The organism is Rubritepida flocculans DSM 14296 (assembly GCF_000425365.1).
GTDB classification, from domain to species: domain Bacteria; phylum Pseudomonadota; class Alphaproteobacteria; order Acetobacterales; family Acetobacteraceae; genus Roseococcus; species Roseococcus flocculans.
The window spans coordinates 383,451-492,909 of the sequence record NZ_AUDH01000001.1 but is presented as its reverse complement, the minus strand read 5'-3'; the positions used below and the strand labels follow the sequence as shown (position 1 = coordinate 492,909).

The window sequence follows — 109,459 nt, the reverse complement described above, 5'->3', positions numbered from 1 at the left end:
TTCGGCTTCGCCTTCGGCTGGCTGCTCGAGCGCGGCCGGGTGCTGGACTACAACGTGATCGTCAACCAGCTCCGGCTGCGGGACTTCACGGTGCTCAAGATCATGCTCACGGCCATCCTCGTCGGCGGCGTGGGCGTCTATGCGCTGGTCGAGCTGGGGTTTGCCCGCTGGCACCTCCGCGACGCGAATCTGGGCGGCGCCGGCCTCGGCGGGCTGCTGTTCGGGGTGGGCATGGCGATCTACGGCTACTGCCCGGGCACTGGGCTCGCCGCCGCGGCCACCGGGCGCACCCATGCGCTGGTGGGGATGCTGGGCATGATCGCGGGGGCCATCGCCTACGCCTTCGCCTTCGACTGGCTGCGCGGCACGGTGCTGGCGTGGTCCAACCTTGGCCGCGTGACCCTGGCCGATGTGACGGGCCTGCCGCTCTGGGCGCTCTATGCCGCGCTGGCGGTGGTGGCGGTCGGCCTCTTCGCCGCGCTGGAGCGCTGGCAGGCCCGGGTGCGGGCCTGAGCGCCCCGGCATGATCGCGCCGGGCGGGCGGGGCCCTGCCCGCCCGGCGTGACGAAGGCATTTTTTTGTGCTAAGCGCTTCGCCAGAGGCGTGTGGCGCGCCCACTGGCCCGCTCGCCCGCTCGCAGCTCCTTGTCGGCAGCTTCCGGGTCGGCGGCTTCCGGCACGGCGCGCCGCCCCGATCCCGCTTGGCAATGCAGGAGCAGAGCGCCCCATGGCCACCACATCGCGTCGCACCGCCCCCTCCGCCTCGGCGAAGGGGGGCGGCACAGCAAAGCCGACCGCGCGGAAGCCTGCCGCGAAGTCCGCGAAGGCGGCGGCGAAGCCCGTGAAGGCAGCGCCCAGGCCCGCGCCGCGCAAGCCGGCCGCGAAGGCGGCGCCGGCCTCCAAGGCGAAGGCCAAGGCCGCAGCCCCGCAGAAGAAGGTGGCCCCCAGCCCCGTGCCCAAGAGCAAGACCGCCGCCGCACAGCCCAAGGCCCCGGCGGCCAAGGCCCCCGCAGCGAAGCCGGCTACCCCGAAGGCCCAGGCCCCGGCGGCGAAGGCCCCGGCGGGCAAGGCCCCGGCGGCCAAGGCCCCGGCGGCCAAGCCTGCGGCCCCGACGCCCTCCACGCCGAAAGCCGCCGCCGCCAAGCCCGCCGCGCCCAAGCCTGCGCCGGACACTCCGGCGCCGGCCAGGCCGGCCGCCGCGCAGGCTCCGGCGGCTGCGGCCGCCCCCGCTGCCGCCGCGCCACCCAAGCCCGCGCCCGCGCCGAAGCCCGCGCCCGAGGCCGCACGCCCCGCCGCATCGGCGCGGCCGGCAGCGCCGACCCCCGCTCCCACGGCGCCCCCGCCCGCCGCGCCCCGCCCCGCCATCGTCATCGCCGCGCCGACGGACATCCCGTCGCGCCCAGCCGGGAACCCCATGTCGCCACGCCCACCTGTCGGACGCCCGAACACGCCTCCCTCCTTCGCCGTGCGCAGCCCCGGCCGCCCGGGCTTCGCCGAGGCCCAGGCCGCCGCACCCCGCCCCCCCGCCGCAAAGGTGGAGCTGAAGGCGGGCGATCACGTGGTCTATCCCACCCATGGCGTGGGCACCGTCCAGGGCATCGAGACGGTGGAGGCCGCGGGGATGAACCTGCAGATGGTCGTCGTCACCTTCGAGGAGAACCGCATGACGCTGCGCGTGCCGGTGGCGAAGATCCCCACCGCCGGGCTGCGCAAGCTGTTCACGCCCAAGGAGTTCGACGCCGCCATCGAGACGCTGAAGGGCCGCGCGCGCATCAAGCGCACCATGTGGTCCCGCCGCGCCCAGGAATACGAGGCGAAGATCAACTCCGGCGACCCCATCCAGATCGCCGAGGTGGTGCGCGACCTGCAGCGCAATGCCGGCCAGCCCGACCAGTCCTTCTCCGAGCGGCAGATCTACGAGCAGGCGCTCGATCGCCTCGCCGCCGAGTACGCGGCCATCGAGAAGATCGACAAGGCCGAGGCGGCCGAGCGCCTGGTCGCCTTCGCCAAGTCGAGCTGATGGGCGAGACCGAGGCCCGCCCCTCCATCGCGGAGGTGATCGCGGAGCTGGAGGAGGGCTTCGCCCTCTTCGACGAGTGGGAGGACCGCTACCGCTACCTCATGGAGCTGGGGCGCGAGCTCGCGCCCCTGGCGCCCGAGGAGAAGGTGGAGGCCCACCGCGTCTCCGGCTGCCAGTCCCGCGTCTGGCTGGTGGCGCGGGAGGAGGGCGGGCGGCTGCGCCTGCGCGCGGCCAGCGACGCGGCCTTCGTGCAGGGCATCCTGGCCCTGCTGCTGCGCGTGTTCGACGGGCGCACCCCGGAGGAGGTGCTCGCCACCGGCCCGGGCTTCCTGGAGCGGCTGGGGCTCGGCGAGCAGCTCTCCCTGTCGCGCCGGAACGGGGCCGCGGCGGTGGTGGCGCGCATCCAGGCCGCGGCCCGCGCGGCGGCCGAGCGCCTGCCGGGGTGACGCGGCGCGGGAAGCGCCTATCCTCGTCGCGCATCGCGCGAAGGGAGAGCCCCGCCCCATGTCCATCTGGCGCCAGCCCGGCAGCATCGAGGAGTTCCACGCCCGCAGCGCCGGCACGGTGAACGGGCTGCTCGGCATCCGCCTCACCGAGATCGGCCCGGATTTCCTGTGCGCCGAGATGCCGGTGGACGAGCGCCATGTGCAGCCCTTCGGCATCCTGCATGGCGGCGTCTCGGTGGTGCTGGCCGAGACTCTGGGCAGCGTCGCCTCGCTGATGGCCTGCGCGCCGGGCTATGGCGCGGTGGGGCTGGAGGTGAACGCGAACCACCTGCGCCCGGTGCCCAAGGGCGACACGGTGCGCGCCCTCTGCACCCCCGTGCGCATCGGGCGCAGCGTGCATGTCTGGAACATCGAGATGCGCCGCGGCGACGGCGAACTCTCCTGCGTCGCGCGCCTCACCACCTCCATCATCGAGCGGAGGGCGCAGGGATGAGCCGCCCGCGCATCGCCTTCATCGGCACCGGCGGCACCATCGCCTCGCTCGGCGAGGGGCCCTTCGACATCACCGACTATGTCCGCCACGGGCGCATGATGCAGGCCGAGGCGCTGCTGGCCTTTTGGCCCCAGGTGCAGGAGGTGGCGGAGGTGACGCCCGTGCCCTTCGCCGCCGTGCCCTCCACCGCCATCGGCCCCGCGCATTGGCTCGCGCTTCTGCGGCTGTGCGAGGAGGTGGCGGCGGCGCAGGCGCCGGATGGCATCGTGATCGGCCACGGCACCGCCTCGCTGGAGGAGACGGCCTATTTCCTCTCGCTGACCTGGAAGCACGAGACGCCCATCGTGGTGGTGGGGGCGCAGCGCCCCTCCTCGGGCCTTTCCAGCGATGCGGGCATGAACCTCGCCAACGCCTGCCGCGTGGCCGGGGATCCGGGCGCGCGCGGCCTCGGCGCGCTGGTGGTGATGAACGACGAGATCCACGCCGCGCGCGAGGTGACCAAGACCAGCACCTCCCGGCTGCAGACCTTCCGCTCGCCGGATATGGGCTGCCTCGGCCATGCCGATGCGGACGCCATCGCCTGGTATCGCCGCCCGCTGCGCGCGGTGGGGCGGCAGACGCCCTTCGACGCGGCGGGGCTGTCGCGCCTGCCGCGGGTGGACATCCTGGCCTGCTATGCCGGGGCGGACGGGGCGGCGGTGGACGCCTTCCTCGCCGCCGGGGCGGAGGGGCTGGTCAGCGCGGGTTTCGCGCCGGGCTTCGTCACGCCCGAACTGCATGAGGCGCTGGCCCGGACCGTCGCGCGCGGCGTGCCGGTCGTGGCGAGCAGCCGGGCGGGCTCGGGCCGCGTCTTCCACACCAGCCGCATGCGGGCCGCGGGCTTCCTGCACGCCGACAACCTGACGCCGCAGAAGGCCCGGGTGCTGCTGATGCTGGGCCTGACCGTGACGCGCGAGGCCGCGGCGCTGCAGGAATTCTTCACGCGCTGCTGATGCGGGCGGCAGCGCACGCCGCCCGCATCAGGCGCGCCCGGCCGCCTTGTCCGCCTCGTAGCGGGCCTTGTTCTCGGCATTGGCCGGATACAGGCCGGGCAGGGCCATGCCGGCCTCCACCTGCTTCATGATCCAGCCCTCGAGGCGCTCCTGCTCCAGCGCCTCGGCGGTCACGGCCTCAACCATGTCCTTCGGGATCAGCACGCAGCCATCGCCGTCGCACACCACCACGTCGCCGGGGAAGACGGCCACGCCGCCGCAGCCGATGGGCTCCTGCCAGCCGACGAAGGTGAGGCTCGCCACCGAGGGCGGGGCCGCGCCGCCGGCGCACCACACGGGCAGGCCGGTGCCGTTCACGCCCGTCACGTCGCGCACCGCGCCGTCCGTCACCAGCGCGGTGACGCCGCGCTTGACCAGGCGCGCGCAGAGGATGTCGCCGAAGATGCCGGCATCGGTGCGGCCCATCGCGTCCGCCACCGCGATCACGCCTTCGGGCATCGCCTCGATGGCGGCGCGGGTGCTGATGGGGTTGGACCAGGAGGCGGGCGTGGCCAGGTCCTCGCGCGCCGGCACGAAGCGCAGCGTGAAGGCCTCGCCCACCAGGCGCTTGCCCTGCGCCGCGGGCGAGAAGGGCGCCGCCCCCTTCATCCAGACGGTGCGCAGCCCCTTCTTGAGCAGCACCGTCGTCAGCGTCGCGGTGGTGATGGTCTCGAGCTGGGACTTGATCTGGGCGGAGAGCGGCATGGCGGGTGTTCCTTTCGCGGCCGCGCTTTTCGGGCCGCTCCGGTACGGCGTCAATCTCGGGCCAGCGGCCGCCTGCGGCGGGCCGTGGCCGCGTGGCGCGTCCGACAGGTGCGGCCATATCAGGCCGTCTTCTGCACCTCGAGGCCCATCTCCTCGATCATGCGCTCGCGCATCAGGTATTTCTGCACCTTGCCGGTCACCGTCATCGGGAACTCCTCCACGAAGCGGATGATGCGCGGCACCTTGTAGTGCGCGATCTGGTCCTTGCAGAAGAGCTGGATCTCCTCCGCGGTCGCGCTCTCGCCCGGCTTGAGGCGGATCCAGGCGCAGATCTCCTCGCCGTAGCGCGGATCGGGCACGCCGATCACCTGCACGTCGGCGATCTTGGGGTGGCGGTAGAGGAACTCCTCCACCTCGCGCGGATAGACGTTCTCGCCGCCGCGGATCACGAGATCCTTGATGCGGCCGACGATGTTGCAGAACCCCTCCTCGTCGATCACGGCGAGGTCTCCGGTGTGCATCCAGCCGGCGGGGTCTATCGCCTCCTTCGTGCGCGCCTCGTCGTTCCAGTAGCCCAGCATCACCGAGTAGCCGCGCGTGCAGAGCTCGCCCGGCGCGCCGCGCGGCACCACGCGGCCCTCCGCGTCCACGATCTTCACCTCGATGTGCGGCTGCACGCGGCCGACGGTGGAGACGCGCCGCTCCACGCTGTCGGTCACGCTCGACTGGAAGCTGACGGGGCTCGTCTCCGTCATGCCGTAGGCGATGGTCACCTCGCGCATGTGCATGTCGCTGATGCAGCGGCGCATCACCTCGATGGGGCAGGGCGAGCCCGCCATGATGCCGGTGCGCAGGCTGGTCAGGTCGAAGCGGGCGAAATCGGGGTGGTTGAGCTGCGCGATGAACATGGTGGGCACGCCGTAGAGCGAGGTGCAGCGCTCCTCCGCCACGGCCTGCAGCGTGGCGAGCGGGTCGAACCCCTCGCCGGGATAGACCATGGTGGCGCCATGGGTGGTGCAGCCGAGATTGCCCATCACCATGCCGAAGCAGTGGTAGAGCGGCACGGGGATGCAGATCTTGTCCTCGTGCGTGATGCGCTGCGCCTCGGCCACGAAGAAGCCGTTGTTGAGGATGTTGTGGTGGGTGAGCGTGGCACCCTTCGGCGCGCCCGTGGTGCCGGAGGTGAACTGGATGTTGATGGGGTCGTCCATCTGCAGCCGCGCCTCGACGGCGTGCAGGCGCGCGCGGGCGGCCTCGGGGGCGGGCTGCATGAGCTCGGCAAAGTTGCGGTAGCCGGGGGCGGTCTCGGGGCCGATCTGGAAGCGGTGGCGCAGCGTGGGCAGCTTCTCCGCGCCCAGGATGTCGAGCATCGCCACGTAGTCGCTGGTCTTGAAGCGCGTGGCGGTGACGATGGCCGCGCAGCCCACCTTGTTCACCGCGTATTCCAACTCGGCCAGGCGGTAGGCCGGGTTGATGTTGACCAGCACGAGGCCGGCCAGCGCCGTGGCGTATTGCGTCAGCGCCCATTCCGCGTTGTTGGGCGACCAGATGCCCACGCGCTCGCCCGGCTCGAGCCCGAGCGCGAGCAGGTTCGCCGCCACGTTCTCGGCATGGGCGAGCATCGCGGCATAGCTCCAGCGCACCCCCTGCTGGCGCACCACCAGCGCCGTGCGGTCGGGGAAGCGCGCCACCGTGTTGCGGAAATTCGCGCCGATCGTCTCGCCGAGCAGCGGCGTGGACGAGGCGCCGTGGACGTAGCTCGCGGCCATCGGGGACGGTTCCTCTCCTGTTTCCCGGCCTATAGCGAAGCGCGCCCCGGCCGGGAACCGCAACGGCGAGGGCGGGCCGCCCCGCCGGGCCCGCCCGAGGCCCGCCGCCCTGGCGGGCGAGAGGCCGGCGGGCCCGATGGGTCCGGCGAAAGCGCCGCCCGGATCAGGGCGCCATGTCGTAGGTCACCCACCAGGTGCGCGTGGCCACGCGGTCATAGGCGGCGCGGGCGCGGTGGTTGTCGTCGGCGGTGATCCAGCGCACCACCCCCGCGCCCTCAGCGCGCGCGATCCGGCGCAGCTCGGCCAGCAGCGCGTCCACCGCGCCCGTCCCGCGCGCCTCGGGCGCGACGAAGAGGTCGTCGAGGAAGATGCCCATGCCCGCCGCCAGGGGCCGGGCGAAGCGCCGCCAATGCGCAAGGCCGATGGCGCGGCCGGCCGCGTCCTCCGCCACCAGCGCCTGCACCTCATGCGCGGGGTCATGGATCCAGCCCCACACCGTCTCGCGCATCTGCGGCGTCTGCGCCACGCGGTAGAAATCGGCATAGGCGGCGTAGAGCGCCTCCCATTCCGCCCGATGCCGCGGCGCGGCGGGCAGGACCGTCACCGCGCTCACGCGAGGCCCAGCACGTCGCGCATCGAATAGAGCCCGGGCGGCCGGCCCTTCAGCCAGAGCGCGGCGCGCACCGCGCCGGTGGCGTAGGCGCGCCGGTCGAAGCTGCGATGGGTCAGCGCGATGTGCTCGGCGCCGGCGGCGAAGAGGAGCGTGTGCTCGCCCACCACCTGGCCGCCGCGCAGCGCGGCGAAGCCGATGCTGCCGGTGCGGCGGGGGCCGGTGTGGCCGTCGCGCCCGCTTTCGCGCCCCGCCTCCTCCAGGGTGGTGCCGCGCCCGCGCGCCACGGCGCGGCCGATGGCGATGGCCGTGCCGGAAGGCGCGTCCACCTTCTGGCGGTGGTGCATCTCGAGGATTTCCGCATCGTAGTGTTCGGCGGGCAGGGCGGCGGCGAGGCGCTCGGCCAGCGCGATGACGAGGTTCACCCCCGGGGCGAAGTTGGCCGCATAGACGATGGGCGCGCGCTCCGCCGCATCGGCCACCGCCGCCTCGTCCTCGGCCGAGAGGCCGGAGGTGCCGAGCACCAGGCCCCGCCCCGTCTCGGCCGCGAGCGCGGCGTGGCGCGCGGCGCTGTGGGCGTGGGTGAAGTCGATCACCACCTCGCTCGCCTCGAAGAGGGGGCGCGGATCATCGCCGCGGCGCAGCCCGCCCGCGAGGCTGGCGCCCGCCGCCTCCACCTCCTCCACCAGAAGCCGGCCCATGCGGCCGGCGATGCCCGCGATTCCGATGCTCAGCGTCATGCTCTCCCTCCCGCGCCACTACACCACGCGGCGGGCCTGCGCGGCACCCCCATGGGCGGGGCGCGACGGCCGGCATGGCCATGCGGCCCGGCCAGCGTCGCGGATCGGGGCGGGGCTACCGCCCCAGCCCGTCCCAGAACTCCTTCACCTTGGCGAAGAAGCCCTCGCTTTCCGGGCTCGACTTGCCGGATTTCTGCGCCTCGGCCTCGAAGGCTTCCAGCAGCTCGCGCTGCTTCGGCGTCAGGTTCTGCGGCGTCTCCACCACCACCTGCACGTACATGTCCCCCCGCGCGGAGGAGCGCAGCACGGAGAAGCCCTTGCCCCGCAGGCGGAAATTGTCGCCCGTCTGGGTGCCGGGGGGGATTTTCACCGCGGCGCGGCTGCCGTCCACCACCGGCACCTCCACCGAACCGCCCAGGGCGGCCTGCGTCATGCGCAAAGGCACGCGCACCAGGATGTTGGGGCCCTCGCGCTGGAAGATCGGGTGCGGGCGGATGTGCACGTCCACGTAGAGATCGCCGGCCGGCGCGCCGCGCAGCCCGGCCTCGCCCTCGCCGGCGAGGCGGATGCGCGTGCCGTCCTCCACCCCCGCGGGGATGGTGACGCTGAGCGTGCGGTCGCGCTGCACCCGGCCCGCGCCCGCGCAAATCTTGCAGGGGTTCTTGATGATCTTGCCGCTGCCGCCGCAGGTGGGGCAGGTGCGCTCGATCAGGAAGAAGCCCTGCTGGGCGCGGATCTTGCCCGTGCCGCGGCAGGCGCTGCAGGTCTGCACGCTGGCCGCCCCGCCCTCGGCGCCCGAGCCGTTGCACGCCTCGCACTGCACCGAGGAGGGGACGCGGATGGTCTTCTTCGTGCCGGAGAAGGCCTCCTCCAGCGAAATCTGGATGTCCTGCTGCAAATCCGCCCCGCGGCCGGAGGCGGCGCGCCCGCCGCCCGCCCGCCCGCCGAAGCGGCCGAACATCTCCTCGAAGATGTCCTCGAAGCTGCCGCCGAAGGGGCCGCCCCCGGGCCCGCCATTGCCGAAACCGCCCGGGCCGGCGCCGCCCTGCTCGAAGGCGGCGTGGCCGAAGCGGTCATAGGCGGCCCGCTTCTCGGGATCCTTCAGCGTGTCGTAGGCCTCGTTCACCTCCTTGAACCGCGCCTCGGCGTCCTTGTCGCCCTGGTTGCGGTCGGGGTGATACTTCATCGCGAGCTTGCGGTAGGCCTTCTTGAGGTCGTCCTCCGACGCCCCGCGGCCCACGCCGAGCACCTCGTAGTAGTCCCGCTTGGCCATGGTCTAACCCCGTCCGGGAAGAGCCCGCGCCCGGAGCCTGCGGCATCCGGGCGCGGCGAGGGAAGGCTGCGCGCGCAACCTCAGCCCTGCGGCTTCTTCTTGCTGGGGTCCACCTCCTCGAACTCGGCGTCCACCACCTTGTCCTTGGGGGCGCCGCCCTCCTCGGCCCTGGGCGCGGCCTGCTCGGCCTTGTAGAGCGCCTCGCCCAGCTTCATCGCGGCCTGGGAGAGCGTCTCGGCGGCGGCGTTGATCGCCTCCACCTTGCCGCTGTCCAGCACGCCCTTGGCCTCGGCGATGGCGGACTCCACCGCCGCCTTCTCGGCGGGAGGGGCCTTCTCGCCGTTCTCGCGCAGGGTCTTCTCGGCCGAGTGGATCAGCGCATCGAGGCTGTTGCGCGCCTCCACCGCGGCGCGGCGGGCGCGGTCGGCCTCGGCGTTCTGCTCGGCCTCGCGCACCATGCGCTCGATGTCCGCCTCCGATAGGCCGGACTTGGCCTGGATGCGGATGTTCTGCTCCTTGCCCGTCGCCTTGTCCTTCGCGCTGACGCTGACGATGCCGTTCGCGTCGATGTCGAAGGTCACCTCGATCTGCGGCACGCCGCGCGGCGCGGGCGGGATGCCCGTGAGGTCGAAGGTGCCGAGCAGCTTGTTGTCGGCCGCCATCTCCCGCTCGCCCTGATAGACCTTGATGGTCACGGCGGTCTGGTTGTCGTCGGCGGTGCTGAACACCTGCGACTTCTTGGTGGGGATGGTGGTGTTGCGCTCGATCAGCCGCGTGAACACGCCGCCCAGCGTCTCGATGCCGAGCGAGAGCGGGGTGACGTCGAGCAGCAGCACGTCCTTCACGTCGCCCTTCAGCACGCCGCCCTGGATTGCCGCGCCGATCGCCACCACCTCGTCGGGGTTGACGTTGCGCGCGGGCTCCTTGCCGAAGAAGGCCTTCACCGTCTCGATGATCTTCGGCATGCGCGTCATGCCGCCGACGAGGATGACCTCGTCCACCTCGCCCGCGCTCAGGCCCGCATCCTTCAGCGCCTGGCGGCAGGGCTCGAGCGTCTTCTGCACCAGGTCGTCCACCAGCGCCTCGAGCTTGGCGCGGGTCAGCGTCATCACCAGGTGCTTCGGCCCCGAGGCGTCGGCTGTGATGAAGGGCAGGTTGATCTCGGTCTGCTTGCTGCTGGAGAGCTCGATCTTCGCCTTCTCGCCGGCCTCCTTCAGCCGCTGCAGCGCGAGCTTGTCGCCGCGCAGGTCGATGCCGTTCTCCTTGCGGAACTCCTCCGCCAGGTAGTCGATGATGCGCTGGTCGAAGTCCTCGCCGCCGAGGAAGGTGTCGCCGTTGGTGGACTTCACCTCGAAGACGCCGTCGCCGATCTCGAGGATGGAGACGTCGAAGGTGCCGCCGCCCAGGTCATAGACCGCGATGGTGCCGGACTTCTTCTTGTCGAGCCCGTAGGCGAGGGCGGCCGCCGTCGGCTCGTTGATGATGCGCAGCACCTCGAGGCCCGCGATGGCGCCGGCCTCCTTCGTCGCCTGGCGCTGGGCGTCGTTGAAATAGGCGGGGACGGTGATGACGGCCTGCGTCACCTTCTCGCCGAGATAGGCCTCGGCCGTCTCCTTCATCTTGGTCAGCACCATCGCGCTGATCTGCTGCGGCGCGTATTTCTTGCCGTCCACCTCCACCCAGGCGTCGCCGTTGTCGGCGCGCACGATGTGGTAGGGCGCGAGGCCCTTCTCCTTCTGCACCATCGGGTCGTCGTAGCGGCGGCCGATCAGGCGCTTGACGGCGAAGAGGGTGTTGGTGGGGTTGGTGACGGCCTGGCGCTTCGCCGCCTGGCCCACCAGGCGCTCCCCGTTCTTGGCGAAGGCGACCATGGAGGGCGTGGTGCGCGCGCCCTCGCTGTTCTCCAGCACCTTGGCCTCGCCGCCCTCCATGATGGCGACGCAGGAGTTGGTGGTGCCGAGGTCGATGCCGATGACTTTGCTCATGCGAGCCTGCTCCCTTGCGGCGGCCCCGAGACGCGGCCCTGACCGGCGCCGCGCGAGGCCCCATGACGGGCCGCGCCCCATGCGCGACCCCATCCGCCTGCCCATGTATTGAGCAGCCCGCGCCGCGGCAAGGGCGGCAGGCGCGGGATTCGCCACGGCGTTGCGCGGCCGCCGCAACCCCCGCCCGCACCCGCCGCATGGGCCGGGGCGTCAGCGCGGGTGGGTCAGCCCGATCCAGGGGGGATCGAACAGCCCGCCGAGCCGCTCCACCGCGCCGGGAAGGAAGGCGGCGTAGATCCCGCGCTCGACGCCCAGCACCGGGTGCGGGCGGTATTCGATCCGCTCGAAGCCGAGTTCCAGCAGCAGATGCAGCATCAGCGGCGGATTCGGCCCCCACCAGTTCGTCGCGTCCCCCGCCAGGGTGGCGCCGGGGTAGAACACCATCATGGGCCGCGCCTGATCCAGCGCGTCCTGGTAGGTCTCGATCAGCAGCACGCCGCCCGTCACCTGCCGCACCCGCTGCATCACCGCGATCGGGTCGAACAGGTGGTAGAAGACGCCGAGGAACAGCACCACGTCGAAGACGCCGATCTCGGGCGTGATGGCGGTGGGGTCCAGGTCCAGAAGCTCGAAGCGCGCCCCCGTCTCCTCGCGGACCAGCTCGATGGTGGGGCGGGCCTGGAACTGCGGGTGGTTCCAGACGTAGTGGTCGGTGGCGAGCACCCGCGCCGCGCCGCGCCGCTCCGCCGCCAGGGAGAAGGCGCCGTTCCAGGCGCCGATGTCGAGCACGCTGGTCCCGCGCAGCCGGACCGCGCTGAAGATCGCCTCCTCCTCCGCCGCCAGATGCTCCCGGGATTTGAGGCCGGGCGTGACCACCCCGGGGCGCAGCGCGATGCTGTGGAACCAGAACATCCGCGCGATGCGCTCGCGCAGCGCGTCGTCGGAAAGGCGGGCCGCGTCCATGCCCGCGCTATGGCCGGGGCCGCGCAGCCTGGCAAGCGGGGCGGTTGACCGGGCCGCCGCGGCTTGCAGAGTGCGGCCATGCAGCTTCTCGTGCTCGGCGCCGGCGTCGTCGGCCTCGCCACCGCCCATCGCCTCGCCGCCGAGGGCCACCGCGTCACCGTGCTCGACGCCGAGCCCGCCGTGGCCCGCGGCGCCAGCGCGGCGAACGGGGCGCAGCTCTCCTACAGCTATGTCGCGCCCTTCGCCGCGCCGGGGGTGCTGGGCAAGGTGCCGGGCTGGATGCTCGATCCCGACGGGCCTCTGCGCTTCCGGCCCGAGGCCGACCCGGGCCAGTGGAAATGGCTGCTCGCCTTCATCGCCGCCTGCAACCCCACCACGGCGGAGACGACGACGCGCCGGCTGCTGCTGCTCTCCACCCTCTCGCGCGACCTGATGCGCGAGTTCGTCGCCAGCGCCCCCTTCGCCTTCGACCACGCCCCTTCCGGCAAGCTGGTGCTGCAGCCCGATGCGGCGGCGATGGAGGCGGCGCGGCGGCAGATGGCCCTGCAGGCGCGCTGGGGCAGCGTGCAGCAGGCCCTCTCGCGCGAGGAATGCGTGGCGCTGGAGCCCGCCCTGGCCGGCATCGCCCCGCGCATCGCGGGCGGCGTCTTCACCCCCTCCGAGGAGGCCGGGGATTGCCGGGCCTTCTGCGAGGGGCTGGCGGCGCATCTCGCGCGCGGGAACAACCCCGTCACCTTCCGGCTCGGCACGCGGGTGCGCCAGATCATCCGCGCCGAGGGGCGGGTGCGCGGCGTGCTGACCGAGGCCGGCGTGATCGAGGCCGAGGCGGTGGTGCTCTGCCTCGGCCTGGGCGCGCGGGCGCTCGCGCGGCCGCTCGGGCTCGACCTGCCCATCGCCCCGCTCAAGGGCTACTCGATCACCCTGCCGGTGACGCGCGAGGAGGCCGCGCCGCGCCTCAGCGTGACCGACAGCCAGTACAAGATCGTCTATGCGCGGCTCGGCGCGCGGCTGCGGGTGGCGGGCATGGCCGATCTGGTGGGCGCGGATGCGCGGCTGGACGAGCGGCGCCTCTCCACCCTCATCCGCCTCGCCCGCACCGCCTTTCCCGCGGCGGGGGAGTGGGAGGGGCCGCTCGAGCCCTGGGCCGGGCTGCGCCCCGCCACCCCCACGGGGCTGCCCCTGCTCGGCCGCACCCCGGCCGCGCCCAACCTCTACCTCAACACCGGCCATGGCGCGCTGGGCTGGACTCTGGCCATGGGCAGCGCCGCGGTGATCGCGGCGGAGATCGCCGGCCGCCCGCCGCCCATCCCGCTCGAGGGGTTCCGGGTCGCGTCTTGACCCACCCCTTGCACGCTGCCACACAGCCTCGCCCGCGCCCCGCGGGCCAGCCCGCCCGGATTCCCCGGCGCCTGCCGGGCTGACCGCACCCCGCGGACCACCAGCGACAAGAGGCCGAACCAAGCCATGCGCGACAAGGGCGAATACCTGTTCACCTCGGAGAGCGTCTCCGAGGGCCATCCCGACAAGGTGGCCGACCGCATCAGCGACACCGTGCTCGACACCTTCCTCGAGCAGGATCCCTACGCGCGCGTCGCCTGCGAGACGCTGGTGACGACCAACCGCGTCGTCATCGCCGGGGAGGTGCGCGGCCCCGCCTCCATCACGCCCGAGCTGCTGATGCACAAGGCGCGCATGGCCATCCACGACATCGGCTACGAGCAGGAGGGCTTCCACTGGAAGCACGCCCATGTGGAGTGCCACCTGCACGCCCAGTCCGCGCACATCGCCCAGGGCGTGGACGCCTCGGGCAACAAGGACGAGGGCGCCGGCGACCAGGGCATCATGTTCGGCTACGCCTGCAACGAGACGCCCGAGCTGATGCCCGCGCCGCTCTACTACGCGCACCTCATCCTGCGCCGCATCTCCGAGATGCGCCGCAACGGCGACGTGGCGGTGAAGGGCCTGCTGCCCGACGCCAAGAGCCAGGTGACGCTGCGCTACGTGGACGGCAAGCCGGTGGGCGCCACCTCCATCGTCGTCTCCACCCAGCACGTCGAGGGCATGGACCAGGCGCAGATCAAGGCGATGGTGAAGCCCATCGTCGAGAGCAGCCTGCCCAAGGGCTGGATGTGCCCCGATGACGAGCTCTACGTGAACCCCACCGGCACCTTCGTCATCGGCGGCCCGGACGGCGACTGCGGGCTGACGGGGCGCAAGATCATCGTGGACACCTATGGCGGCGCGGCCCCGCATGGCGGCGGCGCCTTCTCCGGCAAGGACCCCACGAAGGTGGACCGCTCGGCCGCCTACGCCGCGCGCTACGTGGCGAAGAACGTGGTGGCCGCGGGCCTGGCGGACCGCTGCACCATCCAGGTGAGCTACGCCATCGGCGTCTCCAAGCCGCTCTCGGTCTATTTCGACCTGCACGGCACGGGCAAGGACATCGACGAGGCGAAGCTCGCCAAGGTGATCGACGGGCTGGTGAACCTCTCGCCCCGCGGCATCCGCGAGCACCTGCACCTCAACCGCCCCATCTACGTCCCCACCTCCAGCTACGGCCATTTCGGCCGCACGCCGGATGCGGAGAAGGGCACCTTCACCTGGGAGAAGACCGACCTGGTGGAGGAGCTGAAGCGCGCCTTCGGCCGCTGAGCCGCGGGGCGTGAGGGCATCGGGGCGGCCTCCGCGCGGGGCCGCCCTTTTTCATGGCGGAGCGCGATGAGCGAGCAGAAGCTGCCCCGGGGCGTGCCGCTGCGCCTCTATGGCCGCCGCCGCGGCCACCCGCTGCGCGCGCGGCAGGAGCGGCTGCTGGCCGAAACCCTGCCCCGGCTGCGCCTGCAGCCGGAGGAGATCGCGCGCCTGCCGCGCCCGCTCTGGCTGGAGGTGGGCTTCGGCGGGGGCGAGCATGTTCTGGCGCAGATCGCGGCCCGGCCGGACGTCACCTACATCGCCTCGGAGGTGTTCGAGAACGGGCTGTGCTCCCTGCTCTCGGCCCTGGTGCCCGAGGGGGCCGAGGCCACGGGGCCGCTGCCCGCCCGGCTCCGCCTCTGGCCGGAGGACGCGCGCGCGCTGCTCGCCGCCCTGCCCGATGGGGCGCTGGAGAGGTTGTTCCTGCTCTTCCCCGACCCCTGGCCCAAGGCGCGCCACGCCAAGCGCCGCTTCGTCCATCCCGCCATGCTGCCGGTGGTGGCGCGGGTGCTGGCGCCCGGGGGCATCTGGCGCATCGCCAGCGATGACCCGACCTACCAGGCCTGGCTGCGCGAGACCTTCGCCGCGCAGCCCTTCTTCGCGCCGCACGCCTTCCACGAGGCGCGGCCCGAGGGCTGGCCGCCGACGCGCTACGAGGCGAAGGCGCTGCGCGAGGGCCGCCGCCCGCTCTACTGGGAGTGGCGGCGGCTGTGACGAGCGGCACGCCGCCTGATTTCCCTGCCTGAGGACCGAACCATCTACCTCTGAGCAGCCGCCGTGAGAGTCATCTGACAACGACCGGACGCCGGCGCGCTTTACGTCACTTTTGGACGCAAGAACCATCGGGACGGCTTTTGTATTCCTGCAAGCAGATTTACATTGCAGCAAGGCGAAAATGCCTCTTTCCGAGTAGAGAATGAACGGCGTCCAGAATGAGTCGGATTTACCCAAATATGGCCTTGCTCGCGTTCCTCGCGCTGCCCATCACTGGGTGCCAGGATCCGGAATGGGCGAACCGAGCAGCCCTTCAGATAGGTGCGCCACGCGCCAACGCGGCAGACATCCGCGCCCGCCAGTCGACGCGCATCGAAGACGCATCCGAACAGCGAGTTCTCGCGGAGGTCACCCAGGTTTTGCAGGATCTGGGCTTCACTATCGAGGAGAGCGCGCCGCGCTACGGTGTGCTTGCGGGCAGCAAGGACCGCGACGCAACGGAGGCGGGCCAAGTGGTCGCCCAGGTTGCCCTGACGATCGGCCTCGCTCTTCTGGGAGTGCACTACAACCCCGTATGGGACACTGATCAGGTAATCCGCGCGACGATCACCACGCGGCCGGCTGGTCCACGAGCGACTGACATCCGCGTTTCATTCGAGCGGGTCATCACGACCAATCAGGGCACTTCCCGCGTTGAAGTGCTAACCTCACCCGAGTTCTCTCAAGGCTTCTTTGAGGCGGTTCGGGCGGGGTTGGCGAGGAGCACATGATGAACCGCCGGGCACTTCTCATCTCGGTCGGCATACTCACGCTGGCCGGCTGTGCGCAGCAGCGGCAAATGGAGTTCGTTGCAAGCCGGAAGCCCGCGACGGAGCTTCGGATCATGCAGACGCGGGTCGTGGACGGCGACGCCGATGATGTTATGCGCGGCGTCATCGCCACGCTTCATGATCTTGGATATCGCATCACCCGCGCCGACGCGGCGACGGCGACCGTGTCCGCAACCCGTGAGGCTAGCCTTCGCTTGGCGGTTGTCGTCCAACCGCGCCCTCCAGGTCAGACAGTTGTCCGCGCGAACGCCTCCCTGCTGGGCGTTGGCCGTGAGGCCCAGATCGACAGCCCCGAGTTCTATACGCGAAATTTCTTCACACCCTTGGCCGAAATGATGCAACGCCAATTGGCCCGGATTGCGGAGGCTGACGCGGCTCCGGAAGCAGCAAGGCCAATTGCGGAGCGAGCCCCCGCACGCAGCGGCAGCAGAGCAGCGCCACCCCCAGCCTCAGAAACACAGGAAACTCCAAGATGATGAATCGAATCGCCATTATGTGTCTTCTTTTGGTGACAGGGTGCGTCGCGCCCGCCGAGCGGCCCGGCCAGCCGGCTCCGGATCAGCGGCTGACTCTCGGGACGGTGCAGCGAGAGATCCGCCAAGGCATGAGTGGCGCGGAAGTCGCTGCAGCGCTCGGCGCTCCAAACATCGTGACCACGGATGAGAGGCGGCGCGAAACCTGGGTTTATGACAGGATGTCAACAGAGCGCGTGACGGCGGCGACCAGCGCCTATGGAACCCTGTTGATTGCCGGCGTCGGAGCCGCAAACGCCGCGGCCACCACCACACAACGGACCCTGACCGTCATCATCCGGTTCGATGAGGCTGGGCGCGTGCGGGACTTCAGCTATCGCTCGAGCAGTTTCTGACGATGCAAAGGCGGGTCATCATGGGCCTCGCGATGCTGGCGGTGGCGCCCCTTGGCTGTGCGCCCACACCGGAACAGCAGGGGGCGGCGATCGCACGCGCTGAACCGTTGCAGGCGGCGCGCGCTCGTGAAACTCGTCGCTTCGACACGGCCAATTTCGGGCTGGTTCTCCAAGCCGCTTTGGGCGCATTGCAGGACACGGGTTTCACTATCGAAGAAACGCAAGCGGACGCTGGGCTGATCACCGCAGTGAAGCTCGGCGACGCGCGCATTCGGGTTCAGGTTTCGGTCCGACGGATACCCGGCCGCGAGGCCACCCTCGCCCGCGTGACATTCCAGCGGGTAGTGCCGCGACCCGGCGCGATGCTGGCGATGGGCGAGGTTTTGGATGATCCGTTGCTTTATCGTGATTTCTTCGAGCGGATGTCGCAGTCTCTCTTTCTGACGGCAAACGAGATTTGAACCCATGCTGCGCACGATCTCCGTCCTGGCGCTCACCCTTCTCTCGGCCTGCCAGCTAGACAGTCGTCAGCAGATTCTTGCGACAACCAACAGTCAGGTCGCTCAACGGGCCATTTCCACTCGCGTTTTCGACACCACGGATCAGCAAGCCGTTTTCAGAGGCGTTATCTCAAGCCTGCAGGATCTTGGTTTTGTCATCGACCGGGCGGACAACGTCTTGGGAACCGTCAGCGCAACACGCTACGGCGCCCAGTTGGTCCGGCTCACGGTTTCCATTCGCCCCGTTGGGCAGGGGCGCATGCAGGTGCGGGCCTCGGGTCAACTCAACCAGCATGAGCTTTCCGATCCCGCACCGTTCCAGCGATTTTTCGAGGCTCTCTCTCAGGCCCTCTTTCTCGACGCGAATCTCATCGACGGATAGCGGTCTTCAACCGCATATCCTTTTCTCAAAGAGGCCTGCCCCACCGCAGCGCCCCTATTCCGCCGTCTCCGGCTCCTTCTCCGCCTCGCCGTCTCCTTCCGGCTTGGGCAGGGCGGCCACCGGCGCCTCGGCGATGTCGAAGGTCAGCGCGCCGTCCACCAGGTTCACCTTCACCGCCCCGCCCTTGACGAGCTTGCCGAACAGCAGCTCCTCGGCCAGCGGCTTCTTGATGTTCTCCTGGATCACCCGCGCCAGCGGCCGCGCGCCGTAGAGCGGGTCGTAGCCGCGCTCGGCCAGCCATTCCTTCGCCGCGCTCGAGAGCTCGATCGTCACGTTGCGGTCGGCGAGCTGCGCCTCGAGCTGCATGACGAACTTCTCCACCACCTGCGCCACGATCTCGGGCGTGAGGCCGGCGAAGGGGATCACGGCGTCGAGCCGGTTGCGGAACTCCGGCGTGAAGAGGCGCTTGATCGCGTCCTCGTCCTCGCCCGAGCGCGCCTCGCGCCCGAAGCCGATGGCGGGCTTGGCGAGATCCGCCGCGCCGGCGTTCGTCGTCATGATCAGGATCACGTTGCGGAAATCCACCGTCTTGCCGTTGTGGTCGGTGAGCTTCCCGTGGTCCATCACCTGCAGCAGGATGTTGTAGAGATCCTGGTGCGCCTTCTCGATCTCGTCGAGCAGCAGCACGCAATGCGGGTGCTGGTCGATGGAATCGGTCAGCAGCCCGCCCTGGTCGAAGCCCACATAGCCGGGCGGCGCGCCGATCAGGCGGCTGACGCTGTGGCGCTCCATGTACTCGCTCATGTCGAAGCGGATCAGCTCGATGCCGAGCGTCTTGGCGAGCTGCTTCGCCACCTCCGTCTTGCCCACGCCGGTGGGGCCGGAGAAGAGGTAGTTGCCGATGGGCTTCTCCGGGTCGCGCAGCCCGGCGCGCGAGAGCTTGATGGCCGAGGCCAGCGCCTCGATGGCGCGGTCCTGGCCGAAGACCATGGCCTTGAGGTCCCGCTCCAGGTTGCGCAGCGTCTCCTTGTCGTCGGCGGAGACGGATTTGGGCGGGATGCGCGCGATCTTCGCGACCACCTCCTCCACGTCCTTCAGCGTCACCGTCTTCTTGCGCTTGTTCTCGGGCACCAGCATGCGCGAGGCGCCGACCTCGTCGATCACGTCGATCGCCTTGTCCGGCAGCTTGCGGTCGTGGATGTACTTGGCCGAGAGCTCCACCGCCGCGCGGATGGCCTCGGGCGTGTACTTCACCTTGTGGTGCTTCTCGTAGTTGGTCTTGAGGCCCTGCAGGATCTTCACCGCGTCCTCGACCGTGGGCTCGTTCACGTCGATCTTCTGGAAGCGGCGGACCAGCGCGCGGTCCTTCTCGAAGTGGTTGCGGTATTCCTTGTAGGTGGTGGAGCCGATGCAGCGCAGCGTGCCCTGCGCCAGCGCCGGCTTGAGCAGGTTGGAGGCGTCCATCGCGCCGCCCGAGGTGGCGCCCGCGCCGATCACCGTGTGGATCTCGTCGATGAACAGCACCGCGCCGGGCTGCGCCTCGAGCTCCGAGACCACGGCCTTCAGCCGCTCCTCGAAATCGCCGCGGTAGCGCGTGCCGGCGAGCAGGCTGCCCATGTCGAGCGAGTAGATGGTGGACTTGGCCAGCACCTCCGGCACGTCGCCTTCCACGATACGCTTGGCCAGCCCCTCGGCGATGGCCGTCTTGCCCACGCCAGGGTCGCCCACATAGAGCGGGTTGTTCTTGGTGCGCCGGCAGAGGATCTGGATGGTGCGCTCGATCTCCTGGTCGCGGCCGATCAGCGGGTCGATCTTGCCCTGCTGCGCCTTCTTGTTGAGGTTGACGCAGTAGGTGGAGAGCGCGTCCTGGTTGCGCCCGCCGCCGCGCGGCTTCTCCTCGCGCTCGCCGCCGCCGGCACCTTCCTCGGGCGCGGGCCCGTTCGTGCCCTGCACCGGGCGCGGCTGGCTGCGGCCGGGCGCCTTGGCGATGCCGTGGCTGATGAAGTTCACCGCATCGAGCCGCGTCATGTCCTGCAACTGCAGGAAATAGACGGCGTGGCTCTCGCGCTCGCTGAACAGCGCGACGAGGACGTTCGCGCCCGTCACCTCGTCGCGCCCGCTGCTCTGCACATGGATGGCGGCGCGCTGCACCACGCGCTGGAAGCCGGCGGTGGGCTTCGGATCGCCGCCGCGGTCGGAGACGAGGCCCGCGAGGTCCTTGTCGAGGAAATCCGTCAGGTCGCGCTTCAGCTTCTCGAGATCGACCCCGCAGGCGCGCAGCACGGTCGTGGCGTCCGCATCGTCGGCGAGGGCCAGAAGCAGGTGTTCGAGCGTGGCGTATTCGTGCCGGCGGTCATTGGCGAGGCCGAGGGCCCGATGGAGCGTCTGCTCGAGGTTGCGGGACAGCATGCTCAGTACGCTCCCCTGTTCATGGGCGGGCCGCGCAAGTCGGGCGCGGCGGCCCGTTGATGGTCAATGTGGTGGCTCTCCCCCTCGCGCGACACCCCGCGCGGCATAACATTAAGGTCACGCGCGCGGCCGAGTCACTCCTTCTCGATGGTGCATTGCAGCGGGTGCTGGTTCTGGCGGGCCAGGTCCATCACCTGCGTCACCTTCGTCTCGGCCACCTCGTAGGTGTAGACGCCGCAGACGCCCACGCCGCGGCGGTGCACATGCATCATGATGCGCGTGGCCTCGTCGCGGCTCTTCTGGAAGAAGCGCTCCAGCACATGCACGACGAACTCCATGGGCGTGTAGTCGTCGTTGAGCATCAGCACCTTGTACATGGCCGGCTTCTTGGTCTTGGGGCGCGGCTTGACGACGACGCCGGTGGCGGGGCCGCCCCCATCCTCGCGCTTGTCGCCCTCGCTCGCGGTGATCGGCGGCGGAAGTCGGTCGGTGCTGTCGAATCGGCGGTGCATGGCAGGCCGGTGGTCCATCCTCTGCGCGGGCAGGATATCGGGTGCGCGGCGCTCAGGAAAAGGGCCTCGCGCACCCGCCGCCCCCGTCGGCGGCGAATCGCCGATCCGGGGTGAAGAAACGCAAAAGGCCCGGACCCCCTGGGCGGGGGCCCGGGCCCGGAGCGGTCCGCCCGGGGCGGTTCAGGCCGCGAGCGGCTTCGCCATCTTCTCCATGGCGAGGGTCACGCGGGCGGTGAGGGGCTCCATGGCCGTCTCAGCCACCTTCATCGCGGCCTCCTGCAGCTTCGCGGTGTCGTTCATCGCGCGCTCGAAGGAGGCCTTGGCGAAGGAGGCCTGGAAATCCGCCGCCTCCTTCAGGCTCTTGACGGAGGAGAGCGTCTTCACGCCCTCGATCGCGTGCTCGGAGAGGGCCTGGAACATCGCCAGCGTCTGGCGGGAGAGATCCTGCACGCCGGTGACGTAGATCTGGCTGGCCTTGGTCACGGCCTCGAAGTTGCCGCGGCCGAACTCCATCGCCTCCTCGGCGGCCTTCATCATGTCGGCGGCGGTCTTGTTCGCCGTCTCGATGCCCTTCTCCACGGCCACGCGCGCCTGCGCGGTGCCCTCCGCCATCAGCTTCTTGGCCTGGGCGGCGCCGTTCTCGGCCGCCGCGGCCATCGCCTTCTTCATCTCAGCCTGGGTCGCCATCGTCTCTGATCCTCGTGCAAGCCGAGGCGGGAGGATCCCGACCACGGCGGTCTTGCTGCAGTGCAGCATGCGAGGGAAATAGCGGCTGGGGCGGCCCCAATCAAGCGATTTTTTGTGCGGCGCACAAGAGCCCGCCCGCGCGCCGCATGCGAAACGGGTGGACAGGCCGGCCCTTCGCTGGTTCAGTGGCTTGCGCAGCCGCGTCGCCGGCCTTGGGGGAGGCCGGGGCGGCAGGCTGCGAAGGGGGTATTCATGGGCGTTCTTCCTCGGCTCGGCCGCGCGCTGGCCGCCGGGCTGCTCTGCCTGGGCGCGCTGGCGGGCCAGGCTTCGGCCTTCACCTCCGGCCCGCGCTATGCCGCCATGGTGGTCGAGGCGCGCACGGGCGAAGTGCTGGCCGCCCATCACGCCGACGAGACGCGCCACCCCGCCTCGCTCACCAAGATGATGACGCTCTACCTGCTCTTCGAGGCGCTGCGCGACGGGCGGCTCAGCCTCGCCTCGCCCATCCGCTTCAGCGCCGAGGCCGCCTCCCGCCCGCCCTCCAAGATCGGCGTCCCCGCGGGCGGCAGCATCTCGGTGGAGGGGGCGATTCTCGCCCTCGTCACCCGTTCGGCAAATGACGTGGCGACGGCGGTGGCCGAGGCCCTGGCCGGCTCCGAGGAGGGCTTCGCCCGCGTCATGACGCAGCGCGCCCGGCAGATGGGCATGGCGCGCACCACCTTCCGCAACGCCTCCGGCCTGCCCGATCCCGAGCAGGTGACCACGGCGCGCGACATGGTGCTGCTCGGCCGGCGGCTGATCCAGGACTTCCCGGACCGCTACCACTACTTCTCCGTCACGCATTTCCAGCACGGGCAGAGGCTGATCCGGAACCACAACGGCATGCTGCTGGACTATCCGGGCGCGGACGGCATCAAGACCGGCTTCATCAACGCCTCCGGCTTCAACATCGTCACCTCCGCCCAGCGCGACGGGGTGCGGCTGGTGGGTGCGGTGTTCGGCGGCCGCTCCTGGGTGGAGCGCAACCAGCATATGGCCGAGCTCTTCGACGAGGCGTTCCAGCGGCTGGGCGTGCGCGCCGCCCCGGCGCTCGCCGCGGCCCAGCCCCGCGTGATGGCGGCACGCGAGGCGGGCGCGACGGTCAGCCCGGCCATGCAGCGCCGCGCCGAGGCGCAGGCCCAGGCGCGGCTCGTCGCGGCGCGCAGCGCCCCGTCCGCGCGCGCCGCGGCCGCGACCCGCCCCGGGCCGGCCGCCTCCCCGCCCCGCGCCGCCGCCATGGCGCGCCCCGCACCGGGCGCCTCTCCGCCGCGCGCGCGCGCGGCGGCGCAGGCCGAGCCGCCCCCGCGCCGCCAGGCGGCGGCCACGCCCCGCGCCCCGGCCGCCGCGAATCGCGCCGCGCAGCCGCGCCCCGCCGCGCGTCCGGTCACCCGCAGCACCGAGGCCCCCCGCGCCCCGGCCACCCGGATCGCGGCGAACTGACCGCACGCCCGGAGCGGCTTGCCGCCACCGGGGCGGCGTGGCACGACTTCTTGCATCAGGTCGAGGAAGCCCGCCCATGGTGAAGCCGCTCAAGAAGGCCGTGATGCCCGTCGCGGGGCTCGGCACCCGTTTCCTGCCCGCGACCAAGGCCATCGCCAAGGAAATGCTGCCGGTCGTGGACCGGCCGCTGATCCAGTACGCGGTGGACGAGGCGCGCGCCGCCGGCATCGAGCAGTTCTGCTTCATCACCGGCCGCGGCAAGACCGCCATCGTCGAGCATTTCGACGTGGCCTACGAGCTCGAGAAGACGCTGGAGGAGCGCGGCAAGACCGACATCCTCGAGGAGCTGCGCGCGCTGGCCATGCCGCCCGGCAGCATCGTCACGGTGCGCCAGCAGGTGCCCATGGGGCTCGGCCACGCCATCTGGTGCGCGCGCAGCTTCATCGGCGACGACCCCTTCGCCATCCTCCTGCCCGACGACCTGATGCTCTGCGACACGCCCTGCATGGCGCAGCTCGCCCAGGCCTATGCGGAGACGGGCGGCAACGTCGTCGCCATCGAGGAGGTCCCGCGCGAGCGGGTGAACAAGTACGGCGTGATCGCCCCCGGCGCGACGAAGGGCAACCTCGTCGAGGTCACGGGCCTCGTGGAGAAGCCGCCGGTGGAGAAGGCGCCCTCCAACCTCACCGTGATCGGCCGCTATGTGCTGATGCCCGAGGTGATCGGCCATCTGGCGAAGATGGAGAAGGGCGCGGGCGGCGAGGTGCAGCTCACCGACGGCATGGCGAAGCTGATCGGCCACCAGCCCTTCCACGGGCTGCGCTATGAGGGCCGGCGCTTCGACTGCGGCGACAAGGTGGGCTTCCTCGAGGCGCAGATCGCCTTCGCGCTGAAGCGGCCCGAGCTTGCGCCCCAGGTGCGCGGCTTCCTCGACCGGTATCGCTGACAGCCCCCTCCTCCGCGCGGAACATCCCGATGGCCGGCTTCTCCCACCGCTTCCACCCCACATCGCTGCGCGAGTACGACATCCGCGGCATCGTGGGGAAAACCCTGCACGGGGCCGACGCCTTCGCCATCGGCCGGGTGTTCGGCTCCATCGTCGCGCGCGGCGGCGGGAAGCGGGTGGCGGTGGGGCGCGACGGGCGCCTCTCCTCGCCGGAGCTCGAGCAGCACCTGGTGGCGGGGCTCGTCGCCTCGGGGATGGAGGTGCTGCGCGTGGGCTGCGGGCCCACGCCCATGCTCTACTTCGCCGCCTATGACCAGGGCACGGACGGGGCGGTGATGCTCACCGGCAGCCACAACCCGCCGGACTACAACGGCTTCAAGATGATGCTGGGCCGCAAGCCCTTCTTCGGCAAGGACATCCAGGAACTGGGCCGCCTCGCCGCCGCCGGCGATGTGGTGCCCGAGGCGCCGGGCGCCGCGCGCGAGGTGGATGTGAGCGAGGCCTACATCGCCCGCATGGCGCGCGACCTGCCGGCCGGCGGCAAGCCGCTCACCGTGGTCTGGGATCCGGGCAATGGCGCGGGCGGGGCCATCACCGAGCGGCTGGTGCGGCGCCTGCCCGGCACGCACCACGTCATCAACGGCGAGATCGACGGCCGCTTCCCCAACCACCACCCCGACCCGACCGTGGCGAAGAACCTCCAGCAGCTCATCGCCAAGGTGGGCGAGGTGAAGGCCGATCTCGGGATCGCTTTCGACGGCGACGCCGACCGCATCGGCGTGGTGGACGGCGAGGGCCAGATGCTCTTCGGCGACCAGCTCCTCGTGGTGCTGGCGCGCGACGTGCTCTCCCGCAACCCGGGCGCGACCATCATCGCCGACGTGAAGGCGAGCCAGGTGCTCTTCGACGAGGTGGCGAAGGCCGGCGGCAAGCCGCTGATGTGGAAGACCGGCCACAGCCTCGTGAAGCAGAAGATGGCCGAGACCGGCTGCCCGCTGGCCGGCGAGATGAGCGGCCACATCTTCTTCGCCGAGAAGTGGTACGGCTTCGACGACGGCATCTATTCCGCCGTGCGGCTGTTCGACATCCTGGCGCGCAGCCCGCAGAGCCTCGCGCAGATGCGCGCCGCCCTGCCGCAGGTGCTCAACACGCCCGAGCTGCGCTTCGACTGCGCCGAGGACCGCAAATTCGCCGTGGTGGAGGAGGTGCGCGCGCGCCTCGCCGCCCAGGGCGCGGATGTGGTGGCGGTGGACGGGGTGCGCGTGAACACTCCCGATGGCTGGTGGCTGCTGCGCGCCTCCAACACCCAGGCCGTGCTGGTGGCGCGCTGCGAGGCGCGCACGCCCGAGGGGCTGGAGCGGCTGAAGGCGCAGCTTTCCGAGCAGCTCGCCGCCTCGGGCCTCGCCGCGCCGGATTTCTCGGGAGAGAACGCGGGGCATTGAGAGGGGCGGCATGCCACGCCGCCCGGATCACTCCCCGCGCAGCGCCGCCCCCGCGGCGAGCGGCGCGAGCGGCGCGGCGAGCGCCAGCAGCGCCGCCTCCAGCAGCAGATAGGGCCGCGGGGCCAGGCCGCTCGCCGCCGCCTCGATGGCCGCCGCGCCGAAGATCACCGCGGGGATGGAGAGCGGCAGCACCAGCAGCGGCAGCAGCACGCCGCCCCGCCGCGCGCCCAGCGTCAGCGCCGCCCCCGCCGCCCCGAACAGGGAAAGGATGGCGGAGGCCAGCGCCAGCGCCAGCATCGCCGCGGGCCAGGCCTCGGTGGGCAGGTTCAGCAGCGCCGCCGCCGCCGGCGTGGCGAGCACCAGCGGCACCCCGGTGGTGAGCCAGTGGCCCAGCGCCTTCCCCGCCGCCAGCGTGGCCGGGTGCAGGCCGGAGAGGAGGAGCTGGTCGAGCGAGCCGTCCTCGGCCTCCGCGCCGAAGAGCCGGTCGAGCGGCAGCAGCGCCGCCAGCAGCGCCGCGGCGAGCAGCGCCCCGGGCGCGAGCCGCGCCAGCAGCTCGGGCGAAGGCCCCACGCCGAAGGGAAACAGCGCCGCCACCAGCACGAAGAACAGCACGGCCGAGAGCGTCTCGGCCGGGTGGCGCAGCGCGAGCCGCAGCTCGCGCAGCAGCAGCGCCCTCACAGCCGCAGCTCCCGCGCGCCGGGCAGGGGCAGCGGCAGGTGGGTGGCGGCCACCACCATCCCCCCCGCCGCCCGGTGCGCGGCGAAGAGCGGGCCGAGCCGCTCGACCGAGGCGGCGTCCAGCCCCACGCTCGGCTCGTCCAGCAGCCACAGCGGCGCGGGCGCCAAGGCGAGCCGCGCCAGCGCCAGCCGCCGCTTCTGCCCCGAGGAGAGCACCCGGGCCGGAAGATCCGCGAGCGAGGAGAGATCGAGCGCGGCCAGCGCCGCCTCCACCTCCCCGCCCCAGAGCCGGGCGAAGAAGGCGAGGTTCTCGCGCGCCGTCAGCGCGGGCTTCACGGCGTCCTGGTGGCCGAGGTAGCGCAGCCGCGCGCCATGGGCCACGCGGTCGGACGCCGCGTCCTCGCCCTGCCACAGCAGCCGGCCCTCGGCGGCCGGAATCAGCCCGGCCAGCAGGCGCAGCAGCGAGGATTTGCCCGCGCCGTTCGCCCCGGTCAGCAGCAGGGCCTCCCCGGGGCCGAGGGTGAAGGAGAGATCGGCGAAGACCAGCCGCTCGGCCCGCCAGCAGGCCAGTCGTTGCGCTTCCAGCACGTGAACGGCGACACCCCCGCCCGATGGACCCTGGCACATCGCCATGCTTAAACCCGGCGCGCAAGTGTTGGGGATGACGCCATGCGCATGATCGGGCAGGACAGCCTCGGGGTCGGGCGCGACCTCCAGGTGGACGGCAAGACCTACAAGTATTTCAGCCTTCCGGAGGCCGCGGCGAAGATCGGCGACATCGCCCGCCTGCCCTTCTCGCTGAAGGTGCTGCTCGAGAACGTGCTGCGCTTCGAGGACGGCCGCAGCTACAGGGTGGAGGACGCGAAGGCCATCGCCGGCTGGCTCGCCAATGGCGGCAAGTCCGACAAGGAGGTGCCCTTCCGCCCCGCGCGCATCCTGATGCAGGACTTCACCGGCGTGCCCGCCGTGGTGGACCTCGCGGCCATGCGCGACGGCATCATCAAGCTGGGCGGCGACCCGCGCAAGGTGAACCCGCTGGTGCCGGTGGACCTCGTGATCGACCACTCGGTGATGGTGGACGTGAGCGGCCGGCCGGACGCGCTGCAGAAGAACGTGGACATCGAGTTCGAGCGCAACGGCGAGCGCTACGAGTTCCTGCGCTGGGGCCAGGAGGCCTTCAACAACTTCCGCGTGGTGCCGCCGGGCACGGGCATCTGCCACCAGGTGAACCTCGAATACCTGGGCCAGGTGGTCTGGACCGCGACGGATGCGGGCGACACCTACGCCTACCCGGATTCCTGCTACGGCACCGACAGCCACACCACCATGATCAACGGCCTGGGCGTGCTGGGCTGGGGCGTGGGCGGCATCGAGGCGGAGGCGGCCATGCTCGGCCAGCCCATCGCCATGCTGATCCCGGACGTGATCGGCTTCAAGCTCACCGGAAGGCTGCGCGAGGGCGTGACCGCCACCGACATGGTGCTGACGGTGACGCAGATGCTCCGCAAGAAGGGCGTGGTGGGCAAGTTCGTGGAGTTCTACGGCCCCGGCCTCTCCCACATGCCGCTGGCCGACCGCGCGACCATCGCCAACATGGCCCCCGAATACGGCGCCACCTGCGGCTTCTTCCCGGTGGACGAGGTCACGCTCTCCTACCTGCGCCTCTCGGGCCGCGACGAGCATCGCATCAATCTGGTGCGCGAATACTGCAAGGCGCAGGGCATGTGGCGCGACGAAACGACGCCCGACCCTGTGTTCACCGACACTCTGGAGCTCGACCTCTCCACCGTGGAGCCGAGCCTCGCCGGGCCCAAGCGCCCGCAGGACCGCGTGGCCCTCTCCGGCGTGGCCGCGGGCTTCGAGAAGGATCTCAAGGCCGGCGTGATGGGCGTGCCGGGCGAGAACGCCGATCTGCGCGTGCCGGTCGAGGGCGCCAACTTCGACCTCGGCCACGGCGATGTCGTGATCGCGGCCATCACCTCCTGCACCAACACCTCCAACCCCTATGTGCTGGTCGCCGCCGGGCTCTTGGCGCGCAAGGCGCGCGCGCGCGGCCTCGCGCCCAAGCCCTGGGTGAAGACCTCGCTCGCGCCCGGCAGCCAGGTGGTGACGGACTACCTCACCAAATCCGGCCTGCAGGCGGATCTGGACGCGCTGGGCTTCCAGACGGTGGGCTATGGCTGCACCACCTGCATCGGCAACTCCGGCCCGCTGCCGGATGCGATGGTGGAGGCGATCGAGAACAACAAGCTCGTCGTCTCGGCCGTGCTCTCGGGCAACCGCAACTTCGAGGGGCGCGTGCACGCCAATGTGCGCGCGAACTACCTGGCCTCGCCGCCGCTCGTGGTGGCCTATGCGCTGGCCGGCAGCACCCGCAAGGATCTGACGCGCGAGCCCATCGGCACCGGCAGCGACGGCAAGCCCGTGATGCTGGCCGACATCTGGCCGAGCCAGCAGGAGGTGGAGCAGGTCGTCCACTCCGTGCTGACGCGGGACATGTTCCAGTCCCGCTACGCCGACGTGTTCAAGGGCCCGAAGCAGTGGCAGTCCATCCGCGTGGACGCGGGCAGCGACACCTATCGCTGGAACGCCGGCTCCACCTATGTGCAGAACCCGCCCTACTTCGAGGGGATGAGCATGGAGGTGAAGCCGCTCGCCTCCATCCAGGGCGCGCGCATCCTGGCGCTGCTGGGCGATTCCATCACCACCGACCACATCTCGCCCGCCGGCAACATCCGCAAGAACAGCCCGGCGGGGAGCTACCTGCTCGAGCATCAGGTGCGGCCCGCGGACTTCAACAGCTATGGCGCGCGGCGCGGCAACCATGAGGTGATGATGCGGGGCACCTTCGCCAACATCCGCATCCGCAACGAGATGGTGCCCGGCGTCGAGGGCGGCATCAGCAAGCACTACCCCTCGGGCGATGTCGCGCCGATCTACGACGTGGCGATGCGCTACAAGGCCGAGGGCGTGCCGCTGGTGGTGATCGGCGGCAAGGAGTACGGCACCGGCTCCTCGCGCGACTGGGCGGCGAAGGGCACCTTCCTGCTCGGCGTGAAGGCGGTGATCGCGGAGAGCTTCGAGCGCATCCACCGCTCCAACCTCGTGGGCATGGGCGTGCTGCCGCTGGTGTTCAAGGAGGGCGAGAACCGCCTGACCCTCGGGCTGAAGGGCGATGAGCTGATCGCCATCCGCGGCATCGAGGAGCTAAAGCCCCGGATGATGCTGGAGCTCGAGATCGCCCGCGCCGATGGCGGCGTGACGCGCACCGAGGTGCTGTGCCGCGTGGATACGGCCGATGAGGTGGAATACTACCGCAACGGCGGCATCCTGCACTACGTGCTGCGCGGCATGGCGGCCTGACACGGCCGGCGGTCACGCCGGAGGTATCGCGCAGGCCGGGTTGCCACCACCCAACGCGGCAGGCCGCGTTGGGGCGCGGTGGGGCGGCGGTGCGCCGAAACACGGGTATGCCGGCGGCCGCGCCGCTGCCGCACGGGGCAAAGCAAGCGGTCGCTGGCATGAGCGCCGCCGCCTTCGGTGCTCTGTTGCGGGGCGCGCCCTGGGCGGGGCGCGCCCCTTCCGCGTTCAGTAGCGGTAGGGCTGGGGCGGGGGCTGCGGGGTGGTGATCACGCCCGTGGCCGCGCCCACCGCGCCGCCGGTCAGCGCGCCGATACCGGCGCCGCGCCAGCCGCCGATGGCCCCGCCGATGGCGGCGCCCGTGCCGGCGCCGATCAGCCCGCCGCCGGCCGCGCGCTGCGCCGGGTCATAGGGGTTGGTGCAGCCCGCCGTGCCGAGCGCGGCGACGAGCAGGGCGGGAAGAACGACCTTGCGCATGGTGGAAACTCCCTTCGGCGGCTGAAGCCGCTGCGGGGAGTGTAGTCGCTCTCGGCTTCGGCCGGAATCGGGAAGGGATGTGGCGGCGGCGGGGCGGGCCCGCATCACCCCCGGCCTTCGCCCGCGGCCGGGGCGGGCCCGCGCAGCCCCGCCAGCGCCCGCCGCAGCAGCGCCTCCGGCGGCTCGCGGATGTCGAGCAGGATCGCCCCCTCCTCCGGCGCCGGCGGCTCCAGCGTGGCGAACTGGCTCGCCATCAGGCCGGGCGGCATGAAATGGCCCGGGCGGGCGGATTGCCGCGCGGCGATGAGCGCGGGGTCGCCGTGCAGGAAGAGCAGCCTGAGCCCGGGCACCGCCTCGCGCAGCCGGTCGCGATAGGCGCGCCGGAGCGCCGAGCAGGCCACCACCCCGCCCGCCGGCTGCGCCGCCAGCCAGGCGCCGAGCGAGGCGAGCCAGGGCCAGCGGTCCTCGTCCGTCAGCGGCGTGCCGGCGCGCATCTTGGCGATGTTCGCGGGCGGGTGGAAATCGTCCGCGTCCGCGAAGGGCAGCGAGAGGGCGCGGGCCAGCATCGGGCCGAGGGTGGATTTGCCCGAGCCCGAGACGCCCATGAGCAGCAGGCGCTCGCTCACGCCTTCGGCGCCTCGAGATGCCCCCCGAAGCCCTTGCGCATCGCCGAGAGCGCCTTGTCCGCGAAGTTCTCCTCGCCGCGCGAGCGGAAGCGCGCGAACAGGCTCGCGGCCAGCACGGGCACGGGCACGCCGTTCTCCACCGCCGTGTCCACCGTCCAGCGGCCTTCGCCGGAATCGCCCACATGGCCGGAATAGCCGGCGAGGTCGGGGTCGGCCGCCAGCGCCTCTGCCGTGAGGTCGAGCAGCCAGGAGGCGATGACGCTGCCGCGCCGCCAGGCCTCGGTCACCTCCTCCAGCGCGAAGTCGAGCGGGGCGGGGGCGCGGCGCAGGAGGTCGAGCCCCTCGGCCATGGCCTGCATCATCCCGTACTCGATGCCGTTGTGGACCATCTTCGCGTAGTGCCCCGCGCCGTTCGGGCCGCAATGCACATAGCCCCGGGCGGGGCGCGGATCGCCGGCGCGGCCGGGCGTGGGCGCGGCGGCGGCCTCGCCGGGGGCGAGCGCGCGCCACAGCGCATCGTGCCGCGCCACCACCTCCGCCTCGCCGCCGATCATCAGGCAGTAGCCGCGCGCGAGGCCCCAGACGCCGCCCGAAGTGCCCACATCGAGGTAGTGCAGCCCAAGCGCGCGCGCCTCGGCGGCGCGGCGGGCGCTGTCCTTCCAGAAGCTGTTGCCGCCCTCGATGATCGTGTCGCCGGGCGCGAGCAGCCCGTGCAGCTCGCGCAGCGCCGCCTCGGTGGCCTCGCCCGCGGGCAGCATCACCCAGAGGCTGCGCGGCGCGGGCAGCGCGGCGACGAGCGCCGCGAGGCTGCCGGCCGGCGTGGCCCCCTCGGCCGCCAGCGCCGCCACCGCCTGCGCGTCCCTATCGAAGCCCGCGCCCGCGATTCCCGCGCGCATCGCCCGCCGCAGGATGTTGCCGCCCATCCGCCCCAGTCCGACCATGCCGAGCCGCATCGCGCTTTCCTCCCGTCGCCGCGGATGATGGAATAGCCGGAACGAGGGAGGAAACCCATGCTCGCCCTGCCCGAGACCGGCCAGGAATGGCCCGCGCTGCGCGAGGCGCTGATCGCCGCGAAGGCGCGCGACTACTCCTGGAAGCGCGGCCGCATGGCGGTGTTCTTCTACTACCTCGACGAGGCGCTGGAGCGCGTGCAGCAGGAGGCCTACCTGCAGTTCTGGACCGAGAACAACCTCGGCCAGCGCGCCTTCCCCTCGCTCGCGCGGCTCGAAGCCGAGGTGATCGAGATGGGACTCTCCCTCCTGCACGCGCCGGAGGGGGCGGGCGGCAGCTTCACCTCCGGCGGCAGCGAGAGCATCTTCCTCGCCATGCTCGCGGCGCGCGAGAAGGGCGGGCGCGCGCGGCCCAACATCGTGCTGCCCGACACGGCGCACCTCACCTTCGACCGCGCGGCCTGGTATCTCGGCATGGAGGTGCGGCGCGTGCCGGCCGATGCCGAACGCCTGAGCGACGTGGCGGCGATGGAGGCGGCCTGCGATGCGCAGACGGTGGCGCTCATCGGCTCCGCGCCCAACTACCCCTTCGGCACGGTGGACCGCATCGCGGCGCTCGGCGAACTCGCGCAGCGGCGTGGCCTCTGGCTGCATGTGGACGCCTGCGTGGGCGGCTTCCTCAACCCCTTCCTGGAGGAGCTGGGCGTCGCGCTGCCCCTCTGGGATTTCCGCGCGCCGGGCGTGACCTCGATCAGCGCCGACATCCACAAGCACGGCATGGCGCCGAAGGGCGCGTCGCTGCTGCTGCTGCGCGACGCGGCGCTGAAGCAGCACCACCGCTTCGAGAGCCGCGCCTGGGCGCGCGGCGCCTATGTCGCGCATACGGCGCAGGGCACGCGGCCGGGCGGCGCGGTGGCGGCGGCCTGGGCCGTGATGCGCCACCTCGGCCGCGCGGGCTATCGCGACTGCGCGCGGCGCATCATGGCGGCGCGCGCGGCCATCGCGGCGGGCGTCTCCGCCATCCCGGAGCTGGAATGCCTGCCCGGCGAGCACGCCATCCTCGTCTATCGCAGCACGGATGCCGCGCTCTCCATCGCCCGCGTCGCGGCCGCGCTGGATGCGCGGGGCTGGCTCGTCTCGCGCCAGGTGGAGCCGGACGGCATCCACCTCCACCTCAACCCGCTGCACGCCGAGGTGGCGGAGGAGTATCTCGCGGACCTGCGCGCCGCGGTGGCCGAGGCGCGCGCCGGCGCGGGGGCGGAGATGGCCGCGGCCCGCGCCTATTGATCAGGCGACGCCGGTGAGCTGCGTGCGCACCAGCTCCGCGAAGCGCCCGCCCGCGTTCACCAGCGTCTGGAAATCGCCGCGCTCGACGATGCGGCCCTGGTCGAAGACCAGGATTTCGTCCGCGTCGCGCACGGTGGAGAGGCGGTGCGCGATGATGAAGGTGGTGCGCCCCGCCATCAGCGCGCGCAGCGCCTTCTGCACCCGCGCCTCGGTGGCGGCGTCCAGCGCGCTGGTCGCCTCGTCCAGGATCAGCACGGGCGGATCCTTCAGCAGGGCGCGCGCGATGGCGAGGCGCTGGCGCTGCCCGCCCGAGAGGCTCGCCCCGCGCTCGCCCACCATGGTGTCGTAGCCCTGCGGCTGGCGCGTGATGAAGTCGTGCGCCTCGGCCATGCGGCAGGCGCGCTCGATCTCCTCCTGCGTGGCGTCGGGGCGGCCCACCAGCAGGTTCTCGCGGATGGTGCGGTTGAACAGCATGCTCTCCTGGAACACCACGCCGATGTTGCGGCGCAGGCTCTCCAGCGTGATGTCGCGCAGGTCGTGCCCGTCGAGGGTGATGCGCCCCTCCGTCGGATCCCACAGGCGCTGGAGGAGCTGCATGGAGGTGGTCTTGCCCGCCCCCGTCGCGCCCACCAGCGCGATGGTGCGCCCCGGCGTCGCCTCGAAGGAGACGCCGTGCAGCACGCGCCCCGAGCGGGGGTAGGAGAAGCCCACCTCCTCGAAGCGCACATGGCCCTGGGCGCGGCCGATGTCCTTCGCGTCGGGGCGTTCGGGCACGCTGCTCACCGTGTCCAGCACCTCGAAGAACTCGCGCACCGCGGGCATCTGGAACAGCATGTAGGAGACGAAGGCCACCGCGTTCTCCAGCCGGCCGATGAGCAGCGTGGCGAAGCCCATGAAGCTCACGATCTCGCCCACGCTCGCCATCCCGCGCAGGTGCAGCACGGTGCCGAGCAGGAAGATGAGGATGACGGTGACGGTGCTGGCCGCGCGCGTCAGCACGTTCACCACGGCCCACCAGTTCAGCACCGGGAACTGGTGGTCCAGCACCTGGCGCATGATGCTGCCGAACATCTTCGCCTCGCTGTTGAGGCGGGTGAAGGACTGCACCACCACCACGTTCGAGAGCGCGTCCTGCGCCGTGCCGGCGAGCTGGGAGTGGAACTGCTCCACCTTCATCTGCGCCGTCTGCGTCTTGCGGATGACGATGGTGGTCAGCACCGTGAACACGACGACGAGGCCGATCAGCAGCAGCCCCAGCCGCCAGTTCAGGAACATGGTCAGCGGCAGCAGCACCAGCGCGGCCACCAGCGTGGAGAGATGCTCGCGGAAGAAGGAGAGCCAGACGCCGAAGAGGTTGTCGCACCCCACCAGCATCACCTTCATCAGCCGGCCCGACTGCACGTCGCCGTGGAAGGCGAGCGGCAGCGCCAGAACGTGCTGGAAGTAGCGCGACATCATGGCCAGCCGGTTGCGGTGGGCCATGCGGTCGGCCAGCAGCGCCACGGCCACATTGGCGCCGATGCCCGTCAGCCCCACCGCGCCCCACAGCCCCAGCAGCACGAAGGCCTGCGCCCAGACGCTTTCCGGCTCCATGCCGGAGGAGCGCGCCAGCAGGTCCACCACCCGGCCGAACAGCACGGGTTCCAGGAACTGCAGGCCGGAGAGGGCGACGGCGGCGGCGGCCAGCGCGAAGGCCACCTTCGCGTCCGGCTTCAGGAGGGCGAGGACGCGGCCGTAGACTCGGAAGAACTCCATGGGCGGGGCCTTGGCGCTCGGGGTTGGCGCGCGAGGGATAGCGCGCGGCGCGGGCCGCGCAAGCGGCGGCTTGAACGGGGCGCGGCAAAGCCGCACTCTGCGCCTCAACAAGACGCAAGGGAGATGTCCATGACGCCCGGATCCACCCGCCGCGCCCTGCTGCTGGGCGGCCTCGCCGCGCCTCTGGCGAGCCCCGCTGCGGCCCAGGCGCAATGGTCGCCCAGCCGGCCCATCCGCCTCGTCGTCGGCTTCCCGCCGGCCGGCACGACGGACATCGCCGCGCGCATCATCGCCGAGCCGCTCTCCCAGCGCCTCGGTCAGCCCGTCACCATCGAGAACCGCCCCGGCGCGGGCGGCAATGTGGGCGCGGACGTGGTGGCCAAGGGCGAGGCCGACGGCCACCTGCTGCTGATGCAGACGGTCAGCGCGGGCGCCATCAACTACCAGCTCTACGGCCCGCGCATCCCCTACAAGCCGGAGGATTTCGCCGCCGTCTCGCTGGTGGTGCGGGTGCCCAACGCCATCTTCGTCAATCCCGGCGTGCGCGCGACGACGCTGGCCGAGCTGGTGGCGCTGGTGCGCGCCAATCCGGGGCGGATGAACATCGGCAGCTCGGGCGTGGGCACCTCGCTGCACATGACGGGCGAGCTGCTGAAGCTCGCCGCCAATCTCGACCTGACGCATGTGCCCTTCCGTGGCGCCGGGCCCATGCTGCAGGAGATCATCGCCGGGCGCATCGAGGTGGGGGTGGACAACCTGCCCTCCGTGATCGGCCATCTGCGCGAGGGGCGGCTGCGGCCGCTCGCCGTCACCACCGCCACGCGCTCGCCCCAGCTTCCCGATGTGCCCACCACGGCCGAGGCCGGCTTCCCGAGCGTCGAGGCCACCGCCTGGTTCGGCGTGGTCGCGCCCGTGCGCACGCCGCGCCCGGTCATCGCGCGGCTGAACCGCGAGATCGAGGCCATCCTGGCCGATCCCGCGATCTGGGGCCGCATGGCCGATCTGGGCGGGATGCGCGCCGAGCTCGCGCCCGGCGGCGGCTCCACGCCCGAGGCCTTCGACGCCTTCATCCGCGCCGAGGTGGCGAAATGGAGCGAGGTGGTGCGCCGCTCGGGCGCGACGGTGGATTCGTGATCCGCCGCCGCCCCCTGCTCGCCGCGCCCGGGCTGCTGCTGCTGCCCGCCGCGGCGCGGGCGCAAGGCTGGGCGCCCACGCGCCCCATCCGCCTCGTCATCCCCTTCCCGCCCGGCGGCACCACCGACCTCGTGGGCCGGCTGGTGGCCGAGCGCCTCGCCCCGCGCCTCGGCCAGCCCGTGGTGGTGGAGAACCGCCCCGGCGCGGGCGGCAACATCGCCGGCGAGAGCGTGGTGCGCGCCGAGCCCGACGGGCACACGCTGTTCTTCACATCCATCGGCACCGGCTCGATGAACTACGCCGTCTATGGCGCGCGCATGCCCTGGCGGCCGGAGGAGATGGCGGCGGTGGGCCTCGTCATCCGCGTGCCGAACATCCTGATGGCGGCGAACCGCCTGCCGGTGCGCAGCGTGGCGGAGTTCCTCGACCTCGCGCGGCGCCGCCAGGGCGAGATCACCTACGGCACCGCCGGCATCGGCACCTCGCCGCATGTGTGCATGGAGCTGCTGGGCCAGGTCACGGGCATCCGCTTCGTGCATGTGCCCTTCCGCGGCTCGGGGCCGATGCTGACGGAGCTGGTGGCCGAGCGGGTGGATTGCGGGATGGACAACATCCCCTCCGCGCTGCCCTTCGTGCGCGAGGGGCGGGTGCGGGGCCTCGCCGTCACCAGCGCCATCCGCAGCGAGGTGCTGCCCGATCTGCCCGTGCTGGCGGACACGGTGCCGGCCTTCGAGGCCACCGCCTGGTTCGGCGTGCAGACCGGGGCCCGCGTGCCGCGCCCGGCCATCGAGCGCATCGGCGCGGAGCTGGACGCCATCACGCGCGAGCCGGATTTCCGCGCCCGCCTCGCCGGCTTCGGCGGGCAGCCGCCGGGCCTCACGCCCGAGGGCGGCACCACGCCCGCCGCCTTCGAGGCCTTCATCGCGGCGGAAATCCGCAAATGGAGCGAGGTGATCCGCGTCGCCAACGTGCGGGTGGAATAGCGCGCCGCGCCCTTCCCAGGCGGGCTCGGAACGGGGATCATCACCGCCGTCGATGGCAGGCCGCCGCGGATGACGGATCTCTCGCAGCTCGACCTCAACCTGCTGCGCGTGTTCGACGCGGTGGCGCGCGAGCGGCACGTCACCCGCGCGGCGCAGCGGCTGCACCTCTCGCAGCCGGCCGTCTCCAACGCGCTGGCGCGGCTGCGCGCCGCGCTGGGGGATGAGCTGTTCCTGCGCCGCCCCGGCGGGGTGGAGCCCACCGCCCTCGCCCACGCCCTGGCGCAGCCCGTGGCCGAGGCGCTGGACCGGCTGGGCGAGGCGCTCTCCGTCCGCGCGCCCTTCGATCCGGCCACGGCGCGGCGCGTCTTTCCCGTCGCCTTCTCGGAATACGCCGAGGCGGTGCTGGCGCCGCCCGTTCTGGCGCGGCTGGCGCGCGAGGCGCCGGGCTGCCTGCTCGCCATCCGCCATGCCGACCGCACCAACGCCGAATCCCTCCTGGACAGCGGCGAGGCGGTGCTGGCCGTGGCCGTGCTGGGCGAGCCGCCCGCCCTCTACACCCGGCTGCGCATGCTGCCCGAGGCCTTCCTGACCGTGATGCGCGCCGATCATCCGCTGGCCGAGGGCGTGCTCGACCTCGACCGCTTCCTCTCCGTGCCGCATCTGCTGCACTCGCCCAACGGCTCGCGCGACGGCGCGCTGGACCATGCGCTGGCGGCCGAGGGGCGGGCGCGGCGGCTGGGCGGGGTGGTGGCGCATCTCTCGGCCGTGCCGGAGATCCTGGGGCGGACGGATTTCGTCATCACCCTCTCGGCGCGACTGGCGCGGCGGCTCGCGGCGGCGCATGGCCTCGCGCTGCGCGAGCCGCCCGTGGCGGTGCGGCACACGCGGCTGTCGCTGGTGTTCCATCGCCGCTTCGAGGCCGATCCCGGCCATGCCTGGCTGCGCCGGCTGCTGCTCGCCGAGGCGCGGGCGGTGTAGGACGGGGCGAGGAGGAGGAAGATGCCCGAAACCCCCGAGGGGCTGCTCGCGCGGCTGGCCGCCGCCGGCATCGCGGCGCGCACGGAATGGCACGCGCCCGTCTTCACCGTGGCGGAATCCCAGGCGCTGCGCGGAAGCCTGCCCGGCGCGCACACCAAGAACCTGTTCCTGCGCGCGGCGAAGGGCGAGGGCTTCTTCCTCGCCGTTCTGGAGGAGTCGCGGCAGGTCGGCGTGAACGCGCTGGCCCGCGCCGCGGGCTGGCCGCGCGTGCGGATGGGCAGCGCCGAGGAGCTGCGCGCCGTGCTGGGCGTGGAGCCGGGCAGCGTCACCGCCTTCGGGCTGGTGAACGCGCCGCCGGGCGCGGTGCAGGTGGCGATGGACGCGGCGCTGGCCCGCGCCGAGGGCCTGGTCTGGTGCCATCCGCTGGTGAACCGCGCGAGCACCGGCCTCGCGCCGGCCGATCTGCTGCGGTTCCTGCGCGGGCTCGGGCACGAGGTGCGGCTGGTGGAGCTGGGCTGAAGGGGGCCTCACCGCCCCGCCAGGCGCTCCCCCCAGGGCGGGGTGCGGCCCAGCCGGTTCTCCATCACCACCAGGAAGGGGCGCGTCTCCGGCAGCAGCCGGCCCGCGGCGTCGGCCGGGAAGCGGGCCAGGGCCACCGCGTCGCGCACATTGCCGCCCACCGCCTCCACCACCCCCGGGCCGGTGGCCACCACCAGGTCGCAATGCATGGGGCGGAAGCGGCCGCGCTCGGCGGCGCGGTCGGCCCAGCGGGCGAGCGGGGCGGCGGAACGGTCGAAGCAGACGAGATCCCCCGGCGCGGGCGGGTGCGCGGCCGGGTCGCGCGGCAGGAAGGGGGCGCGGCCGGGATGCGCCGCGGCCAGCGCGTCCAGATGGTCGAGGTAGCGGGCATGGGCGGCGTCGGGCGCGAATTCCGGCGCGTCCACCCCCGCGGCGGCCATGAGCCAGGAGATGAAGGCGGCCGACCAGAAGGGCTCGGCCCAGAGCCCGCCTTCCGCTTCCTCGCCCGCCAGGGCGCGGGCGTAGAGGGCGCGGTTGCGCGGGATGGCGGCCTCGGCCTGGGCGGGTGGAACCGCGCGCCAATAGGCCAGCACGGCGGGGAAGGCCGACAGCTCGGATTCCCGGCGCGGCGGGGCGCCGGGCGTGCAGGGCGCGAGCGGCGGCCCGGGCAGGCCGGTGGTGACGCAGCCCCATTCCTGCCACTCGGCGAGGGCGAGGCGGATCAGCCGCTCCCGCGCGGCGGGCGGGTAGGAGAGCGGCGGCGGCGGCGGCGCGGCGCAGGCCGCGAGCAGGGCGAGGAGCAGGAGCAGGGCGAGGCGCGGCGCCGCGCCCCCCCGCCCCGGCCCGGCGCGGAGGGAAGACCGGCTCATCGGCGGATCAGGATGTAGTTCACGGTCAGGTCGATGGTCACGCCGTTCGGGTCGGCCGGCGGAGGGAAGGGGGGCAGCCGCGCGCCCTGGAAGGGAAAGCTGGTGGCGAAGTTCAGCGAGGGCGAGGTGGAGGGGCCGACGAGCTGCACCGAGCGCACCGTGCCGTCCGGCGCGGCCACCACGCGCACCCGCACCGTGCCGTCCTCGCCGAGCTGGATGGCGCGCTCGGGGTAGCGGATGTTCTGGTCGAGCCAGCGGCGGAAGGCGGCGCGCCAGTCCGCCCCCACCTGCGCGCCGGTGACGCGCACCGAGGGGTCGGCGCTCGGGCGGCCCTCCAGGAAGCGCGGGTCCACGCGGGTGTCGAGGCCGCGGCCCTGCGGGCGGCCGGCGGGGGGCGCGGCCCCGGCCTGGGGGCCGATCTGCACGCCCTCGGGCGCCCAGATCCCCGGGAGATCGGGCCGCTGCGGCGCGGGGCGCGGCTGCGGGCGCGGCGGGGGCTGGGGCGTGGGGCCGGGCGGCAGCGGCAGGGCGAAGCGCTCGGGCAGGCGCAGCGGCGTGGGCGGGGCCAGCAGCTCCTCGGCCGTGGGCAGATCGGGGAAGGCCTCGGCGATGGGCGGGGCCTCGGGGCGCGGCGGCAGGGGCGGCGGCGCGACGGGGCGCGGGGCCTCGGCCAGGGCCGGGGGCGGCGGCGGCGCGGGGCTGGGCGGGGCCTCGAGGGCCGGCGCCTGAGGGGGCGCGGCCTGGGCGGGCGGGGGCGGCGGCACGGGCGCCGCCTCGGCCAGCGGGGGGCTGGGCGGCGGAGGCGGGGCCGGCGGGGCGGCGGGGGGCGCGGCGGGCGGCAGGGCCAGCGGCGGCGCCGGGGGCGCGGGCGGGGCCTCGATGCCCTCCGGCGCATCGGCCTCGGGCCGCTCCGCGCCGCCGCCCTCAAACACGATGTCGAAGGAGGGCGGCGGCAGCGCCTCGGAGGGGCGGCTGCGCGGATGGAGCTCGAGCAGGAGGGGCAGCAGCAGCAGCGCGTGCAGCAGCAGCGAGGCCAGCACCCAGGGCCCCAGCGGCCGCCCCTGCGCCGGCCGGCCCCAGCGCAGCGGCGGCAGCAGGGCGCGGGGGCGCAACAGCCGCGGCTCGCGCCGGGGCGGCGCGGGGCGGCGGCGGCCGAAGCGCGGCAGCGGGCGCTCGGCCGGCCGGGGAAGGGGGGCGCGGGTCACGGCCATGCAGAGGCGGGGCATAGCCCGGCCGCGCCGCGTCGCGAAATGGGCCGGCGCGTCACGAAGCGTGTCGCGCCCCCCCCTTCGAGCCGGGGCGGCCCACCCCAGATGTGCGGGCATGGATGCGTCCCGCCGCGCGCTGCTCGCCGCCCCCGCCCTGCTCGCCGCCGCCCCCGCGGCCGCGCAGTCCGAGGTCATCGCCACCGGGCGCGGGCCGATGCGGCTCTCGGTCTTCGCCGCCGGGCTGGAGCGGCCCTGGGGCGGCGGCTTCCTGCCCGATGGGCGCTTCATCGTCAGCGAGCGGCCGGGGCGGGTGCGGCTGATCGCGCCCGATGGCCGCCTCTCCGCCCCGCTGGCCGGCGTGCCGGCGGTGGAGCCGGGCGGCCAGGGCGGGCTGCTCGACCTCCGCCCCGCGCCCGATGTCGCCCGCACGGGCGAAGTCTTCTTCGCCGCCTCCATGCTGGTGGAGGGCGGGGCGCTGACCCGGCTCTGGCGCGCGCGCCTGGCGGGCGAGCGGCTGGAGGGCGCGGCCCCGGTGCTCGACGCCACCCCCGCGCAGGCGCGCGGGCGGCTGCATTACGGCGGACGGATCGCCTTCAGCCCCGATGGCCGGCACCTCTTCCTCACCACCGGCGACCGCAACGAGCAGCGCGAGCGCGCCCAGCGCGGCGACGACCTGGCGGGCAAGATCATCCGCCTCACGCGCGAGGGGATGATCCCGGCCGACAACCCCTTCGTCGGCCGCCCCGGCTGGCGCGGCGAGATCTGGACGCTCGGCCACCGCAACCCGCAGGGCATCGCCTTCCACCCCGTCACCGGCAGCCTCCTCGCCGCCGAGTTCGGGCCGCGCGGCGGGGACGAGCTGAACCTGATCGAGCCCGGGCGCAACTACGGCTGGCCCCACGCGACGCATGGCCGCGAATACTGGGGCGGGAGCATCGCGGGCGGGCGCACCACCGGCCCCGGCCTGACCGACCCGCTGCGCGTCTGGACGCCCTCCATCAGCCCCTCGGGCATCGCCTTCGCCCCGCCCGAGGGCCCCTGGCGGGGCGATCTCTTCCTCGCCTGCCTCAACCCGCCCGGGCTGCTGCGGCTGGAAATGGCGGGGGACCGGCCGGGCGCGGAGGAGCGGCTGCTCTGGGGCCAGTCCCGGCTGCGGCAGGTGGTCTTCGCCCCCGACGGCGCGCTGCTGGCCCTGACCGACGAGACGCAGGGGCGCATCCTGCGCCTCGCGCCGGCATGACTCTCTTCCCTTTCCGCGCGAACCGCCCAATCTGCGCCCCATGAGCGACCTGCCCGCCGAGCCCGGCGCCGATTCCGCCCTCCTCGCCGCCTTCTGGCGCGTGCTCGCCGGCACGGGCTGGGAGGGGCTGACGCTGCGCGCCGTGGCCGCCGAGGCCGGCGTGCCGCTGGCCGAGCTGCGCCGCCGCTTCCCCGGCCCGCTGGCCTTCCTGCGCGCCCACCTCGCCGCGGTGGAGCAGGAGGTGATCGCCGGCACGGTGGAAGACAGCAGCTCCACCGCGCGGGACCGTCTGTTCGACGTGCTGATGCGCCGGCTGGACGCGATGCAGCCGCACCGCGCCGGCATCACCCGCCTGATGCGCGACCTGCCGCGCGACCCCGCCCTCGCCCTCTGGCTCGCCGCGCAGATGCCCGCCTCCATGGCCTGGATGCTGGAGGCGGCGGGGCTGGAGGCCGGCGGGCCCAGGGGTGCCGCGCGCGCGCATGGGCTCGCGCTCGTCTGGCTCGCCGCGCTGCGCGCCTGGGAGAAGGACGAGACGCAGGATCTCTCGCCCACCATGGCCGCGCTGGACCGCGCGCTGGACCGGGCCGACAAGGCCGCGCGCTCCCTCGGCCTGGGGCGGGAGGAGGCCCCCGCGCCCGACACGGCGTTGAAACAAGAAGAGATTTGACCGGACCTATTCCCCGCGCGTAGTTTGTGCGCCGCACAAAAGCGGGGGAATGACAGCATGGCCGGCTCGCCCTTCAACGCCGAGGAGATGATGAAGCTGTTCGGCAGCATGAAGCTGCCCAGCGCGGAGCAGCTCCAGGCGCTCGCCGACGCGCAGAAGCGCAACCTGGAGGCCATGGTGGCGGCCAACCGCCTCGCCATGGAGGGCGCCCAGGCGCTGGCGCGGCGCAACCTCGACATCCTCCAGCAGGCCATGGCCGAGCTGGCGCAGACCATGCAGAACCTCGCCTCGCTGGAGGGCAACCCGGCGCAGAAGGCGCAGCAGCAGGCCGAGGCGATGAAGGCCGCCTATGAGCGCGCCGTGGCCAACATGAAGGAGCTGGCGGACCTCATCCAGAAGTCCAACGGCGAGGCCATGGAAGTGCTGAACCGCCGCTTCTCCGAGGCGATGGAGGAGCTGCGCGGCCTGATGGGCCAGGGGCGCTGAGCCGCCCCGCCGCTCACGGGCGGCGGAGGTAGAGCGCCGCGCCCAGCAGCAGGGCCAGCGCGAAGCTGGCCAGCGCCGCCCCCACCCCGCCCGCGAGCGCGGCCAAGCCCGAGACGCCCTGCAGCACGGCCGCGCCGCCGAAGAAGTACATGTTCTGGGCCGAGAGGGCGCGCCCCGCCTCCTCCGGCCGCACCAGGGCGCGCAGCCGCGCGAAGCACAGCACCTGGAAGGAGATGGCGAGGCCGAAGCCCAGCATCAGCGCCGCATCCGCCGCGGGGCCCGTGCCGGCCGGCCCACCCGCCAGCAGCGCCAGGATGAAGCCCGCCGCCAGCACATGCCCCCCGGCCAGCAGCCAGGGCAGCCGCCCCAGCCGGGCCACCGCCAGCCCCGCCAGCGGCGGGCCCAGCACCAGCGCCAGGGTGGCGGCGAAGAGCACATGCCCCGCCTCGATGCGCGAGAGCCCCTTGACCTCCATCAGCCAGGGCCCGCCCCACAGGCCCCGCACCCCCAGCACCGCCCCGAAGCTCACGAAGGCGATGGCGAAGAGCCCGCGCAGTTGCGGCGCGCCCAGCAGCCGGATCACCGCGCGCGTGTCGGCCGCCAGGGTGCGCCCCGGCTCCCGCGCCGGCGGCGCGGCGGGCAGCGTCAGCGCCACCGCGGCGAAGGCGAGCCCCGCGAGGCCGAGGCAGGCCCAGAACCCCGCCCGCCAGCCCGCCGCCTCGACCAGAAAGGCCAGCGGGCTCGCGGAGAGCAGCATCCCCCCGTTGGCGATCGCCTGGATCAGCCCCGACCACAGGTTGAAGCGCCCCTGGTCGAGCACCCGCGCCGCATGGGTCATCGGCGCCATCAGCATCCCCGAGCAGCCGATGCCGAGCACGATCTGCGCCGCCAGCAGCGTGCCCGCCCCCGGCGCCAGCGCCGCCACCGCGCAGCCCACCGCCCCGATGCCGAGCAGCGTGAGCGCGACGGGCCGCACCCCGTAGCGATCCAGCGCCACGCCCACCGGGATCATCGCCAGCGCGAAGGCGGCGGGAAAGGCGCCGGTGATGGCGGCCAGCGTCTCGGCGGTGATGGCGAGATCCCGCGTCAGCAGATCCGTCGCCACGGCGGGCAGGGTGCGCACCGCGTTGGAGAACACATGCCCGAGCGCGAGCGCCAGCAGCGGCAGCAGGAAGCCCGCGGGCGCGGGCGGGCTCATGCCGGCGGCCGCTGGCTGACTTTGTCTCGGCACGCCGCCGCCCGTATCATGCCGGCGCGTCGGGAAGCAGCTTGCCCGGGTTCATGATGCCGTGCGGGTCGAGCGTCGCCTTCAGCGCGCGCATGACCGCGAGCGCCTCCGCGCCGTGCTCGGGCTCCAGGAACTCGCGCTTGCCGAGCCCCACGCCATGCTCGCCCGAGCAGGTGCCGCCGAGTGCGAGCGCACGCGCGACGATCCTGCGGTCCAGCTCCCAGGCGCGTTCCATCTGCGCCGCGTCGCCCTCGTCCACCAGGATGATGGTGTGGAAGTTGCCGTCGCCCACATGGCCGACGATGGGCGCCTCGAAGCCGCTGGCCGCGATGTCCGCCTTCGCGCCGAGCAGGGCTTCGGCGAGGCGCGAGATGGGCACGCACACGTCGGTCGTGATGCCCCGCTTGCCCGGCCGCCAGGCGATGCCGGCCCAGTAGGCGTCGTGCCGCGCCTGCCAGAGGCGGTTGCGCGCCTCGGCCTCGCGCGCCCACTCGAAACCGCTGCCGCCATGCTCGGCGGCGATGGCCTGCACCGCCTCCGCCTGCTCGGCCACCGCGGCCGCGCTGCCGTGGAACTCGAGGAACAGGGTGGGCACGGCGCGCAGGTGATCGAGCTTGGAGTAGGCGATGCAGGCTTCCATCTGCGCCTCGTCCAGCAGCTCGATCCGCGCGACGGGAATGCCCGCCTGCATGGTGGCGATGACGCTGTTCACCGCCCCCTCCAGCGTCTCGAAGGCGCAGATGGCGGAGACCATGGCCTCGGGGATGCCCGCGAGGCGCAGGCGGATCTTCGTGACGACGCCGAGCGTGCCCTCGCTGCCGACGAACAGCCGCGTCAGGTCGTAGCCGTGCGCCGCCTTGCGCGTGCGCCCGCCGGTGGTGATCACGCGGCCATCGGCCAGCACCACCTCCAGGCCCAGCACGTTCTCGCGCATGGTGCCGTAGCGCACGGCGTTGGTGCCGCTGGCGCGGGTGGCGCACATGCCGCCCAGCGTGCAGTGGCTGCCCGGGTCCACGGGGAAGAACAGCCCCTGATCCCGCAGATGGGCGTTGAGCTGCTGGCGCGTCACGCCCGGCTCCACCAGGCAGTCCATGTCCTCCGCGCTCACCTCGAGGATGGCGGTCATGCGCGAGAGGTCGAGCGAGATCCCCGCCCGCACCGGGTTCACATGGCCCTCGAGCGAGGTGCCCGCGCCGAAGGGCGTCACCGGCACGCGATGGGCGTGGCACAGGGCGAGAAGGCGGCTCACCTCCTCCGTCGTCTCCACGAAGGCCACGGCGTCGGGCAGGGTGGGGCGCGTCGTGTCCTCGCCGCGGCTGTGCTGCTGGCGGATCGCGTCGTTCAGCGTGATCCGCTCGCCCAGGAAGCCGCGCGCGGCGGCGATCACCTGGTCCACGGGGCGGGGGGGGATGGGGTTCATGGCGGCCGTTCCTTCCGCCGCTGGCCTAGCATGCGCGGCAGGGCGGGGCGAGGCGGCGGCGATGCCCGCGATCCGCACGGCCGATTGGCGCGGCGGGCGGCGGGGGCGCAGGATGGCGGCGCCAGAGAGGAGCATCGCCATGGCCCGTCGAATCGTCGCGCTCTGCGCCCTCGCGCTGGGGCTCGGGCTTTTCGCGCCGCCCGCCGCCGCGCCGGCCGGGGCGCAGCAGCAGACGCGCATCTGCGTCGCCAGCCAGGCGGGCTACATCGTGCGCAGCCGCCTCACCTACACGGACTGGCAGGGCACGCGCCACACCACGGCCTGGACGACGCTCGCGCTCGGCCAGCGGCAATGCAACCTGCTGCAGGACATCGGCAGCCTGCGCATCGAGGTGGAGGCGCAGCAGATCGTCACCTGGACCCCGCATTGCTCCTTCAGCTACGTGGGCGAGCAGGCGCGGCGCACGCGCACCCTCTTCGTGGTGGGCACGGTGCTCAGCGGGGGCTGCCAGGTGGAGGCCTAGGGCGGATCGCCCCTTTTCGTTGCGCCGGCCGGGTGCGGTTCGTTAGCCTTCGCGCAACGACAGGAAGCGGAGGAAACCATGCACGCCCTCGGCCGCCGCGCGGCGCTCGCGGCACCCGCCCTGCTGCTCGCCGCCACGGCGCGGGCGCAGGGCCAGCCCATCACGCTGGTGGTGAACTTCGTCGCCGGCGGGCCCTCGGACCTGATGGCGCGGCTGCTGGCGCCCGAACTCTCCGCCGCGCTCGGCACCCAGGTGGTGGTGAAGAACACGATCGGCGCGGCCGGCACCATCGGCGCGGCGGAGGTGGCGCGCGCCCGGCCCGATGGGCAGACGCTGCTGCTCTCGCCCATCGGGGCCATCGCCATCCAGCCCAATTTCCGCAATGACCTGCCCTACAGGCCGACGGACCTGCAGCCCATCTGCCAGATCGCGGACACGCCGGTGGTGGTGATGGCCGCACCCGGCGGCCCGCGGACCATGGCCGAGGTCGCCTCCCGCGCGCGGGAGGCCCGCGGGGCCTTCAACTTCGCCAGCACCGGCCCCGGCTCCATGCCGCACATCGCCACCGTGGCCATGGCGCGCGCGATGGGCGTGGAGATGACGCACATCCCCTTCCGCGGGAACGCCGAGGCGGTGGTGGCGCTGATGCGCGGCGATGTGAGCCTCTTCGCCGACCAGCCGGGCACGCTGCGCGCGAACAACCTGCACGCGTTGGCGATTCTGAGCGAGCGCCGCACGCCAGAGTTCCCCGACACGCCCACGCTGCGCGAGCTGGGGCACGATATCGTCTATGGCATCTGGTCGGGGCTGTTCGCGCCCGCCGGCACGCCGGCCGAGTTCCTCGCCCGCGTGGACGCGGCCTGCGCGCGCGCGCTGCGCCAGCCCGGCGTGATCGAGGGGTTCCAGCGCCTCGCCACGCCCATCGTCTATCGCAACAGCCGCGACTTCACCGCCTTCCGCGACGCGGAGCTGGCGAAGTTCGCGGGCGTGATGCGCGCAGCCGGCATCCGGCCGGGGGATTGATACGGGCGGCGCGAAGGCCGCCCCGGTCAGCGCAGCCCCGCGCAGAACTCCTGGATGCGGCGCATCGCCTCGCGCAGCTCCTCCATCGAGGTGGCGTAGCTGATGCGGATGTAGGGCGACATGCCATAGGCCGCGCCCTGCACCACGCCCACATGCGCCTCCTCGAGCAGCGCGAGCGCGAAGTCGGAATCGCTTTCGATGCGCGCGCCGCCGCGCGTGGTCTTTCCCAGGCAGGCGGCGATGTTGGGGAAGACGTAGAAGGCCCCCTCGGGCTTGTGGCAGGCGATGCCCGGCGCCTTGTTCAGCTCCTCCACCACGAAGTCCCGCCGAGCGCGGTATTCGGCCGCGCGCGCGCGCACCAGATCCTGCGGGCCGTCGAGCGCGGCGGCCGCCGCCGCCTGGCCCACGGTGGAGACGCCGCTGGTCGCCTGGCCCTGCATGTTGAACATCGCCTTGATCAGATCGCGCGGGCCGCCGCAGAAGCCGATGCGCCAGCCCGTCATCGCGTAGGTCTTGGAGACGCCGTTCACCGTCAGCGTGCGGTCGCGCAGCCGGGGCTCTACCTGCGCGATGGTGCAGAACTCGAAGCCGTCATAGACGAGGTGCTCGTACATGTCGTCCGTCATCACCCACACATGGGGGTGGCGCAGCAGCACCTCGGCGATGGCCTGCATCTCGGCGCGCGAGCAGGCGGCCCCCGTGGGGTTGTTGGGGAAGTTCAGCAGCACCCATTTGGTGCGCGGGGTGATCGCGGCCGCGAGATCCTCCGGGCGCAGCTTGAAGCCGTTGTTCTGCGGGCAGGAGACGGTGACGGGCACGCCGCCCGCCACCTTCGCCATGTCGGCGTAGCTGATCCAGTAGGGCGCGGGGATCACCACCTCGTCGCCGGGGTCGAGCGTCGCCATGAAGGCGTTGAAGATGGCCTGCTTGCCCCCGTTGGTGACGAGGATCTCGTCCTCGGCGTAGTCGAGCCCGTTGTCGCGCAGGAACTTGCGGCGGATGGCGGCCTTGAGCGCCGGCGTGCCGCCCTGGGGAGGATACTTGGTGTCGCCCGCGAGCGCGGCCCGGTGCGCGGCCTCGATGGCGTGCGGCGGGGTGGGGAAGTCCGGCTCGCCGGCAGCGAGGCTGATGACGCGGATGCCCTTCGCCGCCAGCTCCCTCGCCTTCATGCCCATGACGACGGAGGCGGAGACCTTCACTTCGGCGAGGCGGCTGGCGAGGGCGGGCATGGGCGTTCCTGCAAAGACGGGAAAAAGGGTGTGAACCATAGGCCCCGCCCCCCGCAGTCGCCAGACCGTCACGGTTGCGCTATGCGCCGCTGCGCCATGCGTCATTTCCTGGATTTCGAGAAGCCGATCGCCGAGCTGGAGGGCAAGCTCGAGGAGCTGCGCCGCACCAACGAGGCGGGCGGGCTCGAGCTCGGCGAGGAGATCGAGCGGCTGCGCGACAAGGCCGAGAAGCTGCTCGCCGCGACCTACGCGAAGCTCACCCCCTGGCAGAAGGCCCAGGTGGCCCGCCACCCCGAGCGGCCGAAATGCCTCGACTACGTGGCGGGGCTGATCGAGGAATGGACGCCCTTGGCCGGAGACCGCGCCTTCGCCGACGACGCGGCGGTGATCGGGGGGCTGGGCCGCTTCCGCGGCCGGCCCGTGGCGGTGCTGGGCACCGAGAAGGGGCGCGACACCGACACCCGCGTGAAGCACAATTTCGGCATGGCCAAGCCCGAGGGCTACCGCAAGGCGCGGCGCATCATGGAGCTGGCCGGGCGCTTCGAGCTGCCCATCCTCTCCTTCGTGGACACCTCGGGCGCCTTCCCGGGGATCGAGGCCGAGGCGCGCGGCCAGGCCGAGGCCATCGCGCGCTCCATCGAGGCGGGGCTGGCCGCCCCGGTGCCCTTCGTCGCCACCATCATCGGCGAGGGCGGCTCGGGCGGGGCCATCGCGCTCGCCACCGCCGACCGGGTGCTGATGCTGGAGCACGCGATCTATTCCGTGATCAGCCCCGAGGGCTGCGCCTCCATCCTCTGGCGCGATGCCTCCCTCGCCCCCCAGGCCGCCGAGGCCCTGCGCCTGACGGCGGAGGATCTCAAGCGCCTCGCGCTCATCGACCAGGTGGTGGCCGAGCCGCTCGGCGGCGCCCATCGCGACCCCGAGGCCACGGTGCAGGCGGTGGGCGAGGCGGTGGCGGCGGCGCTGGAGGCGCTCACCCGCCTGGACGGCGCGACGCTCAAGGCGCAGCGGCGCGAGAAGTTCCTGGAGATGGGCCGGCAGGCGGTGGCCTGATCTACACCCCCCGCAGCAGGAACAGCACCCCCGGCACTTCCGCGCCCTTCTCGCGGCGCAGCGCCGCCGCCTCGCGCCGCGCGACCGAGAAGCCCGCCGCCTCGGCCAGCCGGGCCGCGTGGTCGGGGTTGTGGCGGAAGCGCAGCCCCTCGCCCAGCGCCACCTCGGCCTCGCCCGCCTCCAGGCTGAACAGGGCCTCGCCGCCCGGGCGAAGCGCGGCGCGCAGCGCGGCGAAGGCGGGCGCGAGGTCGCCCAGGTAGTTCAGCACATCGGCCGCGGCGATCAGCTCGTAGCCGGCGCGGCGGCGCGGCAGGAAATCGAGCAGATCCGCCTCGTGCAGCGCGTCATAAACACCGCGGGCGCGCGCCGCCTCCAGCATGCGCGGCGAGAGGTCGAGCCCCTCGAGCCGCGCCGCGAAGGGGCGCAGCGCCTCGCCCGAGAGCCCCGTGCCGCAGCCGAGATCCAGCACCTTCGCCCGCCGCCCGGGCGCGAGCATCCCCGCCAGCAGCGCGGGCGTGCGGTAGGCCAGCGCGCCCGAAAGCTCCGCATCGAAGCGGGGGGCGAAGGCGTCGAACAGCTCGCGCACATAGGCGGCCGGGGCGCGGGCGGGCAGCGGCGCGGCCCCGAGCCCGGCGAGCAGGAAGCGCGCCTGTTCGGCCAGCGGGCCCTTCACGCGCTCGGCGGCGGCGCGCGCCTCCTTCACCGCCCCGGCCTCGCGCGCGGCATGGGCGAGGGCGAGCCAGACCTCCGGCGCCTCGGGCGCGAGCCCGGCGGCGGCGCGCAGCGGGGCCAGCGCGGCCTCGGCCTGGCCGCCCGCCGTCAGCGCCTGGCCGAGGTTGCGCAGGCTCGTCACGTCCTGCGGGTTCTGCGCGAGGGCGGCGCGCAGCGCCTCCACCGCCTCGGCCAGCCGCCCGGCCGCGGCCAGCGCCGCGCCGCGGTTGGCGAGGTAGAGGGGCTGCTCCGGCGCGGCGGCCAGGGCGCGGGCGGAATGGTCGAGCGCCGCCGCCACCTCGCCCTTCTGCAGCGCGATGACGCCGAGCAGGTTCTCCGCATCCGGGTGGCGGGGAGCAAGGCGCAGGGCGCGGCGGTAGAGGCTCTCCGCCTCGGCGATCCGCCCCTCGCGGTGGCGCGCCACGCCGCGGCGCAGCAGCTCTTCGGCCGTGATGGTCATGACAGGAAGCTATGCGCGCGCATCGGCCTTGCAAACCCGATGTAAATGACCAAGAAGCCATAACAGCATCGTCATCCGGAGGAGACAGCCCATGTTCCGCCCCACCCGGCGCGCCCTGCCGGCCCTTGCCGCCGGCCTCGCCGCCCCCTTCGCCGCCCCGGGCCTCGCCTCCGCGCAGGCCTATCCCTCGCGCACCATCACCATCATCGTCCCCTTCGCGGCCGGCGGCCCGACGGACACGGTGGCGCGCCTCGTCGCCGACGCCATGGGGCGCGACCTCGGCGCGACCGTGGTGGTCGAGAACGTGGGCGGCGCGGGCGGCACGCTCGGCGCGCAGCGCACCGCCCAGGCCCGGCCGGACGGCTACACGCTGCTCGTGCACCACATCGGCATGAGCACCATCCCCACGCTCTACCGCCGCCTCGCCTATGATCCGATCAACGGCTTCGAGACCATCGGCCTCATCACCGAGGTGCCGATGACCATCGTGGCCAAGCGCGGGATCCAGGCGAACAACCTGCAGGAGCTGATCGCGCTGGTCCGTCGCGAGGGGGAGCGCATCAACCTCGCCAACGCCGGCATCGGCGCGGCCTCGCACCTCTGCGGGCTGCTGTTCCAGTCGGCGCTGAACGTGCGCCTGACCACCGTCCCCTATCGCGGCACCGGCCCCGCCATGAACGACCTGGTCGCCGGCACGGTGGACCTCATGTGCGACCAGACCACCAACACCACCGAGCAGATCCGCGCCGGCACCATCCGCGCCTTCGCGGTGACGACGAACAGCCGCGTCGCCGCCCTGCCCGACCTGCCGACGGCGCGCGAGGCTGGCCTGCCCAATTTCGAGGTGAGCGTGTGGCACGGGCTCTACGCCCCGCGCGGCACCCCGGCCGAGATCGTGAACCGCCTCTCGCGCGCCCTGCAGGTCGCGCTGCGCGACCCGGCGCTGGTGCGCCGCTTCGCCGATCTCGGCACCGCGCCGGTGGAGCAGGACAAGGCCACCCCCGCCGCGCACCGCCGCTTCTGGGAGGCGGATGTGGCGCGCTGGCGGCCGATCATCCAGGCGGCCGGCCAGTTCGCGGACTGATCTTGCGCGTTCCGGCGCGGGGCGGCCTCCCCGCCTCGCGCCGCTTCTGCTAGCCAGCCCGGGATGCGCTGGCGCCGGCTGATCCTTCCAAGCTTCCTCGCCCTGCCCGTGCTGGCGCTGCTGCTCGGGCTCGGCACCTGGCAGGTGCAGCGCCTGCACTGGAAAACGGCCCTGCTGGCCGAGCTCGCCGCCGCCCAGGCCGCGCCGCCCGTGCCGGCGGGCCCCGCGCCCGCCCCCTTCGCGCACATCACCGCCACCGGCCGCTTCCGCCCGGGCGCGGAGGCCTTCCTCGGCCTCGAGGTGCGCGGCAGCACCCTCGGCGGCGCGCTGATCGCGGTGCTGGAGCGCGAGGGCGCGCCGCCCCTGCTGGTCGAGCGCGGCTGGGCCCCCTTCGAGGGCGGCGCCATCGAGCGGCCGGAGGGGCAGGTCACCGTCTCCGGCTACGCGCGCCCGGCGGAGCGGCGCGGCCTCCTCGCCCCGGCCGATGACTTGGCGCGCGCCCGCTTCCTCACCTTCGACCCGCGCGCCATCGCCGCGTGGCTGGGCGCGCCCGAGGCGCCGGCCTATGCGCTCGTGGTGGTGCAGCCCGGCCCCCCGCGCGCCGAGGGCGGCTTCGGCCAGGCCCCCGCCCCCGCGCGCGGCCCGCTGCCCGATCCGCAGCGCGGTTTTCCGCAGCCGCGCAACCCGCATCTCGGCTATGCGCTGACATGGTACGGGCTGGCGCTGGCCTGGATCGCCGTCTTCGCGCTCTGGGCGCGCCGCCGCTGGAGGGACGCATGAACGCCGCCTATCGCCGCCTCGCCGAGCGCGCCGCGCGCATCGCCGCCCTGGGCGAGGCCGAGGCCGTGCTGCACTGGGACGCGGCGACCATGATGCCCCGCGGCGGCGCGGCGGCGCGCGGCGAGCAGCTCGCCACCCTCGCCGGGCTGGCGCACGAGCTGATGACCGCGCCCGAGGTGGCGAACGACCTCGCCGAAGCCGCGGCGGAGGATCCCTGGCAGGCCGCGAATCTCGCGCTGATCCGCCGCGCGCATCGGCGCGCCACCGCCCTGCCCACCGCGCTGGTGGAGGCGACGGCGCGCGCCAATTCGGCCTGCGAGAAGCTCTGGCGCGAGGCGAAGGCGGCCTCCGACTTCGCGCGGGTGCGCCCCGCCCTGGCCGAGGTGGTGAAGCTCCAGCGCGAGACGGCCCAGGCCCTCGCCGCCGCCACCGGCCTCTCGCCCTATGACGCGCTGATGGAGGGCTACCAGCCCGGCGTGACGGCCGCCGAGGTGGAGCCCGTCTTCGCCGCCTATGAGGCCTGGCTGCGCGAGGCCCTGCCGCGCGCGGAGGAAGCCGAGGCGCGCAAGCCCGCGCCGCTCCCCCTGCCCGGCCCCTTCCCGGTGGCGGCGCAGCGCGCGCTCTGCCGCGCCCTCTCGCTGCGGCTCGGGCTGGAGGAAGATCATTCGCGCCTCGACGAAAGCCTGCACCCCTTCTGCGGCGGCACGCCGGCCGATGTGCGCATCACCACCTTCTACGACGAGGCGAATGTCGCGAAGGCGCTGCTCGGCGTGCTGCACGAGACGGGCCACGCCCTCTACGAGCGCGGCCTGCCCGCCGCCTTCGCCCGCCAGCCGGTGGGCGGCAACGCCGGCATGGCGGTGCACGAATCGCAGAGCCTCATCATCGAGATGCAGGCCTGCCGCAGCGACGCCTTCCTCGCCTTCCTCGGCCCGCTGCTGCACGCCCATTTCGGCGGCGAGGCCGCGCCCTATGCGCCCGCCAACCTCGCGCGGCTGTGGCGGCGGGTGGAGCGCGGCTTCATCCGCGTGGACGCGGACGAGATGACCTATCCCGCCCATGTCATCCTGCGCTTCCGGCTGGAGCGCGCGATGATCGCGGGCGGGCTCGAGGTGGCCGAACTGCCCGGCGCCTGGGCCGAGGGGCTCGAGGCGCTGCTCGGCATCCGCCCGCCCGACGACGCGCGCGGCTGCCTGCAGGACATCCACTGGCATGACGGGCTGTTCGGCTATTTCCCCTCCTACACGCTGGGGGCCATGGCGGCGGCGCAGCTCATGAAGGCGGCGCGCGCGGCCGAGCCGGGGCTCGACGCGGCGCTGGCGGAGGGCGATTTCGCGCCGCTGCTCGGCTTCCTGCGCGCGCGCGTGCACGGGCAGGGCGCGCGGCTCGGCTTCCAGGCGCTGCTGCAGGCGGCGACGGGCAAGCCGCTCGACCCCGCGGACTTCATGGAGCATCTGGCGGGGCGCTACCTCCATGCCGCATGAGACGGCGCTGATCGCCACCATCGCGCTGGGGCTGACCTTCGCGCTGCTGCTGGGCCTGCTGGCGCGCGCCATCCGGCTGCCCACCATCGTGGGCTACCTCTTCGCCGGCATGGCGATCGGCCCCCATACGCCCGGTTTCGTGGGCGACATGGCCGCCGCCGGGCAGCTCGCCGAGATCGGCGTGATCCTGCTGATGTTCGGCGTGGGACTGCACTTCTCGCCGCGCGAGCTGGCCGATGCGCGGGGCGTGGCGCTGCCGGGCGCCATCCTGCAGATGTCCTGCGCCACGCTGCTGGGCTGGGGGCTGGCGAAGCTGCTGGGCTGGAGCGACGCGGCGGGCCTCGTCTTCGGCTTCTCGCTCTCGGTCGCCTCCACGGTGGTGCTGCTGCGCGCGCTGACCGAGCGCGGCGAGCTCGCCTCCGTGCACGGCCACATCGCCGTGGGCTGGCTGGTGGTGGAGGACATGGCGATGGTGCTCGCCCTCGTCCTCGTGCCCATCCTCGCCGCGGTGACGCAGGAGCGCGCGCCGGTCGGCCTGCTGGCGGGGCTGGGCGGGGCGCAGGGCGTGGCGCTGACCGTGCTGCTCACCTTCGCCAAGGTGGCGGCCTTCGTGGCGCTGATGCTGGTCGCGGGGGCGCGCTTCCTGCCCTGGGCGCTCTCCTGGGTGGGGCGGCTGCGCTCGCGCGAGCTGTTCTCGCTCGCCGCGCTCGTCTCGGCGCTGGGCATCGCCTACCTCGCCTATGTGCTGTTCGGCGTCTCCTTCGCGCTGGGCGCCTTCCTGGCGGGGCTGGTGCTGGGGCAGTCCACGCTCAGCCTCAAGGCGGCCGAGCAGACCCTGCCGCTGCGCGACGCCTTCGCGGTGCTGTTCTTCGTGGCGGTGGGGATGCTGTTCGACCCCACCATCCTCTGGCGCGAGCCGCTGGCGCTCGCCGCCACCGTCTTCGTCGTGCTGATCGGCAAGACGGGCGCGGCCTATCTCATCGCGCGGCTGCGCGGGCTGGACCGGCGGCAGTCGCTCATCATCGCCGCCTCGCTGGCGCAGGTGGGGGAGTTCAGCTTCATCCTCGCCGGGCTCGCCGTCGCCGAGGGCGTGCTGCCCGAGGCGGGGCGCGACCTCATCCTCGCCGCCGCCATCATCACCATCGCGCTCAACCCCTTCACCTTCCGCCTCGCCGACGCGCTGGCGCGGAAACTCGCCGCGCCCAATCCCGCCATCGCCGAATAGGAGCCTGCATGTCCGCCACGCGCTTCCGCAACGCCCCCGCCATCCGCGCCCCCCGCGGGCGCGAGATCACCTGCCGCGCCTGGACCACCGAGGCGGCGATGCGGATGCTGATGAACAACCTCGACGACGAGGTGGCCGAACGCCCGGGCGAGCTGGTGGTCTATGGCGGCATCGGCCGCGCCGCGCGCGACTGGGACAGCTACGAGCGCATCGTCGCCACGCTCAAGCGCCTCGAGGAGGACCAGACCCTCTGCGTGCAGTCGGGCAAGCCGGTGGGCGTGTTCCGCACCCACCCCGACGCGCCGCGCGTGCTGATCGCCAACTCCAACCTGGTGCCGCAATGGGCGAGCTGGGAGCACTTCAACGCGCTCGATCGCGCGGGGCTGATGATGTACGGCCAGATGACGGCGGGCTCCTGGATCTACATCGGCAGCCAGGGCATCGTGCAGGGCACCTACGAGACCTTCGCCGAGGCCGGGCGGCAGCATTTCGGCGGCGATCTCTCGGGGCGCTGGATCCTCACGGCGGGGCTCGGCGGCATGGGCGGCGCGCAGCCGCTGGCGGGCGTCTTCGCCGGCGCCTGCGTGCTCGCGGTGGAGTGCCAGCCCTCGCGCATCGAGAAGCGGCTGGAGACGCGCTACCTCGACCACCGCGCCGACGACCTCGACACCGCGCTCGCCATGATCCGCGCGGCCTGCGCCGAGAAGCGGGCCATCAGCGTCGGCCTGCTCGGCAACGCCGCCGAGATCTTCCCCGAACTCGTGCGCCGCGGCGTGGTGCCCGACATCGTGACCGACCAGACCAGCGCCCATGACCCGGCGAACGGCTATCTGCCCGCGGGCTGGACGCTCGCGGAGTGGGAGGCGAAGCGCGAGAGCGACCCCGCCGCCGTCGCCGCCGCCGCGAAGCGCAGCATGGTGGCGCATGTGCAGGCCATGCTCGACTTCCAGAAGATGGGCGCGGCCGTGCTCGACTACGGCAACAACATCCGCCAGATGGCGAAGGACGAAGGGCTCGCGCACGCCTTCGACTTCCCGGGCTTCGTGCCGGCCTATATCCGCCCGCTCTTCTGCCGCGGCATCGGGCCCTTCCGCTGGGCCGCACTCTCCGGCGACCCCGAGGACATCGCGAAGACCGATGCGAAGGTGCGCGAGCTGATGCCGCACGATGCGCACCTGCACCGTTGGCTGGACATGGCGCAGCGGCGCATCGCCTTCCAGGGCCTGCCCGCGCGCATCTGCTGGGTGGGGCTGGGGGATCGCGACCGCATCGGCCTCGCCTTCAACGAAATGGTGGCGCGGGGCGAGATCGGGCCCATCGTGATCGGGCGCGACCACCTCGACTCCGGCAGCGTGGCGAGCCCGAACCGCGAGACGGAGGCGATGCGCGACGGCTCCGACGCCGTCTCCGACTGGCCGCTGCTCAACGCGCTGCTCAACACCGCGAGCGGCGCGACCTGGGTGAGCCTGCACCATGGCGGCGGCGTGGGCATGGGCTATTCGCAGCACGCCGGCATGGTGGTGGTGGCCGACGGCACGCCCGAGGCGGCGCGGCGGCTCGCGCGCGTGCTGTGGAACGACCCCGCGACGGGCGTGATGCGCCACGCCGATGCGGGCTACGAGATCGCGCTGGCCTGCGCGCGGGAGAAGGGGCTGGATCTGCCGGGGATATTGAAGTGATACGGGCGGAGGCCCGCACCTTCCCACCACGCACCCTCACAACCGAACCGGAAACCCGCCCCGAGAGGAGGCGGCCCTCCGGCGCCTGAGGGCGCGGAAAACTACCTCCGCACCTCCACCAGCGTGAACAGCGCGAGCGGCGGGCAGGGCTCCATCCGCTCGATGCGCGTTTCGGGCCCGAAGATGTCGCTCAGCTTGAAGTCCGGGTGCCAGCCCAGGATGCGCGCCAGGGGGGCGGTGCTGCGCTCCAGCCACCAGCGGAAGCCGCGATCCGCCGCGAAATGGTTCACGAAGAGCAGATGCCCGCCCGGCCGCACCACGCGCGCCATCTCGGCGTAGAGCTTCTTCGCGTCCGGCACCACCGAGGCGGTGAACATCGCCACCGCGATGTCGAAGCTGCCATCGGCGAAGGCCATGTTCTCCGCGTCCATCTCCAGCAGCCCGTGCACGGCGGAGAGGCGCTCCTTCGCCACGCGCTCCTGCGCCTTGAGCAGCATGTCGCGCGAGAGGTCGATGCCCACCACCTCGAGCTCCGGCCGGTAATGAGGCAGGGCGAGGCCGGTGCCCACGCCCACCTCCAGCACGCGGCGGCCGGCGGTCTGCGCCAGGCGGTTCACCGCCGCCACGGCGCGGCGGCGGCCGGGGGCGGAGACGCCGCCGAACACCACGTCGTAGATGCCAGCCCAGCGGCGATAGGCGTCGCGCACGGAATCCGCGTCGAGCGCGGCGCGGGGGTGGGCGCGGTCGCCGGGCATGAGGCCGAGGGTGGAAATGTGACGAACCCCTTGCAGAGCGGAGGCAGCGCCCCGGGTTACTCCCCGCCGCCCCCCGGGGCAAGCCCGATGTGACGGGCCCGTGTCAGCGCCCCCAGACCGGGTCGGGCGTGGTCCAGAGGGCGGGGTCGTGCATCGCCCGGGCCAGCCGCGCGGCGATGGCGGCGATCATCGCCTCGCCCTTCGCGGCCGTGGCGGCGCGGGGGTCGCCGCGCACGCCGGTGCGCGGGGCGCGCTCGGCGAAGGAGTGGAATCGGCTGTAGCCGGCCGCAACCTGCACGCCCGCGTTGCCGCCCGCCGCCTCGGCGATGCGCCCCTCGCGCACCTGGCCGGCGTCGAGCGCGAGCCAGAGCGAGGTCTCGCCCTCGCAGGCGTGCTGGATGCCGGGCTGGGTGGTCAGGGCCGCCGCGATCTCGGCCGGCGCGACGCTGGGCCAGGAGGTGGCGACGATGGGCATGGCGAGCTCATGCGCCAGCTCCCGCACCGAGACGGCGAGCGGCTCGATGTTGCCGCCATGGCCGTTGAGGATGAGCAGCCGCCCCCAGCCCTGCGCGCGCAGGCTGCGCGCCACGCCGCGGATCACGCCGTGGAAGGCCGGGAAGTCGAGCGTGATGGTGCCGTTGAAGGGCAGGTGATGCTCCGAAAGGCCGAGCCACATGGGCGGCAGCACCACGGCGGGCGGGGCCTCGGGGTGGCCGGCGGCGGCCAGCGCCAGCGCATGGGCCAGGAAACTGTCGGTCCAGACCGGCAGGTGCGGCCCGTGCTGCTCCAGGCTGCCCACGGGCAGGATGGGCAGCGCCCCCTCGGCGCAGCGCGCCTTCAGCTCCGGCGCCGTCATCCGCTCCCAGCGCAGTTCCATGCGGCGAATCTCCCCTTGCGAAAGGCCGCGAGGCTGACATGTCCCGGGGCGATGATCGAGGTGGTCTGGTTCAAGCGTGACCTGCGCGTGGAGGACCACGCGGCGCTCTGCGCGGCGCGCGGGCGGGTGCTCTGCCTGCACGTGATCGAGCCCGCCTTCTGGCGCGGCGAGGACGCGAGCCCCCGGCAATGGCGCTTCGCCCGCGCCGCGCTGGCCGATCTGCGCGCGCGGCTCGCCGCCCTCGGCCTGCCCCTGGTGGTACGGGTAGGCGAGGCGGTGGAGGTGCTGGCCGACCTGCACGCGCGCCACGGCATCGCCGCCCTGCACAGCCATGAGGAGACGGGCAATCTCTGGACCTATGCGCGGGACCGCGCGGTGGGGCGCTTCTGCCGCGCCCATGGCATCCCCTGGCGGGAGCAGCCGCAGCCCGGCGTGATCCGCCGCCTGGCCGATCGCGACCACTGGGCCGCGCGGGTGGCGGCGCAGATGGACGCGCCGCCGCTCGCCCCGCCGCGCGGCCTCATCCCCTGCACGGAGGAGCCGGAGGGCGAGATCCCCGAAGAACCCTGCGCCTGGAATCCCGCGGATGGGCTCGCCAGGCCGCAGCCCGCCGGGCGCGCGGCGGCGCTCGGGCTGCTCGAGTCCTTCCTCGCCGGGCGCGGGTCGGAGTATCGGCGCGGCATGTCCTCGCCGCTCACGGCGGGGCGGGTGTGCTCGCGCCTCTCGCCGCACCTCGCCTTCGGCAGCCTCTCGCTGCGCGAGGCGGTGCGGCGCGTGCGGGAGGGGCTCGCGGCGCTGGAGGCGATGGAGGCGCGGGCGCGGCCCATCCCGCCCGGCGCCGCGCAATCCCTTCTCTCGCGCCTGCATTGGCGCGCGCATTTCATGCAGAAGCTGGAGAGCGAGCCGGCGCTCGAAATCCGCGCCGCCCATCCCGCCGCCGAGGCCGCCCGCCGCCCCACCGCGCCCGACGACGCGCGGCTCCGCGCCTGGGCCGAGGGCCGCACCGGCTGGCCCTTCCTCGACGCCTGCATGCGCGCGCTCATCGCCGAGGGCTGGATCACCTTCCGCATGCGCGCCATGCTGCAGGCGGTGGCGAGCCACCACCTGGCGCTGGACTGGCGCGCCTCCGGCCTCGTGCTCGCGCGGCGCTTCACCGATTACGAGCCGGGCATCCACTGGCCGCAGGTGCAGATGCAGTCGGCCGCGACGGGCATCAACGCGCCGCGCCTCTACAACCCGATCAAGCAGGGCCTCGACCACGACCCCGAGGGCCGCTTCATCGCGCGCTGGATTCCCGAGCTCGCGCCGCTGCCGCCGGTGCTGCGCCACATGCCCTGGAAGGGCGAGCCCGGCCTCTACCCCCCGCCGCTGCTGGACGCGGCCGAGGCCGCCCGCGCCGCCCGCGCCCGGCTGGCCGCGCAGCGCGCCGCGCCGGGCTTCGAGGCCGCGGCGCGCGCCGTCTTCGCCCGGCACGGCAGCCGCCAGCGCCGCCTGCACGAGGACGACCCCATGGCCCGCCGCGCCCGCGAGGCGGCCCGCGCCGCCCGCGCCCGGCGGCAGTTGCGCCTCGACCTCTGACGCGCCAGCCCCCACTCTGCACCGGCCATCCCATCGCCAAGGACACGCCATGCGCCTGCTGCCCCTGCCCAGCTTCGGCCGCCGCCGCTTCGCCAGCCTCTCGGCGCAGGAAATCCTCGCCCTCGCCATCGCCTCGGAGGAGGAGGATGCGCGGATCTACCGCCTCTACGCCCGCCGCCTGCGCGAGAGCTACCCCGCCACCGCCGACATCTTCGAGGCGATGGCGGAGGAGGAGGACGGCCACCGCCGCGCGCTGATCGAACTCTACCAGGCGCGCTTCGGCGAGCTGATCCTGCCCATCCGGCGCGAGCATGTGGCCGATTTCTACGCCCGCCGCCCCGTCTGGCTGGTGGAGAACCTCGGCCTCGACCGCATCCGCGCCGAGGCCATGGCGATGGAGCGCGAGGCCGAGGCCTTCTACCGCGCCGCCGCCGAACGCACGACGGACGCCGAGGCGCGCAAGCTGCTGGGCGACCTCGCGGCCGAGGAGGCCCGGCACGAGAGCGGCGTCGAGGCCATGGCGGAGGAGCTCGCCCGCAGCGGCGCCGCCAGCGAGGAGAGCCTGGCCGCGCGCCGGCAATTCGTGCTGACCTGGGTGCAGCCCGGGCTCGCGGGGCTGATGGACGGCTCCGTCTCCACGCTGGCGCCCATCTTCGCCACCGCCTTCGCCACGCAGGATCCCTGGACGACCTTCCTGGTGGGCCTCTCCGCCTCGGTCGGCGCGGGCATCTCCATGGGCTTCACCGAGGCGGCGCACGACGACGGCAAGCTCTCCGGCCGCGGCGCGCCCTGGAAGCGCGGCCTCGCCTCGGGCGTGATGACGACGCTGGGCGGGCTCGGCCACGCGCTGCCCTACCTGATCCCGCATTTCTGGACGGCGACGGGCATCGCGCTCGCCATCGTGCTGGTGGAGCTCTGGGCCATCGCCTGGATCCAGAACCGCTACATGGAGACGCCGATGGGCCGCGCCGTGTTCCAGGTGGTGCTGGGCGGCAGCCTGGTGCTGGCGGCGGGCATCCTCATCGGCAGCGGGTGAGGCGGCCGGCGGAACGAGGCCATGGCGGCGGCGTCGGGCGCGGTTGCCAGAAGCGGCGGCGGCGGGGAAACTCCGCCCCGCCGAGGCCGGGCATGGAGGCGAGGCGAGTGAGCCAGGGCGTTTTCCTCTTCCGCACCCTGCTGCTGGTGCTGGCCGGGCTGCTGCTGATGACGGCCTGGCAGAGCATCCCCCTGATCCAGGCGGAGCTGCTCGCGGGCCGCGCCGAGCCGCGCGCGGTGACGCCGCGCGGCGATCTCGCCGCCGACGAGCAGGCCACCATCGCGCTCTTCGAGCAGGCGCGCGGTTCCGTCGTGTTCATCGCCACCACCGAGCGGGTGGTGAATCCCTGGACGCGCAACGCGCTGCAGGTGCCGCGCGGCACCGGCTCGGGCTTCGTCTGGGACCATCTGGGCCATGTGGTGACGAACGCGCATGTGATCGCCGGCGCCTCCGCCGCCACGGTGCGGCTGGCGGACGGGCGCGCCTTCCCCGCCGCGCTGGTGGGCGCGAGCCCGGCGCATGACCTCGCGGTGCTGCGCATCGGCGTGGGCGCGGGCCGGCCCGAGCCCCTGCCGATCGGCACGAGCCAGGATCTGCGCGTGGGCCAGAAGGTCTTCGCCATCGGCAACCCCTTCGGCCTGGACTGGACGCTGACCACGGGCGTCGTCTCGGCGCTGAACCGGGAGCTGCCCACCGAGACGGGGGCGGTGATCGAGCGCCTGATCCAGACCGACGCGGCCATCAACCCCGGCAACTCGGGCGGGCCGCTGCTCGATTCGGCGGGGCGGCTGATCGGGGTGAACACCGCGATCTACAGCCCCTCGGGCGCCTCGGCCGGGATCGGCTTCGCCGTGCCGGTGGACACGGTGAACCGCGTCGTTCCCCGCCTCATCGCCCAGGGGCGCTACATCCGCCCCTCCCTCGGCGTGCGGGTGGAGGAGCAGATCAACGCCGCCCTCTCGGCCCGGCTGGGGGTGGAGGGCGTCTTCGTGCTGGAGGTGGAGCCCGGCTCCGCGGCGGAGCGCGCCGGGCTGCGCCCCGCCCGGCTGACGCGCGAGGGCGGCGTGCAGGTCGGCGACGCGATCCTCGCGCTCAACGGCCGCCCGGTGCGGCGGGTGGCGGAGCTTCTAGCCGCGCTCGACGAGCGCGCGCCGGGCGAGACGGCGCAGCTTCTCCTGCTGCGCGAGGGCGCGCGGGTCGAGATCGCGGTGACGCTGGACGCCGGCCGATGAAGGACGCGAAATCCCCCCTCAAGGGCCTCGCGCTGTGGCGCAGCCTCGGCTTCTACGAGAAGTTCGAGCAGGCGGTGGTGCTGCTGCTCACCGTGCTCATCGCCGCGGTGGTGGTGGCGGCGCTGTGGAACCTCGTGAAGCTCATCGTCACCTCGCTGCTCTGGGTGGACGTGTTCGACCCCACGGAGCCCGCGGTGTTCCAGGCGGTGTTCGGGGCGATCTTCACCGTGGTGATCGCGCTCGAGTTCAAGCGCTCCCTGCTGGTGGCGGTGGAGCGGCGCTTCGGCATCGTGCAGGTGCGCGTGGTGGTGATGATCGCCATGCTCGCGGTGGTGCGGAAGTTCATCATCCTCGACCTGGGGCAGACCGAGGCCGCCAAGCTCTTCGCCCTGGCCGCGGCCATGCTGGCGCTCGGCGTCGTCTACTGGCTCGTGCGCGAGCAGGACCGGCGCGAGGCCGAGGCCGCCGAGGCGTCGGCGGAGCCGCGCGGCGCGGGCGGGGAAGGCAGGCAGCCATGAACAGGCAGCAGCAGTTCCATCTCTGGTACTGGATCGCGGCGGCGCTCGCGATCCTCTTCCTGCAGAGCTGGTGGCACGGCGCGGCGGTGACGGAGCGCATCCCCTACTCGCGCTTCCTCGAACTCCTGGAGCAGGACCGCATCGCCGAGGTGCAGGTGCAGCCCGAGGCCATCACCGGCCGCTACCGCGAGCCCATCGAGGGCCGCAGCCAGTTCGTCACCACCATCGTGCCCGACGACCTCACGCGGCGGCTCGAACGCTCCTCCGCGCGCTTCGACGGCACGGTGCGCAACACCTTCCTCTCGGCCGTGCTCTCCTGGGTGGTGCCGGCGCTGGTGTTCTTCGGCGTGTGGATGTTCCTCTTCCGCCAGATCGCGGAGCGCCAGGGCTTCGGCGGGGTGATGTCCGTCGGCAAGTCCAAGGCCAAGGTCTATGTCGAGAAGGACACGGGCGTGACCTTCGAGGACGTGGCCGGCATCGACGAGGCGCGCGAGGAGCTGCGCGAGATCGTCGCCTTCCTCAAGGAGCCGGAGAAATACGGCCGGCTGGGCGCGCGCATCCCCAAGGGGATTCTCCTCGTCGGCCCGCCCGGCACGGGCAAGACGCTGGTGGCGCGCGCCATCGCGGGCGAGGCGGGGGTGCCCTTCTTCTCCATCTCCGGCTCCGAGTTCGTGGAGATGTTCGTGGGCGTGGGCGCCGCCCGCGTGCGCGACCTGTTCGAGCAGGCGCGCAAGGCCGCCCCCTGCATCATCTTCATCGACGAGCTGGACGCGCTGGGCCGCCGCCGCGGCGTGGGCGCGCTGGGCGGCGGGCATGACGAGAAGGAGCAGACGCTCAACCAGCTCCTCACCGAGCTCGACGGCTTCGACCCGCGCGAGGGCATCGTGCTGCTGGCCGCGACCAACCGGCCCGAAATCCTCGACCCCGCCCTGCTGCGCGCCGGCCGCTTCGACCGCCAGGTGGTGGTGGACCGGCCCGACAAGGCGGGCCGCGCCGCCATCCTGCGGGTGCACCTCAAGAAGGTGCGCCACGAGGGGCTGGATGTGGAGCAGATCGCCGCCCTCACCCCCGGCTTCACGGGCGCGGAGCTCGCCAACCTCGTCAACGAGGCGGCCATCCAGGCCACGCGGCGCGGCGCCGCCGCCGTGGCGATGCAGGACGTGACGGCGGCGGTGGAGCGCATCGTCGCCGGGCTCGAGCGCAAGGGCCGCGTGCTGAACCCGGCCGAGCGCAAGGCGGTGGCGGTGCACGAGATGGGCCATGCGCTCGCCGCCGCCTCGCTGCCCGGGGCGGACCCGGTGCACAAGGTCTCCATCATCCCGCGCGCCATCGGCGCGCTGGGCTACACCATGACGCGCCCGACCGAGGACCGCTTCCTGATCACCCGCGCCGATCTCGAGGCGCGCATGGTGGTGCTGCTGGCCGGCCGGGCGGCGGAGGATCTCGTGCTCGGCGAAATCTCCACCGGCGCGGCGGACGACCTCGCGCGCGTGACCGACATCGCGCGGCAGATCGTCACGCGCTTCGGCATGCACCCCGTGCTCGGCCAGGCGGTGCTGGAGCCCGAGCGGCAGAGCTTCCTCGGCGAGGGCGTGCCCATGCTGACCCCGCGCGACCATTCGGAAGCGACGGCGCGCGAGGTGGACCTCGCGGTGCGCGAGCTGATCGAGGCCGCCTATGCGCGCGCCAAGGCGCTGCTGGCCGAGCGCCGGGCCGATCTGGACGCCGGCGCGCGGCTGCTGCTGGAGCGCGAGACCATCACGCCCGAGGATTTCCCGCCGCTGCGCCAGGCGCGGCCCGCGGCGGCGTGATGCGGGGAGGCTCGCTTGCCGGCCGGGCGGGGTTGCGGCTATTCTCGCCTCCGAAGGCGGGCGTAGTTCAGAGGTAGAACGTCAGCTTCCCAAGCTGAATGTCGTGGGTTCGATTCCCATCGCCCGCTCCATCCCCGCCCACTCCATTCCTGCGCGCTTCATTGCTGTTCGGGGCGCTCACGCCCGCCCGGCCTTCAGCAGCACCTCGCGCGCCTCGTTGATCCGCGCGGCCAGCCAGTCGCTGCCGCCCCGGTCGGGGTGGGCGGCCTGCATGAGGCGGCGATGCGCGGCGCGGATGTCCGCCTCGCCCGCCCCTTCCTGCAGCCCGAGCACGGCCAGCGCCTCGGCGCGCGTCATCGGCCCGGCGGCGGGGCGCGCGGGCGGGGGTTCCTCGCGCCACATCGGGTCGGTGCGGTCGAGCCAGGCCTCCAGCAGCGGCACGCTCTCGGGGTCGTTGGCCGCGCAATCGGCCAGCAGTTCGCGCAGTTCGGCGCGGCTCATCCCCGCGAGGTCGCGCCCCGCGAAGGGGCCGCGCCGCACCTGCCCGGACATGGCGCCCGAGGCGAGGTCGAGCCGCATGGCGAGGGTGGCCGTCTCCACCCCGCTCGCCTCGCCCTCCGGCGCGGGGCGGCTGAAGGCCTGCTTCGCCCGCCAGGCGCGGAAGGCCTGCATCAGCGCGGGGCCGAACATGATCAGCGCCCAGAGCGCGTTCGCCCCGCGCCCCGAGAGCAGCATGATGCCGAGGAACACCGCGCCCAGGCTGCCCAGCCCCCAGACGGCGGCGCGCTTGATCGCCGCGGGCGAGGAGTGGGCGAAGACGTAGAGCAGCGTCAGCACGCCGAGCAGCGCGGCGAGGCCGATGCCGAGCCAGAGCATCGCCTAGCGTCCCGGCGCGGGAAGCTGCCCCGCGATGCGCGCCGCCTCGCGCCCCGGCAGCCGCGCCAGCGCCGCCCGCCCGCCCGCGGCGAAGATCGCCACCGCGCGCAGCAGCTCGCGCAGCGCCTCGGGGCTGTCGGCGTCGAAGGGCGCCCAGGCCCCGCCGGAGAGCTTCGCGATCTGGCGGAAACCGAGCTCCGCCGCGCGGTCATTCCCCTCCTGGAAGCAGAACACCGGCGTGCCGTGCAGCGCGAGCTGGCCGGCGAGGTGGCAGATCGGGTCCACCGCCTCCTCCAGCGCATCGCCCACCAGCACCAGCGCGTCCACCTTCTCGCGCCGCGTCTCGGCCAGCGCGTGCTCGAGGCAGCGCAGCACCTGTGTCTGCCCCCCCAGCACCGTGACGGCGGACATGCGGCGCGCCAGCTCCCGCGTGTCGGTCAGGAAGGGGGTGGCGGCGAACTCCATGTAGCCGCGCCAGTAGGCGAGCTGCACCGCGAGGCCGCCGAGATCCCGCGTTGCGAGGAACATCTCGGCCTGGAGCTGGCAGGCGCGGTCCCAGGCGGGCTGGCGCGAGGCGGTGGCGTCCACTGCGAAGATCAGCCGGCCGCGCCGGGCGCTCGTGGCGCGCACGGCGGGCGTGGCCGCCAGCTTCTGCAGGAAGGCGGCGACGGCGGCGTTCTCGGGCTTGGCCGGCAGGCGCGTCATCATGCAGAGACATGGGGCAGGAGGCGCCGCGCGCAAAGGGTGATTCCGGTTGGCGCGGGGGGGTGTTCCGGGCTTTGATCGCGCCCGAGGAAAGGCGGAGGGTGCGATGAGGTGGCGCGCGGGTCTGGGCTTGGCGGCCCTGCTGATGGCCGGGGTGGCGCTGGCCCAGCCCAGCACCAAGCTGCACCTCACCCCGCCCGGGGCGCAGCCGGCCACGCCGCCCAAGGGCGGGCCGCAGGCGGCGCCCGCCCAGCCACCCGCCCCGGCCCCCGCCCCGCCGCAGCAGGCCGCCCCGGCCTGGCCGCCGCTGCCGCCCCGCCTCGCGCAGGAGCCGCCCGCGCTGGAGCGGCTGCGCGGGCTGCTCGATGCGGGAATCGAGCTCGGCTACCGCGCCGCGGGCCAGGAGGGGGAGCTGCTCACCCTCACCGGGGTGGAGCTGCGCCGCGGCGCGGAGCGCATCCTGATCGAACGCCTGGTGCTGGAGGGGCTCTCGCCCGAGGGGCTGCGCCGCGGCGAGGCGCGTGGCGTCAGCGCCGAGTTCCCCGACGCGCGCTTCCGCCTGGCGGAGCTGGACCTCGAGGCGCTGGCGCTGCTGCCGCTGCGCCCCGGGCAGAATGGCGGCGCGCGCGAGCCGGACCAGATCTCCCTGGCCGGGCTGCGCCTTGCCGGGCTGGAGGTGGAGGGCGAGCCGCGCGTCTCGCTGCGCGAGTTCGTGCTGACCGGCTGGCAGCCCGGCCGCGCCGGCCGCGTCGGGTTCCAGGGCCTGCGGGTGCGCCTGGCCGGCGGGCCGGTCAGCGAGGTCGGGGTGGACCGCGCGGGCGTGGAGGGTCTCGACCTCGCCGCGCTGGCGCAGGCCGCCGTCCGCAACGCGCCGCCTCCCGCCCCGCCCGCCGGCCGCCAGGCCTATCGCGTGGACGGCGTGACGGTGCAGCGCGAGGGGCGGGTCCTGGGCGGGCTCGGGAGCGTCGTCGTCGAGGGCCGGACCGAGCCCGACGGCGCCGCCGCCGGCCGCCTCACCGTGCATGACGCCGCGCTGGAGCATTTCCCCGAGGTGGCCGCGGCGCTGGATGCGGTGGGGCTGCGCCGCCTCTCCATGGAGCTCGCCATCGAGGCCTCCTGGACGCCGCGGCACGGCCGGCTGGAGATGCCCGCGCTGGCCTTCGGCGTGCGCGAGCTCGGCGCCATCGCGCTCGGCTGGGTGATGGAGGGGGTGGACCCCGCCGCGGCGATGACCGACCCCAACCGCGTGAGCCTGATCGAGGCGCGGCTGCGCTATGCCGACCAGTCGCTCTACGAGCGCGCGCTGCGCGACCAGGCGCAGCGCGAGCGCAGCACGCCCGAGCGCATCCGCCAGCAGCACGCGCAGATGGTGGGCGCGATGCTCACCCCCGCCCGGCCGGACCCGGAGGTGGACGCGGTGCGCAACGCGCTGCTGCGCTTCATCGGCGGCCAGGCGCGCGAGATCGAGATCAGCCTGCGCCCGGCGCGCGCCGTGACGATGGCGGAGCTGCAGCCGCTGCTGGGGGCGGGCCCCTCGGAGGTGGTGCGCGGCCTCGGCATCACCGCCACCGCGCGCTGAAGGCCCGCGCTCAGCCGCTGCGCGCCCGCGCCACCTGGCTGCCGGCGATGGCCGCGAGGTTGGCGATGCCGCGCGCCGTCACGCTCGGCACCAGCACATGCACGGGCCGGTTCATGCCGAGCAGCATGGGCCCCACCTGCAGCCCGTCGCTCACCGCCTTCACCAGGTTGAAGGCGATGTTCGCCGCATCGAGGTTCGGGAACACCAGCAGGTTCGCGGTGCCGCTGAGCTGCGGGTCCGGCACGGCGCGGGCGCGGATGGCGGGCACCAGCGCGGCGTCGCCGTGCATCTCGCCGTCCACCTCCAGCTCGGGCGCCGCGGCGCGGATGAGCCTCAGCGCCGCGCGCATCTTGCGCGCGCTGGGCGCGCCCGAGGCGCCGAAGGAGGAATGGCTGAGCAGCGCCACCTTGGGCGTGATGCCGAAGCCGCGCACCTCCTCCGCCGCCAGCAGCGTCATCTCGCAGAGCTGCTCGGCCGTGGGGTCGAGCATCAGGTGCGTGTCCACGAAGAACAGCGTGCCGCCGGGCACGATGAGGGCGGAGAGCGCATAGGCGCGGCCCACGTCGGCGCGCTTGCCGATCACGGCCAGCACATGCTCCCACTCGCGCATCCAGTCGCCGCGGCCGCCGACGATGGCGGCATCGGCCGCGCCGGATTCCACGAGAAGCGTGGCCGCGACCGTGGGGCGCGAGGCCACGCGCCGCTCCGCCGCGGCGGGCGTGATGCCGGCGCGGCCCACCTTGCGCTTGTAGAGCTCGACGAGCGGGGCGAAGCGCGCCGCGTCCTCCTCCGGGTGCAGCACCTGCACGCTCTCGCCCAGCGCCATGCGCAGGCCGAGGGCGCGCACCCGCTCGGCGATGGCGGCGCGGCGGCCGATCAGGATGGGCTCGGCCGTGCCTTCGTCGAGCACGGTCTGCACCGCGCGCAGGGTGCGCTCGTCCTCGCCCTCGGCGAAGACGACGCGGGCGGGGCGGCGGCGCGCGAGTTCCTGCACCGGGCGCATGAGGTTGCCCGAGCGGAAGACGAAGCGCGCCAGCTCCTGCCGGTAGGCGGCGAAATCCGCAATGGGCCGGCGCGCCACGCCGCTCTCCATCGCCGCCTTCGCCACGGCGGGCGCGATCTCCAGGATCAGCCGCGGGTCGAAGGGCTTGGGGATGATGTAGTCCGGCCCGAAGACGGGCGCCTGCCCGCCATAGGCCGCGGCCACCACCTCGCTCGCCTCCACCCGCGCGAGCGCGGCGATGGCGTCGGCCGCGGCCAGCTTCATCGCCTCGTTGATGGTGGTGGCGCCCGCGTCCAGCGCGCCGCGGAAGATGAACGGAAAGCACAGGACGTTGTTGACCTGGTTCGGATAGTCGGTGCGCCCGGTGGCGACGATGGCGTCCGGCCGCGCGGCGCGCACCGCCTCGGGCAGGATCTCGGGCTCGGGATTCGCCAGCGCCAGCACCAGCGGCTTGGGCGCGAGCTTCGCGAGCCACTCGGGCTTCAGCACGCGCGGCGCGGAGAGGCCGAGGAACACGTCCGCCCCCTCCAGCACCTCGGGCAGCGTGCGCGCCTGCGTGCGCTGGGCGTAGCGCGCCTTGTAGGGGTCCGTGTCGGGGCGGCCTTCCCACACCACCCCCTCGATGTCGCAGACCCAGATGTTCTCGCGCGGCAGGCCCATGGTCACCAGCAGGTCGAGGCAGGCGAGCGCGGCGGCGCCGCCGCCCGTGTTCACCAGCTTCACCTCCTCGATGCGCTTGCCCTGCAGCAGCAGCCCGTTGCGGATCGCGGCGGCGACGATGATGGCGGTGCCGTGCTGGTCGTCGTGGAAGACCGGGATGTTCATGCGCGCGCGCAGCGCGGCCTCGATCTCGAAGCACTCGGGCGCCTTGATGTCCTCGAGGTTGATGGCGCCGAAGCTGGGTTCGAGCGCGGCCACCGCCTCCACGAAGCGCGCCGGCTCGCGCGCCTCCACCTCGATGTCGATGGAGTCGATGCCGGCGAAGCGCTTGAACAGCACCGCCTTGCCCTCCATCACGGGCTTCGACGCCAGCGCGCCGATCGCCCCGAGCCCCAGCACCGCCGTGCCGTTGGTGACGACGGCGACCATGTTGCCGCGCGCGGTGTATTCCCAGGCCGCGTCGGGGTTCTTCGCGATCTCCTCGCAGGCGGCGGCCACGCCGGGCGAATAGGCGAGCGCGAGGTCGCGCTGGCTGGCCATGCGCTTGGTGGGCTCGACGGTCAGCTTCCCGGGCCGCGGCAGGCGGTGGTAGTCGAGCGCGGCGCGGCGGAAATCCTCGTCCATGGAGCCTTCCCTCCTTCTTCTGGAACCCGTTGTAGGCCGCGCCGGGCCGCGCCGCGAGGGGCCGGCCCCGGCGGCGGGCCCCCGGGGGGCGGGCCGCATGGCCCGCCCGCCCGGGCCGCGCTATATCCGCGGCCATGAGCGAGACCCCCACCGTCGATTTCGGCTACCGCACCGTCCCCGCCGCCGAGAAACCGGCCCTGGTGCGCGAGGTCTTCGACAGCGTGGCCCCGCGCTACGACGTGATGAACGACCTGATGTCCCTCGGCGTGCACCGCGTCTGGAAGCGCATCTTCGTCAACGCCATCCAGCCCCGCCCGGGCGAGACGCTGCTCGACCTCGCCGGCGGCACGGGCGACATCAGCTTCCTCGCGCTCCGCGCCGGCGCGGGGCGCGTCATCTGCTCCGACATCAACGAGGAGATGCTGCGCGTCGGCCGGTCGCGCGCGCTGGACCGCGGGCTCGCGCGCGGGCTCTCCTTCCTCTGCGCCGACGCCGAGCGCCTGCCGCTGCCCGACCGCAGCGTGGAGAAGGTGAGCATGGCCTTCGGCCTGCGCAACTGCACCGACAAGGACGCGGTGCTGCGCGAGGTGCGGCGCGTGCTGCGCCCGGGCGGGCGCTTCCACTGCCTCGAGTTCTCGCGCCTCGAGGTGGCGGCGCTGCAGCGCCTCTACGACGCCTGGTCCTTCAAGGCGCTGCCCGCCATCGGCGCGCGCGTGGCGAAGGACCGCGAGAGCTACGTCTATCTCGCCGAGAGCATCCGCACCTTCCCCGACCAGGCGCGGCTGGCGCGCATGATGGAGGCGGCGGGGCTGGAGCGCGTCTCGCACCGCAACCTCTCCGGCGGCATCGTCGCCATCCACACGGGCTGGAGGCTCTGACATGCCCTTCACCGAGATCCAGAAGCGCGTCGAGGCGTCCTTCGCCCAGCAGGGGCTGATGCGGGTGGTGGAGGCGCGCGTGGCCGAGGTCTCGCCCGGGCGCTGCGTGATCGAGGCGCCCTTCCGCAAGACGCTGACGCAGCAGCACGGCTACCTGCACGCCGGGGTGCTGACCATGCTGGCCGACAACGCCTGCGGCTACGCCACCCTCTCCCTGCTGCCGCCGGGGCAGGAGGTGCTGACGGCGGAGCTCAAGGTGAACTTCCTGCGCCCGGCGAAGGGCGTGCTCGCCATCGCGCGCGCCGAGGTGCTCAAGCCCGGCCGCACCCTCACCGTGGCGCGCGCCGAGGTGTGGATGCGCACCGAGGACGGCGCGGAGGTGCTCTGCGCCGCCATGCAGGCCACCCTCGTGCCCTCGGCGGCGGTGGGATGATCAGCGGCCGCGCGATGCTGGCCGGCGTGGCGGGCTGGCCCGTCGCGCATTCGCGCTCGCCCCGGCTGCACGGGACATGGATCGCGCGGCACGGGCTGGATGCGGCCTATGTGCCGCTCGCCATCCCGCCCGGGCGCTTCGAGGAATGCGTGCGGGCCCTGGCGCTGTGCGGCTTCCGCGGGATGAACGTGACGCTGCCGCACAAGGAGGCGGCCTTCGCGCTGTGCGACACGCTCACCCCCCGCGCGCGCCGCGCGGGGGCGGTGAACACGCTCGTCTTCTCGGGCGATTCCATCGCGGGCGACTGCACGGACGGGGCGGGCTTCCTCGCCTCGCTCGGAGAGTACGACCCGCGCCGCGGCCCGGCCGTGCTGCTCGGCGCGGGGGGTGCGGCGCGCGCCATCGCCGCCGCGCTGCTCGATGCCGGCTGCCCGCGCGTCACTCTCGTGAACCGCTCGCGCGCGCGGGCCGAGGCGCTGGCCGAGGCGCTGGGCGGGAACATCGCCGTGGCGGATGCGCCGCCGCTCGAGGAGGCGGCGCTGCTGGTGAACACCACGAGCCTCGGCATGGCCGGGCAGCCGCCGCTCGCGCTCGATCTCTCCGCCCTGCCCGCCGACGCGGTGGTGGCGGACATCGTCTATGTCCCGCGCGAGACGGCGCTGCTGCGCGCCGCCGCCGCGCGCGGGCTGCGCGCCGTGGGTGGGCTCGGCATGCTGCTGCACCAGGCGGCGCCGGGCTTCGCCGCTTGGTTCGGCGTGACGCCGGTGGTGGACGAGGCGCTGGAGCAGGCGGTGGCCGCCGACATCCCGCTGCGATGAAGGTCTGGGGCCTCACGGGCGGCATCGGCATGGGCAAATCCACCGCCGCACGCGCCTTCCGCCGCCTCGGCGTGCCGGTCTTCGACGCCGATGCGGCGGTGCACCGGCTGCAGGCGCGGGGCGGGCGCGCGGTGCGGCCCATCGCCGCCGCCTTCCCCGGCGCGGTGAAGGAGGGCGCGGTGGACCGCGAGGCGCTGCGCCGCGCCGTGCTGGGCGACCCCGCGGCGCTGGCGCGGCTCGAGGCCATCATGCACCCGCTGGTGCGGCGCGAGCAGGAACGCTTCCTCGCGCGCTGGCGCGGCCGCGGCGCGCGGCTCGTGGTGCTCGACATCCCCCTGCTGTTCGAGACGCGGCCCGACCGGCGCGGGCTGGACGCCATCCTCGTCGTCTCCGCGCCGGCGCCGGTGCAGCGCGCGCGGGTGCTGGCCCGGCCGGGGATGACGCCGCAGCGCCTCGCCGCCATCCTCGCCCGCCAGATGCCCGACGCCGCGAAGCGCCGCCGCGCGGACCATGTGATCCGCACCGGCCTCTCGCGCCACCACGCCCAGGCCGCGGTGCGCCGCCTGGTGCGGAGGGCGCGCGATGCGTGAGATCGTGCTCGACACCGAGACGACCGGCTTCGAGCCCGAGGAGGGCCACCGCGTCATCGAGATCGCGGCCATCGAGCTCGTGAACCTGCTGCCCACCGGGCGGCACTTCCACACGCTGCTGGATCCGGAGCGCGACGTGCCCGCCGAGGCCACGCGCATCCACGGCTTCACCGCGAGCGACCTCGCGGGCCGGCCGCGCTTCGCGGAGAAGGCGGAGGAGCTGCTCGCCTTCCTCGGCGATTCGCCCATCGTCGCGCACAACGCGCCCTTCGACTTCAAGCACCTCGATGCGGAGCTCGCGCGGCTCGGCCGGCCGCCGCTCGATCCCGCGCGGATGGTGGACAGCCTCGCGCTCGCGCGCGAACGCTTCCCCGGCGCGCCGAACAGCCTCGATGCGCTCTGCCGCCGCTTCGACATCGACCTGAGCGAGCGCACCACCCACAACGCGCTGCTCGATGTGCGGCTGCTCGCCCAGGTCTATCTCGAGCTGCGCGGCGGGCGGCAGCTCGGCCTCGGGCTCGGCGCGGCCCCGGCCGTGCCGGCGCTCGCGCGCGAGGCGGCGGTGGCGCGCACCCCGCGCCCCATCCTCGTGCCGGAGGCGGCGCTGGCGGCGCACGAGGCCTTCCTCGCGAAGATCAAGGATCCGATCTGGAAGCGGGAGGGGTGAACTCCGGCATGGTGGCGTGGCCCGGCGCGCTCACGCCCTGGCCGCGCAGCAGCACCGCCGCGCAGCGCAGCATGATGGCGAGGTCGCCGCGCAGGGTGATGCGCGCGACGTAGCGCGCGTCCCACTCCAGGCGCTCCTCCCAGGGCACGGCGTTGCGGCCCATGGCCTGGGCGAGCCCGCACAGGCCGGGCCGCACCGAAAGCCGGCTGGCCTGCCGCGGCGTGTAGCGCGGCACATAGTCGAGCGGCAGCGGGCGGGGGCCGACCAGGCTCATCTCGCCGCGCAGCAGGTTCCAGAGCTGGGGCAGCTCGTCCAGCGCGCTGGCGCGCAGCGCGCGGCCGAGCGGCGTCAGGCGCTCGACGTCCCCGCCCGGGCCCTCGCGCATGGTGCGGAACTTCCACAGGGTGAAGGGCGCGCCGCCGAGCCCCGCCCTCTGCTGGCGGAACAGCACGGGGGCGCCCATCCGCCAGCGCACCAGCAGCGCCACCAGCCCGGCCAGCGGCAGCAGCAGCGGCAGCGCCAGCGCCAGCGCCGCGAGGTCCAGCGCGCGCTTGCCCCAGCGCCTATACATGGCGCGCCGCCGCCTGCCCCGCCGCCCGGGCCTGGCGCGGGCGCATCTCCACCCCGAGCGAGAGGGCGAGGCCGAGCGCGAGCCACACCATCCGGTTGCCGAGATCGGTGGAGACCATCACCGAGATCGCCACCGGCAGGCAGAGCGCGAAGATGTCGGCCGCGCGGCCCGGCGCCACGCGCCGGGCCCGGGCGACGGCCAGCAGCGCCCCGCCGGGAAAGACGAGCAGCCACAGCAGAAGCCCGAGCGCCCCGCCCTCCACCATCGCCTCGATGGCGTGGTTGTGCGGGTGGAAGCCCCGATCCTGCCCCGCGCCGAGGGCGGGGGGGAAGCCGCCGGGCCCGAGCCCCGCCCAGCCGCCCAGCCGCCATGCCGCGCCCCAGATCTGGTCGCGCGCCGAGGGCGCATCGCCCATGCCGCGCAGCAGCCGTTCCAGCGTGGCGAGGTTCTCGGCCCGCCCGGGGTCGAGCAGGACGAGGGCGAGCAGCCCCGCCCCGCCGCCCAGCGCGAGCCCGAGCCAGAGCAGCGCCCGCCCCGGCCGGCGCAGCAGCAGCAGCAGCAGCGCCGGGCCGAGCGCCACGGTCGCCAGCATGCCGAGAAAGGCCGCCCGCCCGCCCGGCAGCAGCACCGCCACCCCCAGGCCGAGCAGCAGCCCGAGCCAGAACAGCCGCGCCCAGCCCCGCGCCGCCACCACCCGCAGCGCCACCAGCCCCCCGGCGCAGGCGATGGCGAGCCCCGCGATCTGATAGGCGACGCGCACCCGCCCCGGGTCGCGCCCGATCTCGCCGCCCAGCACGATGCTGTCCGTGGCGAGGCCATGGGCGATGACCAGCCCCACGAAGGGGCCGATGAACAGGGTCGCAGCCACGAAGGCGCGGCGCGCCCGCTCCTCCGCGCCCGCCAGCAGCCCCGCGGCCAGCATCACGGGCCCGAGCAGCACCATGTCCAGCAGCCGCTTCCGCGCCTCCTCCGGCCAGGGGCTCCAGGCGGCGGCCAGCACCCACCAGAGCCAGAGGGCGGCGGCCGCGGCCAGCACCAGCCCCACCCCCGGCGTGGCCAGGGGTTCGCGCGCGGCGAGCAGCAGCAGCAGCCCGGCCAGCGTGGCGGCGAGGGCGAGCAGCGTGAGGTCGAGCGGAAGCGCGTGCAGAAAGCCCGCCGCCTTCAGCGCGCCGGCGAAGTGCAGCACGGCGGCGGCGAGGCCCAGCCCGGCCGCCGCCAGCGCCTCCATCCTCAGCACGCGCCGTCCCCGCCCAGGGTGCGGACCAGCACGGGCTCGCGCCGGGCCGGCGCGGGGGGCGGCCAGTCCGGCGGCGCGGGCCGGGCGGCCGGGCCGCGCAGCAGCAGCAGCGCCGCGCCGGCCAGCACCGCCAGCATCCCCACCGCGATGAGCAGCAGCGCCAGCAAGAGCGGCCGGTTGGGCACGGAGGGGCGGATTTCCACCGCCGGCATGGAGACGAGGCGCGCCGCCGCCGCCTCGTCCGCCGCCACCACCAGCGCCGCGCGCTGCTGCTGCGCCAGCAGCTCGTGCAGCGTCTGGCGCACGAAGAGGTCGGGCTCCACGCGCAGCCGCGCCTCCAGCGCCGCGATGCGCCGCGCCGCGAGATCGGCCAGCGTCTCGCGCACCCGCGCCTCGGCGGCGGCGTGCACGCGCTCCAGCACCAGCAGGGCGAGCTCGCGGTCGCGCGCCACCACCTCCACCGTCCAGGTCACCGAGGCGAGGGAGGGGGTGGCGGCCAGGTTGCGCTCCAGGAAGGCCACCACGTCGTCGAGGTCCGCCTCGATGCGCAGGCCGAGCCAGCGGCGCAGCGCGCCGAGCGGCGGGCCGGCGCGGCGCTCCGTCAGATGGGCGAGGATGGGCGTCTCCCGCACCAGGGTGCGCGCCGCCTCGGGGGCGCGCAGCGCGGCGAGATAGACGGCGAAATTGCCGCCCGGCCGCTGGTCCAGCAGCGAGGGCTGAAGGAAGGGCGCGGGCGTGAGCAGGGCGGAGGTGGCGATGCCCGTCGTCTCGGCCGGGGCCACCACCAGCCCCGCCACATAGCTGCGCGGCCAGGACCAGACGACGGCCGCCAGCAGCCCATAGACGCCGAGCCCCGCCAGCGCGAGGCGCCAGCGCCAGCGCCACAGCCCGCGCAGCAGCTCGTCAAGGCCCATCGGGATGCCCAACCGTCTCGGTAGGAGAATGAGCCCTCCCCCGGCGGAATGCAACCGCAGGCTTCAAGGAAGGGCAATCCTGGTCGTCAGACGCGAAACGCCCGGCCCGAACGCCACCTCCAGCACGGGCAGGGGCGAGGCCTGCCCATAGGCGAGGCTCTCCTCGCCCGTGACGAGCCGCGCGGCGAGCGGCCCATCGGCGGCGACGGCGAGGCGCGCCAGCGGCCCCTCCACCCCCGTCTCCGTCGGCCGCCAGGCGCCGGGGGCGAGGCGCCAGCGCAGCACCGCCGCGCGGAAGGGGCCGGAGACCTCGTCCTCCACCCGCCAGAGCCGGCCCTCGGCGAAGATTTCCCGCGCGTGGCGGCGGCCGCGGAAGTCGCGGATCCAGCCGCCAGCGGGCAGGGGGCCGGTGGCCGGCCAGCGCGCGAAGAGGAAGGGGCCGAGGCGGGGCATCTGGTCCTCGCCGTCGAAGCCGATGGTGTTGTGGAAGGCGGTGGAGGCGAAGGCGGCGGCGCGGGCGCGCTCGGCGGGGTTGTAGGCGAAGCTGCCCGCGTCCCGCAGCAGGTTCAGCGGCCCGTCCCGGAGGTCGAGGTGCAGAAGGTCGGCATGGCCGGGGCGGAAGCGCAGCGGGCCGGTGCGCAGCACCGCGCGCGCCCCGGCGGCGGCGCGGCCCAGGAAGCCGCCGCCGCGCCACGCCGCCTCGGCCTCCAGCACGGCCGCGGGCAGGGGGAGGCCGAGGGCGGCGCAGCCCGGCTCCTCCGCCCAGCCGGCCGAGGCGGCGCAGAACAGCCGCGCCGCGCGCTCCAGGCTCGGGCGCGCGTCATCGGGCCCCGCCCCGGCGAGATCGGCGAAGCAGGAGCCGTCCTGGTGGCCGATGCGCGGCAGCGCGCCCGTCGCGGGGCAGCAGAGCCGGTGCAGCCAGCGCGTGGCGGCGGCCAGCCGCGCCCGCGCCGCCGGGGAGAGCCCGGGCCCGCCCCGGCGCGCGCGCAGCCATTCCGCCACCGCCGCCACATCGAGCAGCAGCCGGTGATAGGCGGGGCTGGGCTGGGCGAAGCCGCCATCCTCCCCCACCAGGCGCAGGATCGCGGCCTCCAGACGGCGCGCGCCGGTGGCGGCCAGCCGCGCCTCGCCCAGCCACAGCCCGCAGGCCAGCAGCCCGGCCGCCTCGCTCACCGGGTGGTTGTTGTCCTGCGCCATGGCATAGGCGGGGTTGGCGGCGATGCGCCGCGCCAGCGCCGCGAGCGCCGGGCGCGGCGGGGCCACCCCCGCGATCTCGCAGGCCAGGATCAGGTGCAGGGCGCGCAGCGCCGCCTCCTGCCCGCACAGCCAGAGAGGCCCGGCGAAGGGCGGGTGCGCGGCCATCCAGCCCGCCACGAAGGGGGCGATGGCCGCGCCCTCGCCGCGCAGGGCCAGGGCGGGCAGCTCCGCCCAGCGATGCGCCTCCCAGAGCGGGCGCAGATCCTCCCCCGCCATCGGGTCGGCCAGGGAGAGGCCGGGCAGCCGCGCGGTCAGGCGCCGCCGCGCCAGCGCCCCGCGCCCCCAGAGCGCGAGCGCGACCGGGCGCGGGCCGAGCCGCCAGGCGGCGTCCAGGGTCAGCGCCCAGCGCGGCCAGGGCATCCCTCGCCAAAAATCGCGGATAGGTTGCATCCCTGCCCGCTTATGCGGCAAAACTTGCAATCTCAAGGAGAGACGCCCGTTCCTTGCATGGCCTGACCGCTCTCGTCCGTTCCGCTGTCGGCCTCGGGCTTCTGCTCGCCCTCGCCCTCCCCGTTGCGGCCCAGCAGGCGCCGACGCAGCCCGGGCTGCTCACCCCGCCCGCCCTGCCCTCCACGCTGCCGGGCGGCGCGCCCGTGCCCAGCCTGCCCGCCGCCTCGCAGCAGGAAATCTTGCAACGGCTGCTGGAGGCCGGGGCGGGCCGGGCGCTGGGCGGGCCGCCCCCGCCGGCGAGCCCGGCCCAGCCCCCGCCGCCTTCCCCCGCGCCCCTGCCGCTCCCCGCCGGCCCCGCTGCGCCGGAGGAGCCGCTCTCGCCCGTCGAGCAGTTCTTCGCCGCGCGGCTGACCGTGCCGCTGCGCCAGTTCGGCTACGAGACCTTCCGCGCCGGCGCCCCGGCCGCTCCGGGCTTCGGCGCCGTGCCCGACGACTATGTGATCGGCCGCGACGACGAGGTGATCGTCGCCTTCCGCGGCCGCGCCCGCAGCACGCTGAACCTGCGCGTGACGCGCGAGGGGATGCTGGTGCTGCCCGACCTGCTGCCCATCCCCGCCGCCGGCCGCAGCCTGCGCGAGCTGCGCGCCGAGCTCGAATCCCGCGCCGCGCGGGAGCTGGCGGGCAGCGAGGTCTTCGTCACGCTCGGCCAGCTCCGGCAGGTCAGCGTCTTCGTGGGCGGGGAGGTGGCGCGGCCCGGCGCCGTGGCGCTCTCGCCGCTCGCCACGGTGCTCGATGCGCTGGTGGCGGCGGGCGGGGTGCGCAAATCCGGCACGCTGCGCGCCGTGCGGGTGGAGGGGCCGCAGGGCCGCCGCGTGGTGGACCTCTACCCCGTCATCGCCGGCGAGGGCGCGCCGCCCGACCTCGCGCTGCGCGAGGGCGAGCGGGTGCTGGTACCGCCCATCGGCGGGGTGGTGGCGCTGGGCGGCGAGGTGGCGCGCCCGGCCATCTACGAGCTGCCGCCCGGCCAGCCGGGCGCGCCGCTCGCCGAGATGCTGCGCCTCGCGGGCGACGCGCTGCGCCCCGAGGGCAACCGCTTCCTGCTGGAGACGACGGATTCCGGCGGCCGCCGCGCCTTCCGCGAAATCTCGCCCGCCAGCCTGATCCGCCGCGGGGATGCGCTGCTGGTGCAGCCGGGCAGCGACGTCATCTCGCGCCAGATCCGCCTCTCCGGCCATGTGGCGCAGCCCACCACCCGCGCGCTGGGCGGGCGCGGCTCCACCCTGCGCGGGCTGCTCTCCGACCCCCGGCTCGTCCGGCCCGACCCCTATGCCCGCATGGGCGTGGTGCTGCGGCTGGACGCGCGCACCCGCGGGCGGCGCATCCAGCCCTTCGACCTCGCGGCGGTGCTGCAGGGGCGGGGCGATCTCGCCCTCGCCGAGGGGGATGACGTGATCATCCTCGCGATGAGCGACATCGCCTGGCTCTCCAGCCCCTCGGTGCAGCGCGCGCTGCGCGGCGAGACGGAGGCGGGGCCGCCCCCGCCCGGCCTGCCGGTCGCGCTGCCCCAGCCGCGCGGGGCGGCCGCGCCCGCCATGGCCGCCCCGCCCGGCTTCGCCTCGGCCGCCCCGGCCCCCGGCCAGGCGCCGGCAAGCCCGCTCGCCGCGCCGCCGCAGGGGCTGGACTGCCCGGCGCTGACGCAGCTCGCGGTCGCGGCGCGATCGAGCCCGCAGCGCTTCGCCCATGCCCGGGTGGCCGGCTTCCCCGAGATCGGCGCCGCGCCCTGCCCGCAGGTGTTCCTCGACTACCCGATGCTGCTGCCCTTCCTGCTCGACCAGGCCGTGCTGCTGACGGGCGAGGTGCGGCTGCCCGGCCTCTATCCCATCACCGACAACACCGGGCTGGACGCGGTGCTCGCCATGGCCGGCGGCGTGACCGACACGGCCGATCTCTCCTCGGTGGAGCTGGCCCGCGAGCCGGCGGACCAGACCAGCGCCATCCCCCTCTCGCGCAGCGTGCTCGACCTGCGCAGCCGCAACTTCGCCGCGGTGCGCCTCTCGCCGCGCGACGGCATCCGCATCCCGCGCGGCTTCGGCGACCGCGACAGCGGGCCGGTGACGCTGCTGGGCGAGTTCCTGCGCCCCGGCGTCTATGACATCCGCCGCGGGGAGCGGCTCTCGGAGGTGATCGCGCGCGCGGGCGGCCTCACGCCCCAGGCCTATCCCTACGGGGCCGTCTTCACGCGCGAGAGCGTGCGCAACCGCCAGCAGGAGGGCTTCCAGCGCACGGCGCGCGAGATGGAGCAGGGCCTGCTGCAGATGGCCGCCGGCCAGGCGGTGATCGGCAGCGGCGCGCGCACCGACATCGCGGGCGCCATCGCCGCCGGGCGCGAGATGGCCGCCGCCCTGCGCGAGGCCCGCGCCGCCGGGCGCATGGTGGTGGAGGCGAACCCGGTGGTGCTGGCCGGCCGCCCCGAGCTCGACGTGCTGCTGGAGCCGGGCGACCTGATCGTGATGCCCAAGCGCCCGAACGAGGTGACGGTGGTGGGCGCGGTGCAGAACCCCGGCTCGCTGCAGTTCGTGAGCGGCTGGCGCGCGGCGCAGTATGTGGCCGCCGCCGGCGGCGCCCAGCGCTTCGCCGACCCCGCGCGCGCCTTCATCGTGCTGCCCAACGGCCAGTCGGTCGCGGCGGGGCTGGGCGCCTGGCAGCAGGGCGGCCCGCCCGTGCCGCCGGGCAGCCTGGTCATCGTGCCGCACGACCCCTCGCCCTTCGAGAACTGGGGCTTCCTGCGCGACATCACCCAGGTGGCGAGCCAGGTGGCGATCTCCGCCGCCGCGCTCGCGGTCATCGCGCGGGGCCGGTGAGGGCGACCGCGCTGCTGCTGTGCGCGCTCGGCGCGGCCGCGGCGCCGCTCGGCGCGCAGGAGTTCGACCCCGGCTTCGCCCCCAGCGGCTCCCATTTCGGCCGGGTGGGGCTGCTGGAGATGCCCAATGCCCGCTTCCGCCCCGATGGTTCCATCGAGACGGGGGTGGCCATCCGCCGGCAGCGCAGCTTCTGGTTCGTGAACTTCCAGGCCCTGCCCTTCCTGGAGACGAGCTTCCGCCTGACCGACCGGCTGAACGGCACGCTGGGGCGCGGCCGCACCACCGACCGCGCCTTCGACATCAAGCTGCAGTTGTGGACGGAGAACGACTGGCGCCCCGCCCTTGCCCTCGGCTTCCAGGACCTGATCGGCACCGGCATCTACCAGGGGGAATACATCGTCGCCTCCAAGCGCTTCTGGTCGCTGGACGCGACGCTCGGCATGGGCTGGGGGCGGCTCGCCACGGGGCGGGAGCTGCCCAACCCGCTGGGCGAGATCAGCCAGCGCTTCAATGTGCGCCCGCGCAATGTGGGGGCGGGCGGGACGGTGGCCTTCACCTCCTTCTTCCGCGGGCCGCACACGGGCGTCTTCGCCGGGCTCGAATGGTCGGTCCCGCCCTTCGAGACGCCGCTCGGGCTGATCGAGGGGCTGCGCGCCAAGCTGGAATACAGCGCCGATGCGCTGCGCGACGAGCGCGGGGGCTATCCCGCGCGCACCACCAACCTGCGCGGCCAGGCGGCCTCGCGCCTCAATGCCGGGCTGCAATGGCAGCCCAACCGGCATCTCGATCTCGGCCTTGCCTTCGTGCACGGCACGGATCTGCTGCTGCGCGCCTCGCTGCGGCTCGAGCCCGACGCGCCGCCCGCGCTGCCGCGCCAGCCGCCGCCGCCCATGGTCCCGCGCCCCGCACCGGTGGGCGAGACGGCGCCCGGCGCGCCGCCCCTGCCGCCGGGCTGGGAGCCCTCCTGGCGGCGGCGCGCGGCCACGGCGCTCACCGCCGGCTTCGGCGGCGCGTTGCAGACCGGCACGCCCGACGACACGGGGGCGGCGGAGGAGAACGCCGCCCTCGCCCCGGCCCTTTTCGCCGCGCTGCGCGAGGCGGGCTTCACCCCCATCGCCCTCGACATCCGCGGCGAGGAGGCGCGCCTCACCGTCTCCGGCGGCCGGCACCGCACCCTGGCGCAGACCACGGCGCGGGTGGTGCGCGCCGCGCAGCCGCATCTGCCCGCGCGCGTCGAACGCATCCGCCTGCTGTGGGAGCGCGACGGCGCGGTGGTGGCGCGGCTGGTGACGCTGCGCGAGGCGCATGAGGCGCTGGCCCGCGGCCAGGGCAGCGCGGAGGAGGTGCTGGCCGCCACCCATCTCCTGCCCGCCCTGGGCGAGCCGATCGGGAGCGCGGCGCGCCTCGCCCCGCCGCGCCTCGCCTGGGGCATCGAGCCGCGCCTCACCCTGCAGGTGGGGGATCCGCAATCCTCCGTGCGCTGGCAGGCGGCCGTGGCGGCGGGCGGGCGGGTGGATCTCGGCGCCGGGCTCGCGCTCGCGGGGGCGGTGCAGCAGGCGCTGGCCGGCAATCTCGACGGCGGGCTGCCGAGCGATTCCCTCCTGCCGCGCGTGCGCAGCGACTACGCCCGCTACGCGCGCGAGGGGCGCACCTCCATCCCCGCCCTCTACGCGGAGGGGATGTGGAACCTCGCGCCCGATGTGTTCGGGCGCGTCACCGCCGGCTATCTCGAGCCGATGTTCGCGGGCGTCTCGGGCGAGCTGCTGTGGCGGCCGGCGGGGCGCGGCTTCGCCATCGGGCTCGACATCGCCCATGTCGTCCAGCGCGCCTATGACGGGATGTTCGGCGCGCTGGGCTACAACGTGACCACCGGCCACCTCTCCCTCTACGCCGATCTGCCGGTGTGGAACCTCTACGCGGTGCTGCGCGGCGGGCGCTACCTGGCCGGCGACTGGGGCGGGACCATCGAGCTCGGCCGGCGCTTCGATTCCGGCATCGAGGTGGGCGGCTTCGCCACCTTCACCAACGTGCCCTTCCGCCGCTTCGGCGAGGGCAGCTTCGACAAGGGCATCTATGTGCGCGTGCCCTTCGACTTCCTGGGGCTGGAGACGCGCTCGCGCGCCTCGCTCAACATCCGGCCCGTGCAGCGCGACGGCGGGCAGCGCCTCGCGGTGGACAACCCGCTGTGGGAGGCGACGCGCGAGGGGCGCGAGGCGGCGCTGCGCCGGGGGTTCCGGGCCTTCGCGTGGTAGCGGCGGCTACTCCGCCGCCGCCAGCCGCGCCCGGGCCGCCCGCCGGTCCTGCCAGAGCGTCACCGCCACGGCCAGGGCCATGAACCCCGCCGAGAGCAGGAACACCGCCTGGGGCTGCCTGTGGTCGAGCAGCGCGCCGAAGATCACGGGCCCCGCGATGCCGCCGATGTTGAAGCCGGTGCTGACCACGCCGAACACCGCCCCCGCCTGGCCCGGCGGCGCGGCCGCGCGCACCAGCATGTCGCGCGAGGGCATGATCATTCCCGAGAGCAGCCCCGCCGCACCCATCACCCCCACCAGCGCCGCCGCACCCATCGGCACCGTCCCGGCGAGCAGGATCAGCACCCCCGCCGCGCCGAAGCCCAGCGCCGCGACCAGGCCGTGCCGCCGCGTGCGGTCGGCGATGACGCCGCCCAGAAGCACCCCCGCCGCGCTCATCGCCAGCCAGGCGGTCAGCGCGATGTTGGCGGTGGCGAGCGGCAGCTCCCGCCAGGCCGCCCAGGCCGAGACGCCGAAGCCCTGCACCGCCCCGGCCGAGAGCGCGATCAGGATGAAGAAGCCCGTCAGCACCAGCACGCTGGGCGAGATCAGCCGCGGCGCGCCGGCGGCCTTGGCCGGACGCGGCGGCGCGGGCCGCTCGGCGAGCGCGGCGCGCATCAGGGGCAGGGCGAGCAGCGGCCCCATCAGCCCCGCCGCCACCAGCGCGCCGCCGAGCCCGAAGGCCCAGGCGCTGCCCAGCATGAAGGCCGGCGCCACCGCGCCGCCGAGATAGCCCGCGAAGGTGTGGATGGAGAAGGCGCGCCCCACATGCCCCTCGCCGATGTCGCGGCCGAGGATCGCGTAATCCGCCGGGTGATAGACGCTGTTGGCGAGGCCGAGCAGCCCCGCCGCGACCAGCAGCGTCGCATAGCCGCCGCCCAGCCCCGCCGCGGCCAGGGCCAGCCCGCCCAGCCACATCCCCGCCACCAGCACGCGGTGCGGCCCCCAGCGGTCCACCAGGAAGCCCACCGGCGCCTGGGTGAGCGCCGAGACGACGTTGAACAGCGTGAGCGCGAGGCCGAGCTCCACGAAGCTCACGCCCATCTCCTCGCGCAGCAGCGGAAACAGCGGCGGCAGGGCGAGGATGTGCAGGTGGCTCACGAAATGCGCGCCGGAGATGGCGGCGAGGGTGCGGCGCTCGGCGCCCGTGAAGCCGCTCATCTCAATGCGCCTCCGCCCAGTTGCGGCCCTGGCCCACCTCCACGCGCAGCGGCACGCGCAGGGTGGCGACGTTCTCCATCACCCTGCGCAGCAGCGCGCCGGTCGCCTCCGCCTCGGCCTCGGGCGCTTCCAGCACCAGCTCGTCATGCACCTGCAGCAGCATGCGCGCCTTGAGCCCCGCCTCGCGCAGCGCGCCGGGCAGGCGCACCATGGCGCGCTTGATCACCTCCGCCGCGCCGCCCTGGAAGGGGGCGTTGATCGCCTGGCGCTCGGCGCCCGCGCGGCGCAGCGGATCCTTCGCGTTGATGTCGGGAATCCAGAGGCGGCGGCCGAAGGGCGAGAGGACGTAGCCCTTGGTCCGCGCCTCCTCCTTCAGCCGCTCCATCTCGGCGCGGATGCCGGGATACTGCGCGAAATAGGCCTCGATGATGGCCCGCCCCTCGGCCGGCGGAATGCCGAGCCGCGCGGCGAGGCCGAAGGCGCTCATGCCGTAGATGATGCCGAAGTTGATGGTCTTGGCACGGCGCCGCGCCTCCTTGTCCACCTTCTGCGGGTCGAGGCCGAAGATCTCGGCGGCCGTGCGCGCGTGGATGTCCTCGCCGCGGGCGAAGGCCTCGCGCAGCGTGGGCACCTCGGCGAGATGCGCGAGCAGGCGCAGCTCGATCTGGCTGTAGTCGGCGCTGACGAGCAGATGCCCCGGCTCGGCCACGAAGGCGCGGCGGATGCGCGCGCCCTCCTCCGTCCGCACCGGGATGTTCTGCAGGTTCGGCTCGGTGGAGGAGAGGCGGCCCGTGCTGGTCACCGCCATCGAGAAATCCGTGTGCACGCGCTGATCGCGCGCGATGGCGGCGCGCAGCCCCTCGACGTAGGTGGATTTGAGCTTGGCGATCTGCCGCCAGTCGAGCACGGCGCGGGCGAGCTCCACCCCCTGGGCCGCGAGTTCCTCCAGCACCGCGGCGTCGGTGGAATAGGCGCCGGACTTGCCCTTCTTCCCGCCCCTGAGGCCCATCTCCTCGAACAGGATCTCGCCGAGCTGCCTGGGGCTGCCCACGTTGAAGGCGCGCCCGGCGAGGCGGTGGCACTCGGCCTCCAGGCCGACGAGGCGCGCGGCGAAATCCTCGCCGATGCGCGCGAGCTCCGCGCCGTCCACCTTGATGCCGGCGGTTTCCATCGCCGCCAGCACGCGGATCATGCGCCGCTCCACCTGCTCGTAGAGCGCGAGCGCGCGCGCCTCGCGCAGCCGGGGCTTCAGCACATGCCACAGGCGCAGCGCCACGTCGGCGTCCTCGGCGGCATAGGCGGCGGCGCGCTCCAGCGGCACCTGCGCGAAGGGGATGCGCGCCTTGCCCGTGCCCGTCACCGCGTCATAGGCGAGGGTGTCGTGGCCGAAGTGCAGCTTGGCCAGCTCGTCCAGCCCGTGGCCGTGCGCGCCCGTCTCCAGCGCGTAGGAGATCATCATGCTGTCGTCCACCGGCGCGACCTCGAGGCCGCCATTCTCCGGGTTCGCCAGCACCTCCAGGTCGTATTTCGCGTTGTGCAGCACCTTGAGCACGCAGGGGTCCGCGAGCAGCGGGCGCAGCGCGGCCAGCGCCTCCTCGAGCGGGAGCTGCGCGGGCGGCTCGCCCAGCATGTCGGCGGGCGCGTGGCGCAGCGGGACATAGGCCGCCCGCCCCGGCGCGACGGCGAGCGAGACGCCGACGAGGCGCGCGTTCAGCGCGTCGAGGCTGTCGGTCTCGGTGTCGAGGCCCATCACGCCCGCCGCGCGCGCCTCCTCGATCCAGGCGCGCAGCGTCGCCATGTCCTGGATGCAGGCGTAGGGGCCGAAGGGCGCTTCCTGCGGGGGCGGGGGCGCGGCCTGCTCCGGGGCGGGGCGCGGGCGCTGCGGCGGCCCGCCATCGCCCGCCCCCATGCGCGCGAGGATGGAGCGGAAATTGTTCTCGCGCAGGAAGGCGGCGAGCCGCGCGGGATCGGGCGGCTTCGCCGCCATCGCCTCGATCGGCGCGGGCAGGGGCGCGTGGTCGTCCAGCGCCACGAGGCGCTTCGAGATGCGCGCCGAGTCGGCGTGCGTCAGCAGCAGCTCGCGCCGCTTGGGCTGCCGGATCTCGCCCGCGCGGGCGAGCAGCGTCTCGAGATCGCCATACTCGGCGATGAGCTGGGCCGCGGTCTTGACGCCGATGCCGGGCACGCCGGGCACATTGTCGGTGGAATCGCCGGCGAGCGCCTGCACCTCCACCACCTTCGCCGGCGGCACGCCGAACTTCTCGATCACCTCCGGCTCGCGCAGCGGCTTCTGCTTGATGGGATCGAGCATGATCACCCGCTCGCGGATGAGCTGCATCAGATCCTTGTCGGAGGAGACGATGGTGACGCGCCCGCCCTCCGCCTCGAAGGCGCGCGCGTAGCTGGCGATCAGGTCGTCGGCCTCGTAGCCCGGCTGCTCGACGCGGCAGACGCCGAAGGCGTCCGTCGCCTCGCGGATCAGCGCGAACTGGGGAACCAGCTCCTCCGGCGGCTCGGGGCGATGCGCCTTGTAGGCGGGGTAGATCTGGTTGCGGAAGGTCTCGCGCGCGCTGTCGAACACCACGGCGATGTGGCTGGCCGCATGCTGGGTGAGGAACTTCTCCAGCATCTGCGCGAAGCCGAAGACGGCGTTCACCGGCGTGCCGTCGGGCCGCGTCATCGGCGGCAGGGCGTGGAAGGCCCGGAAGATGTAGCCCGAGCCGTCCACCAGGATGAGGTGCTTCTCCGCCGCCTCGGCGCCCTCAGTGGTGGTGGTCGTCACCCGCGCCTTCCTTCAGGCGGTAGGTGCGCGAACAGTAGGGGCAGGTGACCTGCTGCCGCTCGATGCGCAGGAAGATGGCGGGGTGGCCGAGCGCCCCACCACCACCGTCCGGGTTCCCAGCCGCGCCGCGCAGCGCCGCGGCTGGGGTCCCGTCGCAACGCACGCTGCGCGTCTCGACGAGGATCACCTCCTCGGGCGTCACGCCCGGGGTGAGATTGGGGCCATAGCCGGTGAGCTGCGGGTCGCGCATCGCGGGTCCGTATCCTGGCGCTGATCGCGCCGAGGATACCGCCGCGCGCCGCGATGGGCCATATGGGGCCATGGCGCGCGCGCTGCTCCTGCTGCTGTGTCTCCTGGCGGCCTGTGGGCCGGTGGAGCGCCCGCCCGGCCCCGCCACCCGCGCCCCGGCCATCGAGCCCTTCCTCCCCGCGCCGCTGCCGCGCAGCTTCGCCCCCACCACCGCGCTCGGCCCGCCGCCGCCCGCGCCCCGCCCCGCCGGCCCCGCGCCGGAGGCGGATCTCGTCATGGCCGATGGCATGCGCCTGCCGCTGCGCGCCTGGCGGCCGGAGGGCGCGCCCCGCGCCGTGCTGCTCGCGCTGCACGGGATGGGCGACCATGGCGGGAACTTCCTGGTGGAGAGCGGCCCCGCCCTCGCGGCCGGCGGGGTGCTGGTCTACAGCATGGACCAGCGCGGCTTCGGCTGGACGGCGCATCGCGGCCTCTGGCCCGGGCTCGAGGCGCTCATCGAGGATGCGCGGACGGCCGTGCGCCTGCTGCGCGCCCGCCACCCGGGCCTGCCCTTCTTCCTGCTGGGCGAGAGCCTGGGCGGGGCCATCGCGCTGCTCGCCGCGCCGGAGGGCGTGTCGGGCCTCGTCCTCGCCTCGCCCGCCATCTGGGGCGGGCCCTATCTGCCCGCGCTCTTCCGCCCGGCCTTGCGCGTCGCCTCCTCGGTGCTGGGGCCGCTCGCGGTGGAGGCGAGCGCGGGGCCGCTCGCCGCCTCCGACAACCGCGCCGCGCTGGAGCGTTTCGCGCGCGACCCGCTGACGCTGCGCGAGGTGCGGCTCGACCTGCTGCGCGGCGTCGTCGCCACGATGGACGCGGCGGTGGCGGCGCTGCCCGGCTGCTGCCGCGCCACGCCCACGCTGGTGCTGTTCGGCGGGCGCGACCAGGTGATCCCGACGCGCGCCGCCCGCCGCGCCCTGCGCGAGGCCGGGGTGCCGCGCGTGATCTTCTACCCCTCCGGCTGGCACCTGCTGCTGCGCGACGAGGTGCGCGGCGAGGTGGTGGAGGATGTGCTGGGCTTCATCGCCGACCCCGCGGCCCCCCGCCCGCGCGAGGCGGCGGGGCGCGCCTGGCTCGCGGGGCGGTGGTAGGTCCGGCGTGGCTGCCGCCCGTATTGGTACCCCAGTGGCCGTCGCGACCCGCCGTGGATGAAACTCTGGCACTGCGGTTTGCCGGCATGCCGATGGTGCGCCAGAGCCCGCCTATCAGCAGGCACGGCACCTCGCCGTCCACATCACAAACCCCGGCTTCGCATGCTCCCTCGAACCACGAGCCGAGGGAGTTTCTGTCTAGCCGGCCGTGGCGACGTAGGCCTTCAGCTCCTCGGCCTCCTGTTCGGCCTCGGCGATGCGGGCCTTCACCAGGTCGCCGATGGAGACCATGCCGGCCAGAGTGCCGTCGGGGTTGAGCACCGGCAGGTGGCGCACGCGGCGGTCGGTCATGAGCTGCAGCGCGTCCTGCACCAGGCTGGCGGGGGTGACGGTGAAGAGCACCCGCGTCATGAGCTGGCCGGCGGTCATGCGCATCACCGCCTCGCCCATCCCGGCCAGGGCGCGGACGATGTCGCGCTCGCTGACGATGCCGAGCACCGTGCCATCCCCCTCCACCACCAGCACCGCGCCGATGCGGTGCTGCGCCAGGGTGCGCGTGATGGAGGCGATCCCATCCCCCGCCCGGACGGAGATGACCTGGGTTCCCTTGGCCTTGAGCACCTGACCGATGAGCATGTCGAAGCCCTCCTTCCCGGCGGATGACAGCGCCGCCAGCTTGGGCCCCGGCACGCGGGGGTTGCAACCACTTCCCATGTTGCGGCGCAGCGTGGCCGTGCGGCGCAGCATGGGCCGGGCGATCCACCCAGCGGCCGCTGCTATGCCCTTGTTTTGGCGCGCCGCCGCGGCGAAAGGTCCCGTCGAAGCAAGGCGTCGATGGGCGCCCGTCTCAGGCGGCGGGCCGGGACTCCGGCAGCGGGGTGCGGAAGGCGGCGGGCATGGCGGGGCCCGAGGCGTCGCGCACGATGTAGCCGCGGCCCCAGACCGTGCCGATCACATTGGCCGCGCCCGCCTGCTGCAGCTTCTTGCGCAGCTTGCAGACGAAGACGTCGATGATCTTGGCGTCCGGCTCGTCCATGCCGCCATAGAGGTGGTCGAGGAAGTTCTCCTTCGAGAGCACCGTGCCCCGGCGCATCAGCAGCAGCTCGAGGATGGCGTATTCCTTGGTGGTGAGATGCACCGGCCGGCCCTGCACCGTCACCTCCTTCGCGCCGAGGTCGAGCGAGAGGGGGCCGAGCTGGATGCGCGGCTGGCTGAGCCCCTTGGAGCGGCGGATCATCGCCTGCAGCCGGGCCACCAGCTCATCGGGCTCGAAGGGCTTGGCGAGATAGTCGTCGGCGCCGACGGAGAGGCCGCGCACCTTGGCCTGGGTGCGGCCATTGGCGGAGAGCATGAGCACCGGCGCCTCGATGCGGGCGGCGCGGAACTTGGAGACGACCTCGTAGCCCTCCATGTCCGGCAGCATCAGGTCCACGATGGCGGCGTCATAGTCGTAGAGGCGGGCGAGCTCCAGCGCCTCGGCGCCGCAATCGGCCACGTCCACCACCATCCGGTGCTGCTGGAGCTGGAAGGAGATGCCGCGGGCCGCGGAGCGATCGTCTTCCACCAGAAGGATGCGCATTGCTCGGTCTCCACACGTTTTGCGTGTGGAGGAGATACCACCTGCGCGTGTCCCGGCCAAGCGCGATTTGCCGATTTTTGTGTATTTAAAAAGATATTCGTCAATAAAGAACCGTTAACGCCCCCGGCGGCGAGAAACCCTGTGGAAAGGATCGGCCAGGCGGCTCGCCAGCCGAGACGGTCCCGCAAACCGGGATTCCCCGCGCCAGCGGCGCATGCGGAGCGCCGGCATCCCGCGAATTGAGACGCGCTTCGCCCATATCCCGCAGCCCCGGCCGCAACGAAAAAGGGGCGCGCCCCGCGGCGCGCCCCCTCCGAAGAACCGGGCCCCGAGGGGCCGCGGATCACTCCTCGCCGGCCATCTCGCGGCGGCGGCGGATGGCCGCGCCCAGGATGTCGCCCAGCGAGGCCCCGCTGTCGGAGCTGCCGAACTCGCGCACGGCCTCGCGCTCCTCCTCGATCTCCTTGCCCTTGATGGTGAGCGAGAGGCGGCGCGCGGCGCGGTCCACCGCCGTCACCTTCGCGTCCACCTTCTCGCCCACGGCGAAGCGCTCGGGGCGCTGGTCCTGGCGGTCGCGCGCCAGCTCGGCGCGGCGGATGAAGCCGGTCAGCACCTCCTCCACCTTCACCTCGATGCCGTTGGGCTCGATCTTGGTGACGGTGCAGGTCACGATGTCGCCCTTGCGCACGCGGTCCAGCACCTCCGCGGCGGGGTCGGCCTCGAGCTGCTTGATGCCGAGGGAGATGCGCTCCTTCTCCACATCCACGTCCAGCACCTTGGCCTTCACCACATCGCCCTTCTTGTAGCGCTGGATGGCCACCTCGCCCGGCTCGTCCCAGGAAAGGTCGGAGAGGTGCACCATGCCGTCGATGTCGGGGCCGACGCCGATGAACAGGCCGAACTCGGTGATGTTGCGAATTTCGCCCTCGACCACGCTGCCCAGCGGGTGCGCCTGCAGGAACAGCTCCCACGGGTTGCCCTGCGCCTGCTTCAGGCCGAGCGAGATGCGCCGCTTCGGCTCGTCCACATCCAGGATCATCACGTCCACCTGCTCCGAGGTGGAGACGATCTTGCCCGGGTGCACGTTCTTCTTCGTCCAGGACATCTCGGAGACGTGGACGAGGCCCTCCACCCCCGGCTCCAGCTCCACGAAGGCGCCGTAGTCGGTGATGTTGGTGACGCGGCCCGAGAAGCGCGCGCCCACCGGATACTTCAGCGCCACGCCGTCCCACGGGTCGGACATGAGCTGCTTCATGCCGAGGCTGATGCGCTGGGTGTCCTGGTTGAAGCGGATCACCTGCACCTTCACCTGCTGGCCGATGGTCAGCGCCTCGGAGGGGTGGTTGATGCGCCGCCAGGCGATGTCGGTGACGTGCAGCAGCCCGTCCACGCCGCCGAGGTCCACGAAGGCGCCGTAGTCGGTGATGTTCTTCACCACGCCGTCCAGCACCATGCCTTCCTTGAGGCCCTGCACCAGCTCGGCGCGCTGCTCGGCGCGCGTCTCCTCCAGCACCGCGCGGCGGCTGACGACGATGTTGCCCCGCGCGCGGTCCATCTTGAGGATCTGGAAGGGCTGGGACTGGCCCATCAGCGGCCCCACGTCCCGCACCGGGCGGATGTCCACCTGGGAGCCGGGCAGGAAGGCCACCGCCCCGCCGAGATCCACGGTGAAGCCGCCCTTCACCCGGCCGAAGATCACGCCGTTCACGCGCTGGCCCGCGGCGAAGGCCTTCTCGAGATTCGTCCAGGCCTCCTCGCGCCGCGCCTTCTCGCGCGAGAGGACGATGGAGCCGTCCTTGTCCTCGTAGCGCTCGACGAAGAGGTCGAACACGTCGCCCACCTTCACCTCCGGCTTCTGGCCGGGCGGGGCGAACTCCTTCAGCGGCACGCGGCCCTCGCTCTTGAGGCCCACATCCACCACCGCGACGTCATCGTCGATGCGGATCACCTTGCCGGTGACGACGGAGCCGGCGAAGCCGGTGTTGGCGCCCAGCATCTCGTCGAGCAGGGCGGCGAAATCTTCGGTGCCCGCGCGCGTGGCGGGGGCGTTGGCATTGGCCATGTAGAGGGTGGTTCCTGGGTCAGCGTCGGGGCGGGCGGCCCCGGTGGTCGGGTCCTGCGCCACGGCGCCCGCACGGGGCCGTCACGGCTTGCGCGCCCATCGCGATCGGCCTCTTGCCGAGGAAGGAGGGGCGGCCTGGTGGATGGGGCCCTTGCGGCGCGCCCCTTTGCCGACCATGCCAGCGCATGGCGTGCGCTTCATCCGCCGACTCGGGCGGGAGGTCAAGGGAAAAGCGTCAGCTTCCCGTGGAATCCCCGCGCGCGCGCGCCGATTCCACCAGCGCGAGCGCGGCGGCGAAGGCGGCCTCCGCGTCCAGCGCGCTGGTGTCGAGGATCAGCGCGTCCTCGGCCGGGCGCAGCGGGGCCACGCCGCGCGCGGAATCCCGGGCGTCGCGCTCGGCCATCTCGGCCGCCACCTCCTCGAGCCGCGCCGGCACGCCCCGGGCCAGCAGCTCCGCATGGCGGCGGGCGGCGCGCACCTCGGGGCTCGCAGTGACGAAGAGCTTCACGGGGGCGTCGGGAAAGACCACCGTGCCGATGTCCCGCCCGTCCAGCACCGCGCCGCGCGCCGCGCCGAAGCGGCGCTGGAAGTCGAGCAGCGCGGCCCGCACGGCCGGGATGGCGGCCACCTTGCTGGCCGCCGCGGCCGCCTCCTCGGCGCGCAGGTCGGGGCGGGCGAGATCCTCGGGCGCCAGGGCCCGGGCGGCGGCCTCGGCGGCGGCGGGGTCGGCCGGGTCGCCGCCCGCGTCCAGCACGCGCCGGCCCGTGGCGCGGTAGAGCAGCCCCGTATCCAGGTAGGGCAGGCCGAGATGGGCGGCGAGGCGGCGCGCCAGCGTGCCCTTGCCGGCCGCCGCCGGCCCGTCCACGGCGATGACGAGGGGCGCGCTCATGCCGGGCCGATCGCCTCGCCACCGGCCGCGCGGTTCACCAGCGCGACGAAGCCCGGGAAGCTGGTGGCGATGAAGGCGCCGTCGTCCACCGTCACCGGGGCGCGGGCGGCGAGGCCCATCACCAGCGCGGACATGGCCAGGCGATGGTCCATCTGCGTCGCCACCAGGCCGCCGCCGGGCACGGCCCCGCCCGTGCCGTGCACGATCAGGTCGTCGCCCTCCACCTCCACCTTCACGCCATTGGCGGCGAGCAGGGCGGCGGTGCCGGCCAGCCGGTCGCTCTCCTTCACCCGCAGCTCGGCGAGGCCGCGGAAGCGGCTCACCCCGCGGGCGAAGGCGGCGGCCACGGCAAGCACCGGGTATTCGTCGATCATCGCCGGCGCGCGGGCGGCGGGCAGGTCCACGCCGCGCAGCTCCCCCTGCCGCAGCACGAGATCGCCCACCGGCTCCCCCCCCTCGGTGCGGGCGTTGGAGACGGTGAGCGCCGCGCCCATCTCGCGCAGCGCCTCGAACAGCCCGGTGCGGAGGGGATTGAGCCCCACATTCTCGATGACGAGGCGCGAGCCCGGCACCACCAGCGCGGCGACGGCGAAGAAGGCGGCCGAGGAGGGATCGCCCGGCACCATCACCGGGGCGGCGCGCAGCTCCGGCTGGCCGGTGAGCTCGATGACGCGCCCCGCCCCCTCGGCGGCGACGCGCAGTTCCGCGCCGAAATGGCGCAGCATGTTCTCGCTGTGGTCGCGCGTCGCCTCCGGCTCGACGACGCGGGTGATCCCGGGCGCGCAGAGCCCGGCCAGCAGGCAGGCGCTTTTGACCTGGGCGGAGGCGACGGGCAGGCGGTAGTCGAGCGGCAGCGGGTCGCGCGCGCCCTCCACCGCGAGGGGCAGCCGCCCGCCCGCGCGGGTGGCGAAGCGCGCGCCGGTGGCGGAGAGCGGCTCCGTCACCCGCTGCATCGGCCGGCGGCGCAGCGAGGCGTCGCCCGTCATCACCGCGAAGAGGGGGTGGCCGGCCAGCAGCCCGCAGATCAGCCGCGCGGCGGTGCCGGAATTGCCCATGTCCAGCACGTCCGAGGGCTCGGTCAGCCCGCCGATGCCGCGCCCGGCCACGCGCCAGGACCCCTCGCCCAGCCGCTCCACCGTCGCGCCGAGCAGGCGCATGGCGGCGGCGGTGCGCAGCACGTCCTCGCCCTCCAGCAGCCCCTCGATGCGGGTGGTGCCGACGGCGAGCGCGCCGAACATCAGCGCGCGGTGGCTGATGGACTTGTCCCCCGGCACGCGCAGCCGGCCGGAGAGCGGCGCGGGGGCGGCCTGGGCGCGGAGCGGCTGGGGCGCGGCATCATGCGACATGGCCGCGGGTTTGACACCGATGCACGGCCCGTGGCAATGCGCGCCGCCCGCGGCCCCGTGGCCGCGCAGAGGAATGACGGCTCCATGGCCAAGCCCGAACTCGGACTGAAGCGCATCTGCGTCTCCTGCGGCGCGAAATTCTACGACCTGACGCGCCAGCCCGCGGTCTGCCCCAAATGCGGCACCGAGCAGCCGGCCGAGCAGCCCCGCCTGCGCCGCGCCGCCGCCGCGGCGGACGAGAAGCTCAAGAAGCGCGCCGGCGCCGCCGCGGAGGTGGACGCCGACGACGTGGAGCTCGAGGACGTGGAGGCCGACGCCGCGCTCGAGGACGCCGACGAGCTCGAGGACGAGGACGAGGCGATCGGCGAGGAGATCGAGGTCGAGGGCGACCGCGACGAGGAGGGCTGACGCCCGCTCGCCCCAGCCTGCGCGTTTCCCGCATTGCTCCGCGGGGCGCGCGGGCCTATGCACCGGCGCCATGCGACGCCCCCTGATCCTGGCCGCGCTGCTCCTGCCGCTGATGCTCCCGCCCGGGGCCGAGGCCCAGCAGCGCGGCGCCCCCGTGCGCCTGGGCGAGTTCCAGTCCTGGACCGCGGCCACCCACACCGAGCAGGGCCAGAAGATCTGCTACGCCTTCGCCCGCGCCCGCAGCATAGACGGGGTGCCCGGGCGCCAGGCGCAGAACGTGATGCTGCTCGTCACCCACCGCCCACAGGCGCGGGACCAGGTGGCGGTGCGCGCGGGCTACAGCTTCCCGCGCGGGGCGGAGGCGCGACTCATCGTCGGCCAGAGCGAGCTGCCCTTCTTCACCGCTCAGGACACCGCCTTCGCCCGCGACGGGCGCGCCGCGGTGCAGGCGCTGCGCGGCGGGCGCGAGGCCGTCTCGCGCGGCCCCGGGCCCAACAACCGCGGCCAGTCGAGCGATGTCTTCCCGCTGGCCGGCTTCTCCGCCGCCTATGACGCCATCTCGCGCGAGTGCCCCGCGCCCGCGCGGCGCTGAGCGGCCGTGAACGCCTTCCCGCCCCACCAGCGCAGCCTGCCCCCGGCCGACGGGATGACGGAGGCCGAGCGCGCGCGCATCCTCGCCAAGGCCGCGCTCTTCGCCCCGCCCGCCATGGTCGAGGCCGATGGGCGGCGCGACCTCGTGGGCCTCTCGCGCGCGGAGCTGGAGGCGGAGATGCTGGCGCTGGGCGAGAAGCCCTTCCGCGCCAAGCAGCTCTGGCACTGGATCTACCACCAGGGCGAGCGCGACTTCGCGCGGATGACGAGCATCGCAAGGCCCACCCAGGCGAAGCTCGCGGAGCGCTTCGTCATCGGCCGCCCCGCCATCGCCGCCGAGCAGACGAGCGAGGACGGCACGCGCAAATGGCTCTTCGCCTGGCGCGACGGGCAGAAGGTGGAGACGGTCTTCATCCCGGAGGAGGACCGGGGCGCGGTGTGCCTCTCCACTCAGGTGGGCTGCACCCTTTCCTGCTCCTTCTGCCACACGGGCACGCAGAAGCTGGTGCGCAACCTGGGCGCCGCCGAGATCGTCGGCCAGTTCATGGCCGCGCGCGATTCCTACGGCGAATGGCCGACGCCGAAGGGGGAGGAGGGCCGGCTGCTCTCCAACATCGTCGTGATGGGCATGGGCGAGCCTCTCTACAACTACGAGAACCTGGCGAAGGCGCTCACCATCATCATGGACCACGAGGGCATCGGGCTCTCGCGCCGGCGCATCACGCTCTCCACCTCCGGCGTGGTGCCGATGATGGACAAATGCGGCGCGGAGCTCGGCGTGAACCTCGCCGTCTCGCTGCACGCGGTGACGGATGAGCTGCGCAACGAGCTGGTGCCGCTGAACCGCAAATACCCGATCGCGGAGCTGCTGGCGGCCTGCCGGCGCTATCCCGGCGCCTCCAACGCGCGGCGCATCACCTTCGAATACGTGATGCTGCGCGGCGTGAACGACAGCGAGGCCGAGGCGCGCGAGTTGGTGCGGCTGCTGCGCGGCATCCCCGCCAAGGTGAACCTGATCCCCTTCAACCCCTGGCCCGGCAGCGCCTATCGCACCTCCACGCCCGAGGCGCTGCGCCGCTTCGCCGAGATCGTGAACGCGGCGGGCTATTCCTCGCCCATCCGCCGGCCGCGCGGGCGCGACATCCTGGCCGCCTGCGGCCAGCTCAAGACCGAGAGCGAGCGGGCGCGGCGGGCGTGAGCGCCCCGGCCCCGGCCCTGCCCCTGGCCCTGATGGCCTTCGGGGGCTTCGCCTCGGGGGTGGGGATGCGGCTGCTCGATCCGCTGCTGCCGATGATCGCGCTGGGCTTCGGCACCAGCGTCTCGGCGGCCGCCATCCTCATCGCGGCCTTCATGCTGCCCTATGGCGTGGGGCAGATCGCCACCGGCCCGCTGGGGGACCGGCTGGGCAAGCTGCGCGTGGCGGCGGGCGCGCTGATGCTCTACGGGCTGGTGACCATGGCCTCGGCGCTGGCGCAGGGGCTTTCGGAGCTGACCTGGGCGCGGGCGCTGGCGGGGCTGGCGGCGGGCGCGGTGATCCCGCTGCTGATGGCGCAGATCGGCGACAGCGTGCCCTATGCCGAGCGCCAGGCGGCCATCGGCCGTTTCCTCACGGGGATGGTGTTCGCGCAGCTTCTGGCCGGGCCGCTTTCGGGCGTGCTGGGGCAGCATTTCGGCTGGCGGGCGAGCTTCCTGGCGGCGGGCGGCATCGCGCTGGCGGCGGGGGTGGCGCTGGCCTGGAAGGGGGCGCGGGCGGCGGGGCCGGCGCGGGCCTCGGGCGGCGTTTTCGCGGGCTATGGCAAGCTGCTGGCCGCACCCGCGGGGCGCCGGCTGCTGGCGCTGGCCGCGCTCGACGGCGCGCTGCTGTTCGGCGGCGCCTTTCCCTTCGTGGCGAGCTATCTGATCCAGCGCTTCGGGCTGAGCGCGGGCGAGGCGGGGCTGGTGATGGCGGGCTTCGGCGTGGGGGCCTTCGCCTACACGCGGCTGGCGCGGCGGCTGGTGCGGCGCTTCGGCGAGCGGGGGCTGCTGGGGCTGGGCGGGGCGGCGCTGGCGGGGCTGCTGGCGCTGATCGCCCTGGCCTGGGCCTGGTGGGTGGTGCTGCTGGCGCAGCTCTGCATCGGCCTCGCCTTCTTCATGTTCCACGGGGTGCTGCAGGCGCGCGCGACGGAGGCGCTGCCCGAGGCGCGCGGCACGGCGGTGAGCGCCTTCGCCATGGCGCTGTTCCTGGGGCAGACGTTGGGGGCGCTGCTGTTCGGGGCGCTGATCGGGGTGGCGGATTACCGGGTGGCGTTTCTGCTGGCGGCGGCGGGGGTGGGGGGGTTGGCGTGGTGGGCGCGGGGGTGAGGTGCGGGTTGAACGCGGTGGCCTGAGTATCTATCTTTGGTGCATATCATCGGAGGGCCCGCCGTGGAAACCGCCAAGCTGTTCTGGACCGGCCGCAGCCAGGCCGTGCGCCTGCCCAAGGCCTTCCGCTTCGAGGGCAAGGAGGTGCGCATCCGCCGGCAAGGGGATGCGGTCATCCTGGAACCCGTCCCGGCCGATTGGCGCTGGCTCGATGCCGTGGCCGGGACATGGGACGCGGATGCCGCCGAGGCCGCCAGCGAAGCCACGGCACCGCAGGAGCGCCCGGGGCTGGATGACCTGTTCCACTGATGGCGTATCTGCTCGACACCAACGCGGTGGTCGCCGTGTTGAAGGACGCGGACTCGCCCGTCGGCCAGCGCCTGCGGCGCGAGGCGCCGGGCGACGTGTTCATCTCCTCCATCGTGCTGCACGAGTTGTTTTACGGCGCGTTCAAAAGCGCGCGTGTGGAGCGGAACCTCGCCGTGGTCGAGCGGCTGCGTTTCGGGGTGCTGGACTTCTCGGCGGAGGATGCACGGGCGGCGGGGATGCTGCGGGCAGCCCTGGCCGCGAAGGGGACGCCGATAGGGCCCTATGATGTGCTGATCGCGGGGCAGGCCTTGGCGCGGGGGTTGGTGCTGGTGACGCGCAACAGCGGCGAGTTCGAGCGTGTTTTCGGGCTACGTGTCGAGAGCTGGATTTGAGCCGGCACGTCCTACTCATCCACCTCGTCCAAAGGCGCGTAGAGATCAGGTTCGGGGGCTGTTCTCGCCGTCGCAGGCGGCGGCTGCCACGCTGAGTTTCGACAAGGCCAGGATGGCTTCGGGCATGAGCGATACTTCAACCTCCACACCGCGCCACTTGGATTTGCTCTCCCTGAAGGCCCTCGAGATTCTGACGTCGCGCTGGACGTTCGCGCGGACCAGGATGGCAGTATCGGTGTGGGCACCGCCCGTGCGACGTCCGGTGCGAACGATGATGTCGGACTTCAAGCTCGATCAATGCGGGTCCCGGATGGGTCCGGATATCCGCGCGCTCCTGGTTCGGCTCGGTGGGCTTGCCGAGCCGAGGGGATGCTGCCATCCCGCGCACACAGCTTTTAGCCGCGAGCCGATCCCCATGAGCCCCATCAAAAAAGTCGTCCTCGCCTACTCCGGTGGCCTGGACACCTCCGTCATCCTCAAATGGCTCCAGACCACCTACCGCTGCGAGGTGGTCACCTTCACCGCCGATCTCGGCCAGGGCGAGGAGCTCGGCCCCGCGCGCGAGAAGGCGCTGATGCTCGGCATCAAGCCCGAGAACATCTTCATGGACGACCTGCGCGAGACCTTCGTGAAGGACTTCGTCTTCCCCATGTTCCGCGCCAACGCGCTGTATGAGGGGATGTACCTTCTCGGCACCTCCATCGCGCGCCCGCTCATCGCCCAGCGCCAGATCGAGATCGCCGAGCAGGTCGGCGCCGACGCCGTCGCCCACGGCGCCACCGGCAAGGGCAATGACCAGGTGCGCTTCGAGCTCAGCTATTACGCGCTGAAGCCCGACATCAAGATCATCGCCCCCTGGCGCGAGTGGGATCTCACCAGCCGCACGAAGCTCATCGAGTTCGCGGAAGCCCACCAGATCCCCATCGCGAAGGACAAGCGCGGCGAAGCGCCCTTCAGCGTGGACGCGAACCTCCTGCACAGCAGCTCCGAGGGCAAGATCCTCGAGGAGCCCTGGGACGCGCCGGACGAAATGGTCTGGCAGCGCACCATCAGCCCCATGGATGCGCCCGATGCGCCCACCGAGATCGTCATCGCCTTCAAGGCCGGCGACGCGGTGGCCATCAACGGCGAGGCGCTCTCGCCCGCCGCGCTGCTGACGAAGCTCAACGCGCTCGGCAAGGAGAACGGCATCGGCCGGCTCGATCTCGTGGAGAACCGCTTCGTCGGCATGAAGTCCCGCGGCTGCTACGAAACGCCGGGCGGCACCATCCTCCACGTCGCGCACCGCGCCATCGAGAGCATCACCCTCGACCGCGAGGCCGCGCACCTGAAGGATTCGCTCATGCCCCGCTACGCGGAGCTGATCTACAACGGCTTCTGGTTCAGCCCGGAGCGCCGGATGCTCCAGGCCCTGATCGACACCAGCCAGGCCAGCGTGGAGGGCGAGGTGCGGCTCAAGCTCTACAAGGGCAACGTGATCGTCACGGGCCGGCGCTCGCCCAACTCCCTCTACTCGATGAAGCACGTCACCTTCGAGGACGACCAGGGCGCCTACGACCAGTTCGACGCCCAGGGCTTCATCAAGCTCAACGCCCTGCGCCTGCGCCTCGGCGCCATGGCCGGCCGCCGCGGCGGCACGCTCTGAGGGTGGTCTCCGGAGAGGGGCGCCGCCCCTCTCCGGGCCTCCCCCCGCCAGGAGGCCGTGGCCTCCTGGACCCTGGGAGTCATGTTGGGTGTGACGGGAGGGGCCGGCGCCTCCGCCGGGCCCCGCGCGCGCCACCGCCCCTCCCGTCACACCCAACACGGTTCCGGGTTCCAAGGGGCCACTGCCCCTTGGCGGGAGGGGTTCGGGGAGGGCGGCGCCCTCCCCGGAGCACACCCCCTGGCGGCCGGCGCGTCGGCGCGCCACGCTCACGCGCATGGAGCATTCGCATGGGCCGCGGGTGCGGCTGCGCCTTCTCTACACCGGCCGGGCCGAGGCGGGCCGGCGCTTCCGCTATGGGCTGCTCGCGCTCGATCTGCTGAGCGTGGTCTGGATCGTGCTGGCCTCCTTCCTGCCCTCGCGCGGGCTGGTGGTGGTGGTGGACGTGGTGCTGGGCGCGGTGCTGCTGGCGGAGTTCGCCGCGCGCCACTGGATTCGCGACCACCCGCTGCGCAGCGCCGCCCGTCCGCTGGAGGTGGCGGATCTGCTGGCCATCCTCACCCTGCTGCTCTCGCCGCTGCTCGAGCATGTGCTGGGCTTCCTGCGCGTGCTGCGGGCGCTGCGCCTGTTCAACTCGGCGCGGCTCGCTGCCAGCCTGCGCGAGGACTGGCGGCTGTTCCGCCGCAACGAGGACGCGATGCTGGCCGGCGCGCAGCTCCTCGTCTTCATGTTCGTGATGACGGGCACGGTCTATGAGGCGCGCGCCCTGTTCCGCCCCGAGATCACGAACTACGGCGATGCGCTCTACGTCACCATCACCGCGCTGACCACCACGGGCTTCGGCGACTTCACGCCGACCGACACGGCGGGCCGGCTGCTTGCGGTGTTTATCATGCTGGCGGGGGTGACGCTGTTCCTGCGCCTCGCCCAGGCGCTGTTCCGGCCGCAGAAGGTGCGCCACACCTGCCAGGCCTGCGGGCTGCAGCGGCACGATGCCGATGCGGTCCACTGCAAGGCTTGCGGGGCGGTGCTGAACATCCCGAATGAGGGCGCGCCATAGGCCCAACCGATGGGCCGCATCGGTTTCTCTCGCTCGCGCCGATTGGGCGCCGCGGCCTATTCCTGTCCTCACCGGCGGGGCGCTCCCCGCCGGGCCGAGGAGAGAGGGACCACGCCATGCGCCGCTTCGCCATCGCCGCCGCCGCCGCCATCGCCCTGATGGCCCCCGCCGCCCAGGCGCAGATCATGGCGCCCTCGCCGGTGGTGCAGGGCCAGAACTGGAACATGGGCCAGGACCTGAACCGGATGGAGGCCACCACCCGCACCATGGCCGGCCAGGCCGCCCTGCGCGCCCAGATGCAGGCCCGCCACGCCCGCCCCTTCCCCGGCACGCCGCGCGCCGGCCGCTGATCCCGGCCCCGCACGCCGCGGCCCGGGCCCACCCCCCCTTCCGGGGCCTCGACCGCGGCCGGGCCGGTGGGGAGGGGGCGCAGAGGGCGGCCCCCAGCCCTCTTCTCCCGCCCCCTCCCCCTTGGCACGCTGCGCGGCATGTACACGCCGCCCGCCTTCCGCGAGGACCGACTCGAACGGCTCCTGCCCCTCATGCGCGCCCCGCGCCTCGCGCTGCTGGCCTGCCACGGGCCGGAGGGGGTGCCCCTGGTCAGCCTGCTGCCGCTGCTGACGGATGGGCGCGTGATCCTCGGCCACCTCGCCCGCGCCAACCCGCAGGCCGCCGCGCTGCGCGCCGCCGGCCGCGCCATCGCGCTGTTCCAGGGGGCGGAAGGCTACATCTCGCCCAGCAGCTACCCCTCCAAGGCGGAGCACCACCGCGTCGTGCCCACCTGGAACTACGAGGCGGTGCACGCCGAGGGGCCGGTGGAGATCGTGGAGGACGCGGCGCGGCTGCGCGCGCTGGTCAGCGACCTCACGGACCACCACGAGGCCGCGCGCCCCGCCCCCTGGCGCGTCGAGGACGCGCCGGAACCCTTCATCGCCGGGCAGCTCAAGGGCATCCTGGGCGTGGTGCTGACCATCGAGCGGCTGACGGGCAAGCGGAAGCTCTCGCAGAACCGCAGCGCAGAGGACCAGGCGGGCGCGCTGGCCGGGCTGGGGCCCGAGGCGGCGGATCTCGCCGCCGCCATGCGCGCCGTCCAGAGGGGGGAATGAGGGATGGACCTGCAACTCGCCGGCCGGCGCGTGGTGGTGACGGGTGCCTCGAAGGGCATCGGCTATGCCTGCGCGGAGGCCTTCGCCGCCGAGGGCTGCGAGGTGCTGCTCTGCGCCCGCGCGCCCGAGGCGGCGGCCGAGCGGCTGCGCGCGCAGTATTATCAGGCGCCCATCCAGGCCCTGCCGGCCGACCTCTCCCGTCCCGAGGAGCGCGCGCGGCTGCACGCCGCCGCCAGCGGGGCCGACATCCTGGTGAACAACGCCGGCGCCATCCCCTCGGGCGGCATCGCCGACATCACCATGGAGCGCTGGGTGGAGGCCTGGCAGCTCAAGGTGTTCGGCTACTTCCACCTGACGCAGCTCTTCCTCGCGGAGATGCGCGCGCGCCGCTCGGGCGTGATCGTCAACGTCATCGGCATGGCGGGGCGGGCCTGGAAGCCGGGCTACATCGCGGGCACCGCGGGCAACGCGGCGCTGATCGCCTTCACCAGCGCCGTAGGGGCCGAGGCGCAGAAGGACGGCGTGCGGGTCTTCGGCATCAACCCGGCGGTGACGCGCACCGACCGCATGGAGAGCCAGGCGCGGCTGCGCGCCGCACACACCCTGGGCGACGCAGGCCGCTGGCGCGAGACGCTGACCGGCCTTCCCTTCGACCGCCCCATCGAGCCGGCCGAGATCGCGGCCATGGCGGTGTTCGGCGCCTCGCCCCGCGCCGGCTACCTGGCGGGGACCGTGATCGACATTGATGGCGGGGGGCAGTTCAAGGGGTAGGAGGGGTCAGCCCTCGCCTCGGCCCGCGCGATCAATCCCTGTCGCTGGCAACGCGCCTCAATGCCAGGCGTCCGGCGCGTAGAGACCGACCTCATGCTTCAGCACCGGATCGTAAAGGGTCGAGGGAAACGCTTTCGCGACCGCGTGCATGGTGTCGCGCCACCGCTTGTTGTTTGGGTCGTTCATATCCTTGGGCACGTCCGTATGGGAAAAGTCGGCGACGAGGTGAAGCGCCTCGTGCCAGAAGAAGTTGAGCACGGCCGGCAAAGGCATTTCCTTGTAGGGCGGCGGGGCCTGCCCACCCACCTCGGCGAGCCATATCCGGGGATCCTTGCGATGCTTGGGCGGGGTTGATGTGCCAAGGCCCGACACCGATGCGTAGCCGCTTTCGGCCAAGTTTTGAGGCGGATTCCCCAGATCGGCCAGATCGGGTGTGATCAGGATGTGGGGGTTCATCAGGCACAGATCCGCGAGACCCGACACGATCATCCTGAGCGCCTGGGCTGTCGGTTCTTCGGCCCGCTTGAGGCCGAGGAGGAGGCACGTCTTCAGCCGCTCGAACTGCGCCGGGCGCTTGGCGCTGAACTTAGCCACCTCGAAGCGGATCGGCTGATTATGGAACTGTACGGTCAGCATTGCGATGAATCCGCCCGGCCCCGGCAGGAAATTTGGCATGAAACGACCGATACGGGGAAGTAGAACTTCGGGTCGTCTTTCTACCCCCGCCGGAACACCCGCCGCAGCGGCGCGGTCTTGCGCGCGAACCAGGCAAGCGCGCGCTGCTCGCGCTCCTCGATGGCCGGGATGGCCTGGGGCCAGCGCCGGCGGATCATGTCCACCCCGCGATGCGCCCACACATACTGGTCCCGCAGCACCCACACGCCGAGAGCGAGGAAGGGCAGCCCGGGCATGACCGGCAGGAGCAGCCCCAGCGGCCCCAGCGCCAGCGCGCCGAAGCCGACCATCTTGCGGGAGAGGGAGGGGCGCAGCGTGACCATGCCCGGGCAGATGGCCCGCCCGCCCCGGCCGCGCAAGCGATGTTGCGCCGCGGCGAAGGATCGCCACACTCACCTCATGCCCGCGCCCCGCACCCTCGCCGAACTCGAAGCCGATGCGCTCCGCGACCTGGAGCTGACCGCCCATCCCCGCGAGCCCTGGCTGCCGCCGCAGCGCATCGGCGGCGCGCCCATCCTCGATGTGCTGATCATCGGCGCCGGGCAATGCGGCCTCGCCGTCGCCCACGCCCTGAAGCGCGACAGGGTGGACAATCTGCTCGTGCTCGACCGCGCCGCCCATGGCCGCGAAGGCCCCTGGACCACCTATGGCCGGATGCGCGCCCTGCGCAGCCTGAAGGACCAGACGGGCCCCGACCTGCGCTTCCCCTCCCTCACCTACCAGGCCTGGCACGAGGCCGCCTTCGGCCGCGAGGACTGGGAGCGGATGCGCTGGATCCCGAAGGAGCTGTGGAACGACTATCTGCTCTGGTTCCGCCGCGTCACCCGCATCCCCGTGCGCAACCAGGTGGAGGCGGGCGCCATCTCCCCCGCCCGCACCGATGCCGGGCTGCCCGCCCTGCGCGTGGAGACCAGCGAGGGGCCGATGTTCGCGCGCAAGGTGGTGCTGGCCACCGGGCAGGAAGGGGTGGGCCACTGGTGGATGCCCGAGCATCTGGCCGCCCTGCCCGCGGCCTTCCGCGCCCATACCGCCGACGACATCGACTTCCGCGCCCTGCGCGGCAAGGTGGTGGCGGTGCTGGGCGCCGGCGCCTCGGCCATGGACAACGCCGCGGTGGCGCTGGAGGAAGGCGCGGCCGAGGTGCACCTCTTCTGCCGCCGCGCCGAGCCGATGGTGGTGCAGCCCTATCGCTGGCTCACCTTCGCGGGCTTCCTGCGCCACCTGGGCGAGATGCCCGACGAATGGCGCTGGCGCTTCATGTCCTACATCCTCGGCCTGCGCGAAGGCTTCGCGCAGGACCACTACGACCGCGTGATGAAGCACGCCAACTTCACCATGCATGTCGGCCGCCCCTGGGAGAGCGCGCGCATCGAGCAGGGGCGGGTGGTGCTGGGCACGCCCTCGGGCGAGTTCCGCGCGGATTACCTCATCCTCGGCACGGGCGTGCGGATGGACCCGGCCGCGCGGCCCGAGCTCGCCCATTGCGCGCACAACATCGCCCAGTGGCGGGACCGCTACACGCCCCCGCCCGAGGAGGCGAACCCGCGGCTCGGCCTCTTTCCCTATCTCGACCAGAACAGCGCCTTCACCGAGAAACGCCCGGGCGAGACGCCCTGGATCGCGGACATCCACCTCTTCGGCATCGGCACGACGATGAGCTTCGGCCCCTCGGGCAGCTCCATCAACGCCATGGCCATCAGCGCCCCGCGCCTGGCGGCGGGGGTGACGCGCGGCCTCTTCGCGCAGGAGATGCCCCGCCTCTACGCCGAGCTGCGCGCCTATGACATGAAGCAGGTGGAGATAGACCCCGCGCGGCTGGCGCGGCCCGGCCTCGCGGCGGAATAGGACGGCCTTCGGCCGCGCCGGAGGGAGCGGGCCGTCACGCAAGTTTCACGGGCGCCGGGGCAATGCTTCTACTATTCTGGAAGCATGGAAACCGACGAGGCTGCCGCCGCCTTCTCCGCCCTGGGCCAGCCCACGCGCCTCGCGCTGCTGCGCCTTCTGCTGGGCCAGGGCCCGAGCGGCCTGCCGGCGGGCGAGATCGCCCAGCGCCTCGGCGTCGCGCCCTCCACCCTCTCCTTCCATCTGCGCGCCCTGGAGCAGGCGGGGCTGATCGCCCCCACGCGCCAGGGCCGGCAGCTCGTCTATGCCCCGCTGATCGCGCGGCTGCGCGGGCTGTTCGCCCATCTCGCCGAGGCCTGCTGCGGCGGCGAGCCGGGCCGCTGCGGCGATCTCGCGCGGCTCTTCGACACCCACAACGACAGGCAGAGAGAGGCAAGCACCATGTCCGAACCGGCGTTCAACGTGCTGTTCCTGTGCACGCGCAACTCCGCCCGCTCCATCATGGCCGAGGCGATCCTGAACAGGCTGGGCGAGGGGCGGTTCCGCGCCTTCTCCGCCGGCTCCGACCCCTCGCCCGAGGGCCCGATGCCGGAGGTGCTCGCCCAGCTCAAGGCGCTCGGCCACGATGTCTCGGGCCTGTCCAGCAAGTCCTGGAACCTGTTCATGGAGCCGGGCGCGCCGCGGATGGATTTCGTCATCACCCTCTGCGACGTGCTGAACGGCCAGACCTGCCCCGATTTCGGCGAGACGGTGGTGACGGCCGGCTGGCCCCTGCCCGACCCCGCGAAGTTCACCGGCAGCGCCGCCGAGCGCGCCACCCTGCTGAACGAGCTCTATGCCGGGCTGCACCGGCGCATCGGCATCTTCGTCAGCCTCCCGCTCGCCTCGCTCGACCGCATGGCGCTCAAGGCGCGGCTGGACGAGCTGGCGAACCCCACCCTGCAACGCGCCTGACGCGAAGGAGCGACATGAAGGTCGGAATCAACGGAATGGGGCGGATCGGGCGGCTCGCGCTGCGGGCCGCCCTGGGCGGGGCGCATCGCCCGGCGGATGATCCGCGCGCGGGCAACCGCCTCGAGGTGGTGCATCTCAACGAGATCAAGGGCGGCGCGGCCGCCACCGCGCATCTGCTCGAGTTCGACAGCGTGCAGGGCCGCTGGCGCGCGCCCATCGCCGCCGAGGGCAGGGACGCCATCCGCATCGGCGACCGGCGCCTGGGCTTCTCCGAGCACGCGAAGCCGGGCGAGATTCCCTGGGGCGATCTCGGCGTGGATGTCGTGCTGGAATGCACCGGCAAGTTCCTCGACCCCGAGACGCTGGGCGGGCATCTCGCGCGCGGCGCGAAGCGCGTGATCGTCGCGGCGCCGGTGAAGTTCGACAGCGTGCTCAACGTCGTGGTCGGCGTGAACGAGCATCTCTACGACCCCGCCCGGCACCCCATCGTCACCGCCGCCTCCTGCACCACCAACTGCCTCGCGCCGGTGGTGAAGGTGGTGCATGAGGGCATCGGCATCCGCCACGGGCAGATCACCACCATCCATGCGCCGACCAACACCAATGTGGTGGTGGACGCGCCGCACAAGGATCTGCGCCGCGCGCGCTCGGCCATGCTCTCGCTGCAGCCGACGACGACGGGCAGCGCCACCGCCATCGCGCTGATCTATCCGGAGCTGAAGGGCAAGCTGAACGGCCATGCGGTGCGCGCGCCCATCCTCAACGCCTCGCTGACCGACTGCGTGTTCGAGCTGACGCGCGAGACCAGCGTGGAGGAGGTGAACGGGCTGCTCGCCGCCGCCGCGGCGGGGCCGCTGGCCGGCATCCTGGGCTTCGAGGCGCGGCCCCTCGTCTCCTGCGACTACGCGCAGGACACGCGCAGCTCCATCGTGGACGGCCCCTCGACCATGGTGACCGACGGCACGCTGCTGAAGGTCTATGCCTGGTACGACAACGAGATGGGCTACGCCTGCCGCATGGTGGACCTCGCCTGCCATCTCCAGGCCACGGGGCTCTGAGGCCATGAGCAGCAGCACCGCCGCCGCCACCGGCACGCGCAACTACCTCATCGTGACCTTCGCCTACTGGGGCTTCACGCTGACCGACGGCGCGCTGCGCATGCTGGTGCTGCTGCACTTCTTCCGGCTGGGCTATTCGCCCTTCACCCTGGCCTTCCTCTTCCTGCTCTACGAGGCGGCGGGGATCGCGGCGAACCTCATCGGCGGCTGGCTCGCCACGCGCTTCGGCATCGCGCGGATGCTGGCGGTGGGGCTGTCCACGCAGATCATCGGCTTCCTGCTGCTCTCGGCCGTCTCGCCGGGCTGGGGGGCGGCGCTGTCGGTGGCCTGGGTGGTGGCGGCCCAGGGCATTTGCGGCGTGGCGAAGGATCTGACCAAGACCGCGAGCAAATCCGCCATCAAGCTGACGCACGATGCCGCCTTCGGCGGCGCGGCCGATTCGCGCCCGCGGGCCTCGCCCTCCGGCGACGGCGCGCGGGGCGAGGCCTCGGGCCGGCTGTTCCGCTGGGTCGCCTTCTTCACGGGCAGCAAGAACGCGATGAAGGGGCTGGGCTTCTTCCTGGGCGGGCTGCTGCTGGAAGCTTTCGGCTTCCGCGCCGCGCTCTGGCTCATGGCGGCGGCGCTCGCCGCGGTGCTGGCGGGCGTGCTGCTCTCGCTGCCGCCGATGATGGGCAAGGCGCGCGCCTCGCGCTCGGCGCGGGAGCTCTTCGCCAAGAACCGCGGCGTGAACCTGCTCGCCGCCGCGCGCGTCTTCCTCTTCGGCGCGCGCGACGTGTGGTTCGTGGTGGGGCTGCCCGTTTTCCTTTACGCGAATGGCTGGAGCTTCGCCATGGTCGGCGGTTTCCTCGCCGTCTGGACCATCGGCTATGGCGTGATCCAGGCCAGCGCCCCGGCGCTGGTGCGCCGCAGCCCGGACGGGCTGGCGAGCGAGGTTCCCGCGGCGCGCGCCTGGTCGCTCGCGCTCGCGCTGCTGCCGCTGGCGCTGGCGGGGCTGATGCTGGCGGGCGCGCCGCGGCCCGATCTCTACGTGCCGCTCGGGCTCTGCGCCTTCGGGGTGCTCTTCGCGGTGAACTCCTCGGTCCATTCCTACCTGGTGCTCGCCTATGCGGGCAGCGAGAAGGCGGCGGAGGATGTGGGCTTCTACTACGCGGCCAATGCGGCGGGGCGCTTTCTGGGCACGCTGCTCTCGGGGCTGCTCTATCTCTGGGGCGGGCTCGCGGCCTGCCTGCTGGGCGCGGCAGCGATGCTGCTCGGCTGCTGGACGATCTCCCTGGCCTTCCCCGCGCGCAGGGCGGACATCCGGTCTTATACCAGCGGCCGCTGATGTCGACTCCCGAGGGGCCGGTGCGGCCGCTGGTATGCCTTTGTTTTGGCGCGCAGCCGCCACACCAACCCTGCGCGCGATACGGTCGGCATGTCATGCCGCCCGTATTAGCGGGCCCCGGCGCTGGCCCCGCGCCGCGCGCCGGCCTATCGAGCGCACATGACCGCGCTGCTCGTCGAGAAGCTGACCAAGCGCTACCGCCCCGACCGCGCGCCGGCGGTGGAGGGCCTCTCCTTCGCCCTGCCGCGCGGCGCCACGCTCGGGCTGCTCGGCGGCAACGGCGCGGGCAAGACCACCACCATCGCCATGCTGCTCGGGCTGCTCGTGCCCACGTCGGGGCGCATCCTGGCGCTCGGGCACGACATGGCGAGCGACCGCTTCGCCGCACTCGCGCGGATGAACTTCTCCTCGCCCTACATCGCGCTGCCGCACCGCATCTCGGTGCGCGAGAACCTGCGGGTCTATGGCCATCTCTACAACGTGCGCGGCCTCGAGGCGCGCATCGCGCGGCTGGCGGAGGAGCTGCAGCTCGGCGAGTTCCTCGACCGCCCGGCCGGCGAGCTCTCCGCCGGGCAGAAGACGCGCGTGGCGCTGGCCAAGGCGCTGATCAACGCGCCCGAGCTGCTGCTGCTCGACGAACCCACCGCGAGCCTCGACCCCGACACGGGCGACTGGGTGCGCTCGCGGCTCGAGGCGTATCGTGAGGAGACGGGCTGCGCCATCCTGCTCGCCAGCCACAACATGGCGGAGGTGGAGCGCCTCTGCGGCCATGTGCTCATGCTCAAGCAGGGGCGGGTGGTGGACGAGGGCAGCCCGGCGCGCCTCATCGCGCGCTACGGGCGGGAGGATCTGGAGCAGGTCTTTCTCGACATCGCGCGCGGCACCCGGGCGGAGGGCGTGGCGTGAGCCCCCTTCTCGCCGCCGCCGAGCGCGTCTGGGGCCTGTGCTACCGCCACCTCGCGCTCTACCGCCGCTCGCCGCCGCGGGTGATCGAGCTGATGTACTGGCCCATCCTGCAGATGGTG

General features: G+C 73.4%; 106 protein-coding genes and 1 tRNA gene (2 of these 107 only partly in view). 65 read left to right on the top strand and 42 right to left on the bottom strand.

The annotated features are described in order from the left end of the window. The 5 genes from H596_RS0102445 to H596_RS0102420 all read left to right on the top strand — a co-directional run. A protein-coding gene (locus H596_RS0102445; protein ID WP_037299577.1) for a YeeE/YedE thiosulfate transporter family protein crosses the window boundary here: on the top strand, positions 1-513 show its 3' portion. It extends 45 nt beyond the left edge of the window; the window shows 513 of its 558 coding nt (coding positions 46-558); the start codon falls outside the window, past its left edge; its stop codon occupies positions 511-513. A 951-nt stretch (positions 514-1,464) separates the two neighbouring features. Then, on the top strand, positions 1,465-2,019 hold the full coding sequence (locus tag H596_RS24500; RefSeq protein WP_408735270.1) for a CarD family transcriptional regulator: 555 nt from the start codon (positions 1,465-1,467) through the stop codon (positions 2,017-2,019). Continuing rightward, complete coding sequence (locus H596_RS0102430) at positions 2,019-2,465, top strand: SufE family protein (RefSeq protein WP_037299574.1); 447 nt, start codon at positions 2,019-2,021, stop codon at positions 2,463-2,465. Before H596_RS24500 ends, H596_RS0102430 begins: the two co-directional genes overlap by 1 nt. A gap of 58 nt (positions 2,466-2,523) precedes the next feature. Beyond that, positions 2,524-2,958 carry a PaaI family thioesterase gene (locus H596_RS0102425; protein WP_027283546.1) on the top strand — a complete coding sequence of 145 codons (435 nt, stop codon included), beginning with the start codon at positions 2,524-2,526 and terminating at the stop codon, positions 2,956-2,958. After that, on the top strand, positions 2,955-3,950 hold the full coding sequence (locus H596_RS0102420; RefSeq protein WP_027283545.1) for an asparaginase: 996 nt from the start codon (positions 2,955-2,957) through the stop codon (positions 3,948-3,950). Before H596_RS0102425 ends, H596_RS0102420 begins: the two co-directional genes overlap by 4 nt. Positions 3,951-3,977: 27 nt before the next feature. On the opposite strand, the gene H596_RS0102415 is transcribed toward H596_RS0102420, so the two are convergent. The 7 genes from H596_RS0102415 to H596_RS19700 all read right to left on the bottom strand — a co-directional run bounded on the left by H596_RS0102415 (position 3,978) and on the right by H596_RS19700 (position 12,034). Next, complete coding sequence (locus H596_RS0102415) at positions 3,978-4,694, bottom strand: ribonuclease activity regulator RraA (protein WP_027283544.1); 717 nt, start codon at positions 4,692-4,694, stop codon at positions 3,978-3,980. A 119-nt stretch (positions 4,695-4,813) separates the two neighbouring features. Next, positions 4,814-6,463 carry an AMP-binding protein gene (locus H596_RS0102410; protein WP_027283543.1) on the bottom strand — a complete coding sequence of 550 codons (1,650 nt, stop codon included), beginning with the start codon at positions 6,461-6,463 and terminating at the stop codon, positions 4,814-4,816. A 163-nt stretch (positions 6,464-6,626) separates the two neighbouring features. Next, positions 6,627-7,076 carry a GNAT family N-acetyltransferase gene (locus H596_RS0102405; RefSeq protein ID WP_051212260.1) on the bottom strand — a complete coding sequence of 150 codons (450 nt, stop codon included), beginning with the start codon at positions 7,074-7,076 and terminating at the stop codon, positions 6,627-6,629. Continuing rightward, positions 7,073-7,813 (bottom strand): 4-hydroxy-tetrahydrodipicolinate reductase, encoded by a 741-nt coding sequence (gene dapB / locus H596_RS0102400; protein WP_037299571.1) that lies wholly within the window; start codon positions 7,811-7,813, stop codon positions 7,073-7,075. Before dapB ends, H596_RS0102405 begins: the two co-directional genes overlap by 4 nt. A gap of 115 nt (positions 7,814-7,928) precedes the next feature. Beyond that, a complete protein-coding gene (dnaJ, locus tag H596_RS0102395; protein ID WP_027283540.1) occupies positions 7,929-9,086 on the bottom strand; it encodes a molecular chaperone DnaJ in 1,158 nt (385 codons plus the stop codon). 80 nt (positions 9,087-9,166) lie between these two features. After that, positions 9,167-11,071, bottom strand: coding sequence for a molecular chaperone DnaK (dnaK, locus tag H596_RS0102390; RefSeq protein ID WP_027283539.1), 1,905 nt, complete (start codon positions 11,069-11,071; stop codon positions 9,167-9,169). Positions 11,072-11,281: 210 nt separating this feature from the next. Then, positions 11,282-12,034: a class I SAM-dependent methyltransferase gene (locus H596_RS19700; RefSeq protein WP_169579840.1), complete on the bottom strand. Its 753-nt coding sequence runs from the start codon at positions 12,032-12,034 to the stop codon at positions 11,282-11,284. A gap of 78 nt (positions 12,035-12,112) precedes the next feature. On the opposite strand from H596_RS19700, the gene H596_RS0102380 reads away from it, so the two are divergent. From H596_RS0102380 to H596_RS0102350, 8 genes are all read left to right on the top strand, one after another. Beyond that, positions 12,113-13,372, top strand: a complete 1,260-nt coding sequence (locus tag H596_RS0102380) for a D-amino acid dehydrogenase (RefSeq protein WP_027283538.1) — start codon at positions 12,113-12,115, stop codon at positions 13,370-13,372. Between the two features lie 126 nt (positions 13,373-13,498). Then, entirely contained in the window at positions 13,499-14,686 is a 1,188-nt protein-coding gene (gene metK / locus H596_RS0102375) for a methionine adenosyltransferase (protein ID WP_027283537.1), read from the top strand. A gap of 66 nt (positions 14,687-14,752) precedes the next feature. Beyond that, entirely contained in the window at positions 14,753-15,436 is a 684-nt protein-coding gene (trmB, locus tag H596_RS0102370; RefSeq protein ID WP_027283536.1) for a tRNA (guanine(46)-N(7))-methyltransferase TrmB, read from the top strand. A gap of 239 nt (positions 15,437-15,675) precedes the next feature. Next, positions 15,676-16,206, top strand: a complete 531-nt coding sequence (locus H596_RS19695; RefSeq protein WP_051212258.1) for a hypothetical protein — start codon at positions 15,676-15,678, stop codon at positions 16,204-16,206. After that, entirely contained in the window at positions 16,203-16,742 is a 540-nt protein-coding gene (locus tag H596_RS23710) for a hypothetical protein (protein WP_156909999.1), read from the top strand. Before H596_RS19695 ends, H596_RS23710 begins: the two co-directional genes overlap by 4 nt. Beyond that, entirely contained in the window at positions 16,739-17,134 is a 396-nt protein-coding gene (locus H596_RS0102360) for a hypothetical protein (protein WP_027283535.1), read from the top strand. The genes H596_RS23710 and H596_RS0102360 overlap by 4 nt, the downstream gene beginning before the upstream one ends. A 20-nt stretch (positions 17,135-17,154) precedes the next feature. Next, positions 17,155-17,595 (top strand): hypothetical protein, encoded by a 441-nt coding sequence (locus tag H596_RS0102355; RefSeq protein WP_156909998.1) that lies wholly within the window; start codon positions 17,155-17,157, stop codon positions 17,593-17,595. A 4-nt stretch (positions 17,596-17,599) separates the two neighbouring features. Continuing rightward, positions 17,600-18,016 (top strand): hypothetical protein, encoded by a 417-nt coding sequence (locus H596_RS0102350; RefSeq protein WP_037299568.1) that lies wholly within the window; start codon positions 17,600-17,602, stop codon positions 18,014-18,016. Positions 18,017-18,070: 54 nt separating this feature from the next. Here the strand turns inward: H596_RS0102350 and clpA are convergent, their stop codons facing one another. The 3 genes from clpA to H596_RS0102335 all read right to left on the bottom strand — a co-directional run bounded on the left by clpA (position 18,071) and on the right by H596_RS0102335 (position 21,624). Further along, a complete protein-coding gene (gene clpA / locus H596_RS0102345) occupies positions 18,071-20,425 on the bottom strand; it encodes an ATP-dependent Clp protease ATP-binding subunit ClpA (RefSeq protein ID WP_027283532.1) in 2,355 nt (784 codons plus the stop codon). 134 nt (positions 20,426-20,559) lie between these two features. After that, entirely contained in the window at positions 20,560-20,937 is a 378-nt protein-coding gene (gene clpS / locus H596_RS0102340) for an ATP-dependent Clp protease adapter ClpS (RefSeq protein WP_051212257.1), read from the bottom strand. A 180-nt stretch (positions 20,938-21,117) separates the two neighbouring features. Then, positions 21,118-21,624, bottom strand: coding sequence for a phasin family protein (locus tag H596_RS0102335; protein ID WP_027283530.1), 507 nt, complete (start codon positions 21,622-21,624; stop codon positions 21,118-21,120). Positions 21,625-21,876: 252 nt separating this feature from the next. Here H596_RS0102335 and H596_RS22680 point away from each other — a divergent pair, with 252 nt between their 5' ends. The 3 genes from H596_RS22680 (at position 21,877) to pgmG (ending at position 25,491) form a co-directional block, all read left to right on the top strand. Beyond that, the gene (locus H596_RS22680) at positions 21,877-23,103 is read left to right on the top strand and encodes a D-alanyl-D-alanine carboxypeptidase family protein (RefSeq protein ID WP_051212255.1); all 1,227 of its coding nucleotides are present in this window, start codon (positions 21,877-21,879) and stop codon (positions 23,101-23,103) included. A 76-nt stretch (positions 23,104-23,179) separates the two neighbouring features. Next, entirely contained in the window at positions 23,180-24,049 is an 870-nt protein-coding gene (gene galU / locus H596_RS0102325) for a UTP--glucose-1-phosphate uridylyltransferase GalU (protein ID WP_027283529.1), read from the top strand. A 29-nt stretch (positions 24,050-24,078) separates the two neighbouring features. Continuing rightward, positions 24,079-25,491, top strand: a complete 1,413-nt coding sequence (gene pgmG, locus H596_RS0102320) for a phosphoglucomutase/phosphomannomutase PgmG (RefSeq protein WP_027283528.1) — start codon at positions 24,079-24,081, stop codon at positions 25,489-25,491. 27 nt (positions 25,492-25,518) lie between these two features. On the opposite strand, the gene ccmB is transcribed toward pgmG, so the two are convergent. Continuing rightward, positions 25,519-26,169 (bottom strand): heme exporter protein CcmB, encoded by a 651-nt coding sequence (ccmB, locus tag H596_RS0102315; RefSeq protein ID WP_027283527.1) that lies wholly within the window; start codon positions 26,167-26,169, stop codon positions 25,519-25,521. Then, on the bottom strand, positions 26,166-26,756 hold the full coding sequence (gene ccmA / locus H596_RS0102310) for a heme ABC exporter ATP-binding protein CcmA (RefSeq protein ID WP_027283526.1): 591 nt from the start codon (positions 26,754-26,756) through the stop codon (positions 26,166-26,168). Before ccmA ends, ccmB begins: the two co-directional genes overlap by 4 nt. Positions 26,757-26,837: 81 nt before the next feature. Here ccmA and acnA point away from each other — a divergent pair, with 81 nt between their 5' ends. Further along, positions 26,838-29,531, top strand: coding sequence for an aconitate hydratase AcnA (gene acnA / locus H596_RS0102305; protein WP_027283525.1), 2,694 nt, complete (start codon positions 26,838-26,840; stop codon positions 29,529-29,531). 225 nt (positions 29,532-29,756) lie between these two features. On the opposite strand, the gene H596_RS22675 is transcribed toward acnA, so the two are convergent. From H596_RS22675 to gnd, 3 genes are all read right to left on the bottom strand, one after another. Continuing rightward, a complete protein-coding gene (locus H596_RS22675; RefSeq protein WP_084602511.1) occupies positions 29,757-30,005 on the bottom strand; it encodes a YMGG-like glycine zipper-containing protein in 249 nt (82 codons plus the stop codon). Positions 30,006-30,109: 104 nt separating this feature from the next. Next, the gene (locus tag H596_RS0102295; RefSeq protein ID WP_027283524.1) at positions 30,110-30,631 is read right to left on the bottom strand and encodes a gluconokinase; all 522 of its coding nucleotides are present in this window, start codon (positions 30,629-30,631) and stop codon (positions 30,110-30,112) included. Next, on the bottom strand, positions 30,628-31,584 hold the full coding sequence (gene gnd / locus H596_RS0102290; protein WP_027283523.1) for a phosphogluconate dehydrogenase (NAD(+)-dependent, decarboxylating): 957 nt from the start codon (positions 31,582-31,584) through the stop codon (positions 30,628-30,630). Before gnd ends, H596_RS0102295 begins: the two co-directional genes overlap by 4 nt. A 57-nt stretch (positions 31,585-31,641) precedes the next feature. Between gnd and H596_RS0102285 the strand changes: the two genes are divergently transcribed. Further along, a complete protein-coding gene (locus tag H596_RS0102285) occupies positions 31,642-32,868 on the top strand; it encodes a pyridoxal phosphate-dependent decarboxylase family protein (RefSeq protein ID WP_027283522.1) in 1,227 nt (408 codons plus the stop codon). Here the strand turns inward: H596_RS0102285 and H596_RS0102280 are convergent, their stop codons facing one another. Further along, complete coding sequence (locus H596_RS0102280; protein ID WP_027283521.1) at positions 32,869-34,623, bottom strand: glucan ABC transporter ATP-binding protein/ permease; 1,755 nt, start codon at positions 34,621-34,623, stop codon at positions 32,869-32,871. A gap of 129 nt (positions 34,624-34,752) precedes the next feature. Here H596_RS0102280 and H596_RS0102275 point away from each other — a divergent pair, with 129 nt between their 5' ends. The 4 genes from H596_RS0102275 to H596_RS0102260 all read left to right on the top strand — a co-directional run bounded on the left by H596_RS0102275 (position 34,753) and on the right by H596_RS0102260 (position 38,237). Continuing rightward, positions 34,753-35,757 carry a tripartite tricarboxylate transporter substrate binding protein gene (locus tag H596_RS0102275; RefSeq protein WP_051212253.1) on the top strand — a complete coding sequence of 335 codons (1,005 nt, stop codon included), beginning with the start codon at positions 34,753-34,755 and terminating at the stop codon, positions 35,755-35,757. After that, positions 35,754-36,740 carry a Bug family tripartite tricarboxylate transporter substrate binding protein gene (locus tag H596_RS0102270; protein WP_245583931.1) on the top strand — a complete coding sequence of 329 codons (987 nt, stop codon included), beginning with the start codon at positions 35,754-35,756 and terminating at the stop codon, positions 36,738-36,740. The genes H596_RS0102275 and H596_RS0102270 overlap by 4 nt, the downstream gene beginning before the upstream one ends. A gap of 69 nt (positions 36,741-36,809) precedes the next feature. After that, a complete protein-coding gene (locus H596_RS0102265) occupies positions 36,810-37,718 on the top strand; it encodes a LysR family transcriptional regulator (RefSeq protein WP_027283518.1) in 909 nt (302 codons plus the stop codon). A gap of 21 nt (positions 37,719-37,739) precedes the next feature. After that, positions 37,740-38,237: a prolyl-tRNA synthetase associated domain-containing protein gene (locus H596_RS0102260; protein WP_027283517.1), complete on the top strand. Its 498-nt coding sequence runs from the start codon at positions 37,740-37,742 to the stop codon at positions 38,235-38,237. Positions 38,238-38,245: 8 nt separating this feature from the next. Here the strand turns inward: H596_RS0102260 and H596_RS23235 are convergent, their stop codons facing one another. Continuing rightward, a complete protein-coding gene (locus tag H596_RS23235) occupies positions 38,246-39,106 on the bottom strand; it encodes a DUF2272 domain-containing protein (protein WP_084602510.1) in 861 nt (286 codons plus the stop codon). Beyond that, positions 39,103-40,317 carry a TonB family protein gene (locus tag H596_RS24825; protein ID WP_027283516.1) on the bottom strand — a complete coding sequence of 405 codons (1,215 nt, stop codon included), beginning with the start codon at positions 40,315-40,317 and terminating at the stop codon, positions 39,103-39,105. Before H596_RS24825 ends, H596_RS23235 begins: the two co-directional genes overlap by 4 nt. Positions 40,318-40,429: 112 nt before the next feature. Between H596_RS24825 and H596_RS0102245 the strand changes: the two genes are divergently transcribed. The 3 genes from H596_RS0102245 to H596_RS0102235 are packed head-to-tail and all read left to right on the top strand — an operon-like array spanning position 40,430 to position 42,710. After that, positions 40,430-41,554, top strand: coding sequence for a PQQ-dependent sugar dehydrogenase (locus H596_RS0102245; protein ID WP_027283515.1), 1,125 nt, complete (start codon positions 40,430-40,432; stop codon positions 41,552-41,554). Between the two features lie 40 nt (positions 41,555-41,594). Beyond that, a complete protein-coding gene (locus H596_RS0102240) occupies positions 41,595-42,224 on the top strand; it encodes a hypothetical protein (RefSeq protein WP_027283514.1) in 630 nt (209 codons plus the stop codon). Positions 42,225-42,281: 57 nt separating this feature from the next. After that, a complete protein-coding gene (locus tag H596_RS0102235) occupies positions 42,282-42,710 on the top strand; it encodes a phasin family protein (RefSeq protein ID WP_027283513.1) in 429 nt (142 codons plus the stop codon). A gap of 13 nt (positions 42,711-42,723) precedes the next feature. On the opposite strand, the gene H596_RS0102230 is transcribed toward H596_RS0102235, so the two are convergent. Then, positions 42,724-43,908: an MFS transporter gene (locus H596_RS0102230; protein WP_027283512.1), complete on the bottom strand. Its 1,185-nt coding sequence runs from the start codon at positions 43,906-43,908 to the stop codon at positions 42,724-42,726. Positions 43,909-43,954: 46 nt separating this feature from the next. Beyond that, positions 43,955-45,358, bottom strand: a complete 1,404-nt coding sequence (locus tag H596_RS0102225; protein WP_051212250.1) for an FAD-binding oxidoreductase — start codon at positions 45,356-45,358, stop codon at positions 43,955-43,957. Positions 45,359-45,497: 139 nt separating this feature from the next. On the opposite strand from H596_RS0102225, the gene H596_RS0102220 reads away from it, so the two are divergent. Beyond that, positions 45,498-45,881 (top strand): hypothetical protein, encoded by a 384-nt coding sequence (locus H596_RS0102220; RefSeq protein ID WP_037299564.1) that lies wholly within the window; start codon positions 45,498-45,500, stop codon positions 45,879-45,881. A gap of 78 nt (positions 45,882-45,959) precedes the next feature. After that, complete coding sequence (locus tag H596_RS19670) at positions 45,960-46,904, top strand: Bug family tripartite tricarboxylate transporter substrate binding protein (RefSeq protein WP_051212249.1); 945 nt, start codon at positions 45,960-45,962, stop codon at positions 46,902-46,904. Positions 46,905-46,930: 26 nt separating this feature from the next. Here the strand turns inward: H596_RS19670 and H596_RS0102210 are convergent, their stop codons facing one another. Continuing rightward, positions 46,931-48,133 (bottom strand): pyridoxal phosphate-dependent aminotransferase, encoded by a 1,203-nt coding sequence (locus tag H596_RS0102210; protein ID WP_027283509.1) that lies wholly within the window; start codon positions 48,131-48,133, stop codon positions 46,931-46,933. A 96-nt stretch (positions 48,134-48,229) separates the two neighbouring features. Here H596_RS0102210 and H596_RS0102205 point away from each other — a divergent pair, with 96 nt between their 5' ends. After that, entirely contained in the window at positions 48,230-49,186 is a 957-nt protein-coding gene (locus H596_RS0102205) for an acetyl-CoA carboxylase carboxyltransferase subunit alpha (RefSeq protein ID WP_027283508.1), read from the top strand. A 1-nt stretch (position 49,187) separates the two neighbouring features. On the opposite strand, the gene H596_RS0102200 is transcribed toward H596_RS0102205, so the two are convergent. Then, the gene (locus tag H596_RS0102200) at positions 49,188-50,357 is read right to left on the bottom strand and encodes a tetratricopeptide repeat protein (protein WP_156909997.1); all 1,170 of its coding nucleotides are present in this window, start codon (positions 50,355-50,357) and stop codon (positions 49,188-49,190) included. A gap of 91 nt (positions 50,358-50,448) precedes the next feature. Between H596_RS0102200 and H596_RS0102195 the strand changes: the two genes are divergently transcribed. From H596_RS0102195 to hutU, 5 genes are all read left to right on the top strand, one after another. After that, positions 50,449-51,441, top strand: coding sequence for a tripartite tricarboxylate transporter substrate binding protein BugD (locus tag H596_RS0102195; protein ID WP_027283506.1), 993 nt, complete (start codon positions 50,449-50,451; stop codon positions 51,439-51,441). Positions 51,442-51,504: 63 nt separating this feature from the next. Further along, on the top strand, positions 51,505-52,221 hold the full coding sequence (locus H596_RS0102190) for an SURF1 family protein (protein ID WP_027283505.1): 717 nt from the start codon (positions 51,505-51,507) through the stop codon (positions 52,219-52,221). Next, entirely contained in the window at positions 52,218-53,705 is a 1,488-nt protein-coding gene (locus H596_RS0102185; RefSeq protein WP_027283504.1) for a carboxypeptidase M32, read from the top strand. Before H596_RS0102190 ends, H596_RS0102185 begins: the two co-directional genes overlap by 4 nt. Further along, positions 53,695-54,930: a cation:proton antiporter domain-containing protein gene (locus H596_RS19665; RefSeq protein WP_051212248.1), complete on the top strand. Its 1,236-nt coding sequence runs from the start codon at positions 53,695-53,697 to the stop codon at positions 54,928-54,930. Before H596_RS0102185 ends, H596_RS19665 begins: the two co-directional genes overlap by 11 nt. An 8-nt stretch (positions 54,931-54,938) precedes the next feature. Beyond that, positions 54,939-56,609, top strand: coding sequence for a urocanate hydratase (gene hutU / locus H596_RS0102175; protein WP_027283503.1), 1,671 nt, complete (start codon positions 54,939-54,941; stop codon positions 56,607-56,609). A 101-nt stretch (positions 56,610-56,710) separates the two neighbouring features. Here hutU and H596_RS0102170 read toward each other — a convergent pair whose 3' ends face one another. Together H596_RS0102170 and H596_RS0102165 are read right to left on the bottom strand one after the other, a co-directional pair. Beyond that, the gene (locus H596_RS0102170) at positions 56,711-57,364 is read right to left on the bottom strand and encodes a class I SAM-dependent methyltransferase (RefSeq protein ID WP_037299562.1); all 654 of its coding nucleotides are present in this window, start codon (positions 57,362-57,364) and stop codon (positions 56,711-56,713) included. A gap of 103 nt (positions 57,365-57,467) precedes the next feature. Continuing rightward, entirely contained in the window at positions 57,468-58,241 is a 774-nt protein-coding gene (locus tag H596_RS0102165; RefSeq protein ID WP_037299560.1) for a creatininase family protein, read from the bottom strand. 51 nt (positions 58,242-58,292) lie between these two features. Here H596_RS0102165 and H596_RS0102160 point away from each other — a divergent pair, with 51 nt between their 5' ends. The 6 genes from H596_RS0102160 to H596_RS0102135 all read left to right on the top strand — a co-directional run bounded on the left by H596_RS0102160 (position 58,293) and on the right by H596_RS0102135 (position 64,547). Beyond that, the gene (locus H596_RS0102160) at positions 58,293-59,819 is read left to right on the top strand and encodes an FAD-binding domain-containing protein (RefSeq protein ID WP_051212247.1); all 1,527 of its coding nucleotides are present in this window, start codon (positions 58,293-58,295) and stop codon (positions 59,817-59,819) included. 49 nt (positions 59,820-59,868) lie between these two features. Further along, the gene (gene mbfA / locus H596_RS0102155; protein WP_084602509.1) at positions 59,869-60,855 is read left to right on the top strand and encodes an iron exporter MbfA; all 987 of its coding nucleotides are present in this window, start codon (positions 59,869-59,871) and stop codon (positions 60,853-60,855) included. Positions 60,856-60,962: 107 nt separating this feature from the next. Then, entirely contained in the window at positions 60,963-62,087 is a 1,125-nt protein-coding gene (locus H596_RS0102150; RefSeq protein ID WP_027283498.1) for a S1C family serine protease, read from the top strand. Then, on the top strand, positions 62,084-62,605 hold the full coding sequence (locus tag H596_RS19660) for a phosphate-starvation-inducible PsiE family protein (RefSeq protein WP_051212246.1): 522 nt from the start codon (positions 62,084-62,086) through the stop codon (positions 62,603-62,605). The genes H596_RS0102150 and H596_RS19660 overlap by 4 nt, the downstream gene beginning before the upstream one ends. Next, positions 62,602-64,416, top strand: coding sequence for an ATP-dependent zinc metalloprotease FtsH (ftsH, locus tag H596_RS0102140; RefSeq protein ID WP_027283497.1), 1,815 nt, complete (start codon positions 62,602-62,604; stop codon positions 64,414-64,416). Before H596_RS19660 ends, ftsH begins: the two co-directional genes overlap by 4 nt. A 56-nt stretch (positions 64,417-64,472) precedes the next feature. Beyond that, positions 64,473-64,547, top strand: a tRNA-Gly gene (locus H596_RS0102135). Between the two features lie 46 nt (positions 64,548-64,593). On the opposite strand, the gene H596_RS0102130 is transcribed toward H596_RS0102135, so the two are convergent. Together H596_RS0102130 and H596_RS19655 are read right to left on the bottom strand one after the other, a co-directional pair. Next, complete coding sequence (locus H596_RS0102130; RefSeq protein ID WP_027283496.1) at positions 64,594-65,292, bottom strand: J domain-containing protein; 699 nt, start codon at positions 65,290-65,292, stop codon at positions 64,594-64,596. A 3-nt stretch (positions 65,293-65,295) separates the two neighbouring features. Further along, positions 65,296-65,997, bottom strand: coding sequence for a vWA domain-containing protein (locus H596_RS19655; RefSeq protein ID WP_037299720.1), 702 nt, complete (start codon positions 65,995-65,997; stop codon positions 65,296-65,298). Between the two features lie 106 nt (positions 65,998-66,103). Between H596_RS19655 and H596_RS0102120 the strand changes: the two genes are divergently transcribed. Next, a complete protein-coding gene (locus H596_RS0102120) occupies positions 66,104-67,576 on the top strand; it encodes a hypothetical protein (protein ID WP_156909996.1) in 1,473 nt (490 codons plus the stop codon). A gap of 10 nt (positions 67,577-67,586) precedes the next feature. On the opposite strand, the gene H596_RS0102115 is transcribed toward H596_RS0102120, so the two are convergent. Then, the gene (locus H596_RS0102115; protein WP_027283494.1) at positions 67,587-69,863 is read right to left on the bottom strand and encodes an NADP-dependent malic enzyme; all 2,277 of its coding nucleotides are present in this window, start codon (positions 69,861-69,863) and stop codon (positions 67,587-67,589) included. Between the two features lie 134 nt (positions 69,864-69,997). On the opposite strand from H596_RS0102115, the gene H596_RS0102110 reads away from it, so the two are divergent. The 5 genes from H596_RS0102110 to dnaQ are packed head-to-tail and all read left to right on the top strand — an operon-like array spanning position 69,998 to position 73,249. Then, positions 69,998-70,741, top strand: coding sequence for a class I SAM-dependent methyltransferase (locus H596_RS0102110; RefSeq protein WP_051212245.1), 744 nt, complete (start codon positions 69,998-70,000; stop codon positions 70,739-70,741). 1 nt (position 70,742) lies between these two features. Continuing rightward, positions 70,743-71,174: a PaaI family thioesterase gene (locus H596_RS0102105; RefSeq protein WP_051212244.1), complete on the top strand. Its 432-nt coding sequence runs from the start codon at positions 70,743-70,745 to the stop codon at positions 71,172-71,174. Next, the gene (locus tag H596_RS0102100; RefSeq protein WP_027283491.1) at positions 71,171-71,992 is read left to right on the top strand and encodes a shikimate dehydrogenase; all 822 of its coding nucleotides are present in this window, start codon (positions 71,171-71,173) and stop codon (positions 71,990-71,992) included. The genes H596_RS0102105 and H596_RS0102100 overlap by 4 nt, the downstream gene beginning before the upstream one ends. Beyond that, positions 71,989-72,582, top strand: a complete 594-nt coding sequence (gene coaE, locus H596_RS0102095) for a dephospho-CoA kinase (RefSeq protein WP_027283490.1) — start codon at positions 71,989-71,991, stop codon at positions 72,580-72,582. The genes H596_RS0102100 and coaE overlap by 4 nt, the downstream gene beginning before the upstream one ends. Next, the gene (dnaQ, locus tag H596_RS0102090; RefSeq protein WP_027283489.1) at positions 72,575-73,249 is read left to right on the top strand and encodes a DNA polymerase III subunit epsilon; all 675 of its coding nucleotides are present in this window, start codon (positions 72,575-72,577) and stop codon (positions 73,247-73,249) included. Before coaE ends, dnaQ begins: the two co-directional genes overlap by 8 nt. Here the strand turns inward: dnaQ and H596_RS0102085 are convergent. The 4 genes from H596_RS0102085 to H596_RS0102070 form a co-directional block, all read right to left on the bottom strand. After that, the gene (locus H596_RS0102085) at positions 73,218-73,820 is read right to left on the bottom strand and encodes a sugar transferase (RefSeq protein ID WP_027283488.1); all 603 of its coding nucleotides are present in this window, start codon (positions 73,818-73,820) and stop codon (positions 73,218-73,220) included. The genes dnaQ and H596_RS0102085 overlap by 32 nt on opposite strands. After that, a complete protein-coding gene (locus H596_RS19650; RefSeq protein WP_037299556.1) occupies positions 73,813-75,048 on the bottom strand; it encodes an O-antigen ligase family protein in 1,236 nt (411 codons plus the stop codon). Before H596_RS19650 ends, H596_RS0102085 begins: the two co-directional genes overlap by 8 nt. A gap of 2 nt (positions 75,049-75,050) precedes the next feature. Beyond that, a complete protein-coding gene (locus H596_RS0102075) occupies positions 75,051-75,971 on the bottom strand; it encodes a GumC domain-containing protein (protein WP_027283487.1) in 921 nt (306 codons plus the stop codon). Positions 75,972-76,034: 63 nt separating this feature from the next. Then, a complete protein-coding gene (locus tag H596_RS0102070; RefSeq protein ID WP_027283486.1) occupies positions 76,035-77,588 on the bottom strand; it encodes a heparinase II/III domain-containing protein in 1,554 nt (517 codons plus the stop codon). 83 nt (positions 77,589-77,671) lie between these two features. Between H596_RS0102070 and H596_RS0102065 the strand changes: the two genes are divergently transcribed. Then, positions 77,672-80,479, top strand: a complete 2,808-nt coding sequence (locus tag H596_RS0102065; RefSeq protein WP_245583930.1) for a polysaccharide biosynthesis/export family protein — start codon at positions 77,672-77,674, stop codon at positions 80,477-80,479. Next, positions 80,476-82,731: a YjbH domain-containing protein gene (locus tag H596_RS0102060; RefSeq protein WP_027283484.1), complete on the top strand. Its 2,256-nt coding sequence runs from the start codon at positions 80,476-80,478 to the stop codon at positions 82,729-82,731. Before H596_RS0102065 ends, H596_RS0102060 begins: the two co-directional genes overlap by 4 nt. Before the next feature lie 6 nt (positions 82,732-82,737). On the opposite strand, the gene H596_RS0102055 is transcribed toward H596_RS0102060, so the two are convergent. From H596_RS0102055 to H596_RS19645, 3 genes are read right to left on the bottom strand one after another with little or no spacing between them, the layout of a single operon-like run. Next, a complete protein-coding gene (locus tag H596_RS0102055) occupies positions 82,738-83,931 on the bottom strand; it encodes an MFS transporter (RefSeq protein ID WP_037299553.1) in 1,194 nt (397 codons plus the stop codon). A 1-nt stretch (position 83,932) separates the two neighbouring features. Continuing rightward, the gene (polA, locus tag H596_RS0102050; RefSeq protein WP_051212242.1) at positions 83,933-86,713 is read right to left on the bottom strand and encodes a DNA polymerase I; all 2,781 of its coding nucleotides are present in this window, start codon (positions 86,711-86,713) and stop codon (positions 83,933-83,935) included. After that, positions 86,694-86,963, bottom strand: a complete 270-nt coding sequence (locus H596_RS19645) for a zinc-finger domain-containing protein (RefSeq protein WP_037299551.1) — start codon at positions 86,961-86,963, stop codon at positions 86,694-86,696. Before H596_RS19645 ends, polA begins: the two co-directional genes overlap by 20 nt. Before the next feature lie 70 nt (positions 86,964-87,033). Between H596_RS19645 and H596_RS19640 the strand changes: the two genes are divergently transcribed. After that, a complete protein-coding gene (locus tag H596_RS19640) occupies positions 87,034-88,086 on the top strand; it encodes an alpha/beta fold hydrolase (protein ID WP_051212241.1) in 1,053 nt (350 codons plus the stop codon). A gap of 198 nt (positions 88,087-88,284) precedes the next feature. Here H596_RS19640 and H596_RS0102035 read toward each other — a convergent pair whose 3' ends face one another. The 5 genes from H596_RS0102035 to aroA form a co-directional block, all read right to left on the bottom strand. Then, entirely contained in the window at positions 88,285-88,833 is a 549-nt protein-coding gene (locus H596_RS0102035) for a CBS domain-containing protein (RefSeq protein WP_245583929.1), read from the bottom strand. Between the two features lie 100 nt (positions 88,834-88,933). Further along, the gene (locus tag H596_RS0102030) at positions 88,934-89,665 is read right to left on the bottom strand and encodes a response regulator transcription factor (RefSeq protein WP_027283480.1); all 732 of its coding nucleotides are present in this window, start codon (positions 89,663-89,665) and stop codon (positions 88,934-88,936) included. A 343-nt stretch (positions 89,666-90,008) separates the two neighbouring features. Next, positions 90,009-91,727 (bottom strand): 30S ribosomal protein S1, encoded by a 1,719-nt coding sequence (gene rpsA / locus H596_RS0102025; protein WP_027283479.1) that lies wholly within the window; start codon positions 91,725-91,727, stop codon positions 90,009-90,011. 235 nt (positions 91,728-91,962) lie between these two features. Next, entirely contained in the window at positions 91,963-92,616 is a 654-nt protein-coding gene (cmk, locus tag H596_RS0102020) for a (d)CMP kinase (RefSeq protein ID WP_027283478.1), read from the bottom strand. Further along, positions 92,613-93,962, bottom strand: a complete 1,350-nt coding sequence (aroA, locus tag H596_RS0102015) for a 3-phosphoshikimate 1-carboxyvinyltransferase (RefSeq protein WP_027283477.1) — start codon at positions 93,960-93,962, stop codon at positions 92,613-92,615. Before aroA ends, cmk begins: the two co-directional genes overlap by 4 nt. An 84-nt stretch (positions 93,963-94,046) precedes the next feature. Here aroA and H596_RS0102010 point away from each other — a divergent pair, with 84 nt between their 5' ends. The 6 genes from H596_RS0102010 to H596_RS0101985 all read left to right on the top strand — a co-directional run bounded on the left by H596_RS0102010 (position 94,047) and on the right by H596_RS0101985 (position 98,002). Further along, positions 94,047-94,370 (top strand): TIGR02300 family protein, encoded by a 324-nt coding sequence (locus H596_RS0102010; RefSeq protein WP_027283476.1) that lies wholly within the window; start codon positions 94,047-94,049, stop codon positions 94,368-94,370. Positions 94,371-94,440: 70 nt separating this feature from the next. Then, on the top strand, positions 94,441-94,962 hold the full coding sequence (locus H596_RS0102005; RefSeq protein WP_027283475.1) for an invasion associated locus B family protein: 522 nt from the start codon (positions 94,441-94,443) through the stop codon (positions 94,960-94,962). Between the two features lie 54 nt (positions 94,963-95,016). After that, a complete protein-coding gene (gene rlmN, locus H596_RS0102000; RefSeq protein ID WP_037299714.1) occupies positions 95,017-96,159 on the top strand; it encodes a 23S rRNA (adenine(2503)-C(2))-methyltransferase RlmN in 1,143 nt (380 codons plus the stop codon). After that, entirely contained in the window at positions 96,156-97,301 is a 1,146-nt protein-coding gene (locus H596_RS0101995) for an MFS transporter (protein ID WP_027283473.1), read from the top strand. The genes rlmN and H596_RS0101995 overlap by 4 nt, the downstream gene beginning before the upstream one ends. A gap of 63 nt (positions 97,302-97,364) precedes the next feature. Next, entirely contained in the window at positions 97,365-97,610 is a 246-nt protein-coding gene (locus tag H596_RS0101990) for an antitoxin (RefSeq protein ID WP_027283472.1), read from the top strand. Continuing rightward, positions 97,610-98,002, top strand: coding sequence for a type II toxin-antitoxin system VapC family toxin (locus H596_RS0101985; RefSeq protein WP_027283471.1), 393 nt, complete (start codon positions 97,610-97,612; stop codon positions 98,000-98,002). The genes H596_RS0101990 and H596_RS0101985 overlap by 1 nt, the downstream gene beginning before the upstream one ends. Before the next feature lie 45 nt (positions 98,003-98,047). Here the strand turns inward: H596_RS0101985 and H596_RS23705 are convergent, their stop codons facing one another. Beyond that, a complete protein-coding gene (locus tag H596_RS23705) occupies positions 98,048-98,290 on the bottom strand; it encodes a hypothetical protein (protein ID WP_027283470.1) in 243 nt (80 codons plus the stop codon). A 127-nt stretch (positions 98,291-98,417) separates the two neighbouring features. Between H596_RS23705 and H596_RS0101975 the strand changes: the two genes are divergently transcribed. The 5 genes from H596_RS0101975 to H596_RS0101955 all read left to right on the top strand — a co-directional run bounded on the left by H596_RS0101975 (position 98,418) and on the right by H596_RS0101955 (position 102,581). After that, a complete protein-coding gene (locus H596_RS0101975; RefSeq protein WP_037299546.1) occupies positions 98,418-99,647 on the top strand; it encodes an argininosuccinate synthase in 1,230 nt (409 codons plus the stop codon). 274 nt (positions 99,648-99,921) lie between these two features. Then, positions 99,922-100,704, top strand: a complete 783-nt coding sequence (locus H596_RS0101970) for a potassium channel family protein (protein ID WP_027283468.1) — start codon at positions 99,922-99,924, stop codon at positions 100,702-100,704. A 116-nt stretch (positions 100,705-100,820) separates the two neighbouring features. Then, a complete protein-coding gene (locus H596_RS0101965; RefSeq protein ID WP_027283467.1) occupies positions 100,821-101,054 on the top strand; it encodes a hypothetical protein in 234 nt (77 codons plus the stop codon). Positions 101,055-101,192: 138 nt separating this feature from the next. Continuing rightward, a complete protein-coding gene (locus H596_RS0101960) occupies positions 101,193-101,810 on the top strand; it encodes an FMN-binding negative transcriptional regulator (protein ID WP_027283466.1) in 618 nt (205 codons plus the stop codon). Positions 101,811-101,813: 3 nt separating this feature from the next. Further along, positions 101,814-102,581, top strand: a complete 768-nt coding sequence (locus tag H596_RS0101955; protein WP_027283465.1) for a short-chain dehydrogenase/reductase — start codon at positions 101,814-101,816, stop codon at positions 102,579-102,581. A 57-nt stretch (positions 102,582-102,638) separates the two neighbouring features. Here the strand turns inward: H596_RS0101955 and H596_RS0101950 are convergent, their stop codons facing one another. Then, complete coding sequence (locus tag H596_RS0101950) at positions 102,639-103,256, bottom strand: hypothetical protein (protein WP_156909995.1); 618 nt, start codon at positions 103,254-103,256, stop codon at positions 102,639-102,641. 41 nt (positions 103,257-103,297) lie between these two features. Further along, positions 103,298-103,579, bottom strand: a complete 282-nt coding sequence (locus H596_RS0101945; protein ID WP_156909994.1) for a hypothetical protein — start codon at positions 103,577-103,579, stop codon at positions 103,298-103,300. A gap of 76 nt (positions 103,580-103,655) precedes the next feature. Here H596_RS0101945 and H596_RS0101940 point away from each other — a divergent pair, with 76 nt between their 5' ends. From H596_RS0101940 to H596_RS0101915, 6 genes are all read left to right on the top strand, one after another. Further along, the gene (locus H596_RS0101940; protein WP_027283462.1) at positions 103,656-105,101 is read left to right on the top strand and encodes an NAD(P)-binding domain-containing protein; all 1,446 of its coding nucleotides are present in this window, start codon (positions 103,656-103,658) and stop codon (positions 105,099-105,101) included. A gap of 84 nt (positions 105,102-105,185) precedes the next feature. Next, positions 105,186-106,052 (top strand): metalloregulator ArsR/SmtB family transcription factor, encoded by an 867-nt coding sequence (locus tag H596_RS0101935; RefSeq protein WP_027283461.1) that lies wholly within the window; start codon positions 105,186-105,188, stop codon positions 106,050-106,052. Positions 106,053-106,066: 14 nt separating this feature from the next. After that, on the top strand, positions 106,067-107,110 hold the full coding sequence (locus tag H596_RS0101930; protein ID WP_027283460.1) for an ArsJ-associated glyceraldehyde-3-phosphate dehydrogenase: 1,044 nt from the start codon (positions 106,067-106,069) through the stop codon (positions 107,108-107,110). Positions 107,111-107,114: 4 nt separating this feature from the next. Further along, positions 107,115-108,434 (top strand): organoarsenical effux MFS transporter ArsJ, encoded by a 1,320-nt coding sequence (arsJ, locus tag H596_RS0101925; protein ID WP_027283459.1) that lies wholly within the window; start codon positions 107,115-107,117, stop codon positions 108,432-108,434. A gap of 159 nt (positions 108,435-108,593) precedes the next feature. Then, positions 108,594-109,340, top strand: coding sequence for an ABC transporter ATP-binding protein (locus tag H596_RS0101920; protein WP_027283458.1), 747 nt, complete (start codon positions 108,594-108,596; stop codon positions 109,338-109,340). After that, positions 109,337-109,459, top strand: partial view of an ABC transporter permease gene (locus H596_RS0101915; RefSeq protein WP_027283457.1) — the 5' portion only. Its footprint extends 687 nt past the window's final position; 123 of the gene's 810 nt are visible here — the first part of the coding sequence; the start codon lies at positions 109,337-109,339; its stop codon lies beyond the right edge, outside the window. Before H596_RS0101920 ends, H596_RS0101915 begins: the two co-directional genes overlap by 4 nt.

Bases quoted from the DNA above. Each gene is read 5' to 3' on its own strand.
- H596_RS0102005 (WP_027283475.1), top strand. From the start codon at position 94,441: ATGCGACGCCCCCTGATCCTGGCCGCGCTGCTCCTGCCGCTGATGCTC.
- H596_RS0101935 (WP_027283461.1), top strand. From the start codon at position 105,186: ATGGAAACCGACGAGGCTGCCGCCGCCTTCTCCGCCCTGGGCCAGCCC.
- H596_RS0102360 (WP_027283535.1), top strand. From the start codon at position 16,739: ATGATGAATCGAATCGCCATTATGTGTCTTCTTTTGGTGACAGGGTGC.
- H596_RS19665 (WP_051212248.1), top strand. From the start codon at position 53,695: ATGCCGCATGAGACGGCGCTGATCGCCACCATCGCGCTGGGGCTGACC.
- H596_RS0102430 (WP_037299574.1), top strand. From the start codon at position 2,019: ATGGGCGAGACCGAGGCCCGCCCCTCCATCGCGGAGGTGATCGCGGAG.
- dnaQ (WP_027283489.1), top strand. From the start codon at position 72,575: ATGCGTGAGATCGTGCTCGACACCGAGACGACCGGCTTCGAGCCCGAG.
- H596_RS0102105 (WP_051212244.1), top strand. From the start codon at position 70,743: ATGCCCTTCACCGAGATCCAGAAGCGCGTCGAGGCGTCCTTCGCCCAG.
- H596_RS0102210 (WP_027283509.1), bottom strand. From the start codon at position 48,133: ATGCCCGCCCTCGCCAGCCGCCTCGCCGAAGTGAAGGTCTCCGCCTCC.
- H596_RS24825 (WP_027283516.1), bottom strand. From the start codon at position 40,317: ATGGCCGTGACCCGCGCCCCCCTTCCCCGGCCGGCCGAGCGCCCGCTG.
- H596_RS0102260 (WP_027283517.1), top strand. From the start codon at position 37,740: ATGCCCGAAACCCCCGAGGGGCTGCTCGCGCGGCTGGCCGCCGCCGGC.
- dnaJ (WP_027283540.1), bottom strand. From the start codon at position 9,086: ATGGCCAAGCGGGACTACTACGAGGTGCTCGGCGTGGGCCGCGGGGCG.
- metK (WP_027283537.1), top strand. From the start codon at position 13,499: ATGCGCGACAAGGGCGAATACCTGTTCACCTCGGAGAGCGTCTCCGAG.
- H596_RS0101975 (WP_037299546.1), top strand. From the start codon at position 98,418: ATGAGCCCCATCAAAAAAGTCGTCCTCGCCTACTCCGGTGGCCTGGAC.
- H596_RS23235 (WP_084602510.1), bottom strand. From the start codon at position 39,106: ATGAGCCGGTCTTCCCTCCGCGCCGGGCCGGGGCGGGGGGGCGCGGCG.
- clpS (WP_051212257.1), bottom strand. From the start codon at position 20,937: ATGCACCGCCGATTCGACAGCACCGACCGACTTCCGCCGCCGATCACC.
- H596_RS0102115 (WP_027283494.1), bottom strand. From the start codon at position 69,863: ATGGACGAGGATTTCCGCCGCGCCGCGCTCGACTACCACCGCCTGCCG.
- H596_RS0102075 (WP_027283487.1), bottom strand. From the start codon at position 75,971: ATGGGCCTTGACGAGCTGCTGCGCGGGCTGTGGCGCTGGCGCTGGCGC.
- H596_RS0102030 (WP_027283480.1), bottom strand. From the start codon at position 89,665: ATGCGCATCCTTCTGGTGGAAGACGATCGCTCCGCGGCCCGCGGCATC.
- H596_RS0102380 (WP_027283538.1), top strand. From the start codon at position 12,113: ATGCAGCTTCTCGTGCTCGGCGCCGGCGTCGTCGGCCTCGCCACCGCC.
- H596_RS23710 (WP_156909999.1), top strand. From the start codon at position 16,203: ATGATGAACCGCCGGGCACTTCTCATCTCGGTCGGCATACTCACGCTG.
- H596_RS0102335 (WP_027283530.1), bottom strand. From the start codon at position 21,624: ATGGCGACCCAGGCTGAGATGAAGAAGGCGATGGCCGCGGCGGCCGAG.
- H596_RS0102285 (WP_027283522.1), top strand. From the start codon at position 31,642: ATGCTCGCCCTGCCCGAGACCGGCCAGGAATGGCCCGCGCTGCGCGAG.
- clpA (WP_027283532.1), bottom strand. From the start codon at position 20,425: ATGCTGTCCCGCAACCTCGAGCAGACGCTCCATCGGGCCCTCGGCCTC.
- H596_RS0102350 (WP_037299568.1), top strand. From the start codon at position 17,600: ATGCTGCGCACGATCTCCGTCCTGGCGCTCACCCTTCTCTCGGCCTGC.
- gnd (WP_027283523.1), bottom strand. From the start codon at position 31,584: ATGCGGCTCGGCATGGTCGGACTGGGGCGGATGGGCGGCAACATCCTG.
- H596_RS0101965 (WP_027283467.1), top strand. From the start codon at position 100,821: ATGCGCCGCTTCGCCATCGCCGCCGCCGCCGCCATCGCCCTGATGGCC.
- H596_RS0102355 (WP_156909998.1), top strand. From the start codon at position 17,155: ATGGGCCTCGCGATGCTGGCGGTGGCGCCCCTTGGCTGTGCGCCCACA.
- H596_RS0102160 (WP_051212247.1), top strand. From the start codon at position 58,293: ATGATCGAGGTGGTCTGGTTCAAGCGTGACCTGCGCGTGGAGGACCAC.
- H596_RS0101985 (WP_027283471.1), top strand. From the start codon at position 97,610: ATGGCGTATCTGCTCGACACCAACGCGGTGGTCGCCGTGTTGAAGGAC.
- H596_RS0102055 (WP_037299553.1), bottom strand. From the start codon at position 83,931: ATGAGCGGCTTCACGGGCGCCGAGCGCCGCACCCTCGCCGCCATCTCC.
- H596_RS0102165 (WP_037299560.1), bottom strand. From the start codon at position 58,241: ATGGAACTGCGCTGGGAGCGGATGACGGCGCCGGAGCTGAAGGCGCGC.
- H596_RS0102110 (WP_051212245.1), top strand. From the start codon at position 69,998: ATGAGCGAGACCCCCACCGTCGATTTCGGCTACCGCACCGTCCCCGCC.
- H596_RS0102280 (WP_027283521.1), bottom strand. From the start codon at position 34,623: ATGGAGTTCTTCCGAGTCTACGGCCGCGTCCTCGCCCTCCTGAAGCCG.
- H596_RS0101950 (WP_156909995.1), bottom strand. From the start codon at position 103,256: ATGCCAAATTTCCTGCCGGGGCCGGGCGGATTCATCGCAATGCTGACC.
- H596_RS0101920 (WP_027283458.1), top strand. From the start codon at position 108,594: ATGACCGCGCTGCTCGTCGAGAAGCTGACCAAGCGCTACCGCCCCGAC.
- hutU (WP_027283503.1), top strand. From the start codon at position 54,939: ATGTCCGCCACGCGCTTCCGCAACGCCCCCGCCATCCGCGCCCCCCGC.
- H596_RS0102220 (WP_037299564.1), top strand. From the start codon at position 45,498: ATGGCCCGTCGAATCGTCGCGCTCTGCGCCCTCGCGCTGGGGCTCGGG.
- H596_RS19645 (WP_037299551.1), bottom strand. From the start codon at position 86,963: ATGCGCGACCCGCAGCTCACCGGCTATGGCCCCAATCTCACCCCGGGC.
- H596_RS0102130 (WP_027283496.1), bottom strand. From the start codon at position 65,292: ATGCTCTGGCTCGGCATCGGCCTCGCCGCGCTGCTCGGCGTGCTGACG.
- H596_RS0102420 (WP_027283545.1), top strand. From the start codon at position 2,955: ATGAGCCGCCCGCGCATCGCCTTCATCGGCACCGGCGGCACCATCGCC.
- arsJ (WP_027283459.1), top strand. From the start codon at position 107,115: ATGAGCAGCAGCACCGCCGCCGCCACCGGCACGCGCAACTACCTCATC.
- H596_RS19650 (WP_037299556.1), bottom strand. From the start codon at position 75,048: ATGGAGGCGCTGGCGGCGGCCGGGCTGGGCCTCGCCGCCGCCGTGCTG.
- H596_RS0102425 (WP_027283546.1), top strand. From the start codon at position 2,524: ATGTCCATCTGGCGCCAGCCCGGCAGCATCGAGGAGTTCCACGCCCGC.
- dnaK (WP_027283539.1), bottom strand. From the start codon at position 11,071: ATGAGCAAAGTCATCGGCATCGACCTCGGCACCACCAACTCCTGCGTC.
- H596_RS0101940 (WP_027283462.1), top strand. From the start codon at position 103,656: ATGCCCGCGCCCCGCACCCTCGCCGAACTCGAAGCCGATGCGCTCCGC.
- H596_RS0102410 (WP_027283543.1), bottom strand. From the start codon at position 6,463: ATGGCCGCGAGCTACGTCCACGGCGCCTCGTCCACGCCGCTGCTCGGC.
- H596_RS0102070 (WP_027283486.1), bottom strand. From the start codon at position 77,588: ATGCCCTGGCCGCGCTGGGCGCTGACCCTGGACGCCGCCTGGCGGCTC.
- dapB (WP_037299571.1), bottom strand. From the start codon at position 7,813: ATGACGCTGAGCATCGGAATCGCGGGCATCGCCGGCCGCATGGGCCGG.
- H596_RS22680 (WP_051212255.1), top strand. From the start codon at position 21,877: ATGGGCGTTCTTCCTCGGCTCGGCCGCGCGCTGGCCGCCGGGCTGCTC.
- H596_RS19700 (WP_169579840.1), bottom strand. From the start codon at position 12,034: ATGGACGCGGCCCGCCTTTCCGACGACGCGCTGCGCGAGCGCATCGCG.
- H596_RS19660 (WP_051212246.1), top strand. From the start codon at position 62,084: ATGAAGGACGCGAAATCCCCCCTCAAGGGCCTCGCGCTGTGGCGCAGC.
- H596_RS0102085 (WP_027283488.1), bottom strand. From the start codon at position 73,820: ATGTATAGGCGCTGGGGCAAGCGCGCGCTGGACCTCGCGGCGCTGGCG.
- H596_RS0102200 (WP_156909997.1), bottom strand. From the start codon at position 50,357: ATGACCATCACGGCCGAAGAGCTGCTGCGCCGCGGCGTGGCGCGCCAC.
- galU (WP_027283529.1), top strand. From the start codon at position 23,180: ATGGTGAAGCCGCTCAAGAAGGCCGTGATGCCCGTCGCGGGGCTCGGC.
- H596_RS0101945 (WP_156909994.1), bottom strand. From the start codon at position 103,579: ATGGTCACGCTGCGCCCCTCCCTCTCCCGCAAGATGGTCGGCTTCGGC.
- ftsH (WP_027283497.1), top strand. From the start codon at position 62,602: ATGAACAGGCAGCAGCAGTTCCATCTCTGGTACTGGATCGCGGCGGCG.
- H596_RS0102170 (WP_037299562.1), bottom strand. From the start codon at position 57,364: ATGCCCGGCGACCGCGCCCACCCCCGCGCCGCGCTCGACGCGGATTCC.
- rpsA (WP_027283479.1), bottom strand. From the start codon at position 91,727: ATGGCCAATGCCAACGCCCCCGCCACGCGCGCGGGCACCGAAGATTTC.
- H596_RS0102235 (WP_027283513.1), top strand. From the start codon at position 42,282: ATGGCCGGCTCGCCCTTCAACGCCGAGGAGATGATGAAGCTGTTCGGC.
- H596_RS0102240 (WP_027283514.1), top strand. From the start codon at position 41,595: ATGAGCGACCTGCCCGCCGAGCCCGGCGCCGATTCCGCCCTCCTCGCC.
- H596_RS0102415 (WP_027283544.1), bottom strand. From the start codon at position 4,694: ATGCCGCTCTCCGCCCAGATCAAGTCCCAGCTCGAGACCATCACCACC.
- H596_RS0102120 (WP_156909996.1), top strand. From the start codon at position 66,104: ATGAGGTGGCGCGCGGGTCTGGGCTTGGCGGCCCTGCTGATGGCCGGG.
- acnA (WP_027283525.1), top strand. From the start codon at position 26,838: ATGCGCATGATCGGGCAGGACAGCCTCGGGGTCGGGCGCGACCTCCAG.
- H596_RS0102035 (WP_245583929.1), bottom strand. From the start codon at position 88,833: ATGCTGCGCCGCACGGCCACGCTGCGCCGCAACATGGGAAGTGGTTGC.
- H596_RS0102190 (WP_027283505.1), top strand. From the start codon at position 51,505: ATGCGCTGGCGCCGGCTGATCCTTCCAAGCTTCCTCGCCCTGCCCGTG.
- H596_RS0102225 (WP_051212250.1), bottom strand. From the start codon at position 45,358: ATGAACCCCATCCCCCCCCGCCCCGTGGACCAGGTGATCGCCGCCGCG.
- H596_RS0102275 (WP_051212253.1), top strand. From the start codon at position 34,753: ATGACGCCCGGATCCACCCGCCGCGCCCTGCTGCTGGGCGGCCTCGCC.
- H596_RS19655 (WP_037299720.1), bottom strand. From the start codon at position 65,997: ATGACGCGCCTGCCGGCCAAGCCCGAGAACGCCGCCGTCGCCGCCTTC.
- H596_RS19640 (WP_051212241.1), top strand. From the start codon at position 87,034: ATGGCGCGCGCGCTGCTCCTGCTGCTGTGTCTCCTGGCGGCCTGTGGG.
- H596_RS0101955 (WP_027283465.1), top strand. From the start codon at position 101,814: ATGGACCTGCAACTCGCCGGCCGGCGCGTGGTGGTGACGGGTGCCTCG.
- H596_RS0102265 (WP_027283518.1), top strand. From the start codon at position 36,810: ATGACGGATCTCTCGCAGCTCGACCTCAACCTGCTGCGCGTGTTCGAC.
- coaE (WP_027283490.1), top strand. From the start codon at position 71,989: ATGAAGGTCTGGGGCCTCACGGGCGGCATCGGCATGGGCAAATCCACC.
- H596_RS0102245 (WP_027283515.1), top strand. From the start codon at position 40,430: ATGGATGCGTCCCGCCGCGCGCTGCTCGCCGCCCCCGCCCTGCTCGCC.
- H596_RS19670 (WP_051212249.1), top strand. From the start codon at position 45,960: ATGCACGCCCTCGGCCGCCGCGCGGCGCTCGCGGCACCCGCCCTGCTG.
- aroA (WP_027283477.1), bottom strand. From the start codon at position 93,962: ATGTCGCATGATGCCGCGCCCCAGCCGCTCCGCGCCCAGGCCGCCCCC.
- pgmG (WP_027283528.1), top strand. From the start codon at position 24,079: ATGGCCGGCTTCTCCCACCGCTTCCACCCCACATCGCTGCGCGAGTAC.
- H596_RS0101970 (WP_027283468.1), top strand. From the start codon at position 99,922: ATGGAGCATTCGCATGGGCCGCGGGTGCGGCTGCGCCTTCTCTACACC.
- cmk (WP_027283478.1), bottom strand. From the start codon at position 92,616: ATGAGCGCGCCCCTCGTCATCGCCGTGGACGGGCCGGCGGCGGCCGGC.
- H596_RS0102010 (WP_027283476.1), top strand. From the start codon at position 94,047: ATGGCCAAGCCCGAACTCGGACTGAAGCGCATCTGCGTCTCCTGCGGC.
- H596_RS0102100 (WP_027283491.1), top strand. From the start codon at position 71,171: ATGATCAGCGGCCGCGCGATGCTGGCCGGCGTGGCGGGCTGGCCCGTC.
- H596_RS0102230 (WP_027283512.1), bottom strand. From the start codon at position 43,908: ATGAGCCCGCCCGCGCCCGCGGGCTTCCTGCTGCCGCTGCTGGCGCTC.
- rlmN (WP_037299714.1), top strand. From the start codon at position 95,017: ATGACGGAGGCCGAGCGCGCGCGCATCCTCGCCAAGGCCGCGCTCTTC.
- H596_RS0102205 (WP_027283508.1), top strand. From the start codon at position 48,230: ATGCGTCATTTCCTGGATTTCGAGAAGCCGATCGCCGAGCTGGAGGGC.
- trmB (WP_027283536.1), top strand. From the start codon at position 14,753: ATGAGCGAGCAGAAGCTGCCCCGGGGCGTGCCGCTGCGCCTCTATGGC.
- H596_RS0101960 (WP_027283466.1), top strand. From the start codon at position 101,193: ATGTACACGCCGCCCGCCTTCCGCGAGGACCGACTCGAACGGCTCCTG.
- H596_RS19695 (WP_051212258.1), top strand. From the start codon at position 15,676: ATGGCCTTGCTCGCGTTCCTCGCGCTGCCCATCACTGGGTGCCAGGAT.
- H596_RS22675 (WP_084602511.1), bottom strand. From the start codon at position 30,005: ATGCGCAAGGTCGTTCTTCCCGCCCTGCTCGTCGCCGCGCTCGGCACG.
- H596_RS0101930 (WP_027283460.1), top strand. From the start codon at position 106,067: ATGAAGGTCGGAATCAACGGAATGGGGCGGATCGGGCGGCTCGCGCTG.
- H596_RS0102195 (WP_027283506.1), top strand. From the start codon at position 50,449: ATGTTCCGCCCCACCCGGCGCGCCCTGCCGGCCCTTGCCGCCGGCCTC.
- H596_RS0102185 (WP_027283504.1), top strand. From the start codon at position 52,218: ATGAACGCCGCCTATCGCCGCCTCGCCGAGCGCGCCGCGCGCATCGCC.
- mbfA (WP_084602509.1), top strand. From the start codon at position 59,869: ATGCGCCTGCTGCCCCTGCCCAGCTTCGGCCGCCGCCGCTTCGCCAGC.